The sequence below is a fragment of the Streptomyces angustmyceticus genome, from assembly GCF_040701845.1.
GTDB classification, from domain to species: domain Bacteria; phylum Actinomycetota; class Actinomycetes; order Streptomycetales; family Streptomycetaceae; genus Streptomyces; species Streptomyces angustmyceticus_A.
Genome location: NZ_JBFBHQ010000027.1, coordinates 1 through 102,357 on the forward strand (window position 1 = coordinate 1; position 102,357 = coordinate 102,357).

The following is a 102,357-nucleotide window of genomic DNA, read 5'->3' on the forward strand; positions in this document are numbered from 1 at the left end:
TACTTCGTGGTGGCGCACTTCCACTACGTGGTGTTCGGCACGGTCGTGTTCGCGATGTTCGCGGGCTTCCACTTCTGGTGGCCGAAGTTCACCGGGAAGATGCTGGACGAGCGGCTCGGCAAGATCACGTTCTGGACGCTGTTCGTGGGCTTCCACGGCACCTTCCTCGTCCAGCACTGGCTGGGCGCCGAGGGCATGATCCGCCGTATCCCGGATTATCTCGCCGCCGACGGATTCACCGCGCTGAACACCGTCTCCAGTATCTTCTCCTTCCTCCTCGGGCTCTCCCTGCTGCCGTTCTTCTACAACGTCTGGAAGACGGCGAAGTACGGTGAGAAGGTCGAGGTCGACGACCCGTGGGGTTACGGCCGTTCGCTGGAGTGGGCGACGTCCTGCCCGCCGCCGCGGCACAACTTCCGCACCCTGCCGCGTATTCGCTCCGAATCCCCGGCATTCGACCTGCACCACCCGGAGATTGACCGGGAGTCAGGCGTCCTGGCGGATACCGGTGAAGCGCCCGTGGCCGGAATCGGAGCACGCATATGAAGGAGGGAATGCGGAGGTGTGAGGAAGTGCCGCTCGATCAGGACCGGGCCATCAACGAGATCGAGGGATTCCTGCTCGGGGAGGCGGAGAAGGACCGGGCGCGCAGCCGTGCGCGGGCCTTCTGCGACGGCCTGCCCTGGCTCACCGATTCCCAGCGGTGGGAGGTGGAACTGCGCTATTGCCAGGACCAGCGCGACACCTCCCGGGCGTACCTGGAGCGCATCGCGGCCCGCAGCGCCGCCCTGCGGACCGAGTACGAAGACGTCTACCGGGCCCTGCGGCGACGGCTTCTCACCGCTTTCCTGAGCGGCACGGTGGCGGTGGCCGCGCTGCTCACCGTGGCGGCCGTCGGCCTGGCCGTGCGCTGAGCGGACGGCGGCCCGCCCGGGAACGGGGCGGTCGACTGGCCGGCCGCCGGCCGGCCAGTCGGTCGCTCAGCTGGTGACGGTGATCTGCGCGGCGGGATCGGTGGTGTCGGCCACCTTGTAGGCGGCGTTGAACGTCGAGCTGGTCGCGCTCGTCGGACAGCCGAAACCGCCCGTCACCTTCACCGGCACCTGGGCGTTCGTGAAGCCGAGCGTGGAGGGCGCGCCGTTGGTCCAGGTGCCGTTCACCGTGGCCGCCGAGGTGGGCGCCGCGGTCACCGTGCAGGACGCCAGACCGCTGGTCTTGAGCACGAACCCGCCGACGGGGATGGTCAGTCCGGCGGTCACCGGCGCCCCGTTCTGCATGGCCACGCCCCAGGTGCCGGAGGTGGTGACGGTCGCGCTGACGCCGGGCATGCTCGTCGTGCAGGAGCTGTAGGTCGCCGGGGTGGTGGAACTGCTCACCGGGCCCGCGGGGTTGTGGTTGCCGGGCGCGGCCGGGACCTGCCCGCTGGAGGAGGAGACCGTACAGGTGACGGTCACCGAACCGGCCTTGAAGGTGGCCTTGCCGCTGAGCGTGGCGGTGAAGCCGTGGCCTGCGGGCGTCACGGTCGTGGACGCCGCCGCGGTGGACGGCGCGGGGGCGGGCTGTGCCGTCGCCGGGCCCGTCATGGCGAGCGACAGGCCGAGGGCCGCGGTGATACCGGTACCGGCGGTGAGCAGGGCGCGCCGGCGGGCGGCATGCGTCGTGGTCATCGTGGGTCTCCTTCGAGGGGTGGGGTGCCGGGGGAGCGGTGCGGTGGGTGGTGCGGGCAGCGCTCGGCTCCCGTACGCGGACGAAGGCGTGGGGATGCGCGTACGGGGGCCGCGGGCCGGGGCGGGTTACGGCTCGCTGGGTGCGGGTGTGCCGCCCCCGGGCTCGGCAACGGCCTCGGGCGCAGCGGAAGGTACGGGTTCGGCGGGGGCGACCGGCTGCCAGGCGAAGATCATCGAGCCGCCGAGAATCCCGATGACGGTGCCGATCAGAAAGCCGCCGAGGTTGGACATCACCAGGGCGGCCGCCGCGCACAGCACGGTGAGCACGCCCGCGAGGCCCCGGTAGTGCGGCGCGAACCACGCCGAGAGCCCCATCACGATCATCACCAGCCCCATCAGGACGGACGGGATACCGGCGATGCCCTGTTGCAGCATGATCTTCAGCGGTGCCAGCGGGATGGCGCAGATCTCGGCGCCGGCGACGACGGCCGCCAGACCGCCCCAGAAGGGCCGCCCCTTCCGCCAGCGCCGCCAGGTCAGAAGCATTCCTTCTTGCCCTTGGAGATCTTCATGTTGAGGCCGGACAGCTTGAAGGTGCCCGCGTTGGTGGCCCAGGCGGTCTGCCGGAGGTTGCTGATGTTGACGTCGTCGGCCTGCTGGGCGAACAGGTCCTGCATGCCCTGGGCGCTGTCCGGTCCCTTGTCGAGGGTGGAGGCGTCCCGGCCGATTTCGATCTGGTGGAAGGACGCGTCGCCGGAGAGCTGGGTGGCGTCCACGAAGAGATTGGTCGCCTCGACGGGCTTGCCGCCCGTACCGGCGCTGAGGTTGAGCGAGATGTCGCCGATGACCGGGAGGTGGGTGACGACCGACTGGCACAGATGGTTCATCTGGGCCGACTTGATGGCGGTGACGGCGACCGGCAGGAGATCCCCCCTGGCGTTCGCGTCCACGCCGCCGTACTGGGCGAACCCCTCGCCCTTGAGGCTGTCTGCGGAGACCTTGAACTGCTGTCCCGAGACGGCGAACGACGCCGCCAGCGCCCCGTTGGCCAGGGCGATTCCCAGGGCGGCGGTGCCGGCGAGAGCCGGGACGGACAGCACGGCGAACTTCCGCCAGCTGATACGTCCCGTGACAGGTCTGCCGTGTGCGTCCTTCATCGTGATATGTCCCCTTCGAAGAGCGGTGGAGCGCACTGCCGAAACGCGTGGGGAGTGCGGGTGCGCGTGCAGCGCGTGGTGCTGAAGACGCGCGGGGAGCCGGCGTGTGCCTCCGTGGGGGAGAACGTGCGGCTCGGGGGTGCGCGGTGCCGGACGGTGCGCGAAAATGCCGAACTACCAAGTGTTACTGGCGAGTTGAATGTAAGTCTGCCCGTGACGACTGGCAAGGTTGACGGCGGAACCGTTTTCGGACATACCGCTGGTCCGGCTTTTGCCGGAGCCGGCCGGGGAGCCGGCCGGGGAGCCGGGGGCCGCGCTCCGGGAGCCGCGCGCCGCGTCCCCGGCCCTGGCCTCTCCTCGTACGGCGCCGCCGTCAGCCGTCATCCGTAGTGGACCTGCAACTCCTTGACGCCGTTGAGCCAGGCCGAGCGGAGCCGGCGCGGGTCGCCCGCCAGGGTGATGCCGGGCATGGCGTCCGCGAGCGCGTTGAAGATCAGGTCGATCTCCAGGACCGCGAGGGACTTGCCGAGGCAGAAGTGCGGTCCGCCGCCGCCGAACCCCAGGTGGGGGTTGGGATCACGGGTGATGTCGAAGGCCTCGGGGTGGTCGAAGACCTCCGGGTCGTGGTTGGCGGAGGAGTAGAAGATCCCCACCCGCTGCCCCTCCTTGATCTTCGCCCCGCCCAGTTCGGTGTCCCGGGTGGCGGTGCGCTGGAAGGAGACCACCGGGGTCGCCCACCGCACGATCTCCTCGGCCGCCGTCCGGGGGCGCTCGCGCTTGTAGAGCTCCCACTGGTCGGGGTGGGTGAGGAAGGCGTGCATCCCGTGGGTGATGGCATTGCGCGTCGTCTCGTTGCCGGCCACCGCCAGCAGCAGGACGAAGAACCCGAACTCGTCGGAGGCGAGGTTCCCCTCGTGCTCCGCCGCCACCAGCCGGCTGACGATGTCGTCGGCCGGGCACTCCTTGCGCGCCGCGGCGAGGTTCATCGCGTACGAGATCAGCTCCATGGCCGCGTTGCTGCCGACCTCTTCGGTGATGGCCAGTTCGGGGTCGTCGTACGCGATCATCTTGTTCGACCAGTCGAAGATCCGGGCCCGGTCGTCCTGGGGGATGCCGATGAGTTCCGCGATGGCCTGCAGGGGGAGCTCGCAGGCGATGTCGGTGACGAAGTCCCCGGAGCCCTTTTGGCGCGCCTCGGCGACGATGTGCGCCGCCCGTTCGCGCAGTGCGCCCTCCAGCGCGCGGATGGCGCGCGGGGTGAAGCCGCGCTGCACGATCTGGCGGACCCGGGTGTGCTCGGGCGGGTCCATGTTCAGCATGATCAGCTTCTGGACGTCGATCTGTTCGCGGGTCATGGAGGCCTGGAAGCGGATGATCGAGGTGTTGAGGCTCGCGGAGAAGACCTCCGGCTTGGTGGACACCTCCTTGACGTCCCGATGGCGGGTGACGACCCAGTAGCCGTCGTCACCGAAGCCGGCAATGCCGTGCGGCTGCGCGTTCCACCACACGGGCGCGGTCTGCCGCAGCCGCGCGAACTCGGGGAGCGGAACGCGGGACTGGTAGACGTCGGGGTCGGTGAAGTCGAACCCTTCGGGCAACGCGGGGCATGGCATCGGTGACTCCTGGTCCATCCGGATGTCTGACGGTTCATCAGGTATGGGTCGCGGTGAAGGTAGTAACGAGTTCTACAAGTAGCAAGGGGCGGGGGGAGTCCCTTTACGGACAAGGGTGTTGCATGCCCCTTGCGCCCCGGGTGGCTGCTCATAAGACTGTTTCCATAACTAGAACGCGTACTAGTTCTTCTTCCGTGGGTGCCGGGACGCCCGCGGACGCGAGGAGAGGACGAGTCAGTCATGGCCGCGGAACCCGTCATCGTCGAAGCAGTACGCACCCCGATAGGCAGGCGCCAGGGCGCGCTCGCCAACCTTCACCCCGCCTACCTCCTTGGTGAGACCTACCGCGAACTCCTCGCCCGTACGCGCATCCAACCCGACTGCGTCGAACAGATCGTCGGCGGCACCGTCACCCATGCCGGTGAACAGTCCATGAACCCGGCCCGCAACGCCTGGCTGACGATGGGCCTCCCGTACGAGACCGCCGCGACCACCGTGGACTGCCAGTGCGGCTCGTCCCAGCAGGCCAACCACATGGTGGCCAACATGATCGCGGCCGGCGTCATCGACATCGGCATCGGCTGCGGCGTCGAGGCGATGTCCCGGGTGCCGCTCGGCAGCGGCTCCAAGCACGGGCCCGGCAAGCCCTGGCCCGACGAGTGGAACGTCGACCTGCCCAATCAGTTCGAGGCGGCCGAGCGGATCGCCCGCCACCGCGGCCTGACCCGCGAGAACGTCGACTCGCTCGGCCTGCTCTCCCAGGAGCGGGCGGCCGCCGCCTGGGCCGAGGAACGCTTCAAACGGGAGACGTTCGCCGTCCAGGTCCCCACCACCGAGGACGAACAGGCCGCGGGCCAGGGCATGTGGCGGCTGGTCGACCGCGACGAGGGGCTGCGCGACACCAGCATGGCGGCCCTCGGCGGCCTCAAGGCCGTGATGCCGACCGCCGTCCACACGGCGGGCAACTCCTCGCAGATCTCCGACGGGGCCGCCGCGGTGATGTGGGCCTCCAAGCGGATGGCCCGCGCCCTCAAGCTCAAGCCGCGGGCCCGCATCGTGGCCCAGGCGCTGGTCGGCTCCGATCCGCACTTCCACCTGGACGGCCCCATCGACGCCACCCGGGCCGTGCTGGGCAAGGCGGGCATGTCCCTCAAGGACATCGACCTCGTCGAGATCAACGAAGCCTTCGCCTCCGTCGTGCTCTCCTGGGCGCAGGTCTTCGAGCAGGACCTGGAGAAGGTGAACGTGAACGGCGGGGCGATCGCCCTGGGCCACCCGGTCGGCGCCACCGGCGCCCGGCTCATCACCACCGCGCTCCATGAACTCGAACGCAGGGACAAGGAGTTCGCCCTGATCACCATGTGCGCGGGCGGGGCGCTGGCGACGGGGACGATCATCCAGCGGCTGTAGCGGGGGCGGTGGCTTCCGGGCCCGTGCCGGGCGGAGGGCTGAGTGCTGAGGGCCGGGAGCCGGTCGCCGAGCGAGGACGGTGCGGGGCTGCGGGGGGCCTCCTCCTCCACCTGAGGAGATCCACAGCCGGAGTGGGCGGGAGACCGCATTCTGCGCGGCGGGCGCGTAGCGCACCGGTCACGGGCCGGCGGCCCCCCGGGGCGGATCGGAGCGGAAGGAGACGGGGACGTCGAAGGCCGCCCGGCGGGTGGCGCGGCGCAGGGCCTTGAGGACGGTGCCGCCCAGGGTGCAGGTCAACAGGACGGTGACCACCGCCCGGGGGACGTCCCAGCCGAGGGAGGTGGCGAGGCAGTACGTCAGGTAGCGGGCGAGGTTCCGGGCGAGCGGGTCCCCGGGGACGAAGGAGACCGCCGAGGCCATGCCGCCGATGTAGGGCCAGCCCTGAAGGTTCATGACCAGGCCGTAGAGGACGGCCGCGACGGCTCCGTAGACGGCGAGCAGGGCCAGTTCGCGACGGCCGCGCAGCCGGTCGGGCCCCGGCAGCAGGCCGGCGCCCATCGCCACCCAGCCCATCGACAGCATCTGGAACGGCAGCCACGGCCCGACCCCGCCGGTCAGCAGCGCCGACGCGAACATCGCCACGGACCCCAGCACGAACCCGAATCCGGGCCCGAGCACCCGCCCCGACAGCACCATCAGGAAGAACATCGGCTCGATACCGGCCGTCCCGGCCCCCAGTGGGCGCATCGCGGCCCCGGCCGCGGCCAGCACGCCGAGCATGGCGATGGCCTTCGCGTCCAGGCCGGCGTCGGCGATGGTCGCCACGACCACGGCGAGCAGCATCGGCAGCAGCGCGGCGAACAGCCAGGGCGCGTCCTGGGAATGGGCGAGCCCGGAGGCGGAGTCGGCGAGCAGCGGCCATCCGAAGGCCATCACGCCGATGGCCGAGACGAGCACCAGCGCGGCGACGGAACGGGGGCCGAGCCGCACGGCACGGGCCCGGTGGCCGCGGCCGGCGGGCGGCCCGTCGCCCTCCGGGCGGTGGGGGGCCGCGCTCATGCGGTGGCCTCCAGGACGTGTGCCACCTGCGGGACGGTCAGCCAGGGCAGCGGGGCGAGCACCTTGGTGACCTGCGGTGCGAACGAGGGGGAGGAGACCACGACGTGGCCGGTGGGACCGTCGGCGACGATCTCGCCGTCGGCGAGGATGACCACCCGGTGGGCCAGTTCGGCGGCGAGTTCCACGTCATGGGTGGCCAGGACGACGGCATGGCCCTCGGCGGCCAGTGCGCGCAGCACCTCGATCAGACGGGCCTTGGCGGCGTAGTCCAGGCCGCGGGTGGGCTCGTCGAGGAGGAGCAGCGGGGGACGCGCGGTCAGCACGACCGCCAGGGCCAGGGCGAGGCGCTGGCCCTCGGAGAGGTCGCGGGGGTGGACGGAGTCGGGGACATCGGGCAGCAGCCGGCCGACCAGGGCCCGGCAGCTGCCGGCGGCGGCGCCCGCGTCCTGGTCGGCCGCGGTGCACTCGGCCGCGACGGTGTCCGCGTAGAGCAGGTCGCGCGGTTCCTGGGGGACCAGGCCGACATGCCGCAGGAGGGCCTTGGGGCCGGTGCGGTGCGGGGTGGCGCCGCCGACCCGCACCGTCCCGGAGGACGGGGTGTGCATCCCGACGAGGGTGCCCAGGAGGGTGGACTTCCCCGCGCCGTTGCGGCCCATCAGGGCCAGCATCTCGCCGCCCCGCACGGTCAGATCCACCTGGTGCAGCGCCTCGGTCCGCCCCCGGCGGACACCGAGCCCGCGCACGACCGCGGCGGCTTCGTCCGGGGAGCCCGCGGACGCGGGGTCCGGCAGCGCCGGTGCGGTCCCCGTGCCTGCGCCCGTGCCCGTGCCCGTCTGCGGCGACGGCGGTGTGACGCCCGCCAGCCGCTCGCGCAGGGGTGCGGCCCTGCGGCGGGCGTCGCGCACCGACAGGGGGAGGGGCGACCAGCGGGCGAGGCGGCCGAGGGCCACCACCGGGGGGTGGACGGGGGAGACGGCCATGACCTCGGCGGGGGTGCCGATGACCGGCGGAGCGCCGGGGGAGGGGAGCAGGATGACCTGGTCGGCGTACTGGACCACCCGCTCCAGGCGGTGTTCGGCCAGCAGCACCGTGGTGCCGAGGTCGTGGACCAGACGCTGGAGGACGGAGAGGACCTCCTCGGCCGCGGCGGGGTCGAGGGCCGACGTGGGCTCGTCGAGGACCAGGACCTTGGGGTGGGTGGTGAGGACCGAGCCGATCGCCACCCGCTGCATCTGGCCGCCCGAGAGGGTGGTGATGGCGCGGTCGCGCAGCTCGGCCAGGCCCAGCAGGTCCAGGGTCTCCTCGACCCGGCGGCGCATCACGTCGGGGGCGAGGCCGAGCGACTCCATGCCGTAGGCGAGTTCGTCCTCGACGGTGTCGGTGACGAAGTGCGCCCGCGGGTCCTGGCCCACGGTGCCCACGACATCGGCCAGTTCGCGCGGCTGATGGGTGCGGGTGTCGCGGCCGTCGACGGTGACCCGGCCGTGCAGGGTGCCGCCGGTGAAGTGCGGGACCAGGCCGCAGACGGCGTTCAGGACGGTGGACTTGCCGACCCCGGACGGGCCGACCAGCAGGCACAGTTCGCCCTCGGGGACGGTCAGGTCGATGCCCTGGACGGTGGGCGCCGCGGCGTCGCCGTAGGTCACCGAGACCTGCTCGAACCGGATCACTGAGTGGGCTCCTTCGGGCGCGGATCGACAGCGGGGGCACGGCCACGGGACCCGGCCCGGTCCGTGCGGTCCGCCCCGTCCGACCGTTCCGGCCGGCCCCCGTGCTCCGCCCGGTCCGTGCGCGGCGGGAGCGGGGCGGCGAGGGCGGGCAGCAGCCCCACGAGAACGGAGGCGGCCGGCCAGAGGGGGAGGACGGGGGCGGTGAGCGGCACCGCGGGCGGGTGCAGGGCGGCGGACGCGTAGTCGTTCGCCCAGATCATCAGCGCGGCGACGGCGATACCGGAACCCGCCACCAGCCAGGCGCGCACCCCCCACCGGTCGGGCCGGTAGCGGCTGCGCACCGAGCGGCGGCCGCCCAGCCACAGCCCGGCGAGCGCCGTCGCCAGCCCGGCGAGCAGCAGCGGCAGCCCGTAGCCGCCGCCGGTGTCGCCCAGCAGCCCGTAGGTCCCGGCGCAGCTGCCGAGCAGCCCGCCGAGCGTGAGGACGGAGGTCAGGTGCCGTACGGCGGGCGGCACCTCGGCGCTGCGGCCGTAGCCCCGCGCGTCCATCGCCGCGGCCAGTGCCACCGAGCGCTCCAGCGCGCCCTCCAGGACCGGCAGCCCGACCTGCAGGAGCGCCCGGAACCCGCGGTCGGGGCGGCCGCGCAGCCGGCGCGCGGCACGCAGCCGCTGGACATCGGCGACCAGATTGGGCGCGAAGGTCATCGCGACGACCACCGCGACGCCCGCCTCGTAGAGCGCGCCGGGCAGCGACTTCAGTAGCCGGGCCGGGTTCGCCAGCGCATTGGCGGCACCCACGCAGATGAGGAGGGCGGCCAGCTTCAGACCGTCGTACAGCGCGAAGACCATGCCCTCCGCGGTGACCCGGCCGCCGATCCGGACGACCTTCGCCCAGTCGGGCAGCGGCACTTCGGGCAGCGTGACCAGGGTGTGCGTACCGGGGATCGGCGAGCCGAGAACGAAGGCGAAGAGCAGCCGGACGGTGATCACGAACAGGCCGACCTTGACGAACGCCCCGTACGAGCGGGCCCAGGGCGCATCGGTGCGGCGGGCCGCGACGACATAGCCGGCCACCCCCACCAGCAGCCCCAGCAGCAGCGGGTTCGTGGTGCGGGAGGCCGCGGTGGCCAGGCCGAGCGCCCACAGCCACCAGGCGCCGGCGTGCAGCGCGGTGGTACGGGTCGCCTGCGGGGCGCTCATCCGCGCCGGCGGCGCGCCTGCCACACCGCCGCCGCGCCCAGCACGACCACGGCCGCGGCACCGCCGATCAGCCCGGCGGACGGGCCGCCGTCGCTGCCCGCCCCGTGTCCGTCCGCCGCCGTGCCCGACGAGGGCGCGCCGGACGAGGCGGGTCCCTTCGCCCCCTTCTCCCCCTTCACCTGGTCCGCGCACCCCGACGCCGGGTAGCCGGCGATGGCGCACAGCAGGGCGCTGGAGTCGTAGCGCAGCGGCCGGGCGACCGCCGCCAGCGCCTCGCCCGCCGAGGCGTCCTCGGACACCTGGGCACACTCCGTCCGGGGCTTCGGCGGCCGTTCGCCGCCGGGCGCGTCCGCCGTGGTGCCGAAGTCGATGACGATGCCGATCCGCTTGCGGCCGGCCTTCGCCGGGGTGCCGTGGCAGATCGCGTCGAAGCCGGCGGCCGCCCGCGGCTTGCCGGCCGCGGCGGAGTCCGCGCTGACGGTGAAGCGGAAGCCCGCCACCTCGCCGTCGACGGGACGCAGCGTGGCCGGACCCTCGGTGGCGTACGCCCAGGAGCTGCCCTTGCCGTGCCAGAAGGACCAGTAGCGGTACTCCTGCGCCTGGGCGGGCGCGGCGGCCAGGCCGGTGGCCGCCCCGGCCAGCAGCGCCGCGCCGGCGATCTTGGTGCGGCGCATCAGAGCCCGCTCTTCTTGCGGTTGCTCAGCAGGAAGCCGATGCCGGCGCCGATGGCGAGGCCGATGCCGATGATCCAGGGCACGCCGATGCCGCCGCCGTCCTGGGAGTCGTCGGCGTCCTTGCCGTCCTTCTTCGCGGCGGCGGCCGGGGCGGGGCCGGTGGCGTTGAGCGCGGCCACCAGGTCGGTGCCGCCGAACGACCGCGGGTCGGTGCCGGTGGCGTGCGCGGCCAGCACCAGCTGGGCGTACGCGGCCGGGCCGCTCTGCTTCGCCCAGCCCGAGGCGTTCTTCTCCAGCCACGTCAGCGGTTTCGCCGCGGCGGCGCCGTGCCCGCCGGCCGCCAGCGCCACCACGGCATCGGCGGTGTTGCCGACGTCGGGCTGCTTCTCCGCCCCCGGCATCGCGGAGAGCAGGTGCTGACCGTTCTTGTCGAGCTGGGCGACGAGATAGCCGTCGCCGCCCCGGGCGGCCCGCGCCGGATCGCCGCCCGCCTTCTTGTCCTCGTCGCCCTTGCAGCTCAGCGGCTCGACCGGGCCGGTGGCGCCCTTGCCGGCCGGTTCGACGACGAAGCCCTTGCCGAGTGCGGCGGTCGCGGCGGCCGCGGTGGCGTCCGCGTTCGGGGCCGCACCCTTGAGCTGGAAGGTGAAGGCGCCGCGCGCCTCCGCCTTCTCCGCGCAGCCCAGCCGGAAGGTGAGCAGCGCGTCGTACGGCGTCCTGCCGCCCTTCTCCGACGTCACGGACCGGGGCTTCTCGCCCGCCGCCGTGAGCGCGCCGATGACCACGGAGGTGGAGTTGGCGTCGCTGGCCGAGCCGGGCACCGAGCTCCAGCCGCCGTCGTCGTTCTGCACCGACTTCAGCCACTTCACGGCCTTCTGCACGGCGTCGCCGTGCCCGCCCAGCGCGGCCAGCGCCTGCACCGCGGCGGCCGTCGGGTTGGTGTCCCGCCGTGCCTTGGCGTCGCAGGGCGTGCCCGGCTCGGCCCGGAAGGCGGTGAACGCGCCGTCGGCGCACTGCTGGCCGGCCAGCCACTTCACGGCGGACGGGGCGGGGCGTATGCCCACGGTGTCCTGGGCCAGCAGCGCGAGCGACTGCCGCCAGACCCCGTCGTACTGCGGGTCGTTGGTGCCGTACAGCCCGTCGGGCAGCTTCTTGGGGGAGGCGGGCGCGGAGTCGGCGTACGCGGCGGGGGCAGCGGCCGCGCCCAGCACCGCCACGGCGGCCAGCGCCGTGGCGGCGCGGCGTGCCAGGAAGGCGACGGAATGCGTCAAGGGGGCCTGGTGAGCCATGGGGGCCATCGGGTCGGTGCCTCTCGGGTCGGGTCGCGGCGATGCTACGCAGCCGCGCTCGGCCGGCCACCCGCCCGCCGATCCGGGAATCGGCCGCGGTGGCACCGGGCTCAGCTCCGTATACCTCGACGGTGCCGCGCACCGGCCGTCCGCAGGGGCGGGCGGTCGTGGTGGCGCGAGCCTTGGTCGTGCCCCTCGGGTGCTCCGGCTCGTACGGCCCCCGCTCCGGGCCGGGGCGCGGTGCGGGCGGGCCGTCCTCACGGTTGCGGGTCAGCGCCGGATTTCCACCGGCTTCCCCCGATCGGGTACGGATGAAGTTGTCCCGCATACCTTAACCGGCCCCCGGCGGGCCACTCGCTCGCCCGTACGAGGGGTACGAGCGGCATGAGCGGTGCGAGCGGCACGAACCGTACCGAGCCGGCGCCGCGCCCCGGATCGCACCGCACCGCGCCCGCCGCCCCCCTCACACCGCCTGGTACCGCACCGGATCGGACCCCGGCACCCGCTCCGCCCGCCCCAGCTTCACCAGTCGCCGCAGATGGGCCTCGGCCTCCGTGACGGCGATGTTGCGGGAGGCGTAGGGGATCTGCTCCCAGGGGCGGTTCCACTCCATGGCCGTGGCGAGCTGCCAGGGAGTGCGGGGCTCGCGGAGCAGCTCCCGCAGCTGGGAGAGCCGTGCCTCGTGGTGGGCGAGGAGCTCGCGGACGCGGCCGCCGGCGTCGGTGAAGGCGTGCTGGTGGGCGGGCAGCACCTCGGCGGGCGCGAGCCGGCCGACGCGTTCCAGGGAGTCGAGGTAGTCGCCCAGGGGGTCGAGGATCTCGCCCCCGTCGCCCTCCGGGTCCTCGTACAGGCCGATGTGCGGGGTGATGCCGGGGAGCAGATGGTCGCCGGAGAAGAGCCGGCCGAAGCCGCCGGCCCGCCCCGAGGGGTGCTCCTCCTCCAGATGCAGGCACACATGGCCCGGGGTGTGCCCCGGTGTCCAGATGGCGCGCACCCGGCGCCCCGGCAGGTCGAGCAGCTCGCCGGGCCCGATGTCGCGGTCCGGCAGCGCCGCACCCTGGCCGGGCAGTCTCCGGCCGCGCCCCTCGGCACGCGCCTCCCGCAGCGGCGCCAGATGTGCGTCCGGTGCGCCCGCCGCCGCGAGCCGGGCGGTGAGGTGGTCGAGCCACCGGCCCGGTGCGGTCTCGCGGGTGCGGCGGACCACGGCGGTGTCCGCGGCGTGCATCGCGATCCAGGCGCCCGAGGCCTCCCGCACCGTGCCCGAGAGGCCGTGGTGATCGGGGTGGTGGTGGGTGATCAGGACGCCATGGAGATCGGTGGGGGCGAAGCCGCAGGCGCCGATGCCGGCGACGAGGGTGTCCCAGGAGTCCGGGTCGTCCCAGCCGGTGTCGACGAGCACCGGCCCGCGGTCGGTCTCCAGCAGGTGGACGAGGGTGTGGCCGAGCGGGTTGTCCGGTATGGGGACGGCGATGCTCCACACCCCGCCCTTGTGGTCGGTCACCTGTGGCGTCATCCCGGTCCCCTCTCGGTGTGGCGTACCCCTGGTAGCCGGCCCTCACTATAACTAGAACCGGTTTCAATGCGGCGTGAAGTGGCCCTTCGGTCCGCGCCTGTTCGCGGGAGCGGGGGCCCGGTGCGTGCGGCGGCCCGGCCGGGGGGTGCCGTTTCGGCCGCGCGCTGTGGACTCCTCCAACTAGAACTGGTATCAGTTCCCGGTGCAGTGACCCGTTGTGATGGAGCGTCAGGAACCGTCAGGGATCGCCGAACAGGCGGCCAACCCGCAGGAGGCGGCAGCGATGAGCGACCTCGTCGAGCACGGAAAGCTCTACATAGGCGGTGAGTGGGCCGACCCGGCCGGCCGGGACGTGATCGAGGTCGTCTCGCCGCACACCGAACAGGTCATCGGCCGGGTGCCGCACGCCTCGCGGGCCGACGTCGACCGTGCGGTGGCCGCGGCCCGCACGTCGTTCGACTCCGGCGTCTGGGCGAACGCCCCGCTGGCGGACCGGATCGCGGTGGTGACCCGCATCAAGGACGCCTTCGCCGCCCGCAGCGAGGAGATCGCCAAGGTCATCAGCTCCGAGAACGGCACCCCCTTCACCTCCGGCGTGATGGTGCAGTCGCTGGCCGCGATGCTGGCGTGGGACGCGGCGCTGACCGTGGCCCGGGACTTCCCCTTCGAGGAGCGGCGGGACGGGGTGCTGGGGCCGCTGCTGGTGCGGCGGGAGCCGGCCGGGGTGGTCGCGGCGGTGGTGCCGTGGAACGTCCCGCAGTTCACCGCCGCCGCCAAGCTCGCGCCGGCGCTGCTGGCCGGCTGCTCCGTGGTGCTCAAGGTGTCGCCGGAGACCCCGCTGGACGCGTACCTGCTCGCCGAGATCGTGACCGGAGCCGGGCTGCCGGCGGGCGTGTTGTCGATCCTCCCCGCGGACCGCGAGGTGAGCGAGTACCTGGTCGGGCACCCGGGCGTGGACAAGGTGTCGTTCACCGGCTCGGTGGCGGCGGGCAAGCGGGTCATGGAGGTCGCGGCCCGGAACCTCAGCCGGGTCACGCTGGAGCTGGGCGGCAAGTCCGCCGCGGTGATCCTGCCGGACGCCGACCTGGACGCGGCGGTGGCCGGCATCGTGCCGTTCGCCTGGATGATCAACGGCCAGGCGTGCGTGGCCCAGACGCGGATCCTCGCGCCGCGCAGCCACTACGACGAGATCGCCGACCGGTTCACCGCGGCGGCGTCCGCGCTCACCGTCGGCGACCCGCTGGATCCGGCCACCGAACTCGGCCCGCTGGTGGCCCGCCGCCAGCAGCAGCGCTCGCTGGACTACATCGAACTCGGCCGCAAGGAGGGCGCCGAGGTCCTCACCGGCGGCGGCCGGCCCGAGGGACAGCCGACGGGCTGGTACGTCGAGCCGACCCTCTTCGGCGAGGTCGCCAACTCCATGCGGATCGCCCGCGAGGAGATCTTCGGCCCGGTCATCTGCCTGCTCCCGTACGACGACGAGGCCGAGGCGGTGCGGATCGCCAACGACTCCGACTACGGGCTCTCCGGCTCGGTGTGGACGGCCGACGTCGACCACGGCATCGACCTCGCCCGGCAGGTGCGCACCGGCACGTACTCGGTGAACACCTTCAGCATCGACATGCTCGGGCCGTTCGGCGGCTACAAGAACTCCGGCATCGGGCGGGAGTTCGGGCCCGAGGGCTTCGGCGCCTACCTGGAGCACAAGATGATCCATCTGCCGGCGGGTGCCTGATGGGGGACCGCTGGCGGGTGGAGGTGGACCGGAGCATCTGCATCGGCTCCGGGATGTGCGCGGGCACGGCGCCCGACGGCTTCCGGCTGGACCCGGCGCGGCAGTCGCATCCGGTGGCGCCGGAGACGGACGCCGACGAGTCCGTGCTGGCGGCCGCCGAGGGGTGCCCCGTGGAGGCGATCACCGTGCGCGTGGCCGGCAGCGACGAGGTGGTGTTCCCGCCGGAGGAGTGAGGGGGCGGGGAGCGGGGGTGGGGTGGTGGCGCGGGGCGCCGGGGCGCGGGGCCCGGGTTGGGGCGCCGGCCGGGGCACGGCACCCGGAGGCGCGGCGGCGGCCGGGGCGTGGGCGGTGCGGCGGGGGCCCCGTACGGGTGCGGGCCGGTGGTCCCGTAGGGGGTCGGTGGGCCCCTTGCGGGCCAACTACCCCGGCCGGCAACGGAACGAACGCCTCGGTGCCCACGTGGCCACCCGCATACCCGCCCGGCCGACGGCTCCCCGCCGCTTCCTGCCGCTGCCGTTCCCCGCCGCTACCGTTCCCGCCCGGGTGCCGTGAGGTCGATCAGGCGGCACACCGTCTCGATGTCTATCTTCACCTGGGCGATCGAGGCCCGGCCCGACAGCCAGGTGATCAGGGCGGAGTGCCAGGTGTGCTCGATGACCCGGACCGCGGAGAGCTGTTCGGGGGTGGCGGGCCCGTCCAGCCCCATCGCGTCGAGGATGATCGCGGTGGTCAGCCGGGAGACGGTGTCGACCTCGGGGCTGACGGAACGGTCGGCGAAGGTCAGCGCGCGCACCATCGCGTCCGCGAGGTGCGGCTCGCGCTGCAGTGCACGGAAGGCCCGCATCAGGGTCTGGGCGACCCGGGCGCCCGGGTCCTGCTCCGACGGCGGGCGCTTGCGCAGGGTTTCGTGCATGTGCTGGAGCTGGTCCTGCATGGTGGCGACCAGCAGGTGCACCTTGGAGGGGAAGTACCGGTAGAGGGTGCCGAGCGCGACGCCCGAGGACTCGGCGACCTCGCGCATCTGCACGGCGTCGAAGCCACCACGGGACGCCAGCTTGGCGCTGGTGTGCAGGATGCGGCGGCGCCGTGCCTCCTGACGCTCGGTCAGGGGAGGACTCGCGGGAAGCGTCGGCCTGGCCGCCTTGGATTCCGTAGTCATATTTCCCATTCCGTGGCACTCCGTCCGCGATGCGGCGAGTGCCGGTGGTGTGATCGGCACAGCATGGCAGGGGGGCGGGTGGTGGCGCGAATCACCTGGTGCGGCTCTTTTCGCATCGTTCTCGGCCGGTAGATTCGAAGCTCGGTGAACTGATGAGTAGCCCAGCAGTTCTGAAACTTGTTCTAGATTACCGCCAGCGGTTACGCTCCGGCGAAAGTCCAGTGAGAAGGGGGCCGAGCGTGACCGCAGAGGCCGTCCAGGCAGCCGCGCCTCGCCCCGCCGAGGCCACGTCGGCCTCCGCCCCGCCGAACGGCGAGCGTCCCCTGCGCATAGCAATGCTCACGTACAAGGGGAACCCGTTCTGCGGCGGACAGGGCGTGTACGTCCGCCACCTCTCGCGCGAACTGGCCCGCCTCGGCCACACCGTCGAGGTCATCGGCGCCCAGCCCTACCCCGTCCTCGACGACGGGGTGACCCTGACCGAGCTGCCCAGCCTGGACCTCTACCGCCAGCCGGACCCGTTCCGCACGCCGAAGCCGGGCGAGTACCGCGACTGGATCGACGCGCTCGAGGTCGGCACGATGTGGACCGGCGGCTTCCCCGAGCCGCTGACCTTCTCCCTGCGGGCCCGGCGCCACCTCGCCGCCCGCCGCGGCCAGTTCGACGTCGTCCACGACAACCAGACCCTCGGCTACGGCCTGCTCGGCGGCCCCGGCGCGCTCGGCGCCCCGCTGGTCACCACCATCCACCACCCCATCACCGTCGACCGGCGCCTCGATCTGGAGGCCGCCGACGGCTGGAAGCGCCGCGCCTCCGTCCGCCGCTGGTACGGCTTCACCCGCATGCAAAAGCGCGTCGCCCGGCGGCTGCCGTCGGTGCTGACCGTCTCCGGCTCCTCGCGCCAGGAGATCGTCGACGACCTCGGGGTGTCCGCCGGCCGGATCCATGTGGTCCATATCGGCGCCGACACCGACCTGTTCTCGCCAGATGCCTCGGTGGCCGAGGTGCCGGGCCGGATCGTCACCACGTCCAGCGCGGATGTGCCCCTCAAGGGACTGATCCACCTGGTCGAGGCGCTCGCCAAGGTGCGCACCGAGAACCCCGACGCGCACCTGGTGGTCGTCGGCAAGCGCGCCGACGACGGGCCGGTGGCCGCCGCCATCGAACGGCTCGGGCTGTCCGGCGCCATCGAATTCGTCAAGGGCATCACCGACGGCGAACTCGTCGACCTGGTGCGCAGCGCCCAGATCGCCTGTGTCCCCTCCCTCTACGAGGGCTTCTCGCTGCCCGCGGCCGAAGCCATGGCCACCGGCACCCCGTTGCTGGCCACCACCGGCGGCGCCATCCCCGAGGTCGCCGGACCGGACGGCGAGACCTGCCTCGCGGTGCCGCCGGGCGACCCCGGCGCGCTGGCGGCAGGGCTGCTCCGGCTCCTGGGCGACGAGACGCTGCGCCGGCGGCTCGGCGCGGCCGGCCGGGAACGGGTGCTGGCCCGCTTCACCTGGCGCCAGGCCGCCCTCGGCACCGCCGAGCGCTACCGCGAGGCCATCGCCCTCCAGGGCGGCCGGGCCGCCGCCCGGACCACCCCGCGGGCCGCGTCCGCGGAGACCGCCGGCGCCGCGCCCGCGCCGACCACCGCCGGACACGTCTGATACCGCTGCCCGGCCCGTAGTTCCCTCCGCAGCCACCACCGCCACCCACCGCCGGACGAAAGCAGAACGCCGTGCTGACCGTCGACTTTTCCCGTTTCCCGCTCGCTCCGGGCGACCGCGTGCTCGACCTGGGGTGCGGCGCCGGCCGGCACGCCTTCGAGTGCTACCGGCGCGGCGCGCAGGTCGTCGCCCTGGACCAGAACGGTGACGAGATCCGCGAAGTCGCCAAGTGGTTCGCCGCGATGGAGGAGGCGGGCGAGGCTCCGGCGGGCGCCTCCGCCACCGCCATGGAGGGCGACGCGCTGAACCTGCCGTTCCCCGACGACAGCTTCGACGTCGTGATCATCTCCGAGGTCATGGAGCACATCCCCGACGACAAGGGGGTGCTCGCCGAGATGGTCCGGGTGCTGCGTCCCGGCGGCCGGATCGCCGTCACCGTCCCGCGCTACGGCCCCGAGAAGGTCTGCTGGACGCTCAGCGACGCCTACCACGAGGTCGAGGGCGGCCACATCCGCATCTACCGCGGCGACGAACTCCTCGGCAAGATACGGGAGGCCGGGCTGGAGCCGTACGGCACCCACCACGCCCACGGGCTGCACAGCCCCTACTGGTGGCTCAAATGCGCCTTCGGGGTGGACAACGACAAGGCGCTGCCGGTGCAGGCGTACCACAAGCTCCTGGTCTGGGACATCATGAAGAAGCCGCTGGCCACCCGGCTCGCCGAGCGGGCCCTCAACCCCGTCATCGGCAAGAGCTTCGTCGTCTACGCCACCAAGCCGCACCTTCCTCAGACGGCCGCCGCCGAGCCCGCCGCCACCGCGCAGAGCGAGCCCGCCGAGGACGCCGACCCGGCCGCGAAGCCGTCGCCCGCGTCCCCCGCGGCCGAGCCCGCCCGGAGCGCCAAGTCCGGCGCCGGGACCGGTGCCAAGAAGACCGCGGGCGCCAAGCCGGCCGCCAAGTCCGCCGCCAAGAACTCCGCCGGGGCCGCCAAGTGACAAGTCCCGGGCGTACCGAACGGCTCGTGCTGCCGGGGATCCTCACGGCCGAACAGGCGGCCCGTACGGTCGCGGGCATCCTGGCGGTGCAGCGGTCCGACGGCGCGATCCCCTGGTTCCGGGGCCACCACCTCGACCCGTGGGACCACACCGAGGCCGCCATGGCCCTGGACGCGGCCGGCGAACACGAGCGCGCCGAGGCCGCGTACGACTGGCTGGTGCGGCACCAGAACCCGGACGGTTCCTGGTACGCGGCCTACGCCGACGGGGACGCCGAGGCCCCCACCGACCGCGGCCGGGAGACCAACTTCTGCGCCTACCTCGCGGTCGGCGTGTGGCACCACTTCCTGTCCACCGGCGACGAGACCTTCCTCGACCGCATGTGGCCCGCGGTCCACGCGGCGGTCACCTTCGTGCTGGAACTCCAGCAGCCCGGCGGGGAGATCGGCTGGAAGCGCGAGGACGACGGCACGCCCGTGGTCGAGGCGCTGCTGACCGGCTCGTCCTCCGTCTACCAGGCGCTGCGCTGTGCGCTCGCGCTCGCCGAACAGCGCGAGGAGCCGCAGCCCGACTGGGAGCTGGCGGTCGGCAGCCTCGGCCATGCGATACGCAGCCACCCCGAGCGGTTCCTCGACAAGTCCCGCTACTCCATGGACTGGTACTACCCGGTCCTGGGCGGCGCGGTCCGCGGCGCCCAGGCCCGTGAGCGCATCGACGCGGAGTGGGAGCGCTTCGTCGTGCCCGGCCTGGGCGTGCGCTGTGTGCTGCCCAACCCCTGGGTCACCGGCGGGGAGAGCGCGGAACTGGCGCTCGCGCTGTGGGCGATGGGGGAGTCCGAGCGGGCGGTGCAGATCCTCAAGTGGATCCAGCACCTCCGCGCCGAGGACGGCATGTACTGGACCGGCTACGTCTTCGACGACGACGCGATCTGGCCGCGCGAACTCACCTCCTGGACGGCCGGTTCGCTGCTGCTGGCGGTGGCGGCCCTGGGCGGCGACGAGGCCACCACCTCGGTCTTCGGGGGCGAGCGGCTGCCGACCGGGCTCGATCCGGACTGCTGCCGGTAGGCGGCCGGCAAGGGGGGCGGCGGGGACGCGCCAAAAGGAGAGGAAGAGCCGTGGCGTGCGCACTACTGTGCGACACATGACACTCCAAGGCTCCCTCACCCACGAGGAATACTGCGCCGCGCTCCTCGCCGAGACCGACAAGTTCCGGGAGATCGTGCGGACCGCCGATCTCTCGGCGACCGTGCCGACCTGCCCCGACTGGACGCTGGCCGACCTCGCCCGGCACGTGGGCGGTGCGCACCGCTGGACCGGCACGATCGTCACCACCCGCGCGTCGGAGAGCGTCGCCCCCGCGGACGTCCCCGGGGGCGCCGGACCCGAGGGCGAGGGCGCGGCGGCGCTCGACGCCTGGCTGGCGGAGGGCGTCGAGCAGACCGTGGCCGCGCTGCGGGAGGCCGGCCCCGACACGGAGGTCTGGAGCTGGACGACGGCCCGGAACACCGGGTTCTGGGCCCGCCGGATGGCCCATGAGACGGTCGTCCACCGGGCCGATGCCGCCCTCACCGCCGGCGTCCCCTTCGACGTCCCCGCGCCGGTCGCCGCGGACTGTCTGGAGGAGTGGCTGCAGATCGGCGAACTGCCGATGGTGGTGGCCCGCTTCGCCGAGCGCGGCGGAGACCTGCTCGGCCCCGGCCGGACCATTCACGTCCACGCCACCGACGCCCCGCCCGGCCTGGACGCCGAATGGCTGCTCGACCTCACGGGCAAGGCACCCACCCACCGCCGCACCCACGAAAAGGCCGCGGTCGCGCTGCGCGGCCCCCTCACCGACGTGCTCCAGGTCCTCTACCGCCGGCTGCCCGCCGACAGCGACCGCGTCGAGGTACTGGGCGAGCGCGCCCTGCTCGACCAGTGGCTGGAGTGGGCGACCTTCGGGTGAACGGACCCGCCGCCGTCAGGAGTCGGGCCCGGCCGTCCAGGACCCGCAGGGGGTGCGGGTCCTGGACGGTGGCCGGCGGGCCGGTGCCGTGGATGCCGGTGGGTTTCGTCCGGACCGGTGCCGCACTATGCCCCGATCCTTCTTCGCCGCGGCATTCGGCCCGGGGATTCCTTGTTGCGGCTGAGCGCGTGAATTGAGGGAAATGATGGCGCGGATTATCCGGCCGACCGCTTTGACGCGCGCTTTGCGGGATGGTTAGTCTTTTGCAAGATCACTTCTCGACCGGGAGTGTGTCGAAGCAAGGGGGATATATATGAATCGCGCAAAAATATTCGGCGTGATTGCGGGGGCGACCGTCCTAGGTGTTCTGGGTTCGGGTGTCGCGGTGGCCGCCCCGAAGGGGAGCGAATCGAGCGGCGATGTCTCCGTGAAGCAGGAGATCACGGCTCTCAAGAAGGTCAAGGGGGCCGGTGAGGTCTGCGGGACCGACGTGATCGACAAGGAGACCGGCCACGGCAAGACCACCCTGGTGATGAACGTCAAGAAGGGCCTGGCCAGCAAGGTCAGTGCGGAGATGGCGATCAGCAAGGGTGCGATATCCCTGGGTGTGGGCTATGACGTGACCAAGTCCATCGAGGTCTCGAAGGAAACCCGCTTCGAAGTTCCCAAGGGGAAGTTCGGGACCATCGAGGCGTATGTCCAGTACAAGCTTTATCGCGGGCAGATTTACACAAACTCGGGGCTCGGCACGGAGCCGAAGTTCCCGACCGGGAAGACGGCGACCGTGATGAAGCCGACCGGTATCTGCTTCAATGAATGGGCGAGCTAGTTTCCGGGTGATCGATGGCATTTCTCTTGCCGGATACGGGTCACTGTCCTTGGTGCGGCTGCCGGAACGGCCGATATCGCTGGTCCGCCGCCGCGGCGGTCCGTGAGGGAGCGGGGTACGTCATCGCTCCGGGCCGGAGCTGAATCCGGGCCGACACTGAATCCGAGCCGAGCTGAGGACGGTGCACGACTGGTTCCGCCGGTCACCGCGCCGCGACCGGGACGAGTCCGTCAGGTCGCGGCGCGGTCCGCTGTTGTCCGTGCGAGGTGCCGGGCACCGGCCGCCGTCAGGAGTTGAGTTCGGCCAGGACCCGCAGCGTGTGCGGGTCCTGGGCGGTGACCAGCAGGTCGGTGACCGGTCCGGCGCGCCACAGCTCCAGGCGCTCGGCGATGCGTGCGCGCGGTCCGACCAGGGAGATCTCGTCGGCGAAGGCGTCCGGCACGGCGTGGACGGCCTCCTCCCTGCGGCCTTCGAGGAAGAGCCGCTGCACCCGCCGGGCCGCCTCCTCGAAGCCCATGCGTGCCATCAGGTCGGCGTGGAAGTTCCTGGCGGCGTGCCCCATCCCGCCGATGTAGAAGCCGAGCATCGCCTTGACCGGTGCCAGCCCTTCGGCGATGTCGTCGCAGACCACGGCCCGTGCCATCGGTGCGATGAGGAACCCGTCCGGGGCGCCCGCCAGCGAGGCCCGGTAGACGTCGGTGCGCTGCGGCGACCAGTACAGCGGCAGCCAGCCGTCGGCGATCCGGCTGGTCTGGGTGATGTTCTTGGGGCCCTCGGCGCCCAGGAGGAGCGGGATGTCCGCGCGGAGCGGGTGGGTGATGGGCTTGAGGGGTTTGCCGAGGTCAGTGCCGTCCGCGCCGCGGTAGGGGTGCGGGTGGAAGGGCCCGTCCGAGGCCACCGGCCCCTCCCGGCGCAGGACTTGCCGGATCACGTCCACGTATTCGCGGGTGGCGGTCAGCGGGCTCTTGGGGAACGGCCGCCCGTACCACCCCTCGACGACCTGCGGCCCGGAGAGTCCCAGACCCAGCAGCAGCCGCCCGCCGCAGAGGTGGTCGAGGGTCAGGGCGTGCATCGCGGTGGCGGTGGGGGTGCGGGCCGCCATCTGCGCGATGCCGGTGCCCAGCTTGATGCGGGAGGTGTGGGCGGCGATCCAGGTGAGCGCGGTGAAGGCGTCCGAGCCCCAGGCCTCCGCGGTCCAGACCGAGTCGTAGCCCAGCCGCTCGGCCTCGCGGGCGAGTTCGAGGTGCCGGGGGTCCGGGCCGCGTCCCCAGTAGCCCAGGTGCAGACCGAGTCGCATGCTGATCGCCCTCCCGAACGCGGTGACCGCCCCGTGCTGACGGTACGTCAGGTCTCGTGCGTCCGGTGACTGTACGGGCGGGGCGCGGACATGGCAACGGCCCCCCGCCCGCGAGGGCGAGGGGCCGGGAAAGGACCGCTGTGCGTGCGGTGTCAGCCGCGCTGGATCCCGGTGGTGTCCTGCAGGACGCCGCGGCGGCCGTCCTGGGTCTGGGCGATCAGGGCCTGACCGCGCTGCTCCACCGCGAGGTACCAGGTGCCGGGCGCCAGTTCGGCGATCGGCGCCGGCGAACCGTCCTCGCCGTACAGCGGGCGCGCGACGGGCACCGCGAACCAGAACGGCGCGAAGTCCGCGGGGGCGCCGGCCGCCGGGGCGGCTCCCATGGGGGCGGCTGCCGCCTGGCCGCCGGCCGTGGCGTCGGCCGGTGCCTGCTGGCCGTAGGGCTGGCCGGGCTGCGGCTGCTGCTGGCCGCCCGGGTAGCCGTAGCCGTGGCTCGCCTGCTGCTGGGCGCCGGGGTAGCCGTAACCCGGGTTGGGGCCCGCACCGTACGGGGCGGCCGGCGGCTTCGGGGCGCCGATCAGGGCGGCCTGGAGCGGCGGCACGAGGGGCGTGGCGACGGCGCCGCCGGCCAGGACCAGGGCGGCGATCAGACCGAGGATCAGGCCCGCGCCGGCACCGACGGTGGAGATGATGGTCCACAGCGCCGTCCAGGCCGCGAAGACGGTGAGGGCGACACCGAACTGGGCGAGGTCGAGACCGGCCACCTTGCGCGGCTGCGACTGCGGCAGCGCACGGCTGACGATGATGATCGCCGCACCGATCACTCCGGCCAGGTACACGCTCATGAGGAGGCCCAGCGATTCCCAGGCGTTGATGCCGGCGTAGCTGGTGCGGTCGAGGAACGAGGCGATGAACAGCAACACCGCTGCTCCGATCACCACGCCGTCGCCTCGAGTGAGGGAGCGGATGTTCACGTAAGGGTCCTTTGTCGGTTTCGTGGGTCCGGTCGTCGCTGTCGCGGTGCGCGCAGTGCGAGGCACGGCGGTGGCCACCCATCGTAAAGGGGAACCTATCGCCGAATCCTGTGGGCCGTCTTCTTCGTCGGCCGCGCTATCGGTGCGGCGTATCGGAGCCGGTATCGGGTGGGTTTCGCGGTCGTGGCCGGCGCTCCGGTCAGTGCGCCAAGAAGTCCGTAATGCCCTCGGTGATCCCGCGGGCCGCTTTTTGCCGCCACTGGGAGTCGGTCAATTGCGCGGCGTCCTTGGGGTCGCGCATATTGCCGCACTCGAGGAAGACCTTCGGCACCGTGGAGAGGTTGAGGCCGCCGAGATCGGAACGCACGTCGAGCCCGGTGCCCTCGCCGATGTAATTGGAACGCGCGCTTCCGGTGACCGCGTGGAAGCGGTCGGCGAGCCGTTCGCCCAGTCGCCGCGAGGGCGCCACGATCGCCGCGGTGTCGGCCGGGCCGGCCGTGACGCGCGCGGGGAGGATGACGTGGAAGCCGCGGTTGCCGGCGCCCGAGCCGTCGGCGTGCAGGGAGAGCGCGGCATCGGCGTGCGCCGTGTTCCCGATGGCGGCGCGCTTGTCCACGCACGGCCCGTACGGGCGGTCGCCGTCCTGGGTGAACACGACCTTCGCGCCCGCCTTCTGGAGGAGGGTGCGGGCGCGGCGGGCGACGTCGAGGGTGAAGGAGGCCTCGGCGTAACCGTCGTCGGTGGAGGTGCCGGTGGTGTCGCACTCCTTGCGGTCGTTGCCGATGTCGACCTGCCGGGCGATCTCCCGGCCGTGGTCGCGGTTGTGCGGATTGTGGCCCGGGTCGATCACCACGACCTTGCCCTTGAGGCTGCCGTGATGCTTGCCGGGATCGCCGCCCCGCGAGCCGTGGCCGCCGTCCTCGCCGGCCGGTCCATGGCCGCTGCCGTGCCCGGATATGCCGCCGGCCCGCGGGGGTTCGCCGCCGGAGCCCGGCGACCGCCAGACCAGCCAGCCCCCCAGGCCGACGACCGCCACGGCGGCCACCACGACGAGGACGGTGCCGCGCAGGCGGCGGGGCGCGGGGGGTGTACTGCCGTTCGACACGTCGGCGATGGTAGCCCGCTCAGATGCCGGGCCCGGTCCGCCGCAGGACGCGCAGCGACCGGTGGGCCGAGATCTCGGTGAAGGCGCCGGACTCCAGGGCCCTGCGGTAGATGCGGTACGGGGCCTGGCCCGTCCACTCGTCGACCGGGTCGGGGAACACGTCGTGGATCACCAGCAGACCGCCGGGCGCGACATGCGGGGCCCAGCCCTCGTAGTCGGCGGTGGCGTGCTCGTCGGTGTGCCCGCCGTCGATGAAGACCAGGCCCACCGGCGCCTGCCAGACCTTCGCTGCCTGCGGCGACCGGCCCACCAGGGCGATCACCTGGTCCTCCAGGCCCGCGGCGTGCAGGGTGCGGCGGAAGGTGGGCAGGGTGTCCATCCGGCCGACCTCGGGGTCGACGACGGTGGGGTCGTGGTACTCCCAGCCGGGCTGCTGCTCCTCGCTGCCGCGGTGGTGGTCGACGGTGACGGCCATGACCCCGGCGGCGCGGGCGGCGTCCGCGAGCAGGATCGTGGACCGGCCGCAGTAGGTGCCGACCTCCACCAGCGGCAGCCCCAGCGTTGCCGCGCCCGCCGCCGCCGCGTACAGCGCGAGGCCCTCGTCCACGGGCATGAAGCCCTTCGCCGCCTCGAACGCGGCGAGGATCTCCGGCTGCGGAGCGGTCGGAGCCGTGGGAGCGGACATGGGCTTCCTCCTGATGGTGCGGTCAGGGGCTCATGGTGCCGTACGGGGCGCGGCGGGCGGGGTGCGGGTCCGCCCTTCCTCGCTTTCGGATATCGGAACGGCGTTCCTCATTCCGTGCGCCGGACATCCCGGCCGTTCTCCTCGCTGTTCCTCCCGGCCGTTCCTGCTGTCCGTTCGTGTCGGTTACCGCCGGGTTTCCGTCCGCTTCCCGTCGGTTTCCCGCCCGTTCCCGGCCTTTGGCCGCCGGCGGTTTCTCCCGATGCCGGAAAGCGGCGAATTCGCGTACGGGGTCGGGGCGGGGAGGGAAAGGCGAGGCGCGGTGCTGCGAACCGCCGCGTACTGCCGGGTACCGGAATTCACCGAGTCGTTTGCTGCGCGTATCCGTGGCGTTCCCCGGGGAATGGCGGACGGACGCCCGAGGGGCCGGCCGGGCTCGGGCGGGGGCGCGGTGCGGGGGCGCGGCCGGGGAGTCCGGACGGGCCGCCGTCGCCGCCGCGGCCCGTCCCGGTGCTGACCTTCCGTCAGAATGAAACGTGTTCTAATCTGCCTCGCATGGGCATCGGAATCACACCGGAACACCGTGACCTGGCCGACGCGGCGCGGGGCTGGGCCGCCCGGGCCGTGCCGCCCGAAGAAGTGCGCAAGCTCCTCGACACCGCGCACGGACGGCAGGGGCGGCCCCCGTACTGGGACCAGCTCGCCGCGCAGGGCCTGCTCGGACTCCACCTCCCCGAGGCCGACGGCGGCGGAGGGGGCGACCTGCTCGACCTCGCCGTCGTGCTGGAGGAACTGGGCCGCGCCGCGTTCCCCGGCCCGTACCTGCCCACCACCCTCGCCGCCGAGCTGCTGCACCGCGACGGCGCCCACCGGCCCCTGGTACGGGCCCTCGCCGGCGGGGAACGCCTCGCCGCCGTCGCCCTCGGCCCCGGCACCCTCACCGCCGCGGTGCACGCCGACGGCTACCTCCTGGACGGCACCGCGCCCCCGGTCCTGTCCGGCGCCGACGCGGACCTGATCGTGCTGCCCGCGCGCACCGCCACGGACACCGTCTGGCTCGCCGTCGACACCGGGACGCTCGCCGTGCGCGCCCAGGAGAGCGCCGACCCGACCCGGCCGACCGCCGAAGTGCGCGCGGACGCGGTGCCGGTGCCCGGTGACCGGGTGCTGCACCTCGACGACGGCCTGGTCCGCGACACCGCCGGGGTCCTGTTCGCCGCCGAGAGCTGCGGCACGGCCGCCTGGGCGCTGCACACCGCCGCGGAACACGCCAAGGTGCGCGAGCAGTTCGGCCGCCCGATCGGCCAGTTCCAGGCGGTCAAACACCTCTGCGCCGACATGCTCGTACGCTGCGAGCAGGCCCGCGCCCTGGTCTGGGACGCGGCCCGCGCGCTGCACGAGCCGCCCGGCGTCCGCGCCCTGGTCGCGGCGCTGGCCACCGCGACCGCCCTCGACGCCTCCTTCGGCTGCGCCAAGGACTGCATCCAGATCCTCGGCGGCACCGGCTTCACCTGGGAGCACGACGCCCACCTCCATCTGCGGCGGGCGACCGTGGCCCGCCAGCTGCTCGGCGGCCCGGACACCCACCGGCAGCGCGCCGCCCGCCACGGCGCCGAGGGGGCCCGGCGCGCGCTGCGCCTCGAACTCCCCGCCGCGGCCCGGGAGTACCGGGCCGCGGCCCGCACGGTCGTCGACGGCGTGCGCGGCCTCGACCCCGCGGCCGTACGGCGCGCCCTCGCCCCCGCCGGCTATGCCGCACCGCACCTCCCCGAGCCCTACGGACTGGGCGCGGGCCCCGTGCAGCAGCTCGCGATCCAGCAGGAACTGGCCGACGCCCAGGTCGCCGTCAGCGACCTGGGCATCGCCACCTGGGTGGTCCCCTCGCTGATCGCCCACGGAACCCGGGAACAGCAGGAGCGCTATCTGCTGCCGTCGCTGAGCGGCGAACTGCTGTGGTGCCAGCTGTTCTCCGAGCCCGAGGCCGGCTCGGACCTGGCCTCCCTGCGGACCCGCGCGGAGCGGGTGGACGGCGGCTGGCGGATCAACGGGCAGAAGGTGTGGACCTCGGCGGCGCAGTGGGCGGGCCACGGCATCCTGCTCGCCCGCACCGACCCGGACGCGCCCAAGCACAAGGGGCTGACCTTCTTCGTCGTCGACATGAAGTCCCCCGGCATCGCCGTCCGCCCGCTGAAGGAGATCACCGGCGACGCCCTCTTCAACGAGGTCTACTTCGACGATGTGCTGCTGCCGGCCGACGCCGTGGTCGGCGCGGTCGGCGACGGCTGGAAGGTGGCCCGCACCACCCTGGACAACGAACGCGTCCACATGGCCGACCAGATGACCTTCGACACCGGCCTGGAGGCCCTGCTCGGCCGCGCCGCCGCGCTGGACGGCTCGGTGCGGGCGAAGGCGGGCGCGCTGGCGGCCGAGGCCCACGCCCTGGGCTGCATCGGGCTGCGCACCACGCTCCAGCAGGTGTCGGGCCTGGAGCCGGGGGCCGGTGCCAGCATCCGCAAGCTGGTGCAGACCCCGCACCAGCAGAAGGTCGCCGAGCTGGCCCTGGAGCTGCTCGGGCCGGAGGGCGCGGTGCGCGAGGGGGCCGGCGAACGGGCGCTGCACGGCTTCTTGATGTCGCGCTGTCTGACCATCGCCGGCGGCACCACCCAGGTGCAGTTGAACGTCGTCGCGGAGCGGCTGCTCGGCCTGCCCCGGGACCCGGAGCCCCGCCCCCTGATCTGAACTCCCCGTATCCGGCCGCTTCCAGGAGGACATCCATGGCTGGCAAGGCGTACGTCGTAGGCGTCGGGATGACGAAGTTCGAGAAGCCCGAGACCCGCGAGTGGCAGTACTGGGACATGGCGAAGGAGGCGGGCACCGAGGCCCTCGCCGACGCGGGCATCGGCTACGAGGCCGTCGAGCAGCTGCCGGTCGGCTTCTGCTACCAGGCCTCGACGGCCGGCCAGCGCGCCGCGTACGAACTGGGCCTGACCGGCATCCCGGTCTACAACGTCAACAACAACTGCGCGACCGCCTCGACCGCGCTGATGATGGCGCGCCAGTTCGTCGAGGCCGGGATCAACGACTGTGTGATGGCGCTCGGCTTCGAGAAGATGAAGCGGGGCGCGCTGGGCGGCGGCGCGGACGCCGGCGACTTCCAGACCTCGCCGGTGGCCCGCCACTACGGGGTGATGGCCGCCGCCCACGGCTTCGAGATGACCCCGCCCACCGCCCAGATCTTCGGCAACGCGGCCCGCGAGCACATGGAGCGCCACGGCACCACCGCCGAGCAGCTCGCCGCGGTCGGCGCCAAGAACCACCGGCACTCCGCCCACAACCCCCGCGCCCAGTTCCAGGACGTCTACACGGTCGAGGAGGTCCTCGCCGCGAAGACCATCCACCGGCCGCTGACCCGGCTGCAGTGCTCGCCGACCTCCGACGGCGCGGCCGCCGCCGTGGTCGCCTCCGAGCGGTTCGTCCGTGAACACGGGCTGGCCGACCGGGCGGTGGAGATCGCCGCGCAGGCCATGACGACGGACACCGAGGAGAGCTTCGCCTCCGGGTCCTGCATCGACGCCGTCGGCAAGCCCATGACGCGGGCCGCGGCCCGGCAGGCGTTCGCGGCCGGCGGCCTCGGGATCGAGGACGTCGACGTCATCGAGCTGCACGACTGCTTCTCGGTCAATGAGCTGCTGACGTACGAGGCGCTGGGCATGTGCGCGGACGGGGAGTCGGGGAAACTGGTCGCCGACGGCGCCACGACCCATGGCGGCCGGTGGGTGGTCAATCCGTCCGGCGGCCTGATCTCCAAGGGGCATCCGCTGGGGGCGACGGGTCTGGCGCAGACCGCCGAACTGGTCTGGCAGCTCCGCGGCACGGCGGGCGAGCGGCAGGTCCCCGGCGCCCGGGTGGGCCTGGCCCACAACATCGGCCTGGGCGGGGCCGCGGTGGTGACGCTGCTGCGACGGTGAGCCCGCCGGTGCGGTCATCCCGCCGGTGCGGTCATCCCGCCATTTTTCTGGGTAGTTGGCCCTTCGGGGGCCCTCCCGCCCCCTAGGGGCCCGCCCCTACGGCACCCGCCGCCCACGCCCCGGTGCGTCCCCTGCCGCCCCTGCCGCCTCCTCCCGCCCCTTGGGCCCCGCCCCCCTACGGCCCCGGCCCCCGCCCACGTCCCGTCCGCCCCGTGCCCGCCCCTCGCCCGCCCCGCCCGAGCCCTCCGTCCGACGACCTAGGTCCCCGGTCAGATGGCCTGTGCACCGATATGCCGATGCGGGACTCAAGCGGCGAATGCGAGCATGGGCGGCATGCCGCCGATAGCCGTCCCCGCCACGCTGCCCGAAACCACGCGCCGGACGGCCGCACCGGCCTGGCTGGTGATGGTGCTGGTGTGTGCGGGGCAGTTCCTGGTCGTCCTGGACGTCTCCGTCGTCAATGTGGCCCTGCCCGCCATGCGGACCGGGCTGGGCCTGAGCGAACTGGGCCTGCAGTGGATCGTCAACGCGTATGTGATCACCTTCGCCGGCTTCATGCTGCTCGGCGGCCGGGCCGCCGATCTCTTCGGCCGTAAGCGGGTCTTCGTCCTCGGGCTGGTGCTGTTCACCGTCGCGAGCCTGGGCGGCGGGCTGGCCCAGCAGCCCTGGCAGCTGATCGCGGCCCGGACGGTCCAGGGCATCGGCGCCGCCGTGCTCTCGCCGGCCACCCTCACCATCCTCACCACGTCGTTTCCGGCCGGTCCGGCCCGTACGCGTGCCATCGCCACCTGGACGGCGGTCGGCGCCGGCGGTGGCGCGGTGGGCGGTCTGGTTGGCGGGGTGCTCACCGAATACCTCTCGTGGCGCTGGGTGTTGCTGATCAACGTCCCGGTCGGGGCGCTGGTGCTGGCCGGTGCGGTGCTGTGGCTCACCGAGAGCAGGCAGGGGGCCGTGCGGCGGCTGGATGTGCCGGGCGCGGTGCTGGTGACCGCCGGGCTTGCGCTGGTGGCCTACGGGATCGTGCAGACCGAGACGGTCGGCTGGGCCTCGGCCGCCGCGCTGCTGCCGCTGGCGGCCGGGCTGGTCGTGATCGCGGTGTTCCTGGCCGTCGAGGCGCGCACCAAGGCTCCGCTGATGCCGCTGGGGCTCTTCCGGGTGCGCTCGGTCTCCTCGGCGAACGGGGCGATGGTGCTGGCCGGCGCCGCGATGTTCTCGATGTGGTACTTCCTGTCGCTGTATGTGCAGAACGTGCTGGGCTACCGGCCCCTGGAGGCCGGGCTCTCCTTCATCCCGCACTCGCTCTCCATCGTGCTCGGCTCCAAGATCGGCCCGCGGCTGATGAACCGGGTGGGCGCCAAGACCCTCGCCGTCACCGGTGCGGTGATCTCCGCGTCCGGTATGGCGTGGCAGGGGACGATGGACGTCCACGGCACCTATCTCGGCACGATCCTCGGCCCCGGCATCCTGATGGCGCTGGGCGCGGGCCTGACCGCGACGCCGATCGCGGCGATCGCCACGTCGGGTGCCGACCCCGCCGACCAGGGTCTGGTCTCCGGACTGATCAACACCTCCCGCCAGATGGGCGGCGCGCTGGGCCTGTCGGTCCTGTCGACCGTCGCCGCGACGCGCAGCGAGGCCGGGCACGGCCCGAAGGCCCTGGCGGACGGGTACGGTCTGGCCTTCCACGTCGGTGGCGGGATCCTGCTGGGCAGCATCGTGCTGATGGTCCTCGCGCTGCCCCGGCGACCGGCGGACGCCGCCCCCGACTGAGCCGCAGGCGGGGGCCTCGGGCCCGCTTCGTCCCCGCTACAGCCAGCCGTTGCGCCGTGCCGCCCGCACCGCCTCCATGCGGTTGCGGGTGCCGGTCTTGCCGATGGCGGCGGAGAGGTAGTTGCGGACGGTGGCCTGGGAGAGGTGGAGTCTGCCGGCGATGTCGGCGACGGTGGCGCCGTCCACGGCGGCGGTCAGGACGTCGCGTTCGCGCTGGGTCAGGGGGTTGGGGCCGGCGCTCAGCGCCGCCGCGGCGAGGCCGGGGTCGATCACCCGCTCGCCGGCGAGCACCCGGCGGATCGCCGCCGCCAGGTCCTCCACCGGGCCGTCCTTCACCAGGAAGCCGGAGGCCCCGGCCTCCATCGCGCGGCGCAGATAGCCGGGCCGGCCGAAGGTCGTCACGATGAGGACCTTGCAGGACGGCAGTTCCGTGCGCAGGTCGGCCGCGGCGTCCAGGCCGCTGCGGCCGGGCAGTTCGATGTCCAGGAGCGCGATGTCGGGTCGGGCGTCGAGGGCGGCGGCGACGATCTGGTCGCCCGCCGCGACCTGCGCCACGACCTGCATGTCCTCTTCCAGGTCGAGCAGCAGCGCCAGCGCGCCCCGCATCATTCCCTGGTCCTCCGCCAGCAGGACCTTGATCACCTGGTCATCTCCTCCACGTCCGCCATATCGCCCGTGCCGACCGGCAGTTCGGCCGTGACACGGAAGCCGCGCCGGCCGTCGGGGCCGCTGCGCAGGGTGCCGCCCACCGCGGCCAGCCGCTCGGCCAGCCCCTTCAGGCCGGTGCCGCCCACGGGCCGCGAAGGGTCGGCCGCCGCCGGGGCGTCCGGTGCGCCGGGCTCCCGCGCAGGGTCCGGGTGGCCGGAGCCGGCCGCGCCGTTCCGCCCGCCGGTCGCCCCGCCCCCGCCAGGGTCGTCGCCGCGTCCGGGGACGCGGTCGCGGAGCCGGGCCGGGCCGGGTGCCGCGGCAGCACCGGAGCTTACGGGACCGCGGCCGTCGTCCGTGATCGTCAGCCGGACCCGATCCTCGTCGGCGTGTACGTCGATCTCGCAGCGGGTGGCGCCGCTGTGCCGGACGGTGTTGGTGACGCCCTCGCGGACCACCCAGCCCAGCAGCGCGCCGGCCTGCGGGGGCAGCGGCGGCCCCGCCTGCCGTACGACGGGCTCGATCCCGGCCGCCTCCAGCGCCGAACGGGCCCGGTCCAGTTCGGTGGTCAGGCTGCCCTCGCGATAGCCGGAGACCGCCTCGCGGATCTCGGTCAGCGCCTGCCGGCCGACCGCCTCGATGTCGGCGGCCTGGGCGAGCGCCGCCTCCAGGTTGCGCGGGGCCAGGCGGCGGACCGCCTCGGCCTTGACCACCACCACGGACAGGGTGTGCCCCAGCAGGTCGTGCAGATCGCGGGAGAAGCGCAGCCGCTCCTTCTCGACGGCGCTGCGGGCCAGTTCCTGGCGGGTGGTGTTCAGCTCCTGGATGGTGTCGAACAGGCTGAGGACGGTGGCCGTCACCGCGCCGGACAGGAAGGTGCCGTATCCGATGCCGAACGAGCCCCACGGCTGGTCGTTGTGCCCGCCGGCCAGATACCCGGCCGTGCCGCTGAGCGAGATCAGCCAGAGGGCGAGCTTCTTGCCGCGCAGGACGCGGACCGTGCCGGAGGCCAGCGACAGCAGCGGGAAGAACAGGAACCAGTTGTCGCCGAACCCGAGGGCGATGGCGAAGGTGACGGCGGTCAGCAGGCCCAGTGCGTACACCGGACGCCGGGAGTGCCGCAGCCGCGGGTCGAACGACGACCAGACGACGGTGATGTAGAGGGAGTTGAAGGCGAGCAGCCCGAGACCGGCCAGCCAGGGGTTGCCGGTCCTGCCCTGGATGATGTTGGAGAAGGCGCCCAGGCCCATCAGCAGCCAGGGCAGGAAGGCGTACTTGCCCGGCCCCCGGTCGGTCTTCGTGCCGGGTTGCTTCGGCCGGCACGCGTGGCCGTCGGCGCCCTCCGCGCCGCCGGGCCCGTCGTCCCCGTCGGCCCACTGCTCGGTCTGCTGCACTGTCGCTTCCCCGGTCTGTCCCATCGTCGATCACACCGTGCGTGCGGCCCGACGGTACGCGTACACCGCGTAACCGCCGAAGAGTGCCAGCCAGGCGGCCAGTACCGCCACCGTGGCCAGGCCCGGTGCGCCGCCCTGGGTGACGCTCTGGCCGAGCTCGGCGAAGCGGTTGCCGGGGGTCCAGGAGGACAGCGAGCGCAGCCAGCCGGGGAACAGCTCGGCCGGGAACCACAGGCCGCCGACGATCGACAGCAACAGCAGGCAGCCCGTGTTGACCACGCCGGTGGACTGCGCGGAGAGGCGGTAGCCGTTGCCGAGGCCGAGCAGGGTGAAGGGGGCGGTGCCGATCCACAGCAGCCCGGCCAGCGCGGCCCACTGCCAGGCCGGCATCCGGACGCCGTTGACCAGCCCGCCCACCAGCAGCACGGAGGCGAGGGCCGGCACCACGGTCACCGCAGCGGTCAGCCCCCGGCCCACGACGACCTGCACCGGGCCCAGGGGGGTGATGCGCAGCTGCCGCAGCCAGCCCAGTTGCTTGTCCTCGGCGACGCCGGTGCCCGTGCCGATCGCCGCGCCCAGCGCGCCGTACGCGGCCATGCCGACCATCGACGCGGTCTTCCACTCCATGCCGGCGCCGCCGGGGCCCGCGCCGATGTTGGTCATCAGCAGGTACATCAGCACCGGCATCCCGATGCCGAAGATGACGAAGCCCCGGTCGCGCAGGGTGCGGCGCACTTCGAGGCGGATGTAGTCGAGCATCACGCGAGCTCCTTCGCGGACCGGGTGGCGGCGTCGGGCGCCGGGGTATGGGGGGCGTTGCCGGAGGTGAGTGCGAGGAAGGCGTCCTCCAGGCCGGCGGGGGCGACCTGGAGCCCGCGGACGAGGCCGAGTCCGGCCAGTGCCACGACCGTCGCGTCGGAGTCCGCCGTCCGCAGCAGCGCGCGGTCGCCGCGCACCTCCACGGCGCTCACGCCGGGCAGTCCGGACAGCGGCCCGGTCGACGCGCCCGCGAGGTCGAAGGAGACCAGCGAGCCGCCGGCCCGGCGCTTGATCGCGGCGCCGGTGCCGTCGGCGACCACCCGGCCGGCGTCCATCACCACGATCCGGTCGGCGTGTTCGTCCGCCTCCTCCAGATAGTGGGTGGAGAACACGACGGTGTTGCCGCGGCGGGCGTAGGCCCGCATCGAGCGCCAGAAGACGCGCCGCGCCTCGACGTCCAGCGCCGCGGTCGGCTCGTCCAGCACCAGCAGTTCGGGGTTGCCGGCCAGCGCCACCGCGAAGCGGACCCGCTGGGCCTGCCCGCCGGACAGCTGGTCCACCCGCCGCCCGCCGAACTCGCCCAGGCCCGCCAGCTCCAGGGTCTCGGTGACGTCCATGGGGCGGGGGTACGTGCCGGCGACGAAGGTGATCAGCTCGCGGACGGTGACCCGCGGCACGGGCTTGCCGTCCTGCAGCATGGCGCCCACCCTGCCCGCCCGCACCGCGGCCTGCGGGGTGCCTCCGAACAGCCGCACCGAGCCCGTGCCGGGCGGCAGCAGGCCCAGCAGCATGCTGAGGGTGGTGGACTTGCCCGCGCCGTTGCGTCCGAGCAGGGCCACCGTCTCGCCCGCCGCGATCTCCAGGTCGAGCCCGTCCACCGCCCGCACCGCGCCGTAACTCCGCGTCACCCCGGAGAAGGCCACGGCCGGTGCCCCTCCCGCGGTGTGCGCCGCGCTGTCCGGCCTTTTCGTCTGTGTCATGCCCGCCCCGCCTCTCGTCCGATGCCTACGACGTTACGGAGAGTTGCCGGGCGGGGTTAGAGGCGAATGTGTGTGATCCGACCTGACAAATGTCACGGTTCGACGCGGCGCGGGGCGCTCCACGGGCCGGAAGGCGGCGGGGGCGCCGGCGTATCTGACAAAGTGTCAGAGGGGTTCCGGGTGCCGGGCGGATCGGCTATACATGGGAGCCATCGGCTAGAACGCGTTCTAGAAGTGCGAGAGGTGTGCTGTCCGAGCGCGGCCGCGCCGACCAGATACGACCCCGGCACGGTCGACGGTGCGGACGGCCGGGCCGGGGTCTTCGCAACGTGGTGAAGGAGCAAGCAGCCCCATGCCCATCGACGCCGCCAAGGCCACCTCCGCCGAGCCGCGGACCACCGAACTCGCCTGGGACCACAAGGACGTCCAGCTCTACCACCTCGGTATCGGGGCCGGCGCGGCCACACCGGAGAAGCCCCACCCCGCCACCGACCCGGACGAACTGCGCTACACCCTGGAGAGCGCACTGCAGGTCCTGCCCGCCTTCGCCACCGTCGCGGGCGGCGGCATGGCGGTCGCCGGCGGACTCGCCGCGCCGGGCATCGACGTCGACCTCGCCGCGGTCCTGCACGGCGGGCAGACCGTCACCGTGCACCGCGCCCTCCCGGTGAGCGGCCGCGCCACCCAGACCTCGTCCGTGCCCGCCGTGTACGACAAGGGCAAGGCGGCCGTCATCGTGCTGCGCTCCGAAGTCGCCGACGACGACGGCCCGTTGTGGACCTGCGACACCCAGATCTTCGTCCGCGGCGAGGGCGGCTTCGGCGGCGAGCGCGGCCCCTCCGCCCGCCTCGAACTGCCCGACCGCGCCCCCGACCTGCACACCGAACGCCACATCCGCCCCGACCAGGCGCTGCTCTACCGCCTCTCCGGCGACTGGAACCCGTTGCACGCCGACCCCGAGTTCGCCAAGCTCGCCGGCTTCGACCGGCCGATCCTGCACGGGCTGTGCACCTACGGGGTCACCCTCAAGGCCGTGGTCGACACGCTGCTCGGCGGCGACGTGACCCGGGTGCGGTCGTACACGACCCGCTTCGCCGGGGTGGTCTTCCCGGGGGAGACGCTGCGGATCCGCCTGTGGCAGGAGCCCGGCCGGGTCCTGGTGTCGGTCACGGCCGCCGACCGCGACGAGGCGCCGGTGCTGGCGGACACCGTGGTGGAGCACAGCTAGCGCCGTCCCTTCCGGTCCGGGGCCCGGCCGGCCGGGCGTGGCACGACGGGCGGGGCCGTGCGGCGACGCCCTGGTGCCGGTCGCCGCCCCCGCCGGTCAGGGCAGGGCGGACATGCCGTCGTACGCACGAGAGGAGCCGTGACATGCGCGCAGCCGTACAGCACGAGACAGGGCAGGACAAGCTCGAAGTCGTCGACGACATCGAGGCGGTGGGGTTCGGCCCCGGCAAGGTCAGGATCCGGATCCGGGCGACCGGACTGTGCCACTCCGACCTCTCGGCGATGAACGGGGTGCTGCCGCAGCCCGCCCCCTTCGTCCCCGGGCACGAGGGCGCCGGCGAGATCCTCGACGTGGGCGACGGCGTCACCGGGCTCGCCCAGGGCGACCGCGTCCTGATGTGCTGGCTGCCCGCCTGCGGCAGCTGCCCGTCCTGCAAACGCGGCCAGAGCCACCTGTGCCTGGCCGGGTTCATGAACGCCGGCACCCCCAACTTCCGGCGCGCCGGCGGCGATGTCTTCGGCTTCGCCGGCACCGGCACCTTCACCGAGGAGGTGGTGGTCGCCGCCAACTGCGCCGTCCCGATCCCGGACGACGTCCCCTACGAGATCGCCGCGCTCATCGGCTGCGGCGTCACCACGGGACTCGGTGCGGCCCTCAACACGGCCAAGGTGGAGGCCGCTTCCTCGGTCGCGGTGATCGGCTGCGGCGGCGTCGGCATCTCCGTCATCCAGGGGGCGAAGGCCTGCGGCGCGGCCCAGATCATCGCCGTCGACCCGGTGCCCGCCCGCCGGGAGGCCGCCCTGCGCTTCGGTGCCACCGAAGCCGTCGCCCCGGAGGAGTTCGCCGACGCCAAGGCCCGGATCACCGCGGGGGAGGGCTTCGACTACGTCTTCGAGGTGGTCGGCAAGTCCGCCACCGCCCGCACCGCCTACGAGATGACCCGGCGCGGCGGCACCCTGTGCGTCGTCGGCGCGGGCGCCATGGACGACACCTTCCAGGTCAACATGTTCGAGCTGTTCTTCGACGAGAAGCGGATCCTGCCGTCCCTGTACGGCGGCGGGGATGTGCTGCGCTCCTACGAGCGGGCCATCGCCCTGTGGCGGGCCGGCCGGATCGACCTCGAAGGCCTGATCACCCACCGCGTCCGGCTCGCCGAGATCAACGAGGCGCTCGACCAGATGCGCTCCGGGACCGCGCTGCGCACCTGCATAGAGATCTGACGCCCGCGGCGCTCACGCTTCCACGGAGCGCGTCGCCGTGCCCCCTCATCCCGTATCCACCGCACCGCATCGTGCTCCGAGACGACTGGAGAGGACAGGAATGGCACAGCCACTGGAGGGCCTGACCGCGATCGTCACCGGTGCCGGGCGCGGCCTGGGCCGCGCCGAAGCCCTGGAACTCGCCCGCCTCGGCGCAGCCGTCGTGGTCAACGACTACGGGCAGCCGGGCCGCGACGGCTCGGGCGAGGCCTCGGCGGCGCCCGCCGAGGACGTCGCCGCCGAGATCCGGGCGGCGGGCGGCCGGGCCGTCGCCCACCTCGGTGACGTCGCCGACCACGACCACGCCCGCGCCCTGGTGCACCTGGCGGTCGAGACGTACGGACGACTCGACATCCTGGTCAACAACGCGGGCATCCTGCGCGACCGGATGGTGTTCTCGATGACCGAGGACGAGTGGGACTCGGTCATCCGCGTCCACCTCAAGGGCCACTTCAACACCACCCACTTCGCCGCCGTCCACTGGCGCGAGCGCGCCAAGGCGGCCGGCGGCCCGGTCCACGGCCGGATCATCAACACCTCCTCCGAGGCGTTCCTCGCGGGCTCGGCGGGCCAGCCCAACTACGCCGCGGCCAAGGGCGGCATCGTCGGCCTGACCACCTCCACGGCGCTGGCGCTGGGCAAATACGGCGTGACCGCCAACGCGATCTGCCCGCGCGCCCGTACCCGTATGACGGAGGACGTCTTCGCCGGCCTTCCCGCCCGGCCGGCGGGCCGGGAGCCCGGGGAGGGCGGGCTCGACGTGCTCGCGCCCGAGCACGTCGCACCGCTCGTCGGCTACCTCGCCTCGCCGGCCGCGGCCGGGGTCAACGGCCAGCTGCTGGTCGTGCACGGCGGCATGGTCGCCGTCGCCGAACGCCCGCGGATCGCCGCCAAGTTCGACACCGCGAAGGACCTCTTCAGCTTCGAGGAGCTGGACGGCCTGCTGACGCCGTACTTCGCCGAGCGCCCGCCGGGGGAGACCTTCGCGGCGGCCGAGGTGCTGGCCCTCAAGCACGACTGACGGCCCAGGGCGCACCACGCACGACGGCCGTGGCCACCTTCCGCGCGATGCGGTGCGGTGGCCACGGCCGTGCGTACGGTCGGCGGTCGGGACCCGCCGGACCGCCCTTACGCGTCCTGCGGCTGCTTGTCCCGGCGGTGCCGGCCATGGGCGGTGGAGCCGGACTCCTCAGCGGCGGCCGGGCCACGGTGCCTGCCGGAGCTTGCGGCCTCGGCGGCCTGGGCGGATGCCTCCTGGGGGCTCGCCTGGGTCGTGTCGGTTCGGGCTTCGGACATGGAAAGAGTCACTCCGTCAGATCGCTTACAGCTGTACGCGTCGGGACCTCGCCCGACGGCCGCCAAGGCTGACCCAGAGCGGCACTGTCGGTGGCCGGTCAACCGGCTGCGCAGCCCCCGCCCGGAATTCTAACGGGGCCGGAAATAGCGCTCCACCGGGTCTACCGGGCCGCCAGCGGCGCCTGCTGCAAGGGCACTGGCCTGCGGATTTGAGGATGCGCGGGAAGGCGCCGCGGTTCCGCGGACACGGCCTGTGGATGTGCAGATGCTGTGGAGCGGTTGTCGGCAACTCCTGCATCCAGGACAATCCCCCCGCCGCTCCCGGCGGCCGCCCCGCACGCCGCTTCCCGCACCGGCCGTACGGGGACAGGCATCGGCCGCGGCGCCGGTTCCGGACCGGCCGGCCGGGGCGCCTCCCCTGCCCGCGGCGGTTCCGCCGGCCGCGGCATCGGCATCGCGCCCACCGGCCGCGGCGGGGGCGTCGGGCCCACCGCCCGCTGCGGAGGCATCGCACCCACCGGCCGTGCCGCTTCCACGGGCGGCGGCGGCTCCACCGGCCGTGCCGCTTCCACGGGCGGCGGCTCCACCGGCCGTGCCGCTTCCACGGGCGGCGGCTCCACCGGCCGTGCCGCTTCCACGGGCCGCGCCGCCTCCACCCGCCGCGCCGACTCCGCCACCGCCCCCGGTACCGCCACCCGCGCCACTCCGCACGGCTCCGCCCCCGTCGCGTACGGCAGCAGCAGCGCGCCGGCCGTTGTCCACAGGCCGGATCCCGCCAACCACCCCTCCGGGGCCGGGATGTGCCGCAACTGCCGTTCCGCGGGCCGCCAGACGGCCGGCCAGGTGCCGTTCGCCGTCTCCACCCGGAACGCCACCGCACAGCTCTCCGGCGCCAGCATCTGCCCCGGCTGCATCGCGAACGGGGCGAGCGTGCCCTCCGCCGGCCGCAGGCACTCCGGGAAGCGCACCGGCCGGCTGCTGCCCCATACGCCCCAGCCCAGCCGGTCGTGCCCCGGGGCGTCGGACCGTACGAGCAGCAGCCCGCTGTCCGGATCGGCGAGCAGCAGCCGGTCGTTGCTCTCCTCGGTGATCTGCAGCAGCGGGCCCGTCTCGCCGCCCCGCTCCAGATCGGCCACCACGGTCTTCGTCCGGCCGTCCCGCTCCCGGTCCAGGGCCAGCAGCCGGCCGCCCCGGTCCAGCCAGACGCCGCCCGTGCAGCGGCCGGGGATCCGGGCGATCCGCTCGGGGCCGTCCGCGCCGCCGTGCAGCAGCCACAGGGCGGTGTGGTGCGCCTCGGGTGCCAGCGCGTAGGCCCGTTTCCCGTCGGGGGCGGGCGGCAGCAGGGCGAGTTCGGGGGCCGGGACGGCGCCCAGCAGGAGTTCGCCGGTGCCGGGGCCCGCCGGGTAGAGCAGGGAGGCGACGAAACGGTCGGCGACCCGGCGCAGGATCAGCACCCGCCCGTCCGTGAGCGGCAGCAGTGCGCTGTCCGGCTCCTCGGGCTGGGTGCCCTGCAGCGGCACGGCGTACGGCTCGGGGCCGCTCAGCGTCCAGCGCTCCGGAAACCAGCTCCCGGCGGCGTCGTCATGACGGGCGAGCCGGGCGGCGTACGAGCCGTCGGCGGCGAGCGTCAGCGCCGCGCGGTGCGTGCTGTCCGGCGCCGCGGCGCCCTCAGGGGCACAGATCGTCATCGAGTGGTCACCTCCAGTCCGCAGCCGACGCTAGTTTTCGCACGTCCGGCCGATCGCCGACAGGTGCCACACTTCACGCATAAGGGTGGCGATCGTCCGGTTCGCCGGTGTTCAAGAAGGCCGTCGTGCTTCGGATTTCACGCATGGGCCGAGCGGCGGACGGGGAGGGGCCGGGGGAGACGTCCCGAGGGCCCCGCGCCATGTCACAGCTGGGAGGTAACCTTCCACCCGTGCCCGTACTGTCTGAAGTCCTCACCGCGCTCGACGCCCTCTGGCCCCCCGAGCGGGCCGAAGGGTGGGACGCCGTCGGCACGGTCTGCGGAGATCCCGGCAGCGAGGTCCGCCGGGTGCTGTTCGCCGTCGACCCCGTCCAGGAGATCGTCGACGAGGCGGTGCAGCTCGGCGCCGACCTCCTCGTCACCCACCACCCGCTCTATCTGCGCGGTACGACGACGGTCGCGGCCTCGACCTTCAAGGGCAAGGTCGTGCACACGCTCATCAAGCACGACATCGCCCTGCACGTCGCGCACACCAACGCCGACACCGCCGACCCCGGTGTCTCCGACGCCCTGGCCGGCGCCCTGGACCTGCGCATCCTCGGACCGCTGGTCCCGGACCCGAGCGATCCGGCGGGCCGCCGGGGCCTCGGCCGGGTCTGCGAGCTGCCGCACCCGATGACGCTGGCCGAGCTCGCCGCCCACGCCGCCGAGCGGCTGCCCGCCACCGCGCAGGGCATCCGGGCGGCCGGCGACCCGGACCGCGAGATCCGGACCCTCGCCGTCTCCGGCGGCTCCGGCGACAGCCTCTTCGACGACGTGCGGGCGGCCGGTGCGGATGCCTTCCTCACCGCCGACCTGCGCCACCACCCGGCCTCCGAGGCCACTCAGACCACCGGGCAGAACAGCCCGCCGGCGCTGCTCGACGCCGCCCACTGGGCCACCGAATGGCCGTGGTGCGAGCAGGCCGCGGCACAGCTCGACGCGGTCTCCGACCGGCACGGCTGGGGACTGCGCACGCACGTCTCCCGCACGGTCACCGACCCCTGGACCGCCCACGCGGCGTCCACCCCCTTCTCCGCCCCGACCCACACCACAGGAGCCCCACGCTGAACGCCGCGCCCGCCGACCAGATCCGCCTCCTCGACGTCCAGGCCCTGGACGTGAGGCTCACCCAGCTCGCCCACCGGCGCAACAACCTGCCCGAACTGGCCGAGCTGCAGACCCTGGAGGCCGACCTCATCCAGCAGCGCGACCTGCTCGTCGCCGCGCAGACCGAGGAGAGCGACACCAGCCGCGAGCAGACCAAGGCCGAGCAGGACGTCGACCAGGTGCGCCAGCGCGCCGCCCGCGACCAGAAGCGCCTGGACTCCGGTGCCGTCACCTCCCCCAAGGACCTGGAGAACCTCCAGCGCGAGCTGACCTCGCTGGCCAAGCGCCAGGGCGACCTGGAGGACGTCGTCCTGGAGGTCATGGAGCGCCGCGAGAGCGCCCAGGAGCGGGTCACCGAGCTGACCGGCCGGGTCGACGCCATCCAGGCCAAGGTCGACGACGCCGCCGCCCGCCGGGACGCCGCCTACGCCGAGATCGACGCCGAGCGCGGCACGGTCGCCAAGGAGCGCGAGCTGACCGTCGCCGACATCCCGGCCGACCTGCTCAAGCTCTACGACAAGATCCGCGCGAAGGAGGGCGGCGTCGGCGCGGCCCGCCTCTACCAGCGCCGCTGCGAGGGCTGCCGCCTGGAGCTGAACATCACCGAGGTCAACGACGTGCGCGCGGCCGCCGCCGACGCGGTCCTGCGCTGCGAGAACTGCACCCGCATCCTGGTCCGTACGCCCGACTCGGGCCTCTAGGCCGTGACACGCACGCTGATCGTCGAGGCGGACGGCGGGTCCCGGGGCAACCCGGGGCCGGCCGGCTACGGCGCGGTCGTCCTCGACCCGGAGACGGGCGAGGCACTGGCCGAGGCCGCCGAGTTCATCGGCACCGCGACCAACAACGTCGCCGAGTACAAGGGCCTGGTGGCCGGCCTGCGGGCGGCCCACGCGATCGCCCCGCAGGCCCGTATCCGGGTGCGGATGGACTCCAAGCTCGTCGTCGAGCAGATGTCCGGACGCTGGAAGATCAAGCACCCGGACATGAAGCCGCTGGCCGCCGAGGCCGGTGCGGTCTTCCCGCCCGACCAGGTCACCTACGAGTGGATCCCGCGCGCGCAGAACAAGCACGCCGACCGGCTCGCGAACGAGGCGATGGACGCCGGGAAGATCGGCAGGCAGTGGGAGCCGGGCAACTCCACGGCGGCGCTCGCCACGGCCGCCGCACCCGCCCGCAGCGCCGCCGCCCGGGCCGCCGACGAGGCAGTGGCGACGGCGGAGGACAACGCGTCCGCCGCCGCCCCGTCGGTCGGCTGGGGCCCCGACCTCGGGCCGCCCGCGACCCTCGTCCTGCTGCGGCACGGCGAGACCCCGCTGACGCCCGAGAAGCGGTTCTCCGGCAGCGGCGGCACCGACCCCGCGCTCTCCGCCGCCGGCCGCCGCCAGGCCGAGGCGACCGCCGCCGCGCTCGCCGCCCGGGGCACGATCCAGGCCGTCGTCAGCTCACCGCTGCGGCGCTGCCGGGAGACCGCCGGGGCGGTCGCGGAGCGGCTCGGCCTGGAGGTCCGCATCGAAGAGGGCCTGCGCGAGACCGACTTCGGGGCGTGGGAGGGGCTGACGTTCGCCGAGGTGCGCGAGCGCCACCCCGAGGACCTCGACGCCTGGCTCGGCTCCGCCAAGGTGGCGCCGACCGGCGGCGGCGAGTCCTTCGCGACGGTCGCCCGCCGCGTCGCCGTCGCCCGCGACAAGCTCCTCGCGCGGTACGCGGGCAGGACCGTCCTCGTGGTCACCCACGTCACCCCCGTCAAGACACTGGTCCGGCTGGCACTGGGCGCCCCACCGGAGTCGCTGTTCCGGATGGAGCTGTCCGCGGCATCGCTCTCGGTCGTCGCGTACTACGCCGACGGCAACGCCTCGGTGCGGCTGCTGAACGACACCTCGCATCTGCGGTAGGGCACTCGCCTGGGCCGTGTCCGCCGTGTGCGGGGCCCGTGCGCCCGTGTCCGCCGTACGTCGCGGACCCGTCGTACGCCGCGTACCCGTGTACGCCGCTTCGTACGCGACAGGGCCCGGCCACCATCGGATGACCGATGGTGGCCGGGCCCTTCGTGCAGGAGGGCCTCAGGCCGCCAACGCCGCCGCCTGCTGGGCGAGTCGGCGCACCCGGTCCCAGTCCTTCGCGGCCAGTGCCTCGGCCGGCAGCATCCATGTGCCGCCGACGCAGCCGACGTTCGGCAGCGCCAGGTAGGAGGGCGCCGACGCCAGGCCGATGCCCCCGGTCGGGCAGAAGCGGGCCTGCGGCAGCGGCGCGGCCAGGGAGGCGAGGTAGGCGGTGCCGCCCGCCGCCTCGGCCGGGAAGAACTTCAGCTCGGTGATGCCCTCCTCCAGCAGGGTCACCACCTCCGAGGCCGTGGAGACCCCCGGCAGGAACGGCAGCCCGGAGTCCTGCATCGCGCCCAGCAGCCGCGGCGACCAGCCGGGACTGACCAGGAAGCGGGAGCCGGCCGTGCGGGCCGCCTCGACCTGCCCGGGGGTGAGCACGGTGCCCGCGCCGACCACCGCCTCGGGGACCTCGGCGGCCACGGCCCGGATCGCGTCCAGCGCGGCGGGCGTCCGCAGGGTCACCTCGATCGCGGGCAGTCCGCCCGCGACCAGGGCACGGGCGAGCGGTACGGCGTCGGCCGCGTCGTCCAGTACGACGACCGGGATGACGGGGGCGAGCCCGAGGACCGACGAGGCGGCTCCGTCCTGCTCGAACGCAGGGGAGCACTCGGGGGCGGCGGACGCAGGGGGACCAGCGGGTCCAGGGGGCGCGGAAGAGGAAGAGGAGGCGGCGGCGCGAGTCACGCCGCCCATACTGCGCGCAGGGGCCGCCCTGTGCAACGAGTGTTGCGCATGCTGCAACGGGAGGGGGGTCGGTGCTCTTTGCGGGCCGCCCGTCTGCCCGGATCGCTGGCAGGCCCGCCTGCCGGCCCTGCCCGCGCTCCCTCCGGCGGCCCCGCCCCGCGGCCCGCGCGCCGGCCCCGTCGTGCAGCCCGCGCGCCGGCCTCCCCCTGCGGACCGCCCGCCGGCCCCCGGCCCTACAGCTCCGTCACGATCACATCGACGGCCCACGCCTTGCCGGCCTTCGCCGGAGGCTCCGCCTCCACCGCGTACCCCAGGCCCCGCAGCGCCTCCACCAGCTCCGCGGGGCCGGCCGGCGCCAGGCCCGCCGACAGCAGGTCCCGGACCAGCCGTCCCTTGGTCGCCTTGTTGAAGTGGCTGACCACCGTGCGCTTCTCCACCCCGGCCACGGTCTTCGACTGCAGCACCCGCACCGTCGCGGTGCGCCCGGCCACCTCGCCCTTGGGCTTCCAGGCCGTCGCATACGCCGCCGAGCGCAGATCGAGCACCAGCCCGTCCCCGGCGGCCTCGGGCAGCACTTCGGCCATCGGCGCCCGCCAGTACGCGCCCAGCGCGCCGAGCCCCGGCAGCTTCACGCCCATCGAGCAGCGGTAGGACGGAATCCGGTCGCCGATCCGTACGGCGCCCCACAGGCCCGAGAACACCAGCAGGGACCGCTCGGCCCGCTTGCGCGCCGCCGCGTCCAGGGAGGCCAGGCCGAGCGCGTCGTAGAGCACCCCGGTGTAGATCTCCCCGGCCGGCCGCGTCCCCGCCGTCCGCAGCCCCGCGTTCTTGGCGATCTCGCCCTTGAGGCCGTCGCTGAGCCCGAGCACCTCCTGCGCCTTGGTCTCGTCCGCCGCGCACAGCCCGACCAGCTCCTCCAGCACCGCCTCGCGCGCGGCGGTCAGCGCCGGCAGCGACAGCGCACCGGTGTCCAGCGGCGCCCCGGCCGCTCCCGCGGCCTTCCCTTCGGACGGCGGCAACAGCACGAGCACGGTGTTCTCCTTCACGGCGGTACGGGCGGGGGTGCGGCCCCGGGAAAGCGTATGGCCTGCGGCGGGCGGCCGGAGAACCGCCGGGCTCCGCCCGGGCGGAGCCCACCGGGGCGCCGGGCGCGACGGGGCCCGGGTCCCGTGCCCCGATGCCGAGAGCGGAGCCCCGGTGCCGGGTCCCGGGCGCCCCGGTGCCGGGTACCTGGGCCCCCGGTGCCGGGTACCTGGGCCCCCGGTGCCGGCCCGTTGCGCCGAGCCCGCGCCGTCACCGGCCGCCGCCTGGGCGGCCAGGTCCGGCACCCACCGCCGCCCGGACGCCCCGGGAGCGGTCCCCGTACGCCTGTCGAGCACCCCGCCGTCACCACCCGCGTCCTGGGCGTCCAGGTCCCGTACCCGCACGCCGCGCAGGCGTCCCCGGGCCGGCACCCGGACGCCCCGGGACCGGCCCCCCGTACGCCTGCCGGGCACCCCGCCGTCACCCGCCTGCCGCGACGGGAGCGGCCGCCCGCCATACGCTCGATGGCATGCCCCGTCTCCATATGCACGTGACCGACGCGGCCGAGGCCCCGCTCCGGGTCGCGCTGCGCGAACTGCGCGGAAGGCTGGAGATCCCGGACCACTTCCCGCCCACGGCACAGGCCGAGGCGGAGAGCGCCGCCCGCGCCCCGCGCATCCCGGCCGCCGACGGCGCGGTGGCGACCGCGCACGCCCTGGAGGACGCCACCGACCTCCCGCTCTTCACCCTCGACCCGCCCGGCTCCCTCGACCTCGACCAGGCCATGTTCCTGTCCCGGCGGCCCGGCGGCTATCGCGTCCACTACGCCATCGCCGATGTCGCCTCCTTCGTGACCCCCGGCGGCGCCCTGGACGCCGAGGCCCACCACCGGGTGACGACCCTCTACTTCCCCGACGAGCGCGTCCCGCTGCACCCGCACGTGCTGAGCGAGGGCGCCGCCAGCCTGCTGCCCGACCGGGACCGCCCGGCCGTGCTGTGGCAGCTCGACCTCGACGCCGACGGCGCGCTGACGGCCGCGTCCGCACGCCGCGCCCTGGTCCGCTCCCGTGCCCAGCTGGACTACACCGGCGTCCAGCGGATCCTCGACGACGGGACGGCCGAGGAGCCGCTCGCCCTGCTCCGCGAGATCGGCCTGCTGCGGGAGGAGCGGGAGGTCGCCCGGGGCGCGATCTCGCTGAACGTCCCCGACCAGGAGATCGTCGAGCACGACGGCCGCTACACCCTCGAATACCGCGCCCCGCTCCCCGCCTACGGCTGGAACGCGCAGATCTCCCTGCTCACCGGCATGGCGGCGGCCGACCTGATGCTGGCCTCCGGCACCGGCATCCTCCGTACGCTGCCCTCCGCCCCCGACGGCTCGGTCGCCCGGCTCCGGCTGACCGCCCGCGCGCTCGGCGTCGACTGGCCGCACCACACCTCGTACGCGGCGCTGATCCGGACCCTCGACCCGCGGTGCCCCGCCCACGCCGCGTTCCTCCAGGAGTGCACCGCCCTGCTGCGCGGCGCCGGCTACACCGCCTTCGACGGCACCGCGCCCCGGGCCTCCGAGGCGCTGCACGCCGCGGTCGCCGCCCCCTACGCGCACGCCACCGCACCGCTGCGGCGGCTGGCCGACCGCTACACCTCCGAACTGTGCCTGGCCGCCTCGGCCGGCGCCGAGCCGCCCGGCTGGGTGCGCAGCGCGCTGCCCGCCCTGCCCCGCGAGATGGAGACCGGCACCCAGCGCGCCAACCAGGTGGAGCGGTCCTGCGTCGACCTCGTGGAGGCGGCCCTGCTGCGGGACCGGGTCGGCGAGATCTTCGAGGCGCTGGTCGTCGACATCCAGGAGAAGGACCCCACCCACGGCACCGTCCACCTCTACGACCCGGCCGTCGTCGGCACCGTCGAAGCCGCCCCGGAAGGCCCCGCCCTGCCCCTCGGCCACCGCATCCCGGTCCGCCTCGCCGAAGCCGACCCGGGCCATCATGCGGTCCGCTTCACCGCCGCCTGACCGCACCCGCCGCCTCGGGTGCCGTGACGCCGCCGGTCCCGTACACGGTGCTACGGCCGCTCTCGCTCACCGGGCCGCTCTCGGTCACCGGGCCGCCCCGCTCACCCGGGGGTCCCGTTCACCCGGGGGTCCCGTTCGCCCGGCGGTCCCCCTCACCCGGCGGTCCCCCTCACCCGGCGGCCCCGCTCACCCGGCGCTCTCGGCCACCGCGCCCCGGCCGTCCTCAGCCGTCGCGCCCGCCCCGTCCGCCCGCAGGGCTGCCACCGCCGCCACCTGCTCCCGCAGCACCGCCACCGCCGCCCGCGCGTCATCGGCATGGAACCGCACCGTACGCACGGACTCCCGCCGCCCCAACAGCCGGACGGCCACGACCGGTTCGGTCAGCTCGACGGTGAGCGAGGTCTGACCGCCGACCGCCAGCTCCACCACCTCGCTGCCGTCCTTCTCCGGCTCCCTGACGAACCGGAGGTCATGGCGCACGGCGGCGATCCGCTCCAGCGGAATCCGTATGTCCCGGCGCGCACCGTCCCGCACCCACAGCGTGTCCGTGCCCACCACATGCGGCCGGGTGACCGCCGCCGCCTGGAACCCCAGCATCATCAGCACCGTGTAGAGGTCCAGGACCAGCATCACCGCGTGCGCCACCGGATGGTCCGCGAGCAGCACTCCGACCGCGACCGTCTCCACCACGCACACGAAGGTCAGCCCGTACACGAACGCGGCCTGCGCCCCCGCGTACCCCAGGGCCCGCTCGCCCGGCGCCACCCCGATCCGCCGCCGTGCCGCCCACCAGCCCAGGCTGACCAGCCACCGCGCCTCGTGGGCGGCCAGCCGCCGCAGCGCGCTCTCCCGGCTCACCGCGCACGCTCCGCGACCAGCTGGATGGCCCGGCGCAGGGCCTGCGCCTGCGCGGGCGCGAAGTGTGCGTAGTACGCCGCCATGAAGCCCTCGTCCCCCTCCGGGCCCGTCCCGGCGGCCCGTTCCCAGTGCTCCGCCCCGACCTCGGCGACCAGTGCCGCCGGAATGCAGTCCGCGAGCGCCCGCGCGGCCGGTTCCACCCGCGGATCGTCCACCGAGGCGTCCACCAGCGCGTCGAGCAGCCCGTACACCTCGTAGGTCCGGTCCATCGCCCCCGGCGCCGCGGCCATCTCCCCGAGCAGCTCCACCATCCGCTTCTGCCCCTCCGCCCCGCCGGTCGATTCGAGCAGCGCCAGCACCTCCCGCTCCTTCGCCGCCATCGCGGGCTCCGGGCCGGGGCGCCCGGCCGAGGCCCGCGCCATCTCCGCGAAGAGCGCCGCCAGTTCGTCCGACACGGGTCCCTCCGCGGGCAGCCCGCCGTGCTGCTCCGCCTGCCGCCGCACCGCCGCCAGCCGGGCCCGCCGCGCCCGGATCTGCTCCTCCTGACGGGCCAGGTCCGCGTCCAGCTCGGCCAGCACCTCGTGCAGCTCCCGCCCGGCGTCGTCGGCGAGCACGTCCCGCACCTCGTCCAGCCCGAGCCCCAGCTCCGTCAGCCGCCGCACCCGGGCGAGCGCGACGGCGTCCCGCAGCCCGTACTCCCGGTAGCCGTTGGCCCGGCGTTCCGGCTCGGGCAGCAGCCCCAGGTGGTGGTAGTGGCGTACGGCACGGGTACTGACGCCGACCAGACCTGCGAGTTCACCGATTCTCATGTGCCCAGTACAAACGTTGCCGCTGCGACAAGGTCAAGAGCGGGCCCCGGCGGCGTACGGGGAAGCCTGGCGAGGGCCGGTGCCCCCTACGGGTAGCATGGTCGCCACGGCGGACGAGCCGGCCGGACGGCCGCGTGGGGATCGACGATCCCCCCGAGGAACGTCCGGGCTCCACAGGGCAAGGTGGTGGGTAACGCCCACCCGGGGTGACCCGCGGGACAGTGCCACAGAAAACAGACCGCCGGAGGCTTCGGTCTCCGGTAAGGGTGAAACGGTGGTGTAAGAGACCACCAGCCTCCGAGGTGACTCGGAGGGCTAGGTAAACCCCACCTGGAGCAAGGTCAAGAGGAGGCATCGGCTGATGCCTCTGCGCGGACGACCGAGGGCTGCCCGCCCGAGTCCGCGGGTAGACCGCACGAGGCTGCCGGCAACGGCAGCCCTAGATGGATGGCCGTCTCCCCCCGGCCCGCAAGGACCGGGGGCGACAGAACCCGGCGTACAGGCCGACTCGTCCGCCTTTCCCCCTCCCGCCGTATGCGGCGTACCGCCATGCACCTTGTCCATGGCGCAATTCGCCATGACCGTCATCGGCCTCACGAGGGAAAGAATCACGAAATTCCGGCGCCACATCGCCAGGGCAAGGGCGACGGCCGCCAAATGGACAAGGCCGCCGATAGCGGGTGCCTGTGAATACTTTGTGGACGCGCTGTAAGGGATGTAACCGAAGTGGAGAACATGCGGGTGCGGATTCGGCGCGGCCCGGCCGCTCATTACACGCCCAGCGCCATGCCGCAGAAAGCAGCAAAGGGGTGAGGGCGGTGCCGGCCGAATCAGGCCGGCACCGCCCTCACCCCGGAGCCGTGTGCGCAGGAAGGCTCAGCCGCGGCAGTCGCCGACTTACTTGCCGAGCTCCTGGTCGAGGTTCTCGAAGGAGTCCGCGGCCTTCTCCAGGTACTGGGCCAGGCCGTCGAGACCCTCGTTGGTCTTCGACATGCCCTGCTTGAACTCGTCGAAGTCGTGGCCGAACTTCTTCGAGGCCGACCGGGTGACGAAGCCGTTCTCGAGCAGGCCGTCGATGTAGGACTTCAGGTCGTGAAGCTTCTCCTCGATGCGCTCCTTCTCGCGGTTCATCTTCTTCGCGGCGGCCCGCATGTCCTCATATGTGACATCAAGGTCCTTGGCCATGACGCTCCCCTTCCCTCCGTTCGACAACCGCGAGGTTCCCCCTCTCGGCATACGCGTGGCGTGCACCGGGTTGGGCGCACGCCGTTGGGCACCCTAATCGCTAACCCGCGCCAGGCGCACATAAGCGCAGACGCCGAGTCCGTTAACTCCGCGAAAGTCGGGCGTTGTTGAGACATATCGCGGGCGCACGACCGAGTCGCCGGGAGGGATATTCTCTCTTTCGTAGAGAGGTATTTCGAGGAGGAGCTAAGTGTGCGTTTGAAGCTGACTGTCGTCGATCCCTATACGAACGCCAGCAAAGACCTCGTCCTCGACGCCGACCCCGAGGCCCGAATCGACGCTGTTGCCCGGGAGTTGGCGGTCCGCGTGCGGGGCGGGGCCGCGGCCGGACAGCCCGGACCCGTGCTCTACCTCGACAACTCCCAAGTGGACCCCCACCACACCGTCGCCACCTCCCCGCTGCGCGACGGCGCGGTCGTGAGCCTGGACGACCCCTCCGGCACGCTGCCCGGCGAGCAGGCCGGCGTCATCGAGATCCGGGTCGCCGGCGGGCCCGACGCCGGTGCCGTGTACCGGTTCGGCATCGGCCGGTACGACATAGGCTCCGGCCAGGGCTGCCAACTGATCGTCAATGACCCGGAGTTGCCCCAGCGCGCCCTGACGCTCTACGTGGTGGCCCCGGACGACCTCCGCCTGGCCGTGCACGCCGGTCAAGGCGGAGAGCCCGGCCGGCCCGGCGCGGCGCCCGAGAACAAGGGGCCCAAGTTCGAGGTGCGGGTCGACGGCAAGCCGCTCGAAGGGCAGCAACTGCGCGTCGGCTCCCAGCTGGCCATCGGCAACACCCTGCTCGACGTGGCCCGTTACACGCCCCCGGACGCGGCCCTGAAGTGGTCCGACGACGGCTCCGGGCTCGACTACAACCGCCCGCCGCGGCTGCGCCTGCCGGAGCGCACCACCAAGTTCCGCCTGCCGTCGCCCCCGAAGGAGCACGAGGCCCGGCCGCTGCCCTGGCTGATGGCGCTGTCCCCGCTCGTCATGGCCGTCACCATGGCGATGGTGATGGGGCGCGCGACGTACCTGGTGATGGCGGTCTTCAGCCCGCTGATCATGCTCGGCAACTACTTCTGGGACAAGAAGCACGGCCGCAAGTCCCATGCCAAACAGGTCCAGGAGTACGAGGAGCACAAGGCCCGGATCGAGCGCGACGCGCAGGAGGCGCTGGTCCTGGAGCGCGGCGACCGCAACCTCGACCACCCGGACCCCGGCACCGTCTGGGCCCACGCCACCGGCCCCCGCACCCGTCTGTGGGAGCGTCGCCGCAGCGACGCCGACCACCTGCTGCTGCGGGTGGGCACCGGCCGGCTGTCCTCCGCCGTCGTCCTCGACGACCCCGAGCAGGACGACCACCGCCGCCAGGTCACCTGGGACATCGCGGACACCCCCGTCGCCCTGCACCTGGGCCGGCTCGGCGTGATCGGCTTCGCGGGCCCCGGCGACACCGCACGCAGCCTGGCGCGGTGGACGGTGACGCAGGCGGCCGTCCTCCACAGCCCGCTGGACGTGCAGTTCTACGTGCTCACCGAGGCGCTCGGGGAGGGAAGTTGGAACTGGGTCCGCTGGCTGCCGCATGCCCGTCCGACGGCGCAGGACGCCAACGTCCTCATCGGCAACGACGCCGAGACCGTCGGCGCCCGTATCGGTGAACTCACCCAGATCCTTGAGGCCCGGCAGAAGGCCGCCCAGGAGAACCGCGGTCAGGCGGGCTTCGCCGACCCCGACATCGTCGTCGTCTGGGACGGCTCGCGCCGGCTGCGCTCGATGCCCGGCGTCGTACGGCTGCTCCAGGAAGGCCCGGCCGTATCGATGTACGCGATCTGCCTGGACGAGGAGGAGCGCTTCCTGCCGGGCGAGTGCAAGGGCATCGTGATCGCGGAGCCGCGCAATTCCCGGCACGCCCGGCACGAGAAGCAGGCCGGTGGCGGCGCGACCGACGCCATGGAGGTGCTGCGGCAGGCCGCCGAGGAGGAGCGGCGCAAGAAGGAGGCCGAGGCCGGCAAGTCGCGCCGCAAGAAGAAGCAGAAGAAGTCGCCTGCGGCCGCCTCGCCGGAGATGACCAACACCGCCGCTGTGATGCTCGCTTTCAACAACCAGGGCGGCGCCCCCGCGCCCGCGACGCCGACCGCCGGCGAGCAGATCGACCCCTCCGTGATGCGGCTGCGCGTGCAGCAGGAGGGCAGTGCCAAGGTCCTGGGCGTACGGCCCGACTTCGTCTCGCCGGCCTGGTGCGCCCGGGCGGCCCGGGCCCTCGCTCCGCTGCGCGACATCAGCGGTGAGGCGACGGACAGCGCGCTGCCGGACGCCAGCCGGTTTCTTGACGTGATCGGGATGGAGCCGCCGACGGCCGGCGCGGTGGTCGGCCGCTGGCAGACCGGCGGGCAGTCCACGCTGGCGATGGTCGGCGAGTCGTACGACGGTCCCTTCGGCATCGACATCCGCAAGGACGGGCCGCACGGCCTCATCGCGGGTACGACGGGTTCCGGCAAGTCCGAGCTGCTGCAGACGATCGTCGCCGCGCTCGCGGTGGCGAACACGCCGGAGAACATGACCTTCGTGCTCGTCGACTACAAGGGTGGCAGCGCGTTCAAGGACTGCGTCCACCTGCCGCACACCGTCGGCATGGTCACCGATCTCGACGCCCACCTCGTCGAGCGCGCCCTCGAGTCGCTCGGCGCCGAACTGCACCGCCGTGAGCGCATCCTGGCCCAGGTCGGCGCGAAGGACATCGAGGACTACCAGGACCAGGTGCGCCGGAGTCCGGGTATGGCGCCGCTGCCCCGATTGCTCCTGGTCATCGATGAGTTCGCGTCCATGGTCCGCGACATGCCGGACTTCGTCACCGGCCTGGTCAACATCGCCCAGCGGGGCCGCTCCCTCGGCATCCACCTGATGCTGGCCACCCAGCGGCCGTCCGGAGTGGTCTCGCCGGAGATCCGGGCCAACACCAACCTCCGGATCGCCCTGCGGGTCACCGACGGCGGCGAGTCGACGGACGTCATCGACTCGCCCGAGGCCGGCAACATCTCCAAGAACAACCCGGGCCGCGCCTACGTGCGCACCGGCGCGGCCTCCCTCATTCCCTTCCAGTCCGGCCGTGTCGGCGGTCGCCGTCCCGGCACCGTGGACCCGATGGCCCTCGCCCCGTGGACCGGGGAGCTGGACTGGGCCGGTCTGGGCCGCCAGGCGCTGGTGAAGCCCGCGGCTGCCAAGAGCGAGGAAGAGGAGATCACCGACCTGAAGGTCCTGGTCGACGCCATCCGGGAGGCCAACGCCCACCTGCAGATCCCGCAGCAGCACAGCCCGTGGCTGCCGGCCCTCGCGGAGACCGTGCTGCCGGAGGACCTGCCGCCCGTTCAGGGCCAGGGTGCGCTGCCTCCGGCGCCGTACGGCATCGAGGACCTGCCGGCGAGCCAGTCCCGCCGCGCGGCCGCGATCGACTTCGCCACCTTCGGCCACCTGCTCGTCGCGGGTGCGCCGCGCAGCGGCCGCTCCCAGGTGCTGCGAACGATCGCGGGCTCCCTGGCCCGCACCCTCTCCTGCGCAGACGTCCACCTCTACGGCATCGACTGCGGCAACGGCGCACTCAACGCGCTGGCCAAGCTGCCGCACTGCGGCGCGGTGGTGGGCCGCAACCAGAGCGAGCGGGCCGCTCGCCTGGTCCGCCGCCTGTCGGCGGAGGCGAGCAGGCGGCAGGAGTTGCTCGCGCAGTACGGCTTCGCGGACATCGGCGAGCAGCGCGCCGGGGCGCCGCAGGACCAGCGGCTGCCGCACATCGTGCTGCTGCTCGACCGCTGGGAGGGCTGGGTCTCGTCCCTGGGCGAGCTGGAACACGGCGAGCTGACCGACGAGTTGCTGACCCTGATGCGCGAGGGCGCGAGCGTCGGCATCCACCTGGTGATCACGGGCGACCGGCAGCTCCTCACGGGCCGGATCTCCTCGCTGACGGAGGACAAGCTCGCCCTGCGCCTTTCGGACCGTACCGACTTCTCGATGCTGGGCCTCAACAGCCGCAAGGTGCCGGACGAGATCGCGCCGGGCCGAGCGTTCCGCAACGAGACGGGTACGGAGATCCAGTTCGCGCTGCTGAGCGAGGACGCCACCGGGCAGGGCCAGAACGCGGCGATTGCGGCCATCGGAGAGGGGACGGCCCACCGGGACGCGGCAGTGCCGCGGGCCATGCGGCCCTTCCGGGTGGACTCGCTGCCCAGCCGCATCACCTTGAACCAGGCGTGGCAGCACGTCGATCCGGCGGTGTCCGCCTCGCGGCTGTGGGGCCTGGTGGGTGTCGGCGGTGACGACCTGACGGCCTTCGGCCCGGACCTGGCACAGGGCTTGCCGGGCTTCGTGATCGCGGGCCCGGCGAAGTCGGGTCGCTCGACCGTGCTGATGAACCTGGCGGCCACGTTCGTGGGCCGCCGCGGCGCCCGCTTGGTCATTGCCGCACCGCGGACCTCTCCGTTGCGTCAACTGGAGGGATATAAGGGCGTCTTGGCGGTCTTCACGGGCAGTGACATCGAGGAGGACGAGCTGAAGGAGGCCCTGGCCACGGCGTCTTTGGAGCGTCCGATCGTGGTCCTGATCGACGACGGCGAACTCCTTGAGGACTGCGATGCGGAGGACGAGTTCAAGAGGCTGATCGCGACCGGCGCCGACCGCGGCATCGGCATCGTCATCGCCGGCGACGAGGACGACGTCTGCTCGGGCTTCAGCGGCTGGCAGGTCGACCTGAAGAAGTCCAAGCGCGGCCTGTTGCTGTCCCCGCAGGACACGTCGAGCGGCGAACTGATCGGCGTGCGCCTGAGCCGGAGCGCGGTGGGCGGCCCGGTGACCCCGGGCAAGGGCCTGCTGCACCTGGGGAGCGGGGAGGCGTTCACGGTGGCCGTGCCGATGGGCTGATGACGCTCGATCGAGCTTTACGCCTGCCGGTCCCCGGGTGGCCGGGCCGGCAGGCGGTCTCATACAGGATCAACCAAGGGGGAGGTCGGGCGCATTGAGCGACCTGCGAGTTTCGTACGACGAGCTGTTGGAGATCAAGAAGAACTTCGCCAGGCTCAATCGCGAGTTCAATTCATGCGGGGCCAACCAGGACGCCATGGCGGATGCCTACGGCAATGGCAACATCATCGGGGCCATGCAGGAGTTCGTCGACAACTGGGATGACCACCGAAAAGAGCTCGTGCAACAGATGGAGGACGCCGAAAAGCGGGTCAAGGAAGTCATCAAGAAGTTCAAAGAGGCCGACGGCGAGAAGGGGGAGTAAGGAATCATGGGTAAGCGTCCGGTCGATTGGTCTCCTATCGCCGAGAGTGACCCGACTCCCGGTGACCCCTACGAGGTCCGGGAAGAAGCCCGGCGGCTCGACAACATCGCAGAGACCATCAGGGAGCAGTCACGGGCCCTTCGTGAGGTCGGTAAGTCCGAGAACCTCAAGGGAAAGTACACGGAGAAGCTCACCGAGGGATCGGAGGATCTCGCGGGAAAGCTCAGCAAGGTCGAGGGCCGGTACGAGAAGGTCGCCGGCCTGCTCCGGGAATGGGCGAAGGAGCTGGAACACGCCCAGGGAGAGACCCTGAAGGCGCGTAGTCAGGCGCAGCAGAACGAGAAGGACGAGGACGCAGTGGAGGCGGCCCAGTCCCGTATGGACGAGGCCGTGGACCACTATGTGAGCTTCGGCGCGAAAATCGGTGGCCAGATCGAGGACGCGCTCGATGACAGCGTCGAGGACAGCCTCTGGGATGACACGGTCGGTTGGGTGAAGGAGCATTCCGAGGGATTCAAGTTGTTCCTCGACATCCTCGGCTGGATCGGGACGGCACTCGCCATCGTGTCGATGTTCATCCCCGGACTGAACGTCCTGGTCGCGATCGGCCTCGCGATCGGCCTCGCGGTTGTCGCCGGTCGAATGACGTTGGTGGCCGCCGGACAGGCAACCTGGATGGACGTGGCGTTCGACTGCATTGGTCTGGTGACGTTCGCCGCTGGTGGGCTCGCTGTGAAGGGTCTGAAGGCAGCGGGTTCCAGCGTGCGTACCGCGGCCACCGCGAGTCGTACCGCGGGCCTCAAGGAGGGGCTGGCCGCCACCAAGGGCATGCGCAATCAGTTCGCCAACGCACTTGCCAACGCCGGGGACGACGCCTCGAAGGTGGCGATCAGGTCGGAGATGAACACCCTGCGGAAGCTGATATCCCGCGACGCCGGAAAGGTTGCGGGCGACACCGCCGATATCAGTACGTTGGGCAAGATCCTGAACCAGGGTGACGACGAAGCCATCGGCATCCTCCAGGGGATCCGGTCGAACGCCGCCGCGCACGGGGATGCCGTTTCATCAGCGGCCGTCCACGGTGGGCACCTGGCATACGGTGGAGCGGCCGGCATGCAGTGGACCGGTTTCGCCGCGGACGTCGGCGACAAGGCTCTCGGCGACAACGACACGTTGAACGCTGTTGGCGAGCTGACCGGCGGCTGGCAGAAGCCCAGTTGGGATTCCTACAACGATTTCAAGGGCGAGAACTGGAAGGTACCTGCCAGCTCGGCCTGGTAATCGGCCCCCCTGAGAAACGCGAGGAATGAGCACCTTGGAAATCCCTAGGATGGCGGTCGGTGGCTACACGCTCCTGATGCCGCCGGGATGGGACCGCATCCCACTGCGATCGAAGTCCGAGACACAGGACGCGATCAAGGGGATAGTGGATCACGCTGTCACATACCTGGACCCGGCGACCCCAAAGGAGAAGGTGACGCAAGCCCGGCTTGAGCTGCACCATCGACTCAACCGGGCCGTGGCCGACGCCAGGCGCCGGAACGGTGTCGACGTCTACCTTCCCGTGGAGCCGATCCACGGATTCGTCGCGCCCGCGTCATTCCTGGTCTCCAAGGTTTTCCCAGGTTTCGCCGCGCAGGCATCGCCGAGCGAGATCATGCGCCATCTGACCAAGGACTTCGGGCCGTCGGAGGACATCGAGCTGGACGACGTGCCCGGCGTTCGTTGTCAGCGTTCCGTCCCCGCCAACCCGAAGGAAGCGGACTCGATTCCCAGTCGGCAAGTCAACTACGTGGTGCCGGTACCGGACTCCGGGGAGGTGAGCGAATGGCTCATCGTCTCGTTCACCACACTCACGCCCGAGGGCACCCCGCAGGAATTTCTGGAAATCCTCACCGAGCTTTTCGACGCCGTCATGACCACCTTCCGTTGGAGCACAGCATGAGCATTCCGTACGCACTCGACTTCACCGAAGAGCCGGCCTCGGAAGCATGGCTGGCCATCCCCATCCTTGAGGGGAGGGGGGCCGGCCGGCAACGGCGGAAGTGGGCCAAGAAGTGCGCGGAGCTGCGATGGGAGCTCGAGCCCGAGGGGCCTCGTGACAAGTCGCAGGTGAAGGAGTTCGCGCGCATGCTTGAGGGCTTCTCCGAACAGTTTCCGCAGCAGATCCCCATGCAGCACATGTTCGTTTACGCTCCGGACCTCGGCAGGGGCCTTGTGCCGTTCTTCTTCTACGCCGCCGGGTCGGACGGGCCGCTGGAGCAGGCCCTGGACGTACTGGTGCAGCGCAACGAGCCGGGGGCCGCGCAGGACCCCCAGATCGTGGATTTCACCACGGACAACCTCGGCAAGGGGCGGCGCTCCATCCGCCACTTCGTGCCGAAGGGCGGAGAAGCGCTCTGCATGTCGGTCAACTACGGCTGGCGCGTCGAGTCCTACGGCATCGATCTGTCCATGCGCACCGTCAGTGACGACCTCGGCTGGGTGTCCGCGAATATCGACGCGTTCGACGCATTCGCTCGCAGCCTGAAGGTGGTGCACCCGGAAGACGTCGCAGTCGATTGACGGCGAGGTGATGAGGCCTCAAGAGCGGGGCGATCCCGGTTTCGGCTCGTGTGCTGGCAGCTTCGGAGTGTCGGAGAAATGGCGCGCGAATTTTATTTGAACTATAATCGGCACACAGAAAGTTAGGGTAGTAAATGGCGCGCGAGGAGGGCGAGTTCGCCGTCGGCGACGGGGTTGCTTCCGAGGGGCAAGCCCGGGAACGCCGATCAGTATTTCTGCGATGGCTGTTGTTCTACCTCGTGTGTTTGGCCGGAATCATCGGACTTGCGTGGTCGGCACCTGCGGTCCCGCTGGATCCGTGGATCAGGGGTGCGGTTCCTGTGGTGGGATGGCTCCTCTTGCCGCTCGCTTCGCTCATGGTGCCGGTCTTCGGGATCCGGCGTGTCCCCCACATGAAGCGGAAGTTGGCGTGGCAGCTCGTGCTGCCACTTGTCACCGGCTCCGTGCTGGCATTTGTGTCACAAGGAGCGGGCGAGGACGCGGCGTTGAAGGAGCGCGGCCGTTGGGCCGACGCCAAGGTCGTGGCGGTGGCGCATGACCATTCCAACAAGACCCGTCAGTGCGCCGTGCGGAAGCTCAATGGCCAGGAGATAAGGCCGGACCTCAAGGAGACTCACGGCTGCGAGGACGGGGTCGACCGAGGCGAGGTGTTGAGAGTTCGGTACGACCCCCAGGGGGTGGCCGCCCCGGAGGGCGAGTCCTGGGAGCCGGGGTCCCAGGCAGGCGTGATCGCCGCTCTGGCGACGCTGTTCGTGGCGTTCGGTACATGGGGCTGTATGCGGATGTCCCGGGGCGAGCGCGCGTAGCCGCCGCACGGGCGCGGAGCCAAGGCGGAGATCCGGAGGCTGTGGTCCGCCCGGGATCCGCGTTTCCGCGCCATCCTCGCGGTACCCGGCACGTGCGGGCCGCACCGCATGACGGCGGTCCCCCCCGCGGCAGGGCAGGGCATCACCGCCGAGCAGCCTGGCCCGGCCTCCGGCGGAGCACAGACACGGGCCCTCCAGGGCAGGTACGCGCCTGTCGGAACTCGCCCGCCCGGCCGAGGCATCGGACCGTACCCCGGTGGTGCGGGCTCCCGCACCACCACCGGCCCGGCCTTGAGCCCGGCAACCAGACCCGCGGCTCGGGCATCTTGCTCGGTATGCAGACGTCTCGAAGGTTCGCTCCCGTGTCCGTTGTCGCTGCTGTGACGGCGCTCGTCGTGCTTGCGGGGTGCGGTGGTGAGCCGGACCCGGGCGGGGGGACGGAGGGCGGTGGGTCGGCGGGTGCCTCGGCTGCCGCCTCGCCCGTGAAGAAGCGGCCGCCGGGGGCGGGTGGGCTGCTGTCGGACGGTGTGTGGAAGTTACGGGGCGTCACGGTACGAGGCCGTGAGGAGAGCCTGCCACCCGAGGCGAGGGCGTGGGTCGCGCTGCACGACGACGGCACGGCAACGGGCGATTACGGCTGCAGGCCGTTCCGGAAGAAGGCCGCGGTGGCGGCTGCCCGGCTCCGGCTGGGCGAGGAGCTCGCCCCCCTTCCCCCGCCCACGGCGTCGCCCGCAGCGCCGGTGGAGGGGCCGGGGCCGTGTCAGCCGGACAGCGCGGCCGGCGAGAAGGAGCTGACGGACTTCGAGAAGAAGGTGGAGAAGGTCTTCCAGGGGAAGCTTTCGCTTTCCCAGGAGCGCCCCCATGGCGAGACCTTGCTGCATCTGCGGAATCCGCTGGGCGACGACCTCACCTTCGTGCAGGCCCGAGGTGATGATTTCTTCAAGCGGAGGTGGAACCTCCAGGCCGTCACCGTCTACGACGGGGTGGGGCCCGATCTCGCGGCCGGCGAGCAGCTGTACTTCGACTTCCACGAGAACGGCGAGGTGACCGGCAAACTCGGGTGCAACGACTTCACCGCCGAAGCCACGTTCTCCGGGCTTCATATGTTCTTCCGCGAACCGGTGCTCACGACGGACCGCAGGTGCGGCAGGCAGGTCATGGTGGAGGAGGCCGACATCCTCAAGACGCTGAAGAAGTCGCTCCGTTACACGTACGCGGCGCAGGCGGGGAGGGGGAGTATGACCCTCACGGAGGACTTGGGCTTCCCGTCCGTCGAAACCGGGCTGATGTTTTCGGCCCTTCGGCGTCGATAGGCAGTGAGCGGTGGCAGCAGCAGTGGTTGCAGCGGCGGGGGTGCCTCTTCGCGCGGGGGAGCGGGGCATCGTGGCGGTGTCTCGAAAAATCATTCGATGGTGGATCAACGCCCCTGCTACGTTGCCGGTGTGGCGAAACTCAACCAGATCATTGCCGTGGAGAAGGGCGTCAAGTCCAAGTCCCACCAGGACCTGACGGCGGCTCATCACGGACTGCAGAAGCCGGCGCTGCTGGCCGGGATCTCCCGTACGTACCAGCCCAAGGACGAGGAGGGCGAGCAACTGCCGCCCGAGTCGACGCGGGTCCAGGTGAAGGCCGAGGACGTGCTGCGGGAGACGGCCGCCACGCTGACGCGGCTGTTCGATGTGACCGCCACCAAGGACTGGGCCAACTGCACGGCGCGGGCCGATGTGAAGGTCGAGGGGCGGACGCTGCTCAGCCGGGTCCCGGTGTCGTACCTGCTCTTCCTGGAGAAGCAGCTCGCCGATGTGCAGACCTTCATCCGGAAGCTGCCGGTGCTCGACGCGTCCGAGTCCTGGGTGCAGGACCCCTCGACGGATGCCTGGAAGACCGAGCCGGTCCGGACCGTACGGACCAAGAAGGTGCCCCGCAACCATGTGAAGGCGGAGGCCACCGACAAGCATCCGGCGCAGGTCGATGTCTATTACGAGGACGTCCCGGTCGGTTACTGGACGACCGTCAAGTTCTCCGGCGCGCTGCCCGCGCGACGGGTGAACGAACTGCTGGACAGGGTGGAGAAGCTGCAGCAGGCGGTGAAGTTCGCCCGCGAGGAGGCGAACGGGGCCGAGGTCACAGACGAGCGGGTGGGTGAGGCCGTCTTCGGCTACCTGTTCGGGTAGCGTCAACAACTCCCCGGGCGTCACGAGGCGTTCGGGGTGCGCGAGGAGCGCAAGCTGAAACTGAAGCTTGTCGTGACGAATGCGGTTTCCAGTGGAGGTTCAAGTCCTCCCCGCGGCACTTCCGGGCCGCGGTGGCCCAACTCGGCAGAGGCGGACCGCAATCAATCTCAGACTCTTGCTCCAGTCTCAGTATTCGCCACCGATCGCCGGATCGACCGGGCCGGGCCTGGTCGTCGGATGCCGGTTCAAGTCCGGCCCGTGCAGCTCTCTTTCCGATGCGCGGTAGTTCAAAGGCAGAACACGACGACATGATGACTGACCCGCGCTCTTCACCGTGCCGGCGTGCGCAATGGGGTGGCATCTGAGGGCTCGGGGGCAGGCTACGCCCCCGGGCCCGTTCCTCTTCCCGGGCCCGTTCCTCTGCCGCATGCCTGGTGGCCCGACGGGGCCCCGGCCTTGGTCGGCCCCCTTCGACTGCCGTGGAGCGCTCCCTGGCGTCCGGGGGCGCCGCAACTGCCCCGGTTGCAGGACCGGGTCTGCCCCTTGCGCCGGCAGACGCCGGTCCCGCGCGGCGGCGCGCACCGCGGCCTCGCACGGGAGGTTGTGGTGCCGGGCTCTCCCCTGTGGAGCCCGGCACCACCGCCGAGTGGGGCGGCAGTTGCGCGGCACGGGAACCATGTGAGCGGCCTCCCGCGCAAGGTGCTCACCGGTCGTTCGGTGGCACCGCCTTGGCGAGGATCCTTCAACCGCACGGCGTTGTCAACAATCGTTTAATTCGTCAGTGTTGGAAGCGGTACAGTGGGGCCGCGAGGAAGCTCCCCGACACAATTGTGGTGCCACTCATGGCGTACGGTGCTTGCTGACCGTTAGTCTCAGAGCGGCCGCGAGTGCGCCGCCGCCCCGTCTGCCCACCGACCAGGAGACCGCCCATCGCCATGGATGCCTCGGACGTGGACCCGGCGGATGGGCTGCAAGCCGTCGTCGCAGCGATCGACGAGCTTCTCCGGGATCTCGATCTGGGGCGCGACGTCATCGACCTCGACCACCTCTCGCACCGCACGGGCCTCACGGTCCCCCGCGTACAGGCGCTGCTCGACCACACCGGCGAGGAGTCCGGGAACGTACAGGACTCCTTCCAGGACCGCCTCGTCTTCCTGCGGGAGACCCGCCGCAAGCCCGACGGGAGGATGTACACCCTCGACGAGATCGGCGCGGGGGCCGGCATCTCCCACGGTCAGGTCGGCTACCTGCTGAACGGGAAGCGGAAGAGCCCCGGGCTGGACGTCACCCGGAAACTGGAGAAGTTCTTCGAGGTCGAGCCCGGCTTCTTCACCGCCACCGAGCGCCAGGCCCTCTACCGGGCACTGCAGTCGACGCACGAGCAGCTGACCCACCTGGCGTTGCTCCGGGGCAAGGGCATCAACCGGCTGGCGATGCGCAGCGGCACCTGCGGTGACAGCAGGATCGACCGGGAGTTGCGGGACGCGCTCTCGGAGGCGCTGAGCCGGCCGGAGGGCGAGGATCCCGAGGTGCGTGAGCTCACCGACCGCATGCGCTCCCTGCCCTCCAGGAGCAGACGCCGGGTCTTTCCGCTGATCCAGGGCCTGTTGGGGCTGGCGAGGCCGGAGAACGAGGACCGTCCGGCCTCCGGGCGCCGCAGCGACTGAACGGGACCGTACGCCGCCGGTCTGCCCGGGCCGCCCGGTCTGCGCGGGCCGCCTCGGAGGTCAGTCGGTGTCGCCCGTCCCCGGCGCGCCGCCACCGGGCGCGGGCCGCCGCCGAGCCGCCGCGTACTCCCGGGCCAGGACCCGCAGGGCGGCCGCCACGTTCGGCCGGGCGGAGTCGTCGAGCAGCGCGGTCCCCTTGCGGGCCGCCGCGCGCAGTGTGAGGCCCTGGATGCTGATGAGCGCCCGGACGAACGGGCGGTTGGGGGCGGGCACCAGGTCCACCAGTCCGTACGACGCCCTCAGCCCCGTGCGGATCTGCCGGGCCTGGTCGCCGAGCAGCGCCCGGAACCGGTCCGGGGCGCCGCCCTTGCCGGCCAGGCCGGTGCGGGACAGGCCGTGCCGGGCGAGGAGTTCCTCGGGGAGGCCGAGGCGGCCGCCGGCCAGGTCCTCGGACAGGTCGTTGAGGAAGTCCAGGCGCTGACTCGCCTCGATGAAGGTCCGGCAGCCGGCGACGAACCGGTCCGTGGGCGCTCCGTCGACGAGCAGGCAGGCGATGAGCAGGAACGCGGGCAGCGAGTAGCCGTCGATGTACTGCTGGAAGTCGCGCTCCGTGGCGAAGCCGGTCGTCCGCACCTCCAGCGGTGCCCCGGCGAGGAAGTCCTCGACGCGCTCGCGCAGTTGCGGCCGCCTGGCGGCGGTGTCGAGGAGGGTGCGCAGCACGGGCCGGTCGGCCTCGCCGGTCTTGAGGGCGGCGTGCACCCGGCTCTCCCAGTCGGCGAGCGCGGCGCTGCGCTCGCCGGCCGGCCCCTGGTCGATGAGGTCGTCGCTGTGGTGCATGAACGCGGTCGCGGCGAGGACGTCGGGCACGAGCGGTGCGGGGAGCAGCAGGCGTACGGCGGTGTACTCGGCGCGGGCGTAGCGCGCCACCCGCGCACGCTGTTCGCTGTGGTCCCGGCGCAGCGAGGGGTCGGTGATCCCTGCCCGGTCGAGCGTCTTCGGCCATGTGGGCATCGCCGGCTCCCCTCCTTCGTACGGTCCTTCATGAGCGCTCGTCGTGACTGGCCGGTCGTGACAGACCCGTCGTGACGGCCCCGCTTGGCGGTGCGGCTTCACCTTAGGTGATGGCCCGTGAGGGGGCCCGGGCCGTCTCTCGGCCCCGCACACCGCACCGCGGGCCCGGAAGGAGAAGGGCGGTGCGGGGCGGTGCGGTGCGCGGCGGGCGTCAGCGGGCGGCCGCGAGCACCCGGGCCGTTCTGGCCAGTACGGCCGGGCGGGTCAGCGACTTGGGATGGCGGCGCATGTGCGCCACGTCCATGAAGGCCCGGTTGACCTCGGAGTCGAGGACGGAGGCTTCCGTGATCTTGTCGACGGCCCAGCGGGCGAGCCGGTAGCCACGGGGGTAGGGGCCCGTCACATGGGGCTGGGCGAGGTCCGCGGTCGCCGACAGCTGCCAGGCCGCGTCGACCACCACGGCGGCCCGCCGGAAGTAGTCCAGGGCCGGCGCGTGCGGCCGGGCCCCGGTGCGCAGATACGCCGAGAGGCACGTGGCCTGCAGCGCGGCAAGGGTCAGGCCCTGCCCGTAGATCGGGTTGACCGAGGCGACGGCGTCCCCCACGGCCACCAGCCCCCCGGGGAACCGCCGCAGCCGGGTGAAGTCGCGGCGCCGGCTCTCCGGGAAGTGGTAGGTCCGCACCTCGCCGAGCATGGCGCAGCGGTCGGCCACCTCGTGCAGCGGCGGGACACAACGCCGCATCCGGGCCAGGAAGTCGGCCGGGTCGCGTCCCGGGCGGTGGTCGGTGTAGCCGGCCAGTACCACCATCCAGCGGTCGCCCTCCACCGCCACCATCGCCCCGGGCTCGCTGAGCGTGGGCTGGTACCCGCTGGCAGGGCCCGGGGACGCGTGTGCGACGACCGTACCGGGGAGTTCGTCGCCGCGCCGGAAGACGGCCGTGGCATAGCCCAGGTCGATCCTCATCCGGTGCAGCGGAGCCTGGTCCCACCCGGCGCGGAGCAGCCAGGTGCCGAGACGGCTGGAGCGCCCCATGGCGTCGACGACCAGGTCGGCGTCGAGTTCTTCGCCGGGGCCGGGCCGGCCTGACGCTTCGTCGGCGGTGGTGTGGCGCACGCCGCGGACCCGGTCCGCGCCGAACAGCAGATCATGGGCCCGCCCCCGCACGATGCGGACCCGGGGGAGGGCCGCGACCCGCCGGCGGACCCGGGTCTCGATGAACGGCCGGGTGGCGCCCAGCATCCGCAGGTCGGGGACGGGCGCCTTGAGCGTGCCGTCCACGTAGAACTGCACCTCGCGGCCGACTCCCGCGTGTGCCCCGCCGGCGACGAGTTCGGCGGTGATGCCCGGGAACCAGCGTTCGAGGTGGGTGTGGCCCATGGACAGCAGGGCGTGCAGTTGCTGTCGTTGCGGAGCGCCGCGGCCGGTGCCGTCCTCCCCCGGGTCGTCCGCTTCGATCACGACGACCTCGTCGGCATGGTCGCTCAGCACCCGTGCGGCGTACAGGCCCGCGATGCTCCCGCCGAGGACAACAGCTCGTCTCACAGGAATCCCCCATAGGTTCGATGACGCCCCGCGCCACGGGGCGCCGGGCGGGGTCGAGGCGCCCGGGGCCGGCACGGGGGCGGCCAATTCTGCCGTAGCGGGCCGGCGGCACGGGTGGGTGCGGAGGGCCCGGCCCGGAGTGCCGATGTCCCGCCGGCTACTGCCGGTCGGCCCTCCCGGAGCGCTCGGCGCGCTCCGCTGCTTCGGCCTCTTCGGCCCCCGGGGAGCCCTCGTCCGCCTCCGCCCCCTCGTCCGTCTGCGCCGGCGCTGCCGTCTTTGCCGCCTCGTGGGCCGAACGCTGGGTGCGCACCGCCCGCAGCGCCGTGGAGACCAGTGGGTCGGTGAGCGCCTGGGCGACGCGCAGCAGCCGTTGGCGTTCGCCGGAGGCCGGGGTGTCCTCGCCGGGCAGTGCCACCGGCGGGCCCGCGGGCGGCTGCGGGCCGGCCTGCCCCCGAAGCGCCGCCTCGCGCCGGGCGGCCTGCAGGCGCTGTGCCGCGTCCCGCAGGGCGGCGGCGGTGGCGGCCGCCTGCAGTTCCCGCTCCGAGCGGCGCCGCGCGTCCGCGGAGCCCCGTGCCGTCTCCTGTGTGTGGGCGGCGCGCACGGCGGCCGCGGGCAGGGGCGACACCCAGGGGCGCAGCGCCCGCATGCCGTCGAGGATCTCGATCACGCGGCGATGGAGGTTGAACCCGACGTTCCAGGCCAGGCGGTGGCTGCGGGCGCTGTCCACGCTGAAGGCGAGCTCCTCGTCGACCCCTTCGACGACGAGGTCCCACAGCGGCTGCAGGGCCTTGATGTCACGGCGTTCGCGCAGCCACGCGCCGACCGCGGCACCCGAGAGGCCGTAACTGGTGATCAGGGCGCCGATCGAGCCGAAGGTGGAGCCGAGCACGCCCACGGTGTCCAGGGCGTGGTTGCCGGAGGCGGCCAGGACGATCGCCGGGACGGAGCACACCACATAGCCGAAGACGAACAGCATGGCCGTCCCGAAGGAGCGCAGCGCGCGCTGGAACCGGGCGCCCTCGGGCCGCAGCGTGCGGCACTGCCGGTAGGTGCTCAGGGTCGCGCAGGCCAGGGTGGCGAGGAAGATCCCCAGGAACACCTGGATCGGCGGCTCGTCCGCGAAGTCGGTGTTGAACTTCAGCGGGTCCGCCGGCCCGGACAGGTCGGCGGAGCAGAAGGCGGCGACCATGGCGGCGGGCGCCGCGACGTACGCCGCCGACCACACCGTGACCTGCCGGCGCAGCACCGCCGGGCTCTGCCGCAGCCGGGGGTCCCACAGCATCGTGAGGACGTGGAGGAGGGAGAAGCAGCTCAGGATGCCGATGTACACGGGAAGGGTGGCGAAGCTGGGGACACCGGTGAGTTCTCCCAGCATCCGGTAGCCCGCGGGAGCGGCCATCGCGAACACCAGGCCGGACGCGACGAAGTTCACCGTGATCAGGGAGAGCGTCGGCGTGCGGTCGCGCAGGAGTGCCAGGCACTTCCACCCGGCGATCACGAAGTCGATGAGCGCGATGGCCAGGTAGACGACGTTCGAGGCGCTCTCAGACACCGGACCTCCGGTGGGAGAGCGCCGAGGAGAGGAACCCGTTGGTGCGCTGGTCCCGCCGCAGTTCGAGGTGGCGCTGGAGCATCACGGTGGCGAACGCCTCCGCCCGCCGCTCATGGGCGCTGTCGTAGTGCGACCGGTTCAGGATCTGCAGCACCGGGCCGGTCCTGAGCCCGGGAAGCAGCTGCCGCACGGTCTCCTCCGTCATCAGCCCCCCGGCGGAGCCGTCCTCGGCCGGGTGCTCCTCCCACAGGTGGAACAGCTCGTGCAGGCCGACGTGCAGGCGGGTCAGTTCGTTCGCGGTGGAGTCCACGACGATGAAGTCGCGGTCCCGGCCCCGGGCGCAGAATCCGGACACCTGCTGCGGGAGCGGCACTTCGGTGAGGGTGATCGGCTTGTTGCGCCGTACGGCCACGGCGTCCACGAGGCCCTGCATGTCCCGTACCCCGGACAGCCCGAGGTCGCGGTGGACGAGCCGGGTGACGGACCAGGTGGCGAGGAGGACCGCCAACTGTTCCCGGAGCGAGGTCCACGGGGAGCTGGGGGGCCGGTGGGCGGGCTGCGGCAGCTTCTCCTGCTGCGCTGGACCATGACGGCGGGGCCACCACATGAACGTGTACTCCTACGGCTCTTGCTGCGCTCGGGGTGAGGACGGAACAGTACGGCGCCCGGGCGGACTCCGCACCCGGCCGGCTCCCGGAGGCCCGGGTGCCGGGCGGGTGGACGTACCGGTCTCAGCCGGAGTGATGGTACGGCTGCCGAGGGACGCCGCGGGGGCCGCACGAGTGTGTCCGTACGGCCCCCGGGGCGCGGGCGGGGAGGTCAGGTCGACTGGGCGGTGGTGTAGAGGTTCTTGGCGTCGTCGCCGAAGTACGGGCCGAACATGGTGTTGGGCCAGAACTGGTAGCCGAAGCTGTTCACCGAGGACTGCAGGCCGGTGCCGGTCTTCTCGTCGAACGAGGTGAACCAGGGGCCGCCGCTGGAGCCGCCGGTCATGTTGCAGGCCAGGCCGTGGTCGCCGGAGAACAACGGGTCCTTGAAGGTGGTGCCGCTGCAGTAGATGAGCTTGCTGCCGTCGTACGGGGCGGCCGCGGGGAAGCCGAAGGCGTACATCGGCTGGCTGTAGCCGGAGTTGAAGGACAGGCCCTGACCGCCGACGACATCGGTGAGCTTCTTGCCGTCGAGCGGGGCGACGACCGCGGCACCGACGTCGTAGTTGATGTCCTCACTCGCCGTCCACTGGGGGGTGGAGAGCGTCTTGGCCGCGGACCACTTGCCGTACGGGGCCTCGCCGTCGTGGTAGCCGGGGACGAAGACCCAGTTGGTGTGCCAGGCGCCGCCCAGCTTCACACAGTGCCCCGCGGTGAGCACGGTGCTCTTGTTGCTGCTGGTCACCGCGTCGCCGGAGCAGGACGCGGTACGGCCCTGGTAGGTGAAGAACACCCGGCCGGTGGTCTTGGTGACCGCGCCGCCGCCGGTCCAGGGCCCGCCGGCCTGGGGGAGGGCGGCGGGGCGCAGCGAGACGGGGGAGGGGGCCTTCGGCAGGCGCGGGAGGGTGGGGGACACCGTGAGCGGGGCGCTGCGCGGGACCACGGTGCCGGGCTGCCGCGCGGGCGCGGCGAGGTCCAGGGGCGCCGCGGCGCGCATCCGGTCCGCGGTCCAGAAGGCGCTGGCGGCGGTCTGCGGGGCGGGGGAGCGGTGGGAGTTCTGCACGGCGGCGGCCGGGCCGGTGGGGAGCAGCAGGGCGAGGAGCGTACCGGCGGCCGTCAGGGTGCCGAGGGCGGCCCGGGACCGGCGGGCGGGGTGCCGCGCCGGTATGCCCTGAACTGCGGGTATGCCACGAGCGGTTCGTCTCACGCGTAACTCCTTCTGCGGGGGCCGCGCGCGACGGGGCGCGCGGCCGCGGGGGAACGGGGCCGCGCGCGGCGCGGCCCCGGCAGATGAGTGGTGCGGATCCGAGGCAAGGGTGCCACCGGAAGCGGCAGGAGGGCAGGGGTCGTACGGGGATTCGACGCCCGGGACGGTGCGGTGGCGCCACTCCGCCGGGCGAAGGCTGCCGTCCGGCCCGCGGCGGCGTCACCTCGGCGCGGCAGCGGCCCGGCCCCGTCCGGCAGCGGCCCCGCCCCCTCCGGCAGCAGTCTCGACCCTGCCCGGCGACGTCTTCCCCCCGCCCGGCGGCAGTCTCAACCCTTCCCGGCAGCAGCCTCAACCCCGCCCGATGTACGGCATGTTGGTCGCCATCACCGTCGCGAACTGCACATTGGCCGCCAGCGGCAGCGCCGCCATGTGCACCACCGTGCGGGCCACGTCCGCCGCGTCCATCACCGGCTCGACCGCCAGCTCGCCGTTCGCCTGCAGGATGCCGGTCTGCATCCGGCCGGTCATCTCGGTCGCCGCGTTGCCGATGTCGATCTGGCCGCAGGCGATGCCGTACGGACGGCCGTCCAGCGACAGCGACTTGGTCAGGCCGGTCATCGCGTGCTTGGTGGCGGTGTAGGCGACCGAGTGCGGGCGGGGGGCGTGCGCGGAGACCGAACCGTTGTTGATGATGCGCCCGCCCCGCGGCTCCTGGGCCTTCATGGCGCGGAACGCGGCCTGGGCGCAGAGGAAGGAACCGGTCAGGTTGACGTCGACGACCGCCCGCCAGTCGTCGGGGGAGAGTTCCTCCAGCGGCACCGCCCGGCCGAAGGTGCCCGCGTTGTTGAAGAGCAGGTCGACCCGGCCGAAGCGTTCGCGGGCGGTGGCGAAGAGGGCGTCGACCTCGTCGGGGCGGGTGACATCGGTCGGCACCGCCAGGACCGCGGGGCCGCCGGCGTCCACCGGGCCCGCCAGCCGGGCGGTTTCGGCCAGTGCCGGTGCGCGCCGCCCGGCCAGGACCACCGTCCAGTGGGCGTCGAGCAGCGCATGGGCGACCGCCCGCCCGATGCCGGAGCCGGCGCCGGTGACCACGGCGACCTTCCGGGGTGCCGCCCCGTCCTGCCGTGTCTCCTGGGGCACGGGTGCCGTCTGTGTGCTGTGTCCGCCCCGCGAGGTGGGCGCCGGCAGCGTGGGCCGGTCCGCGGTCGCCGTGCCGCCCACCTGCCCGGCCCGTGCCCTCGGTGCCGTCCGCGCTGCCCCTGCCGGCTCTGTGTTCTCTGCCATGGCGGCAGCGTAAACGGCGCACGGCGGGCGGACGGGCAGCCGCCGCGCCTCAGTCCGCGGAGTGGAAGCGCCGCAGCACCGCGGCCTTCGTGGCGGCGAACTCCTCCTCGGTGAGGATGCCCTCCCGGCGCAGCTCGCCGAGTTCGCGCAGCCGGCGCAGCAGCGCGTCATGGTCGTCGGCGGGGGCCGCGCCGGACGCCGGGGGCGCGGCCGTGGCGGGTGCCGCGGCGGCGGGCAGGGCCGGGGCGGGGGCCGTTCGGGCCCTGTCCTGGCCGGCCGACGGATGCGGCAGCCGTGCCGCGACCGCGGCCGCCAGCAGCGCGGTCGTGCCGCTCTCCTTCTTGAAGCCCCACAGTTCGATGGCGTTGGGGTCGTGCTCCGGCTTGACGCGTTCCGTCGTGCCGCGCGGCCGGAAGCGGAGGTAGCCGGACTCCAGCCCGGCGGCGGCCCGCCACTCCACGGCCTCCAGGTCGGCCGTCGCGAACTCCCTGGGGCCCCACTGCCGCTTGGTCTCACCGGTGTTCCAGCGCCATTCGAGATGCACCCGCTCGCCGTCGAAGGAGGCGAGGCCGTCCACCCCGGCGGCCGACAGCGGCACGGCCGGACCGGGCAGCAGATAGCGGTCGGCGGGCCCGTCCGGCACCTGCTCCAGCATCAGGGCCTGGCGCACCGCGTCCACGAAGTACTCGGCGACATCGGTCCGTGCGGCGTCCACGGCCACCTGATACGGGTTCGCCTCGTCCGGCAGGCTGCCGCCGGTGACCTGGAGCAGCGGGTCGGCGCCGTCCCGCAGCCGCAGTCGCAGCCGGCCGCCCTTGCGGGCCGGTTCGTAGGCGATCCCGGCTATCGCGATCAGCGGCACGGTGAACTCACCGAGGTCCTGGCGGAGTTTGTGCACCCCGCGCTCGTGCCCCGGAACGATCCGCACCGCCGCGTCGTCGAAGGTCCAGGTGCCGTCCCGCACCATCAGTTCAGCCATGCCCCGAATCCTACGGAGGCACGCCGGGTGCCGTGATTGTCCGGCCGCGTCCGTTGCGGGCCCACTCCTCATCCGACTGTCATGAATGCGTCGTGCACGGGACAGCACCGCGCCGTCCCGCGGCCCTCCAATCACTGGGGACAACCACCGCCAGGGGAGGGCCAGATGACTCACCACGCACCGCACGAGCAGGAGATCCGGGCCGCTGCCGCGCACTTCGGCCGCCGCCGCTTCCTCACCGCCACCGGGGCCGCCGCCGCGCTCGCCTTCACGACCAACCTCCCGGGCACGGGCGCCTTCGCCGCCGAGGCCGATCCGCGGAAGATCGCCGAGAACCCCTTCACGCTCGGCGTGGCCTCCGGCGACCCGCAGCCCGGCTCCGTCGTGCTGTGGACCCGGCTCGCCCCCCGCCCGTACGAGCCGGGCGGGGGCGGCATGCCGAACGCCAGAGTCGCCGTCCGCTGGGAAGTCGCCTACGACGAGCGCTTCACGCGGCTGGCCGGCCAGGGCCGCGCCGACGCACACCCGGAGTTCAACCACTCCGTGCACATCGAACCCACCGGCCTCGCGCCCGACCGCGTCTACTACTACCGCTTCCGCGCCGGCAGCTGGATCAGCCCGGTCGGCCGCACCCGCACCGCGCCCGCCCGCGCCGCCCGCCCCTCCGCCCTGAAGCTCGCCGCGGTCTCCTGCCAGGCCTACCACGACGGCTACTTCACGGCCTACAAGCACCTGGCCGAGGAGGACCTCGACGTCGTCTTCCACCTCGGCGACTACCTCTACGAGTACCCGGTCGACGCGGCCGGCGGCGTCCGCCGCTACACCGACCGCACGCTGCCCGCCGTCTTCAACCGGGAGACCGTCACCCTGGAGGACTACCGGCTGCGCTACGCCCTCTACAAGTCCGACCCGGACCTGCAGGCCGCCCACGCCGCCCACCCCTTCGTCGTCACCTGGGACGACCACGAGGTGGAGAACAACTACGCCTCCGACATCAGCGAGGACCACCTCCCGCGCGACGCGTTCCTCGTCCGCCGCGCCGCCGCCTACCGGGCGTACTGGGAGAACCAGCCGCTGCGCCGCCCCCAGCGGCCCGACGGCGCCGACGCCCGGCTCTACCGCCGCGTCCAGTACGGGCAGCTCGCCCAGTTCGACATCCTCGACACCCGCCAGTACCGCTCCGACCAGGCCTACGGCGACGGCTGGCACGCCCCCGGCCCCGAGTCCCTGGACCCCGCGCGCACCCTGACCGGCGCCGCCCAGGAGCGCTGGCTGATCGACGGCTGGCGGCAGTCCTCCGCGCGCTGGAACGTCCTGCCGCAGCAGGTCACCTTCTCCGAGCGGCGCAACGCCACCGGTGCCGGCTACCAGCTCAGCATGGACGCCTGGGACGGCTATGCCGCCTCCCGCGACCGGGTCCTTGCGGGCGCGGAGTCGGCGGGCGTGGACAACCTCGTCGTCCTCACCGGCGATGTGCACGTCCACTACGCCTTCGACATCAAGAAGGACTTCAAGGACCCCGGCTCGCGCACCGCGGGGGTGGAGTTCGTCACCACCTCGATCGCCAGCGGCAAGGACGGCGCGGACAAGCCCGCCAACTGGGCCACGTACCTGGCCGCCAACCCGCACATGAAGTTCTACAACGGCCGGCGCGGCTACGTCACCGTCACCCTCGACCAGGACACCGCCCGCGGCGACTACCGCACGGTGCCGGCCGTCACCACCCCCGGGGCGCCGGTGCGCACCGCCGCCTCCTTCGTCTCCGAGGCGGGCGATCCGGGGCTGAAGCCGGCCTGATCCGGGACCTGCGGACCAGGACCGCGGAACGAGCCCGTCTCCGCCCAAGGGACCGGTCCGGAACCTGCTGGAAGCCGTCCCGTGCGTGACACCATGGTGCAGCCCTCGACGACCCATGGAGACGCAGATGACGGAGCCCGGCGCGGCCGATCCCCAGGACCTTCCCGCAATAGCCGGGCGGGACGCGGCAGCAGCACCCGCTGCACCCGTCGCGTCCCGCCGCACCAGCCTCCTGGTCACCCTCGTCCTCGGCGGCCTCACGGCGGTCCCGCCGCTCTCCATGGACATGTATCTGCCGGCCCTGCCGCAGGTCACCGCCGCCCTGCACAGCCCCGCCGCCACCGTCCAGCTCACCCTGACCACCTGCCTGGCGGGCATGGCGCTGGGCCAGATGATCGTCGGCCCGATGAGCGACAAGTGGGGCCGCCGACGTCCGCTGCTCGCCGGGATGGTGATCTACGTCCTGGCGACGGCCCTGTGCGCGTTCGCCCCCACCGCCGAACTCCTCATCGCCTGCCGCCTGTTGCAGGGCCTCGCGGGGGCCGCCGGCATCGTCATCGCACGGGCCGTGGTCCGCGACCTGTACGACGGCGTCGCGATGGCCCGGTTCTTCTCCACCCTGATGCTGATCTCCGGAGCGGCACCGGTCGTCGCCCCGCTCATCGGCGGCCAGATCCTGCGGATCACCGACTGGCGCGGCGTGTTCGTGGTCCTCACCGCCGTCGGGGTGGCGCTCACCCTCCTGGTGTGGCGCAGGCTCGACGAGACCCTGCCGCCCGCCCGCCGCCACCCCGGCGGCCTCGGCCAGACGCTGCGCACCATGCGCGATCTGCTCGCCGACCGGCCCTTCTCCGGCTACCTCCTGGTCGGCGCCTTCGCCTTCGCCGCGCTGTTCTCCTACATCTCCGCCTCCCCGTTCGTGGTCCAGGAGATCTACGGCGCCTCCCCGCAGACCTTCAGCCTGCTCTTCGGCCTCAACTCCGTCGGCCTGGTGCTCGTCGGCCAGTTCAACGGCAAGGTCCTGGTCGGCCGGGTCGGCCTCGACAAGGTGCTCGGCACCGGACTGGCCGTGATCGCGCTCGCCGCGGCCGCGCTGCTGGTGATGTCCTCCGGCGTCCTGGGCCGCCCCGGCCTGGTCCCGGTGGCCGCCGGCCTGTTCGTCCTCATGGCGGCGATGGGCCTGGTCATGCCGAGCACCAACACCCTGGCGCTGCTGCGCACCCCGCACGCGGCCGGCTCCGCCTCCGCGCTGCTGGGCACCTCCACCTTCCTGCTCGGCTCGGTGGCCTCCCCGCTGGTGGGCATCGCGGGCGAGCGGACGGCCCTGCCGATGGCCCTCGTACAGCTCTCCTGCGCCATATTGGCGCTCGTGAGCTTCCTGGGAATGTGCCGCCCGTGGCAGCGTAGGGGGGAGACCACCGGGAGCACGGCCGGCGAGAGGACCCCGCGCTGAACGCACCGAGACTCACCTACGGCACGCCGTCCCGGGCGGGACTGGACCCCGCCTGTATGGAGCGGCTGGTGCGCGGCGTGCGGGCGCTGCCCGAGGGCCGTCCGCCCTGGGCGCCCGGAGCCGTCGTCCTGGCCGGCCGCGGCCCCGTCGTCGCCGCCGAGGCCGCCGCGGGCTGGGCACTGCGCTACCGCGCCCACGACCCCGCACGCGACCGCGGCATCGACCTGCCCCGCGACCAGTGGGAGCCGATGCGGGTGGGCACCGTCTTCGACCTCGCCTCGCTCAGCAAGCTCTTCACCGCCATCGCCGCGGTCCAGCAGATCGAACGCGGCCGGCTGGCCCTCGACGACGAGGTCCGCGCCGAGCTGCCCGCCTTCGCCCCCGGCATCACCGTGCGGCAGCTCCTCACCCACACCTCCGGCCTCGCCCCCGAGCTGCCCTTCCACGACCACCGGACCCGCGCCGCCCAACTGGCGCTCCTGTGGGCGGAGGCCGCGGCCCCCAGCGGGCGCCCCGGCACCGCCCACCGCTACTCCGACCTCAACCTCATCGCCCTCCAGCTGCTGCTGGAGCAGCGCACCGGGCACCGGCTCGACGCCCTGATCCGCGACGGCATCACCGGCCCGCTCGGCATGTCCAGCACCACCTACGGCCCGCTGGCGCCCCAGGGCGTGGCGGCGACCGAGGACCAGCGGCGGCCCTGGGCCAAGGCGGACCGCGGCATGGTCCGCGGCGAGGTCCACGACGAGAACGCCTGGGCCCTGGGCGGCGTGGCCGGCCACGCGGGCCTCTTCTCCACCGCCCAGGACCTGGCCGTGCTGTGCCGCACGCTGCTCAACGGCGGCGCCTACGGCACCACCCGGATCCTCGGCCCCCGGGCGGTCGCCGCCCTGCTCGACCCGCCCGGCCTCGGCTTCGGCGTCGACCAGCCCTACTTCATGGGCGAGTTGGCCGGCCGCGGCGCCGCCGGCCACACCGGCTTCACCGGCACCAGCCTGGTCCTCGACCGTGCCACCGACACCTTCCTCGTCCTCCTCGCCAACACCGTCCACCCCCGCCGCCACAACGGCGGCAGCGCCCCGCGCGCCGCGGCCGCCACCCGGCTGGCCCGCGCGGTCTCCCGCGCCACCTGACCCCGGCGGGGCCCGCCGCGGGGCCCCGTAGAATTTCCCCCATGCACGAGGAACTGCGCGCCGCACTGGCGGGCCTGCTCGACGGCCTGCCGCCCAAACAGGCCGCGCAGGCCGTCGAGCGGCTGATCACCAACTACCGGGGGACCACCCCCACCGACGCCCCGGTCCTGCGCGACCGCGCGGATGTGGCCGCGTACGCCGCCTACCGCATGCCGGCCACCTTCGAGGCGGTACGGGCCGCCCTGGCCGCGTTCGCCGCACGGGTCCCCGACTGGTCCCCGGCCACCCATACCGACATCGGCGGCGGCACCGGCGCCGCCACCTGGGCCGCCGCGGCCACCTGGGACGGCCACCGCAGCACCGTCCTGGACTGGGCCCAGCCCGCCCTCGACCTCGGCCGGGAACTGGCGGCCAAGACCCTGCCCGACACCGAGTGGCGGCGGCAGACCATCGGCGCGGGCCTGACCGTCCCCGACGGCACGGACCTCGTCACCGTCTCCTACGTCCTGGGCGAACTCCGCCCCGAGGACCGCCGCGCCGTCGTCGCCGCCGCGGCCGCCGCCGCGACGGCCGTCGTCCTGATCGAGCCCGGCACCCCCGACGGCTACCTCCGCATCCGCGAGGCCCGCACCCAGCTCACCGAGGCCGGCCTGCGCATCGTCGCCCCCTGCCCGCACAGCGGCACCTGCCCCATCGTCCCCGGAGAGGACTGGTGCCACTTCGCGGCCCGGGTCAGCCGCTCCTCCCTGCACCGCCAGGTCAAGGGCGGCTCCCTCCCGTACGAGGACGAGAAGTTCAGCTACGTCGCCGCCACCGCCCTCGACGCCGCCCCCGCCCCCGCCCGCATCACCCGCAAGCCCCAACTCCGCAAGGGCCAGGTCCTCCTGGACCTGTGCACGGCCCAGGACGGCCTCCAGCGCACCACCGTGACCAAGCGCCACGGCACCCACTACCGCGAGGCCCGCGACGCCTCCTGGGGCGACACCTGGTCCTGACCCCGCCCACCGCATCCCCCACCGGCCCCCGGCGCCGCACCACACACCCACCGGGGGCCGCAGCGCACCCCCTCATTCCTCCCGCACCCGCTCCTGGAACTTCCGCAGCAACTCCCGCCGCCGCTCCTCCGCGGCGGGCCGCCCCCGCCCCGCGCCGCCCGCGTCTCCGGCACCCCGCAGTGCCCCGCGCGAAAGGTTGGTACGGGTGCCGCCGACCCCGAGCATCCCGCCCGCATTTCCCCGGCTCATGGAGTTCCCCTTCCTCATCGGTCGCTTCCTCAGCGAAACGAGACGAGGCGTCTCGTTCGGAGTCCACTATGAGCGAGACGTATCGTCTCGTCAAGACGATACGTCTCGCCTTCCGTCTCGCTAGACTCCGCCGTATGGCCGACAAAGCAGCCCCCGACTCCTCCCGCCGCAGCGAACGCTCCCGCCGGGCGATCTTCGACGCCGCCCTCGCCCTCGTCGGCGAGGTCGGCTACGACAAGCTCACGATCGAAGGCATCGCCTCCCGGGCCGGGGTCGGCAAGCAGACGATCTACCGCTGGTGGCCCTCCAAGGCCGCCGTCCTGCTGGACGCGTTCACCGTCGGCGTCGAGGACTACTCCGCGCAGGGCCTGCCGGACACCGGCGACCTGGCCGCGGACCTGAAGGCCGTGCTGCACGCCACCGTCGACGAGTTCAACGATCCGGCGTTCCAGGCCCCCTACCGCGCCCTCGCGGCCGCCGGCGCCAACGACGAGGAGCTCTCCCGCACCTTCGTCGCGCGGCTGATGGAACCCGGCACCCGGGTTTACACCGACCGGCTGCGGGCGGCCCAGGAAGCCGGCGAGATCGCCGACGGCGTCGATCTGCGGATCGCCGCCGAGATGATGCTGAGTCCCTTCTCACAGCGCTGGCTCATGCGCACCGGCGAATTGACCTACGACTTCGTCGACACCCTTGTCGACCAGGTGCTGCGCGGACTGCGGCCACGCGACTGAATCCACCGGGCGGGCGGTCGCCGGCGGCGGCGCTCTGTCGTCGATGACCTGAATTGCCGGTATTGGTCCGCCCTTCGTTCACCCCGGATCTCCACACCGGTCACCCGAGGAGCAGGATGGTGGCAGCATTGATCCCAGACCACCGCTCGAAGTGAGGGGATAGATGGAACGCAAGAGCAGGTTCTCCCAGTGGCTGCGCCGGCCGAAGAACGGAGCGGACGGCGGCGATACGGACACGGGATCGGCGGCTGCGCGCAGCCGCGAGGACCTGCTGCTGGCGGCGGTCGATGCGGGCTTCCCCGTGGCGCCGGCGGCGCACCCCTCCGGCTACGGCTGCTCCTGTGAACGCATCGGCTGTCCCACCCCCGGCCGCCACCCCGTCTCCTTCGGCTGGCAGACCGTCGCCACCACCGACCGCGACAAGGTCGCCGCCTGGATCCGCACCCTCCCGCAGGCCAACTTCATCACCGCCACGGGCATCACCCACGACGTCCTGGACGTCCCCGTCGAGGCGGGCCGCAGCGCCCTGGGACGGCTGGACGCGGCGGGCATCGACGTCGGCCCGATCACCCTCAGCGGCGCCGGGTTCGACGGCCGGATGCTCTTCTTCACCGCCACCCGCGGCACCCCGGACGACGAGGACGAGTGGTGGCCCTGCGAGCTGGACTGCCACCCCGAGACCATGGACGAGCACCCGGGGCTGCGCTGGCACTGCCGCGGCAGCTATGTGCTGCTGCCCCCCTCGGCGCTGCCCGGCGAGCAGCCCGCGGTGAGCTGGCTGCGCGGCCCCGAGCTGCCCCTGCCCGACCCGCTGACGCTCCTGGAGTCGCTCACCGACGCCTGCGCGGAGTTCAACGACCGCGAGCCGCACCACCACGAGGCGGCGGCCTGGCCGATCGGCCGCTGAGCGTTCCGCGGCACCCCTCCGCACACCCCGTCCACACACCGAAGGGCCGCCGGGTCACCCCGACGGCCCTGTGCGCGAGCACGGTTCCCCGGCCCGCTACATCGGCTTGACCGCGGTCTTCGCCTCGATCCGGTTGAGGACCTCGACCTTCCCGCCGGCACTCTTGGCGGGCACCTGGACCGTCTGGCCGGAGACCGTGGTGAACAGCATCCGGTTGGTCTTCTTCGGCGGCCCCTCCACGAGGCCCTTCAGCCGTCCCACCGAGATCGTCGCCCCGGCGAACAGCGTCTGCTGCTGGTGGTAGACGGTCGAGAAGAACACCAGCGCGCCGCCGTCCGTGGTGCGCAGGGCCACCGGCGGGTAGCTCGCGGGCGAGTCCTCCCACATGATGCGCTGGCCGGGCTTGTTGGCGTCCTTGGCCCGCCGCGCCCGCCAGCCGTCGGTCTGCGGGCCGGGGGCGAAGGTGCTGCCCTTGCCGGTGTTGAGGTAGGTGGCGTAGGAGCTGCTCAGCTTGCCCGGGGCGACCGTCAGACCGGACGTCGCGCCGGCCGGCACCGCCTCCGCGTAGCCGTCCCCGTCCGTCTTCAGCTCCGGCGCCTTGTTGTCCGCGAACGTCGCCAGGTACACCGCACGCCACTGCTGGTCGATGCCGTTGCGGCTGAACACCAGGAACCAGCGGGTGTGCTGCCCCCGGGCGTTCTTGCGGTTGCTGGCCGCGTCCGCGATGAAGTACTTCGGCCAGCCCGCCTGCTTGGGCACGGTGACGTGCGGATCGGTGAACGCCAGGTCCGGGAAGCCCGGGTTGCCCTGCGGCCGCAGGGCCTGCGACGCCTTGATCCCGGCCTGGTCGATGGCGAGCAGCGCGCCGCCCTCGAAGGAGGGGTTCAGCGACGGGTCGAGCCGGCGGTTGGCCTTGTTGAAGCTCTTGGTGAAGTGCGTGAGCGCTTTGACGCCCTCAGCCTTCGACACCGCCGGCAGCATCTCCCTCTCGCCGTGCACCGTCATGCACCCGCTCAGTATCACCAGCGCCGCCACGGTCGACGTCAGTGTTGCGGGCACCCGGAACGGCGACCTGCGTGTCATGGGGCTCGGGCTCCTTCGGGGCGACCGGGGCGGACGGGGCGGCCGCCGGGGTGGCACGATTCGGCGCAACCCTACCGGGGGCGAAGAAGAAGAGGAGCGTGGGGACCAGATACAGAGCCCACACCGTGACCTGAAGGGCCGTCGGGTCCGGCTGGAAGTTGAAGATGCCCTTCAGCACCGTGCCGTACCAGCTGTCGGCCGGGATCTGTGTGCTGATGTCGAACGCCTGCGAGGTCAGCCCCGGCAGGATGTCCGCCTCCTGCAGATCGTGGAAGCCGTACGCCAGCACGCCCGCCGCGACCACCACCAGCATGCCGCCGGTCCAGGTGAAGAACTTCGCCAGGTTGATCCGCACCGCACCGCGGTAGAACAGCCAGCCCAGCGCCACCGCCGTCAGCAGGCCCAGCAGTGCCCCGACCAGCGGCCGTACCCCGTCGTCGGCGGACTGCGCGGCGGTCCAGATGAACAGCGCGGTCTCCAGGCCCTCGCGGCCCACCGACAAGAACGCGGTGACCACCAGCGCCACGGTGCCCATCTGCAGCGCCGCGTCCAGCTTGCCGTGCAGCTCCTTCTTCAGATGCCGCGCGGTGCGCCGCATCCAGAAGACCATCCACGTCACCAGGCCGACCGCGATGATCGACAGGGACCCGCCCAGCGCTTCCTGGGCCTTGAACGTCAGGGTCTGCGACCCGAATTGCAGCGCCGCACCGAACGCGAACGACAGCACCACGGCCAGCGTGATCCCGAGCCAGACCGGGCGCAGCGCCTCCCGCCTCCCGGTCTTGACCAGGTAGGCGATGAGGATGCAGACGACGAGGCTGGCTTCCAGGCCCTCGCGCAGACCGATCAGGTAGTTGCCGAACACGTCGGTTCCTTCCCTTCCTTCATGGGGTCGACGCCCTTGGTGCGGCGCCGACGGATGTCAGGCGAACAGCTCCCGGCCCCACCAGTCGTCCGCGTTCCGGACGCCCGGCGGCACCGCGAAGAGCGCGGAACCCACGTGCTGGATGTACTCGTTGAGCGCGTCGTCGGCCGCCAGCCTCCGCTGGAGCGGGACGAAGCCCTGGCGCACATCGTGCTGGTAGGCGAGGAAGAACAGCCCCGCGTCCAGCCGGCCCAGGCCGTCCGTGCCGTCCGTGAAGGAGTAGCCGCGGCGCAGGATGCGTATCCCGTCGTTGGAGTCCGGGTGCGCGAGGCGGACATGGGCGGTCGGCAGCATCGACTTCAGGTGCGGGGTGTCCCGCTCGTGCTTCTTGCCGACCGGCGCGCCCTCGGCCTTGTCCCGGCCGAAGATGTCCTCCTGCTCCTTGCGGGAGGTGCGGTCCCAGGTCTCGATGTGCATCCGGATCCGGCGGGCGACGAGGTAGGAGCCGCCGGCCATCCAGCGCTCCTTGCCCTTCGCCGCGCCGTCCGCGACCCAGACGTGCTTGTCGAGCGCGGCGGTGTCGGTGCCGGCGAGGTTGTGGGTGCCGTCCTTGAAGCCGAACATGTTGCGCGGGGTCTGGGCGTCCGGCGTCGTCGAGGACGTCTTGCCGAAGCCCAGCTGCGACCAGCGGATCGCGACCTTGCCGAAGCCGATCCGGGCCAGGTTGCGGATCGCGTGCACCGCCACCTGCGGGTCGTCCGCGCAGGCCTGGACGCACAGATCGCCGCCGCTGCGCGAGGTGTCGAGGTTGTCGCCGGGGAACTTCGGCAGGTCGATCAGCGCCTCGGGGCGCCGCCCCTTGATGCCGAACCGGTCCTTGCCGTCCTTCTCGAACAGCGTCGGGCCGATGCCGAAGGTGAGGGTGAGCCGGGACGGCGGCAGCCCGAGCGCCTCGCCGGTGTCGTCCGGCGGGGCCTCCGCCAGCCCGCCGACCGCGCCGTCGCCGACCGTGTCCCCGGCCGTCATCCGCGCCGCCGCCTTCGTCCACTCCTTGAGCAGCGCGATCAGCTCGTCGCGGTCGTCGGTGGTGACGTCGAACGCGGCGAAGTGCAGCCGGTCCTGGACGGCGGTGGCGATACCCGCCTGGTGCCTGCCGTGGAAGGCGACCGCGGAGCGCGAGGTCGCGTCCGCGCCGGCCGGCTGGGCGTCGCCGCCGGTGCGCAGCGCCGCCGCCGTGCCGCCGGCCGCGACCGCGCCCAGCGCCAGCCCCGCGCCTCCCCAGCCGAGCAGGGAACGCCGGGAGGGGGCGCGCCCGTCGGTGCTCCGCGCGGCCCCGGCGTCCTCGGTGGTCGTGCCCTCGTCCTGCGTCATCATGCTCCTCTGCCCGGCGGCGGACTACTTGGCGGTGGCCACGGCGGCGGCCAGCTTGGACAGCGGCTCGGCCAGCGCGTTGACACCGTCGGAGAGCTTCTTGCGGTCGCCCTTGCCGACCGTGTCGTAGGAGTCGAAGCCGTCGGCGGACTTGCTGTCGCGGTGGTCGTCGAGCAGCGTGCGGATCGCCTTGAACTGCTTGTCCAGCTCCTTGGCGAGCGCCGGGTCGTTCTTGCCGACGACGGGCTTGAGCAGCTCGTACGCCTTCTCGGCGCCCTCGACGTTGCCCTGGAAGTCGACCAGGTCGGTGTGGCTGTAGCGCTCTTCCTCACCGGTGACCTTGCCGGTGGCCACCTCGTCGAGCAGCTCCTTGGCGCCGTTGGCCATGCTGGTCGGGGTGATCTCGGCCTTGCCGACCCGCTTCTGCCAGTCCTTCAGGTCGGTGATGAGCTGCCCGGCGAGCTTCTTGTCGTCCCCGGAGATCTTCTTCTCCTCCCACAGGGACTTCTCCAGCTTGTGCCAGCCGGTCCACTTCTGGCCCTTCTCCACACCGTCGGCGCGCACATCGACCTTGGGGTCGATGTCGCCGAAGGACTCGGCGACCGGCTCGGTGCGCTCCCAGCCCACCCGGGACAGCGCGTAGGCCTTCTTGGCGGCCTCGACGTCGCCGCTGTCGACCGCGTCGGCGAACTTCTGCGCCGCGGGCAGGGTCTGGTCGGCCTGCTCCTGGACGTAGTGGCGGTAGGCGGCGACCGCGGCGTCCAGCTTCGGGTCGCGCTCGGCCGGCGCGCCCTTGCCGCTGGCGGTCACCTTCTGGCGTATGCCGTCGCCCTTCATGCCGGGCTTGCAGGCGACCTCGTACGAACCGGCCTTGATCTCCGCGGTGATCTCCGCGCTGGTGCCGGGGCCGATGTTCTCCCGCTCGGTCACGATCCGGTCGCCGGCGGCGTAGACGTAGACCTCGGTGACCTTGGAGCCCTTGTTCTGCACCGCGAACCGGACATGTCCGGCGGGGAACTCCTTGGCGGAGAGCTCGCAGCTGGAGTCGGTCGCGGTCACCTCGATGGCACCCTTGCCGCCGCCTCCCTTGCCGTCGTTCTTCGCGGCACAGCCGGCGACGGCGGTGACGGCCGTGACCGCCGCGAGGGCGGCGACGACGGAGGAGCGATGGGCTCGCATACGGGGCTCCAGGCGGGCTCGGTGGTACGGAAACGGCGTACCGGAACGATAGACAGTCACGGAAGTCGCCACTAAGGCGGCCCTAACTTATCTGAGGCTTACCTGTTTTTTCCCGCCCCGTCCAGTGATCCCGCTCTCACGGACAACGGCTCGATCACGGATTGACGCGCCCCTGGTCACGAATCCGTCATGCGGCGGTCAAGGTAAGGGTCATGCTGCGCGACGGGTCATGACCGGCGGACATCACCACGGCCCGTGCGCATCCGGTCACCCGGCGCCGGGGCCCTCCGCGGCGGCCCGCCCCCCTCCGCCGCCCGGCCCTGCGGTTCACTGTCCGGATGACCGAACTCGATGTGCTCCGGGTGTTCTGCGGCCCCGACGGGACCGGCGGCAATGTGCTGGGCGTCGTCCGCGACGGCGCGGCCGTCCCCCGCACCGCCGACCGGGCCGCCCTCGCGGCCGAACTCGGCTACAGCGAAACCGTGTTCCTCGACGACGCCGCGCGCGGCACGGTGGACATCCACACCCCGAGCACCCGCCTCCCGTTCGCCGGCCACCCATTGGTCGGCCTGGCCTGGCTGCTGCGGTCCCTGGGACGGCCGCCGCGCACCCTGCGCCCGGAGGCCGGGGAGGTCGCGGTCCGCTTCGAGGGCGACCTCGTCTGGGTGCGCGGGCGCGCGGAGTGGGTCACCGCCCGCACGACCCGGCGGTACGCCTCGGCGGCCGAGGTCGACGCGCTGCCCGCGCCACCGCCGGGCGAGGGCTGGCTCTACGCCTGGGCCTGGCGGGACGAGGCCGCGGGCGTGGTCCGGGCGCGGGCCTTCCCGCGGCGCGGCGACGGTGTCGTCGAGGACGAGGCGACCGGCGCCGCCGCCCTGCTGCTGACCTACGAACTCGGGCGCCCCCTCGACATCCGGCAGGGCGCCGGCTCGCGGATCCTCACCCGCCCGTATCCGGACGGCACCGTCGCCGTCGGCGGCCGGGTGCGCCCCGCCGCGCCGTAGCGGACGGGGCGTCGGCGGCCTGCCGGGGCGGCCGTCGTCAGCCGCCCCGGCGGGCCGCTACGCGCTCAGCGGGAACTGCCCGCCCAACTCCCGGAAGACCGCGCTGTTCAGCCGGAACGCGCGCTTGCACTCGTCGACCACCCGCTGCTTCTCCAGCTCGTCCACCGGCAGGGCGTCCAGCAGGGCCCGGTACTCGCGCTTGAAGGCGGCGGGGTTGGCGATGTCCTCGAAGACGTAGAACCGCACCCCGTCGCCCTTGCGGGCGAAGCCCCAGGTCTTCTCGGCGGTGCCGCGGATGATCTGGCCGCCCGAGAGGTCGCCGAGGTAGCGGGTGTAGTGGTGGGCGACGAAGCCGGCCGGCCAGTCGCGGGCGCAGGCCGCCACCCGGTCCGCATAGGCGGCCGTGGCCGCGAGCGGCTCCAGGCCGGCGCGCCAGTCCGGGCCGCCGAGGTGGGCGAGGTCGCGCTCCAGCGCGGCGGTGCGCGCCAGCTCGGGGCGGATGAAGGGGCCCGCCACCGGGTCGGTGGCCAGCGACGCGGAGGCGTCCTCCAGCGCGCGGTAGACGAACCACAACTGCTCGGTGTAGCGCCGGTAGGCCCCGACGCCGAGCCTGCCGCCGAGCAGGTCGCTCATGAAGGAGGAGTTCTCGGCCTCGGTGTGCTGCGCGTGGGACGCGGTGCGGATGACCGCCGAGAACGGAGCGGGGGAGGACGGAGGGGGCGGGGCCGGGCTGGACGCTTCCAAGACGGACCTCCGGGGGCCGAGGTGGGGGTCCCCCTGCTCGGATTCGAGAGCTTGGGGGAGGACGGGAACAGGGCGGCTCCGCGGAGCCGCCGACCCTGGGCTCACCCAACTACTGAGGCTTGCCTAAGTCAACCCGTTCCCGACGTCCTGTCGGTAACGAGCCTACCCCTGTTCCCGACGTCCTGTCGGTAAAGTTCCGGCCGCACCCGTCAGGGCAGCGTGAGGATCTCCGCCCCGGTGTCCGTGACCACCAGCGTGTGCTCGAACTGCGCGGTCCGCTTGCGGTCCTTGGTCACCACCGTCCAGCCGTCGTCCCACATGTCGTAGTCGTAGGACCCCAGCGTCAGCATCGGCTCGATGGTGAAGGTCATGCCGGGCTTGATGTCGGTGGTGTGGTGCGGGCTGTCGTAGTGCGGAACGATCAGGCCGGAGTGGAAGGAGGAGTTGATGCCGTGACCGGTGAAGTCCCGGACCACTCCGTAGCCGAAGCGCTTGGCGTACGACTCGATGACCCGGCCGATGATGTTGATCTGCCGGCCCGGCTTGACGGCCTTGATCGCGCGGTTGAGCGCCTCCCGGGTCCGCTCGACCAGCAGCCTGGACTCCTCGTCCACCTCGCCGCACAGGTAGGTGGCGTTGTTGTCGCCGTGCACACCGTTGATGTACGCGGTGACGTCGAGGTTCACGATGTCGCCGTCCTTGAGGACGGTCGAGTCCGGGATGCCGTGACAGATGACCTCGTTGAGCGAGGAGCACAGGGACTTGGGGAAGCCGCGGTAGCCGAGCGTGGACGGGTAGGCGCCGTGGTCGCACATGAACTCATGGGCGACCCGGTCGAGTTCATCGGTGGTCACGCCGGGCGCGATCAGCTTGGCGGCCTCCTCCATCGCCTGCGCGGCGATCCGGCCGGCGATCCGCATCCGCTCGATCGTTTCGGCGTCCTGCACCTCGGGCCCCGTGTACGGGGTGGGCGCGTCCTTCCCGACGTACTCGGGGCGCGGGATCGAGGCGGGGACGGGGCGGGTGGGGGAGATCTTCCCCGGGACAAGAAGCGACTGGCCAGACATGCCAGCGAGTGTATCCGTGGGCCGTCGGGCAGGATGGTGGCACAAGAGCATCCACAGGAGGCGGCAATGGCGCTGTTCAAGAGGCGTACGACCGGCAAGCCGGGCGAGTGGTACTACTGCCTCGAGCACGGGACGGTCGAGGAGGGGCCCCAGTGCCGCGCCGCCGACCGCTTCGGCCCGTACGGCACCCGTGAGGAGGCCGCGCACGCCATGGAAACGGCCCGCGAGCGGAACCAGGAGTGGGACACCGACCCGAAGTGGCACGACGGCAAGGGCCGGGGGGAGAGCGGCGGCGCGTGATCCATGCGCCCGGGCCTCCGCGAGGAAACGGCCCGACCGCGGCCCGGCGGCAATTTCCGCGGATGTCTGCGCCGCGGACGGGGCGCTCGAATCGACCGCATGGTTTTCGAGCGCCCCGAGATTCTCGAATGCGCCGTACGGACCGGTGATCGGTTCGACGTCTTTCCGCTGCCGGCCCTCGCGCCCGGTGGCCCGTGAGAGCGCCACCTCCGGGCCCGGCCGCAGGACGGCGTGGGAGAGGCCCAGGCCGCGCCGCCGGCATGCGGCGCGGAACGCGTCGCGCGTCCACGGCCCCAGGATGCCGTCGAGGACGACGTCGTAGCGCCCCGCACCGGCGCATGCGGCATCGGTCATGACCTTCTGGACGACCTCGATCTGGCGCTCGGCTTCCGGAAGACAAGAACGAGTCCGCCGAAAGACGCACCGCCGGCCGTCTCGTGCGGCGATGAAGGGAAACTCCCTGCGGGGCGAGTGACTTCGGCGGAGCTCAGCCGGTGGAATCGCCGGAAATCCAAGCGGCGGAACAAAGGAATTCCCGTAAGGGACTGCGGGGTGACCCTCGTCACCGTCGGGGGTGCCGGCACGGCCTGCCGGCCACGGTGTGCGTCCCGGCGCCTCGCCCGTCGGCGGGGCCCGTCGTCAGTCGGAAAGGGGCAGGGGAGAAGCCCCCGGGGCGCCCGCCGGGGGTGCGAGGGCGCCGTCCGCGCCGCCGGTCCCCTCGCCGCCCTGGGCCACGGCGGCGGAGCGGCGTTCCCGCATCCGCCGGGCGTGCGCGTCCGTCCTGGCGTCGTAGGACATCAGCTTCGGCAGGCCGAGTGCCAGCAGGCCGACCCCCGCGAAGCACAGCAGGCCGCCCAGCGACACCGACGCGCGGACGCTCGTCAGGGCCGCCATGCCGCCGATCCGGACCTGGCCCAGCTGCGGGCCCGCCGAGTACGAGAGCAGCTCGATGCCGGCCAGGCGGCCGCGCAGCTCGTCGGGGATGGTCTGGTTCCACATCGCCGAGCGGAAGATGCCGCTGATCATGTCGCAGGCACCGGCCACGGTCAGCAGGAGCAGCACCAGCCAGACGTGGTGCAGCAGCCCGGCGGCTGCCACCGCCAGCCCCCAGCCCGCGGCGGCGAGCGCGATCGCCCGGCCCTGCCGGTGGATGCGCGAGGTCCAGCCGCTGGTCAGGCTCACCAGCAGGGAGCCGGCCGGCAGCGCCGCGTACATCAGCCCGAGCGCCCAGGGGGCATCGAGGTCGTCGGCGAGGAACGGGAAGATCGCCAGCGGGAAGGCGAACAGCATGGCGAGGACGTCGATGGCGTAGGTGCCGAGCAACTCCTTGCGGCTCCAGGCGTAGCGGGCGCCCTCGGCGATCCCCCGCAGCGACGGCCGCTCGGCGTCGTGCGAGGCGGGCGACGGCGCCAGCCTCAGGGCGAGCAGCACCGAGACCACGAAGGTGACCGCGTCGACGGCGTACGCCCAGCGCAGCCCGGCGAGGGCCAGCAGCCCGCCGGCCAGCGCGGGCCCGGCGATCGCGCCGATCTGCCAGCGCAGCGCGTTGAGCGCGGCGGCCGCGGCGAGCTGCTCGTGCGGGACGATCCGCGGCACGAGCGCGTCCAGCGCCGGCCGCTGCAGACCGGTCAGCGCGCTGGTGGCCGCCGCTGCCGCGTACAGCGGCCACACCATCGGGTGCGGCAGCAGGCTGTTGAGCAGCAGCAGGACGGAGACCAGGCCGAGCGCGGTCTCGGTCCACAGGATCAGCCGGCGGCGGTCGAAGGCGTCCGCGAGCGCCCCGCCGTAGAGGCCGAAGACGATCAGCGGGACCAGCTCCACCGCGCCCAGCGCCCCGACCGCGAGGGTGGAGCCGGTCAGCTCCTTCAGCTGCAGCGGCAGGGCCACGAAGGACAGCGAGCTGCCGAAGACCGTGATCACGCCCGCGCACCACATCAGCCGGAAGTCGCGCGAGGAGCGCCAGGGCGCGGGATCCGGCAGCAGCGCGGAGAGGCGCCGGCGGGTCGGCCGTGCGGGGCCGGCCGAACGCGGGGGAGAGGGGGCCGAGGGGGGAGCGCTGTCCGAGGTCACGGGGCACCATCGTGCGTACCGGTACGGACCGGCGCAAAGGGTTTTAGCCCGCCGGCGGGGCGGTGCGGGGCTACCAGCGGGGCGGCGGCGGGGCGGTCAGCCCGTCCGCGAGGCGGGCCAGCCGGTCGCGGAAGCGGCGGTGTCCGCGGGGCGCGGGCAGGCTGTTCTCGCCCGCGGCCGCGCTCACCAGATGCTGGACCGTGTCGAGATCGAGGTCGGCGGGCGCCGCGTCCGTGCCGTCGGGCGGGGCCGGGCACGCGGCGAGCGCGTCGTGCGCCAGGGCGTGCAGATCGCGGTCGCCGCCGTCCAGGGCGAGCACCGTGGCGCCGTTGCGGCGGGCGTCGTGCACCCGCTCCAGCAGCCCGGCGCCGGGCTGTTCCGGCGTCACCACCAGCAGCGTCTCGCCGCGCCCGGCCGCCGCCAACCGGCCGAGCCCCACCGCCAGATGGGCCGGCGCCCCGCCGGGGACGCGGTGGCGCACCAGGGTCGGCGACAGCTCGGGCAGGCCCGACCAGGCGGCCTCGTCGTCGAGATGGGCGGCCAGGTGCCAGGGCTCGTAGCCGGTGCTGCCCACCAGCAGCAGACCCCCGCCGTGCGGGGTGACGGCGCCGCGCAGCGTCCCCGCGAAGCGGCGGGTGGCCTGCACCCACTCGGTCCCGGCGAGCACCTCGCGCAGCAGGGCGACCCGTACGGCATCCATGGCCCGGATCCTGCCGCAGGGCGGCGCCGTCCGGCTGCCGTTTCAACGGGCGTCACCCGTACGGGATATGGGGCCGTGGGGGAGGAGGGGCGGGAGTGCCGCCGGGTCCGCCGTCGTGTGGTGCGGGCTCAGCGGACGGGGATCAGGCCGGCGGCGGTGAGCCGACGTCCCACCTCCGCCACGGCGTCGTCGCTCAGCGGGCGCTGCGGAACGGCGGTGGCCCCCCGGTCGATCACGCCGAGGAGGTGCAGCGCCGCCTTGAACGCGCCCAGCGCCGAGGAGCTGCGGCCCATCTCGGGCTCGGGGCCGACGTCGACCATCGCGAACAGGGCGACCAGGCGCTCCTGTTCGGCGGCCGCCTGCTCCCAGTCGCCGGCCCGGGCGGCGTCGTAGAGGCGGACGTAGGCGGCCGGGTCGACATTGCCGATGCCGGGGACCACGCCGTCGGCGCCCGCCAACAGGGCGGCGTCCGCGGTCAGTTCGGAGCCGGTGAGGACCGAGAAGCCGGGGGCGGGGCCGGTGCGCCGGGCGGTGCGGCCGCCGAGCGCGGTGAGCAGGCGGCGCAGCGAGCCCTCGTCGCCGCTGCTGTCCTTGAGGCCCGCGAGGGTGCCGTCCTCGGCCAGCTCCCGCACCAGCGACGGGGGCAGCTTGCTGTGGACGGCGACGGGGATGTCGTAGGCGAACAGCGGGAGGCCGACGGCCGTGCGCAGGTGGCGGAAGTGCGCGGCGATCTCCCGGGGGTGGGTGCGGGTGTAGAAGGGCGCGGTGGCGACCAGGGCGTCGGCGCCGAGGGCGGCGGCGGTCCGGGCGTGGTCGAGGACGCGGGGGGTGGTGGTGTCGATGACTCCGGCGAGCACCGGGACCCTGCCGTCGGCGGCCTTGAGGACGGTTTCCAGCGCGGTGGCGCGCTGGGCGTCGGTGAGGTAGGCGACCTCGCTGGTGGAGCCGAGGGCGAACAGCCCGTGGACGCCGCCGTCGAGGAGGTGGTGCACCAGGCGGGTCAGCGAGGCGGTGTCGATCTCGCCGTGCGGGCCGAGCGGGGTGCAGACCGGCGGGATGACGCCGTGCAGGGGGGCGGGCAGTGCCATGGGGGCTCCGGGGGCTCCGAGTCCGACATAGGACATCCCATGTCCTATGTCGAGCACAATAGACCTGTTCACAGGCGGTCGGTCAAGGATCCGCGGCCCGGCGGGGGCGGTGGCGGACGGGCGGCCGCGTGGCAGACGCGGGAGCGGGAGAGGGAGTTTCCATGGCGCGAGGGACGATGGCCGAGGACGTGCAGGCGCAGATCAAGCAGTTGATCCTGCGGCGCGGGCTGACGCCGGGCGATCCGCTGCCCACCGAGGCCGAGCTGGTCGGCCTGCTCGACGTGAGCCGCAACTCGGTGCGCGAGGCGCTCAAGGCCCTGCAGGCGATGCGCATCGTGGAGATCCGGCACGGCTTCGGCACCTACGTCGGCCCGCTCACCCTGGAGCCGTTCGTCGAGGGCGTCGCCTTCCGTGCCGCGGTCCGCCACCACCAGGGCGAGTCCAGCCTGTACGAGCTGATGGAGGTCCGCGAGGCGCTGGAGGCGGGCCTGATCGGCACCGTCGCCCGCGACCTGTCCGCCGAGGACCTCGCCGTCCTCAAGGGGCTGGTGCAGCGGATGGCGGAGGAGGCGCGGGGCGGCCAGGTGCAGAGCGCCACCGACCGGGCCTTCCACCTCGCCCTGTACCGCTCGCTCGGCAACCACCTGCTGAGCGAGGTGCTGGACGCGTTCTGGGCGGCGCTGCGCCGGGTGCGCGAGGACCTCTCCGACGACGGTCCCGACCCGGACGTGACGCACCGCCAGCACCAGGAGATCGTCGACGCGTTGGAGGCGGGCGACGGCGACCGTGCCGTGGCGGCGATGCACCGGCACTTCGACGGCATCCGGCGCCGGCTGACCGAGCAGTGACGCACCCGCGCCGGTCCGCGCGCCGCCCCCGTTCACCGGGATGTCACCCTCTGTCGGCGGTGCGGTTGCCGGCGCGGAATGCACCATGTGCGGTGTCTTGACGGCCAGTTGGGCACTCCCTATGGTCGCCGCAGGACAAGGGACGTCCTACGTCCTTGCCCGTTGGGGGTGACCCATGACGGACGAGAGCTCCGTGCCGTACCGGGCCGGGACCGAGGGGCACACCGGCCCCGCGCCCGCGCACCCGCCCGCCGCGTCCCCCTGCCCCCATGTCCCCCGCACACCGGCCGCGACGGCGACCCGGTCGCGACGAGCGGCTTCCGCAGGCACTGGACGATCACCTTCCGCCGCATCCCCGTGGAGGAGCCGACATGACCAACAGCCCTGTGCACCGCAGAACGGTCCTGGGCGGGGCGGCCGCCTTCGCCGCGGGCTGGGCACTCGCCGGCTGTAGCGACAGCGGGGACGGCGACGCGCCCCGGGAGCGCGCGAAGGGGCAGAAGATCCAGCTGACCTTCTGGTCCTGGGTGCCGGGCATCGACAAGCCCGTCGATCTGTGGAACCGCAAGCACCCCGAGGTGCAGGTCAAGGTCGAGAAGGTGTCGGCCGTCAACGGCGCGCAGTACGCGAAGATGCACGCCGCCATCAAGGCCGGCAACCCGCCGGACCTGGGCCAGATCGAATTCCCCGTCCTCCCCGGCTTCCTCCTCGACGACGGGCTGCTCGACCTCGCGCCGCTCGGCGCCGCCCGCCACAAGGACAAGTTCGTCGGCTGGCAGTGGCAGCAGGCCGTCTTCGGCAGCAGCATCTACGCCGTGCCGCAGGCCTCCGGCCCGATGGGCCTGTTCGTCCGCCAGGACCTCTTCGACGCATGGGAGGTGGACACCCCGCGGACCTGGGACGAGTACGAGGCCGCCGCCAGGGCCGTCCGCAAGAAGGGCGCCTGGATCGAGACCTTCGCCCCCACCAACGGCAACCGCTTCGCCGGCCTCGCCTGGCAGGCCGGCGCCAGGTGGTACGCGACGCACGACGACACCTGGATCGTGCACATCGACGACGAACCCACCCGCCGGGTCGCCGACTACTGGGAGTCCCTCGTCGCGCGAAAGCTCGTCAAGACCATCCCGGACCGGCAGAACGCCTGGTACAAGGATCTGCAGACCGGCGCCATCCCGGCCTGGGTGGGGGCCAGTTGGGGCGACGCCCTGCTGGCCGGCAACGCGCCGGGCACCAAGGGCACGTGGCGGGCCGCGCCGCTGCCGCAGTGGAAGGCCGGCGAGCAGGCCTTCGCCAACTGGGGCGGCTCGACCACCGCCGTCTTCGCCAAGGCCCGCTACCCCAAGGACGCCCTGGACTTCGCCGTCTGGCTCAACACCGACCCCGAGTCGATCGCCCTGCTCATCGACGGCGGCTACGGCTTCCCCAGCGCCAAGAAGGGCTACGCCACCACCGATCTCGACGTCGACAAGGACTTCTTCGGCGGCCAGGCGTACAGCAGGGTCTTCGCGGCCGCCGGAGCGCATGTGGACACCAGCTGGCGCTGGGGGCCCGGCGTGGACACCCTCTACCAGCGGCTCGGCGACGCCTTCACCGACGCGCTCGCCGACGGCAGCTCGTTCCGCTCGGCCTTGGCCGCAGTGCAGCGCCAGACCCTCGACGACCTCAAGGGCAAGGGCCTGAAGGTGGCGAGCGGCGGGTGAGCCGGGCCACGCCGAGCCGGCCGGAGCCGGCCGCCCGGAAGCGGGCCCGCGGGGCCGGCGGCAGCGGCCCGCGCCGTCCCTCCCGCACCCGGGCCCGGCACGCCCGCGCCGCCGCCGGGTTCGTCCTGCCCTTCCTCGCCCTCTTCGGCCTCTGTTTCCTCGCCCCCCTCGGCTACGCCCTCCACCAGAGCCTCCAGAAGACCGAACGCACCGGCCCGCTCGGCCTCGGCCGGGAACATGAGAGCTTCGCCGGCCTTGCCAACTACGCCCAGGCGCTCTCCGACGACCGGTTCCTGGCCGGCTTCGGCCGGGTGCTGCTCTTCGGCGCCGTCCAGATCCCGCTGATGATCGTGCTGGCCACCGTCCTCGCGCTGCTGCTGGAGAGCGCGAGCGCCCGCGGGATCGCCTTCTTCCGCACCGCCTTCTTCCTGCCCTACGGCGTGCCCGGAGTGATCGCCTCCATCCTGTGGGGCTTCCTCTACGTGCCGGGCATCAGCCCGCTGGTGAAGATCGCCGACTCCCTGGGCCTGCACGTCGACTTCCTCTCCCGCGGCACCGTCCTGTGGTCCCTCGCCAACATCGTCACCTGGCAGTTCACCGGCTACAACATGCTGGTGCTGATCGCCCAGCTCAAGGCCGTCCCGGGGGAGCTGTACGAGGCGGCACGGATCGACGGGGCGAGCGCCCGGCAGGTCGCCCGGTACGTCAAGATCCCGCTGATCCGGCCGGCGCTCGTGCTCACCGGCGTCTTCAGCATCATCGGCACCCTCCAGCTGTTCGCCGAACCCATGGTGCTGCGCCCGCTGGCCTCCTCCATCGACTCCGGCTACACCCCCAACCTGCACGCCTACAGCGAGGCGTTCGTCGGCAACAACCCGCAGGTGGCGGCGGCCGAGGCGGTCCTGCTCGCGCTGGTGGCCTGCGCGTTGTCCTTCGGCTTCCTGCGGCTGGCCGGCGGGCCCGCCGGGGAGCGCCGGTGACCCCGCCCCCGCTCCGCCACCGGATCCTCACCGCCTCGCTGCTGACCGTCGCCGCGCTCTACTTCCTGATGCCCGTCTACTGGCTGGCGGTCTCCGCCACCAAGAACAGCGCCGACCTCTTCGGCACCTTCGGCTTCTGGTTCGCCGACCCGCACCCCGTCGACCACCTCACCGAGGTGCTGGCCTACGACCACGGCATCTACGTCCGCTGGTTCGCCAACTCCCTCCTCTACGCCGGGGCCGGCGCGGTCTGCGCCACCCTGCTGTCCGCGGCGGCCGGCTATGCGCTCGCCAAGTTCCCGTTCCCCGGGCGGGAGGCGGTCTTCACCGTGGTGCTGGCCGGCGTGCTGGTGCCCGGTACCGCGCTGGCCCTGCCGCTCTACTTCCTCTTCAGCGCGATGGGGCTGTCCGACACCTACTGGGCGGTGCTGATCCCCAGCACGGTCAGCCCGTTCGGCGTCTACCTGTGCCGGATCTACGCGGCCGCCGCGGTCCCCGACTCGCTGCTGGAAGCGGCCCGGATCGACGGCGCGGGGGAGGCCCGGATCTTCGGCGGGCTGGGGCTGCGGCTGATGACCCCGGCGCTGGTGACCGTCTTCCTGTTCCAGTTCGTGCACATCTGGAACAACTACTTCCTGCCGCTGGTGATGCTCTCGGACTCCGGCCTCTACCCGGTCCAGCTGGGCCTGACCTCCTGGACCGGCTACGCCGACCGCCAACCGGTGCTCTACCAGTACACGGTGGGCGGAGCCTTCCTGTCCGTGGTGCCGCTGATGGTGCTGATGGCGGTGCTCCAGCGGTACTGGCGCACCGGCCTGACCGAGGGCAGCGTGAAGGCGTGAGCGTGTGACGGTGGCCCCGCGAGGGGCGGGCGGTGCGGTGCGATCCCGAGATCCCGGCCGGTTCCCCGCCGGGGCGTGACAGGATCGCTGTCATGACTACTCCTGACGATGCCCGGTCCCCGAACGCCGCGACCCGTGCGAAGGCCGCCCTCCAGCGCGATCCCTGGGACCTCCCCGACGTCTCCGGCCTGGTCGTCGGCGTCCTCGGCGGCACCGGCGACCAGGGCCGCGGCCTGGCCTACCGGCTCGCCCGGGCCGGCCAGAAGGTGATCATCGGCTCCCGCGCCGCCGAGCGCGCCCGCACCGCCGCCGACGAACTCGGCCTGGGCATCGAGGGCGCGGAGAACGCCGACTGCGCCCGGCGCAGCGATGTGGTGATCGTGGCCGTGCCGTGGGAGGGCCACGCCAAGACTCTGGAGGCGCTCCGCGAGGACCTGGCCGGCAAGCTCGTCGTCGACTGCGTCAACCCGCTCGGCTTCGACAAGAAGGGCGCCTACGCGCTCAAGCCGGAGGAGGGCAGCGCCGCCGAGCAGGCCGCCGCCCTGCTGCCCGAGTCCCGGGTCGCCGCCGCCTTCCACCACCTGTCCGCGGTGCTGCTGCAGGACCCGGAGACCGAGCGGATCGACACCGATGTGATGGTCCTCGGCGAGTCCCGCGCCGACACCGACGTGGTGCAGGCGCTGGCCGCCCGTATCCCCGGCATGCGCGGCGTCTTCGCCGGCCGGCTGCGCAACGCCCACCAGGTGGAGTCGCTGGTCGCCAACCTGATCTCGGTCAACCGGCGCTACAAGGCGCACGCGGGGCTGCGGATCACCGACGTCTGAGCCGCACCCCGCGGGGACGGCGACGGCGGGGCCGCCGGACCGCCGACCGGCGCACACGGGGCATGGGGGACACTGGGGAGGACCGCACCACTCCCGACAGGAGCCGCCCCCATGCCCCTCTTGCCCCCGTCCGGCCCGGCCCGCCGACTCGCCCTCATGGCCCTCGCCGTGTGCGTCCTCTCCGTCGCCGCGGCCGTGGTCGCGTTCGTCCAGGGCAGCTTCGTCGGCATCGTCTGGATCCTGCTGGCGGGCATCTCCAGCAACATGGCGTGGTTCTACCTGCGCCGGGCGAAGCTCCAGCGGGCCGAGCAGTCCGGCTGAGCACGCTCGCCCGCCGGGGCCGGTCGCTCCGGCGGACCGGCCGGGCACGGTCCCTCAGAAGACGCCGCCGCTCTGCGGCAGCGGCGGCTCGCCCTGCCAGAAGCGGAAGAGCTGCTGGCCGAGGTAGCTGTCGAGCGACGAGACGCCGAGGCCGTGCAGGATCGTGTTCACCAGGCCGAAGAACGCCTGGTTGATCTCCGGGACCCACAGCAGCCCGAAGACGGCCAGCAGCCCGAACGGCGCGAACGGCTCCACCTGCCGTCGCAGCTTGTACGACAGCCAGGGCTCGATCACGCCGTAGCCGTCCAGGCCCGGCACCGGCACGAAGTTCAAGATCGCGGCGGTCACCTGCAGCAGCGCCAGGAACGCCAGCGCGAAACGGAACGGAGCGGGCACCCCGGCCAGCCCGTTCAGCCAGAACGGCGCCGTGCACACCGCCGCGAACACGATGTTGGTCAGCGGCCCGGCCGCCGAGATCAGACTGTGCCGCCAGCGCCCCTGGATCCGGCCGCGCTCGATGAACACCGCACCGCCCGGCAGCCCGATCCCGCCCATGATCACGAAGATCACCGGCAGCACGATGCTGAGCAGCGCATGGGTGTACTTCAGCGGGTTCAGCGTCAGATAGCCCTTGGCCTCCACCGAGATGTCGCCACTGTGCAGCGCGGTCCTGGCATGCGCGTACTCGTGCAGGCACAGCGACACGATCCAGCCGGACACCACGAACAAGAACACCGCGAAGCCGGTGTGCGCCGCGAGCGTGCCGCTCCACACGGCCCATCCCGACACCGCCATGACGGCGACGAGCGCGAGGAAGACCGGGCTGATGCGGCGGTCGGCGCGTCGGATTGCTGTGGTCATGGTGCGGGGCTCCCGGATGTCTGGTGAGGGGCAGCCCTGACCGTAACGGCGTCACGGCGGCCGGCGCACGGTGCGGTGCCGACGGGCTCGTGCACGGACCCCTGCCCAGGACCCGTGGACCCGAAAACGACGCTCGGTGCCTGGGGAGTTCCCGACTTGAACGACAATGGGCCGGTGCGTTACGGAATTCTCGGCACCACCCAGGCCAACCGGACCGACGGCACCCCCGTCGCGCTCGGCGGACCCCGCCTGCGCGCGCTGCTCGCCGCCCTCGCGCTGCGCCCCGGCCGGGCCCTGTCCCCGGACGTACTGATCGCCGACATCTGGGGCCTGGACCCGCCCGCCGACGCGGCAGGCGCCCTGCAGGCGCTGGTCGGCCGGCTGCGCCGCGCCCTGGGGCATGCCGCGGTGATCTCGGTCGACGGCGGCTACCGGCTGTGCGCCGAGCCCGACGCGGTCGACCTGCACCGCTTCGAGCGCCTCGCGGCGGAGGGCGGCCGGGCGCTCGGTGCCGCGGACCCGGCCGGCGCCGCCGCCCTGCTCGACGACGCCCTGGCGCTCTGGCGCGGCCCGGTCCTCGCCGACCTGCCCGACGCCGGCGTCGAGGCGGCACGCGCCGAGAGCCGCCGGCTGGACGCCCAGCGCACCCGCCTCGCCGCCGACCTCGCCCTGGGCCGGGCCGACCGGGCGCTGCCCACCCTGCTCGCGCTGTGCCAGGACCATCCGCTGGACGAGCCGCTCCAGGCGCTGCGGCTGCGCGCCCTGCGCGCGGCGGGCCGCACCGCGGAGGCACTGGCCGCCTACGAGGACATACGCACCGGCCTCGCCGACCGCCTCGGCGCGGACCCCGGCCCGGAACTGCGCGCCCTGCACGCGGAACTGCTCCGTCCGCAGTCGGAGACCCTGCCGCCGCCCCCGCACCCGGCGCCGCCCTCCTCGCCGCAGCCGCTCCCGGCGCCCGGATCCGCGGCCGCCGCCGGCCCCGCCCCCCATCCCGTCCCCGCCCCCTTCCTCACCCCGCCGCACCCCCGGCCCGGCAACCTCCGGGCCCGGCTCACCTCCTTCGTCGGGCGGGACACCGATCTGGCGGCGATCCGCGCCGACCTGGCCGGGCACCGGCTGGTGACGCTGCTGGGCCCCGGCGGCGCCGGCAAGACCCGGCTGTCGCAGGAGGGCGCGGAGACCGCGGCGGCCGCGCGCCCGGACGCCTGGCCGCACGGCGTGTGGCTGGCCGAGCTGGCGCCGGTGGACGATCCGCAGACCGTGCCCGAGGCCGTGCTGACCGCGCTCGGTGCCCGCGAGACCGTGGTCCGCGGCACCACGGCGGAAGGCCTGCGCGCTGCCGCCGACCCGACCGCCCTGGACCCGCTCGGCCGGCTCGCCGAGCACTGCGCGGGGCGCCGGATGCTGCTCGTCCTCGACAACTGCGAGCATGTGATCGGCGCCGCCGCCGAGCTCGCCGAGCGGCTGCTGGCCGACTGCCCCGGAGTGACGGTGCTGGCCACCAGCAGGGAGCCGCTGGCCGTACCCGGCGAGGTGCTGCGGCCGGTCGAGCCGCTGCCCGACCCCGTCGCGCTGCGGCTGCTCGCCGACCGCGGGGCCGCCGCCCTGCCCGGCTTCCGCGTCGACGCCGACGAGGAGACGACGGCGGCCTGCACCGAGATCTGCCGGCGGCTGGACGGGCTGCCGCTGGCCATCGAACTCGCCGCGGCCCGGCTGCGGTTGCTGACGCCGCGGCAGCTCGCCGACCGGCTCGACGACCGCTTCCGGCTGCTGACCAGCGGCAGCCGGACCCTGCTGCCCCGGCAGCAGACCCTGCGGGCGGTCGTGGACTGGTCCTGGGACCTGACCGACGAGCCCGAACGGGCCGTCCTGCGCAGGCTGTCCGTCTTCGCCGGGGGCTGCGACCTGGCCGCCGCGGAAGCGGTGTGCGGCGGCGACGGCGTCGATCCGCGCGAGGTGGCCGGACTGCTCGGCTCGCTGATCGACAAGTCGCTGGTGGTGGCGGCACCGGCCGGCACGGGGGACGGCTCCGCCGAAGCGGGCCGTGGTGCCCGCGCCGGGGGGCAGATGCGCTACCGGCTGCTGGAGACGGTGGCGGAGTACGCCGGCGAGCGGCTGGACGAGGCGGGGGAGCGGGCCGGAGCCGAGCGCCGCCACCTCGTCTCCTACCGCGAACTGGCCCGCACCACCGACCCGTTGCTGCGCGGCCCCGGCCAGCGCGCCGGCATGGAGCAACTGGAGCTGGAGCACGACAACCTGCGCACCGCGCTGCGCCGCGCCCTGGCCGCGCGCGACGAGCACGAGGCGCTGTGCCTGGTGCTGTCCCTGCAGTGGTTCTGGTCGCTGCGCGACCACCGCAGCGACGCCCGCCACTGGGCGACGGCGGCCGGCGCGCTCGGCCCCAACCCCTTCGGCCCGACCGCCGAACCCGCCCCCGACCTGGACGTCAGCCCCATCGACGCACCCCCGCCGATGGCTCCCGAACAGCTGCTGGAGGCCCGCCGGGAAGTCCGGCTGGTCGCGCTCTCCAGCATGGACAGCGACATCGAGGCGCTGCGCAACCCGGAGATGCAGGAGGAGCTGGCCGGGATGCTCACCGTCTACCGCCCGGGCATGCCGCAGACCAGCCGGGTGCCCGGCGCGCTGTGGTACTACGCGGTGCTGCTCACCGGGCAGTTCGACGACCTGGCGGAGCTCGTCGACAGCGCGGTGCGGGCCTGCCGCGGCTTCGGCTACGCATGGGAGCTGGCCTACATGCTGCAGTTCCGCTCCAAGATCCTCAACGACCGCCCCCGCGGGCTGTCCCAGGCGACCCGGGACGCCGACGAGGCACTGCAGATCTTCCTCCGGATCGGCGACGCCTGGGGCGCGGCCGAGGCGCTGTCGGGCCGCGGCGAAACCCACGAGAGACGGGGCGCGTACGCGCGGGCCGCACGCGACTACCGGGCGGCGATGGTGCACGCCGAGAACCTGGGGGCGCACGGCCAGACGCTGCTGCTGCGCTGCCGGCTGGGTGCCGTACTGATCGAGGACGGCCAGGCGGAGACCGGCGAGCGGATGCTGCGCGAGGTGCTGGCCGAAGCCGTCAAGGGCAACAGCGGCCGGGACACCGAGCCGTTCGCGCGGCTGACCCTCGCGATGCTGATGACGGTGCAGGGGCGTCATTCGGAGGCGCGGGCCGAACTCCACACGGTGCGCGAGATCTTCACCCCGCGCGCCCCCGACCTGTTCGCCGGCATGCTGGAGACCTCGCTGATCTCCCTGGACCTGGACGAGGGAAGCCGCGAGGAGGAACTGCTGACGCGGTTCCGGACGGCCCTGGCCACCATGCAGGACTCCCTGACGCAGATGGTCGCGCCGGACCTTCCGGTGGTGCAACTCCTCACCGGCGCGCGGGTGGTGATGGCGGTGCGCGGCCCGTCCGCGGGCGCGGACGCGGCGCGCCTGGTCGGGGCGTACGACGGGCTGCGGGCGGACAGCCATGTCCCGCCGCGGATCATCCGGGACGACCGGGAGCGCACCGAGGCGGCCGCGCGGGCGCTGCTGGGCGACGCGGCCTATGCGCGGGCCCACGCCGAAGGCGGCGGCCTCTCCCTCGAAGAGGCCACCGCCCTCATCTGACGCGAGCCGGGCGAAGGGCCGTCCCGCAGGGAGACCCCCTGCGGGACGCGCGTCAGGTCTTCTTGCGGAACTTCGCCACCGCGAGCGGCATCGTGACGGCCGTGATGGCGACCGCCCAGCCCAGGGTGATCAGGGTCGGATGGGCCACCGGGCCCTGGCCGTTGATCAGCGCGCGGGCCGCGTCCGCCAGGTTGGAGAGCGGGTTGACCTCGGTGAAGCCCTTCAGCCAGCCGGGCATCTTCGTCGTCGGAGTGAAGATCGACGAGCCGAACTGCAGCGGCATCAGCACCAGCATCGCCACCCCCTGCACCGCCTGCGGGGTCTTCATGGCGAGCCCCAGCAGAATGAAGATCCACATCAGGGCCGCGCCGAAGACCGTGGACAGCACGATCGAGGCCAGGAAGGCGAGCATGCTGCCCTTGATCTCCAGGCCCAGCAGGAAGCCCATGCCGAGCAGGATCGCGGTGGCGACCAGCATCCGGCCGATCTCGACGACGATCTTGGCGATCAGGACCGAGGACCGGGCGATCGGCATGGTCCGGAAGCGGTCCATCACGCCCTTGCGGAAGTCCTCGTTGACGCCCGTGCCCACCGCCATGGCGATGTTCATGCCCATCATCGCCATCATCCCGGGCACCAGGTGCTGGACGTAGTCGTGCTGGTGGCCCTTGCCGGCGATGGCACCGCCGAAGACATAGGTGAACAGCAGGATGAAGATGATCGGCATCAGCACGGCGTCGAACATCGACTCCGGGTCCTGCCGGATCTGCAGCGCGTTGCGCCGCACCAGCGCGCCGATGTGCCGCAGATTGGCGCGCACGCCGATCCGGCCCTCGTCCGCGGCGGCCTTCAGCCGTGGCGCCGTCATCGTCGCCGCGCTCATGCCGACACCTCCGCGTACTGCTGGTCCATGACGTCCTCGGCGCCCGCCTCGGAGGTCTTCTGGCCGGTGATGGCCAAGAACACCTCGTCCAGGCTGGGCAGATGGGTGCTGATCCCGGCGAGCGCGATGCCCTCCCGGCCGAGCACGTTCACCACCGCGGTCAACTGCTCGTCGCTGACGATCGGTACGTTGACCACACCCCCGTCGTGGTCAGCCGTGGCGCCGGCGATGCCGTCGAGACCGGCCCGGGCGACGGCCCCCGCCATCCGGTCCAGCTCGCCGGGGTCCGACGGCCGGATCTGCAGCGTCCGCCCGCCGACCTTCGCCTTGAGGTCGTCGACCCGCCCCTCGGCGATCACCCGGCCGCGGTCGATGACCGTCAGCTCGTTCGCCAACTGCTCGGCCTCTTCCATGTACTGGGTGGTCAGCAGCACCGTCGCGCCCTCGCGCACCATCTGCTGGACCTCCTGCCACACCTCGTTCCGGGTACGGGGATCCAGCCCGGTCGTCGGCTCGTCCAGGTACAGCACCGCCGGCCGGCCGATCATCGAGGCGGCGAGGTCCAGCCGGCGGCGCATACCGCCGGAGTACTTGGCCGCCGGCCGCTTGGCGGCCTCGGTCAGCGAGAACCGCTCCAGCATCTCGTCCGCACGGCCCCGGGCGTCCTTGCGGGACAGATCGAGCAGCCGCCCGATCATGTAGAGGTTCTCCCAGCCGGAGAGCTTCTCGTCGACCGAGGCGTACTGCCCGGTCAGGCCGATGGTGCGGCGCAGCGCGCGGGGCTGGCGCACCACGTCGAAACCGGCCACGACGGCATGGCCGGCGTCCGGCACGAGGAGGGTCGACAGGCACCGTACGAGCGTCGTCTTGCCGGCACCGTTCGGGCCGAGCACCCCGAGCACGGTGCCTTCCTTCACGTCCAGGTCCACCCCGTCGACGGCCTTGACCGCGCCGAAGTGCTTGACCAGACCGCGCACCTCCACGGCGTTCCCGCCCTTGGTGGATATCTTCTCTCGCGTCATGCCACCACGGTGTCAGGGGCTGCCGACAGCGCGCCTACATGTCTCCGACAGAGGCTTCCCACGTTGTCGGCCGGTTCGCTGCGCTTTGCTTTTGGCCCACGTTTTTGTCTTTTCCGCCGTGGGGGTTGCTCGCCGTTTGTCGCCCGCGGCGGGGCCGCTGCGCTTGGCCTCCGCTCCGTTTTTGGCTGTCCCGCCGTTGCGCCTGGCGGCGGGCGGGTCCGCTGCGCGGGGCTGTCGGGTGCGGTGACGGGCCTGCGCGGGTGGGTGTCCGGACTGCTTCGCTTTACGTCCGGACACCCACCCGCTCCGGCCCGTCCCCTCCCGTTGAGGGGTGGTGAAAGAAGGCCGGTGGGGGTCCAGGTAGCTGGTCCGGTGCGCCTCGCGATCACACGAAAACGGGTCACCCGTGACGACAAGGTGGGGGCGGGCCACAACTACGGCCCGCCCCCACCCACGTTCACTCAACTCCCCCACGGGAGGGGACGGGCCGGAGGGGCCTGGTGTGGGGACGTAAAGCGAAGCAGTCCC

At 72.9% G+C, this 102,357-nt stretch carries 89 protein-coding genes, 1 other RNA gene, 1 pseudogene and 1 riboswitch; of the genes and pseudogenes, 45 read left to right on the top strand and 46 right to left on the bottom strand.

Translation table 11 applies throughout. The features are described from left to right. Positions 1-546: cbb3-type cytochrome c oxidase subunit I (locus AB0411_RS32130; RefSeq protein ID WP_366420794.1), on the top strand; the 546-nt coding region annotated here is incomplete at its 5' end. Positions 547-572: 26 nt separating this feature from the next. After that, positions 573-914 (top strand): hypothetical protein, encoded by a 342-nt coding sequence (locus tag AB0411_RS32135; protein WP_403152228.1) that lies wholly within the window; start codon positions 573-575, stop codon positions 912-914. A gap of 66 nt (positions 915-980) precedes the next feature. Here AB0411_RS32135 and AB0411_RS32140 read toward each other — a convergent pair whose 3' ends face one another. The 4 genes from AB0411_RS32140 to AB0411_RS32155 form a co-directional block, all read right to left on the bottom strand. Beyond that, positions 981-1,667 (bottom strand): hypothetical protein, encoded by a 687-nt coding sequence (locus tag AB0411_RS32140; RefSeq protein WP_366420796.1) that lies wholly within the window; start codon positions 1,665-1,667, stop codon positions 981-983. 126 nt (positions 1,668-1,793) lie between these two features. Then, positions 1,794-2,213, bottom strand: a complete 420-nt coding sequence (locus tag AB0411_RS32145) for a DUF6114 domain-containing protein (RefSeq protein ID WP_366420797.1) — start codon at positions 2,211-2,213, stop codon at positions 1,794-1,796. Further along, positions 2,204-2,824, bottom strand: coding sequence for a DUF6230 family protein (locus AB0411_RS32150; RefSeq protein ID WP_366420798.1), 621 nt, complete (start codon positions 2,822-2,824; stop codon positions 2,204-2,206). The genes AB0411_RS32145 and AB0411_RS32150 overlap by 10 nt, the downstream gene beginning before the upstream one ends. 380 nt (positions 2,825-3,204) lie before the next feature. Beyond that, positions 3,205-4,437 carry a cytochrome P450 gene (locus AB0411_RS32155; RefSeq protein ID WP_366420799.1) on the bottom strand — a complete coding sequence of 411 codons (1,233 nt, stop codon included), beginning with the start codon at positions 4,435-4,437 and terminating at the stop codon, positions 3,205-3,207. Positions 4,438-4,677: 240 nt separating this feature from the next. On the opposite strand from AB0411_RS32155, the gene AB0411_RS32160 reads away from it, so the two are divergent. Continuing rightward, positions 4,678-5,847, top strand: a complete 1,170-nt coding sequence (locus tag AB0411_RS32160) for a steroid 3-ketoacyl-CoA thiolase (protein WP_366420800.1) — start codon at positions 4,678-4,680, stop codon at positions 5,845-5,847. A gap of 177 nt (positions 5,848-6,024) precedes the next feature. On the opposite strand, the gene AB0411_RS32165 is transcribed toward AB0411_RS32160, so the two are convergent. The 6 genes from AB0411_RS32165 to AB0411_RS32190 all read right to left on the bottom strand — a co-directional run bounded on the left by AB0411_RS32165 (position 6,025) and on the right by AB0411_RS32190 (position 13,248). Next, positions 6,025-6,906, bottom strand: coding sequence for an ECF transporter S component (locus tag AB0411_RS32165; RefSeq protein WP_366420801.1), 882 nt, complete (start codon positions 6,904-6,906; stop codon positions 6,025-6,027). Then, positions 6,903-8,576, bottom strand: coding sequence for an ABC transporter ATP-binding protein (locus AB0411_RS32170; RefSeq protein ID WP_366420802.1), 1,674 nt, complete (start codon positions 8,574-8,576; stop codon positions 6,903-6,905). Before AB0411_RS32170 ends, AB0411_RS32165 begins: the two co-directional genes overlap by 4 nt. Further along, the gene (locus AB0411_RS32175) at positions 8,573-9,775 is read right to left on the bottom strand and encodes a CbiQ family ECF transporter T component (RefSeq protein WP_366420803.1); all 1,203 of its coding nucleotides are present in this window, start codon (positions 9,773-9,775) and stop codon (positions 8,573-8,575) included. Before AB0411_RS32175 ends, AB0411_RS32170 begins: the two co-directional genes overlap by 4 nt. Further along, positions 9,772-10,449: an SCO2322 family protein gene (locus AB0411_RS32180; protein WP_366420804.1), complete on the bottom strand. Its 678-nt coding sequence runs from the start codon at positions 10,447-10,449 to the stop codon at positions 9,772-9,774. The genes AB0411_RS32175 and AB0411_RS32180 overlap by 4 nt, the downstream gene beginning before the upstream one ends. Continuing rightward, on the bottom strand, positions 10,449-11,744 hold the full coding sequence (locus AB0411_RS32185; protein ID WP_366420805.1) for a prenyltransferase/squalene oxidase repeat-containing protein: 1,296 nt from the start codon (positions 11,742-11,744) through the stop codon (positions 10,449-10,451). The genes AB0411_RS32180 and AB0411_RS32185 overlap by 1 nt, the downstream gene beginning before the upstream one ends. Positions 11,745-11,963: 219 nt before the next feature. Continuing rightward, positions 11,964-12,090: riboswitch (cobalamin riboswitch) on the bottom strand. A 108-nt stretch (positions 12,091-12,198) separates the two neighbouring features. Further along, positions 12,199-13,248 (bottom strand): MBL fold metallo-hydrolase, encoded by a 1,050-nt coding sequence (locus tag AB0411_RS32190; RefSeq protein WP_366420806.1) that lies wholly within the window; start codon positions 13,246-13,248, stop codon positions 12,199-12,201. Between the two features lie 283 nt (positions 13,249-13,531). On the opposite strand from AB0411_RS32190, the gene AB0411_RS32195 reads away from it, so the two are divergent. After that, a complete protein-coding gene (locus tag AB0411_RS32195) occupies positions 13,532-14,983 on the top strand; it encodes an aldehyde dehydrogenase (protein WP_366420881.1) in 1,452 nt (483 codons plus the stop codon). Next, entirely contained in the window at positions 14,983-15,216 is a 234-nt protein-coding gene (locus tag AB0411_RS32200) for a ferredoxin (RefSeq protein WP_366420807.1), read from the top strand. Before AB0411_RS32195 ends, AB0411_RS32200 begins: the two co-directional genes overlap by 1 nt. 293 nt (positions 15,217-15,509) lie before the next feature. Here the strand turns inward: AB0411_RS32200 and AB0411_RS32205 are convergent, their stop codons facing one another. Continuing rightward, positions 15,510-16,142, bottom strand: a complete 633-nt coding sequence (locus AB0411_RS32205; protein WP_366420808.1) for a TetR family transcriptional regulator — start codon at positions 16,140-16,142, stop codon at positions 15,510-15,512. Between the two features lie 239 nt (positions 16,143-16,381). Between AB0411_RS32205 and AB0411_RS32210 the strand changes: the two genes are divergently transcribed. From AB0411_RS32210 to AB0411_RS32230, 5 genes and pseudogenes are all read left to right on the top strand, one after another. Then, positions 16,382-17,794 carry a glycosyltransferase family 4 protein gene (locus AB0411_RS32210; RefSeq protein WP_366420809.1) on the top strand — a complete coding sequence of 471 codons (1,413 nt, stop codon included), beginning with the start codon at positions 16,382-16,384 and terminating at the stop codon, positions 17,792-17,794. 71 nt (positions 17,795-17,865) lie between these two features. Then, positions 17,866-18,594, top strand: a pseudogene (locus AB0411_RS32215) (methyltransferase domain-containing protein); the annotation flags it as partial. 191 nt (positions 18,595-18,785) lie between these two features. After that, positions 18,786-19,856 (top strand): prenyltransferase, encoded by a 1,071-nt coding sequence (locus AB0411_RS32220; protein WP_366420811.1) that lies wholly within the window; start codon positions 18,786-18,788, stop codon positions 19,854-19,856. Between the two features lie 76 nt (positions 19,857-19,932). Next, entirely contained in the window at positions 19,933-20,736 is an 804-nt protein-coding gene (locus tag AB0411_RS32225; RefSeq protein WP_366420812.1) for a maleylpyruvate isomerase family mycothiol-dependent enzyme, read from the top strand. 313 nt (positions 20,737-21,049) lie between these two features. After that, positions 21,050-21,565 (top strand): hypothetical protein, encoded by a 516-nt coding sequence (locus AB0411_RS32230; protein WP_366420813.1) that lies wholly within the window; start codon positions 21,050-21,052, stop codon positions 21,563-21,565. A 286-nt stretch (positions 21,566-21,851) separates the two neighbouring features. Here AB0411_RS32230 and AB0411_RS32235 read toward each other — a convergent pair whose 3' ends face one another. The 4 genes from AB0411_RS32235 to AB0411_RS32250 form a co-directional block, all read right to left on the bottom strand. Next, positions 21,852-22,862, bottom strand: coding sequence for an LLM class F420-dependent oxidoreductase (locus tag AB0411_RS32235; protein ID WP_366420814.1), 1,011 nt, complete (start codon positions 22,860-22,862; stop codon positions 21,852-21,854). Between the two features lie 152 nt (positions 22,863-23,014). Then, complete coding sequence (locus AB0411_RS32240; RefSeq protein ID WP_366420815.1) at positions 23,015-23,836, bottom strand: DUF5336 domain-containing protein; 822 nt, start codon at positions 23,834-23,836, stop codon at positions 23,015-23,017. A gap of 199 nt (positions 23,837-24,035) precedes the next feature. Continuing rightward, positions 24,036-24,941: an N-acetylmuramoyl-L-alanine amidase gene (locus tag AB0411_RS32245; protein WP_366420816.1), complete on the bottom strand. Its 906-nt coding sequence runs from the start codon at positions 24,939-24,941 to the stop codon at positions 24,036-24,038. Positions 24,942-24,960: 19 nt separating this feature from the next. Then, complete coding sequence (locus tag AB0411_RS32250; protein WP_366420817.1) at positions 24,961-25,626, bottom strand: class I SAM-dependent methyltransferase; 666 nt, start codon at positions 25,624-25,626, stop codon at positions 24,961-24,963. A gap of 552 nt (positions 25,627-26,178) precedes the next feature. On the opposite strand from AB0411_RS32250, the gene AB0411_RS32255 reads away from it, so the two are divergent. From AB0411_RS32255 to AB0411_RS32265, 3 genes are all read left to right on the top strand, one after another. Continuing rightward, complete coding sequence (locus AB0411_RS32255; protein ID WP_366420818.1) at positions 26,179-28,362, top strand: acyl-CoA dehydrogenase; 2,184 nt, start codon at positions 26,179-26,181, stop codon at positions 28,360-28,362. A gap of 35 nt (positions 28,363-28,397) precedes the next feature. Beyond that, entirely contained in the window at positions 28,398-29,591 is a 1,194-nt protein-coding gene (locus AB0411_RS32260) for a lipid-transfer protein (protein ID WP_366420819.1), read from the top strand. A gap of 324 nt (positions 29,592-29,915) precedes the next feature. After that, complete coding sequence (locus AB0411_RS32265; protein WP_437044073.1) at positions 29,916-31,361, top strand: MFS transporter; 1,446 nt, start codon at positions 29,916-29,918, stop codon at positions 31,359-31,361. 36 nt (positions 31,362-31,397) lie between these two features. On the opposite strand, the gene AB0411_RS32270 is transcribed toward AB0411_RS32265, so the two are convergent. Genes AB0411_RS32270 through AB0411_RS32285 form a run of 4 tightly spaced genes read right to left on the bottom strand, consistent with a single transcriptional unit; the run spans position 31,398 to position 35,139 of the window. After that, positions 31,398-32,003: a response regulator transcription factor gene (locus AB0411_RS32270; RefSeq protein WP_366420821.1), complete on the bottom strand. Its 606-nt coding sequence runs from the start codon at positions 32,001-32,003 to the stop codon at positions 31,398-31,400. Further along, entirely contained in the window at positions 32,000-33,424 is a 1,425-nt protein-coding gene (locus AB0411_RS32275) for a sensor histidine kinase (RefSeq protein ID WP_366420822.1), read from the bottom strand. The genes AB0411_RS32270 and AB0411_RS32275 overlap by 4 nt, the downstream gene beginning before the upstream one ends. Positions 33,425-33,430: 6 nt before the next feature. Beyond that, positions 33,431-34,159 carry an ABC transporter permease gene (locus AB0411_RS32280; RefSeq protein ID WP_366420823.1) on the bottom strand — a complete coding sequence of 243 codons (729 nt, stop codon included), beginning with the start codon at positions 34,157-34,159 and terminating at the stop codon, positions 33,431-33,433. Beyond that, the gene (locus AB0411_RS32285) at positions 34,159-35,139 is read right to left on the bottom strand and encodes an ABC transporter ATP-binding protein (RefSeq protein WP_366420824.1); all 981 of its coding nucleotides are present in this window, start codon (positions 35,137-35,139) and stop codon (positions 34,159-34,161) included. The genes AB0411_RS32280 and AB0411_RS32285 overlap by 1 nt, the downstream gene beginning before the upstream one ends. 352 nt (positions 35,140-35,491) lie before the next feature. Between AB0411_RS32285 and AB0411_RS32290 the strand changes: the two genes are divergently transcribed. From AB0411_RS32290 to AB0411_RS32300, 3 genes are all read left to right on the top strand, one after another. Further along, on the top strand, positions 35,492-36,367 hold the full coding sequence (locus tag AB0411_RS32290) for a MaoC/PaaZ C-terminal domain-containing protein (RefSeq protein WP_366420825.1): 876 nt from the start codon (positions 35,492-35,494) through the stop codon (positions 36,365-36,367). Positions 36,368-36,510: 143 nt separating this feature from the next. Next, positions 36,511-37,587: a Zn-dependent alcohol dehydrogenase gene (locus AB0411_RS32295; RefSeq protein WP_366420826.1), complete on the top strand. Its 1,077-nt coding sequence runs from the start codon at positions 36,511-36,513 to the stop codon at positions 37,585-37,587. A gap of 100 nt (positions 37,588-37,687) precedes the next feature. Then, a complete protein-coding gene (locus tag AB0411_RS32300) occupies positions 37,688-38,647 on the top strand; it encodes a 3-oxoacyl-ACP reductase (protein WP_366420827.1) in 960 nt (319 codons plus the stop codon). A 107-nt stretch (positions 38,648-38,754) separates the two neighbouring features. Here AB0411_RS32300 and AB0411_RS32305 read toward each other — a convergent pair whose 3' ends face one another. Both AB0411_RS32305 and AB0411_RS32310 read right to left on the bottom strand, forming a co-directional pair. Then, on the bottom strand, positions 38,755-38,922 hold the full coding sequence (locus tag AB0411_RS32305) for a hypothetical protein (protein ID WP_366420828.1): 168 nt from the start codon (positions 38,920-38,922) through the stop codon (positions 38,755-38,757). A gap of 161 nt (positions 38,923-39,083) precedes the next feature. Beyond that, positions 39,084-40,610 (bottom strand): hypothetical protein, encoded by a 1,527-nt coding sequence (locus AB0411_RS32310; RefSeq protein WP_366420829.1) that lies wholly within the window; start codon positions 40,608-40,610, stop codon positions 39,084-39,086. A 230-nt stretch (positions 40,611-40,840) separates the two neighbouring features. Here AB0411_RS32310 and AB0411_RS32315 point away from each other — a divergent pair, with 230 nt between their 5' ends. The 3 genes from AB0411_RS32315 to AB0411_RS32325 are packed head-to-tail and all read left to right on the top strand — an operon-like array spanning position 40,841 to position 43,653. Further along, complete coding sequence (locus tag AB0411_RS32315; RefSeq protein WP_366420830.1) at positions 40,841-41,719, top strand: Nif3-like dinuclear metal center hexameric protein; 879 nt, start codon at positions 40,841-40,843, stop codon at positions 41,717-41,719. Continuing rightward, the gene (locus AB0411_RS32320; protein ID WP_179265983.1) at positions 41,716-42,459 is read left to right on the top strand and encodes a zinc ribbon domain-containing protein; all 744 of its coding nucleotides are present in this window, start codon (positions 41,716-41,718) and stop codon (positions 42,457-42,459) included. The genes AB0411_RS32315 and AB0411_RS32320 overlap by 4 nt, the downstream gene beginning before the upstream one ends. 3 nt (positions 42,460-42,462) lie before the next feature. After that, entirely contained in the window at positions 42,463-43,653 is a 1,191-nt protein-coding gene (locus AB0411_RS32325) for a bifunctional RNase H/acid phosphatase (protein WP_366420831.1), read from the top strand. 168 nt (positions 43,654-43,821) lie between these two features. On the opposite strand, the gene eda is transcribed toward AB0411_RS32325, so the two are convergent. Next, positions 43,822-44,556: a bifunctional 4-hydroxy-2-oxoglutarate aldolase/2-dehydro-3-deoxy-phosphogluconate aldolase gene (gene eda, locus AB0411_RS32330; RefSeq protein WP_437044084.1), complete on the bottom strand. Its 735-nt coding sequence runs from the start codon at positions 44,554-44,556 to the stop codon at positions 43,822-43,824. A 224-nt stretch (positions 44,557-44,780) separates the two neighbouring features. Further along, positions 44,781-45,578, bottom strand: coding sequence for a peroxide stress protein YaaA (yaaA, locus tag AB0411_RS32335; RefSeq protein WP_366420833.1), 798 nt, complete (start codon positions 45,576-45,578; stop codon positions 44,781-44,783). Positions 45,579-46,099: 521 nt separating this feature from the next. Here yaaA and AB0411_RS32340 point away from each other — a divergent pair. Next, positions 46,100-47,581 (top strand): RNB domain-containing ribonuclease, encoded by a 1,482-nt coding sequence (locus AB0411_RS32340; RefSeq protein WP_366420834.1) that lies wholly within the window; start codon positions 46,100-46,102, stop codon positions 47,579-47,581. Positions 47,582-47,767: 186 nt separating this feature from the next. On the opposite strand, the gene AB0411_RS32345 is transcribed toward AB0411_RS32340, so the two are convergent. Together AB0411_RS32345 and AB0411_RS32350 are read right to left on the bottom strand one after the other, a co-directional pair. Then, positions 47,768-48,439, bottom strand: a complete 672-nt coding sequence (locus AB0411_RS32345) for a hypothetical protein (RefSeq protein ID WP_366420835.1) — start codon at positions 48,437-48,439, stop codon at positions 47,768-47,770. Then, positions 48,436-49,248, bottom strand: a complete 813-nt coding sequence (locus AB0411_RS32350) for a MerR family transcriptional regulator (protein WP_366420836.1) — start codon at positions 49,246-49,248, stop codon at positions 48,436-48,438. The genes AB0411_RS32345 and AB0411_RS32350 overlap by 4 nt, the downstream gene beginning before the upstream one ends. A gap of 114 nt (positions 49,249-49,362) precedes the next feature. On the opposite strand from AB0411_RS32350, the gene rnpB reads away from it, so the two are divergent. After that, positions 49,363-49,763, top strand: an RNA gene (gene rnpB / locus AB0411_RS32355) — RNase P RNA component class A. Between the two features lie 382 nt (positions 49,764-50,145). On the opposite strand, the gene AB0411_RS32360 is transcribed toward rnpB, so the two are convergent. Continuing rightward, the gene (locus AB0411_RS32360) at positions 50,146-50,433 is read right to left on the bottom strand and encodes a WXG100 family type VII secretion target (protein WP_366420837.1); all 288 of its coding nucleotides are present in this window, start codon (positions 50,431-50,433) and stop codon (positions 50,146-50,148) included. Positions 50,434-50,685: 252 nt separating this feature from the next. Here AB0411_RS32360 and AB0411_RS32365 point away from each other — a divergent pair, with 252 nt between their 5' ends. The 9 genes from AB0411_RS32365 (at position 50,686) to AB0411_RS32405 (ending at position 62,962) form a co-directional block, all read left to right on the top strand. After that, complete coding sequence (locus AB0411_RS32365; protein ID WP_366420838.1) at positions 50,686-55,386, top strand: FtsK/SpoIIIE domain-containing protein; 4,701 nt, start codon at positions 50,686-50,688, stop codon at positions 55,384-55,386. 127 nt (positions 55,387-55,513) lie between these two features. Further along, entirely contained in the window at positions 55,514-55,750 is a 237-nt protein-coding gene (locus tag AB0411_RS32370) for a hypothetical protein (RefSeq protein ID WP_366420839.1), read from the top strand. 6 nt (positions 55,751-55,756) lie between these two features. After that, complete coding sequence (locus tag AB0411_RS32375; protein WP_366420840.1) at positions 55,757-57,031, top strand: hypothetical protein; 1,275 nt, start codon at positions 55,757-55,759, stop codon at positions 57,029-57,031. A gap of 25 nt (positions 57,032-57,056) precedes the next feature. Next, positions 57,057-57,695: a hypothetical protein gene (locus tag AB0411_RS32380; protein WP_366420841.1), complete on the top strand. Its 639-nt coding sequence runs from the start codon at positions 57,057-57,059 to the stop codon at positions 57,693-57,695. Further along, positions 57,692-58,315 carry a hypothetical protein gene (locus tag AB0411_RS32385; protein ID WP_366420842.1) on the top strand — a complete coding sequence of 208 codons (624 nt, stop codon included), beginning with the start codon at positions 57,692-57,694 and terminating at the stop codon, positions 58,313-58,315. Before AB0411_RS32380 ends, AB0411_RS32385 begins: the two co-directional genes overlap by 4 nt. 392 nt (positions 58,316-58,707) lie before the next feature. After that, the gene (locus AB0411_RS32390; RefSeq protein ID WP_366420843.1) at positions 58,708-59,121 is read left to right on the top strand and encodes a hypothetical protein; all 414 of its coding nucleotides are present in this window, start codon (positions 58,708-58,710) and stop codon (positions 59,119-59,121) included. 482 nt (positions 59,122-59,603) lie between these two features. Further along, positions 59,604-60,434: an META domain-containing protein gene (locus AB0411_RS32395; RefSeq protein ID WP_366420844.1), complete on the top strand. Its 831-nt coding sequence runs from the start codon at positions 59,604-59,606 to the stop codon at positions 60,432-60,434. A gap of 129 nt (positions 60,435-60,563) precedes the next feature. Further along, positions 60,564-61,295, top strand: coding sequence for a DUF7873 family protein (locus AB0411_RS32400; RefSeq protein WP_366420845.1), 732 nt, complete (start codon positions 60,564-60,566; stop codon positions 61,293-61,295). A gap of 935 nt (positions 61,296-62,230) precedes the next feature. Then, the gene (locus AB0411_RS32405; protein WP_366420846.1) at positions 62,231-62,962 is read left to right on the top strand and encodes a helix-turn-helix domain-containing protein; all 732 of its coding nucleotides are present in this window, start codon (positions 62,231-62,233) and stop codon (positions 62,960-62,962) included. Between the two features lie 60 nt (positions 62,963-63,022). Here the strand turns inward: AB0411_RS32405 and AB0411_RS32410 are convergent, their stop codons facing one another. The 7 genes from AB0411_RS32410 to AB0411_RS32440 all read right to left on the bottom strand — a co-directional run bounded on the left by AB0411_RS32410 (position 63,023) and on the right by AB0411_RS32440 (position 71,185). Continuing rightward, entirely contained in the window at positions 63,023-63,973 is a 951-nt protein-coding gene (locus tag AB0411_RS32410) for a phytoene/squalene synthase family protein (protein ID WP_366420847.1), read from the bottom strand. A gap of 211 nt (positions 63,974-64,184) precedes the next feature. Then, positions 64,185-65,516 (bottom strand): FAD-dependent oxidoreductase, encoded by a 1,332-nt coding sequence (locus tag AB0411_RS32415; protein ID WP_366420848.1) that lies wholly within the window; start codon positions 65,514-65,516, stop codon positions 64,185-64,187. A gap of 157 nt (positions 65,517-65,673) precedes the next feature. Continuing rightward, the gene (locus AB0411_RS32420) at positions 65,674-67,068 is read right to left on the bottom strand and encodes an MAB_1171c family putative transporter (RefSeq protein WP_366420849.1); all 1,395 of its coding nucleotides are present in this window, start codon (positions 67,066-67,068) and stop codon (positions 65,674-65,676) included. Continuing rightward, positions 67,061-67,675, bottom strand: a complete 615-nt coding sequence (locus tag AB0411_RS32425; protein WP_366420850.1) for a hypothetical protein — start codon at positions 67,673-67,675, stop codon at positions 67,061-67,063. The genes AB0411_RS32420 and AB0411_RS32425 overlap by 8 nt, the downstream gene beginning before the upstream one ends. 212 nt (positions 67,676-67,887) lie before the next feature. Continuing rightward, positions 67,888-68,922: a peptidase gene (locus AB0411_RS32430; protein ID WP_366420851.1), complete on the bottom strand. Its 1,035-nt coding sequence runs from the start codon at positions 68,920-68,922 to the stop codon at positions 67,888-67,890. A 348-nt stretch (positions 68,923-69,270) separates the two neighbouring features. Further along, a complete protein-coding gene (locus AB0411_RS32435; RefSeq protein WP_366420852.1) occupies positions 69,271-70,206 on the bottom strand; it encodes an SDR family oxidoreductase in 936 nt (311 codons plus the stop codon). A 49-nt stretch (positions 70,207-70,255) separates the two neighbouring features. Continuing rightward, positions 70,256-71,185: a DUF4429 domain-containing protein gene (locus AB0411_RS32440; protein ID WP_366420853.1), complete on the bottom strand. Its 930-nt coding sequence runs from the start codon at positions 71,183-71,185 to the stop codon at positions 70,256-70,258. A 165-nt stretch (positions 71,186-71,350) separates the two neighbouring features. Between AB0411_RS32440 and AB0411_RS32445 the strand changes: the two genes are divergently transcribed. The 4 genes from AB0411_RS32445 (at position 71,351) to AB0411_RS32460 (ending at position 76,563) form a co-directional block, all read left to right on the top strand. Then, a complete protein-coding gene (locus tag AB0411_RS32445) occupies positions 71,351-72,982 on the top strand; it encodes an alkaline phosphatase D family protein (protein WP_366420854.1) in 1,632 nt (543 codons plus the stop codon). A gap of 127 nt (positions 72,983-73,109) precedes the next feature. Next, on the top strand, positions 73,110-74,435 hold the full coding sequence (locus AB0411_RS32450; RefSeq protein WP_366420855.1) for a multidrug effflux MFS transporter: 1,326 nt from the start codon (positions 73,110-73,112) through the stop codon (positions 74,433-74,435). A 56-nt stretch (positions 74,436-74,491) separates the two neighbouring features. Continuing rightward, a complete protein-coding gene (locus AB0411_RS32455; protein WP_366420856.1) occupies positions 74,492-75,568 on the top strand; it encodes a serine hydrolase domain-containing protein in 1,077 nt (358 codons plus the stop codon). 41 nt (positions 75,569-75,609) lie between these two features. Next, complete coding sequence (locus tag AB0411_RS32460) at positions 75,610-76,563, top strand: small ribosomal subunit Rsm22 family protein (RefSeq protein ID WP_366420857.1); 954 nt, start codon at positions 75,610-75,612, stop codon at positions 76,561-76,563. A 72-nt stretch (positions 76,564-76,635) separates the two neighbouring features. Here the strand turns inward: AB0411_RS32460 and AB0411_RS32465 are convergent, their stop codons facing one another. After that, positions 76,636-76,812, bottom strand: coding sequence for a DUF6243 family protein (locus AB0411_RS32465; RefSeq protein ID WP_366420858.1), 177 nt, complete (start codon positions 76,810-76,812; stop codon positions 76,636-76,638). A 134-nt stretch (positions 76,813-76,946) separates the two neighbouring features. Between AB0411_RS32465 and AB0411_RS32470 the strand changes: the two genes are divergently transcribed. Both AB0411_RS32470 and AB0411_RS32475 read left to right on the top strand, forming a co-directional pair. Then, positions 76,947-77,546 carry a TetR/AcrR family transcriptional regulator gene (locus AB0411_RS32470; protein ID WP_366420859.1) on the top strand — a complete coding sequence of 200 codons (600 nt, stop codon included), beginning with the start codon at positions 76,947-76,949 and terminating at the stop codon, positions 77,544-77,546. Between the two features lie 163 nt (positions 77,547-77,709). Next, positions 77,710-78,453: a bifunctional DNA primase/polymerase gene (locus AB0411_RS32475; RefSeq protein ID WP_366420860.1), complete on the top strand. Its 744-nt coding sequence runs from the start codon at positions 77,710-77,712 to the stop codon at positions 78,451-78,453. Between the two features lie 96 nt (positions 78,454-78,549). On the opposite strand, the gene AB0411_RS32480 is transcribed toward AB0411_RS32475, so the two are convergent. The 4 genes from AB0411_RS32480 to efeO are packed head-to-tail and all read right to left on the bottom strand — an operon-like array spanning position 78,550 to position 82,951. Then, positions 78,550-79,422 (bottom strand): hypothetical protein, encoded by an 873-nt coding sequence (locus AB0411_RS32480; protein WP_366420861.1) that lies wholly within the window; start codon positions 79,420-79,422, stop codon positions 78,550-78,552. Next, entirely contained in the window at positions 79,409-80,401 is a 993-nt protein-coding gene (gene efeU / locus AB0411_RS32485) for an iron uptake transporter permease EfeU (protein WP_366420862.1), read from the bottom strand. The genes AB0411_RS32480 and efeU overlap by 14 nt, the downstream gene beginning before the upstream one ends. 57 nt (positions 80,402-80,458) lie before the next feature. Further along, complete coding sequence (gene efeB, locus AB0411_RS32490; protein WP_366420863.1) at positions 80,459-81,772, bottom strand: iron uptake transporter deferrochelatase/peroxidase subunit; 1,314 nt, start codon at positions 81,770-81,772, stop codon at positions 80,459-80,461. A 24-nt stretch (positions 81,773-81,796) separates the two neighbouring features. After that, the gene (gene efeO, locus AB0411_RS32495) at positions 81,797-82,951 is read right to left on the bottom strand and encodes an iron uptake system protein EfeO (RefSeq protein ID WP_366420864.1); all 1,155 of its coding nucleotides are present in this window, start codon (positions 82,949-82,951) and stop codon (positions 81,797-81,799) included. 338 nt (positions 82,952-83,289) lie between these two features. On the opposite strand from efeO, the gene AB0411_RS32500 reads away from it, so the two are divergent. After that, positions 83,290-83,955 carry a PhzF family phenazine biosynthesis protein gene (locus tag AB0411_RS32500; protein ID WP_366420865.1) on the top strand — a complete coding sequence of 222 codons (666 nt, stop codon included), beginning with the start codon at positions 83,290-83,292 and terminating at the stop codon, positions 83,953-83,955. A 57-nt stretch (positions 83,956-84,012) separates the two neighbouring features. On the opposite strand, the gene AB0411_RS32505 is transcribed toward AB0411_RS32500, so the two are convergent. Both AB0411_RS32505 and map read right to left on the bottom strand, forming a co-directional pair. After that, on the bottom strand, positions 84,013-84,699 hold the full coding sequence (locus AB0411_RS32505; protein WP_366420866.1) for a heme oxygenase (biliverdin-producing): 687 nt from the start codon (positions 84,697-84,699) through the stop codon (positions 84,013-84,015). 209 nt (positions 84,700-84,908) lie between these two features. Then, positions 84,909-85,766 carry a type I methionyl aminopeptidase gene (gene map, locus AB0411_RS32510; RefSeq protein ID WP_366420867.1) on the bottom strand — a complete coding sequence of 286 codons (858 nt, stop codon included), beginning with the start codon at positions 85,764-85,766 and terminating at the stop codon, positions 84,909-84,911. A 66-nt stretch (positions 85,767-85,832) separates the two neighbouring features. Here map and AB0411_RS32515 point away from each other — a divergent pair, with 66 nt between their 5' ends. Beyond that, positions 85,833-86,066, top strand: a complete 234-nt coding sequence (locus tag AB0411_RS32515; protein ID WP_366420868.1) for a hypothetical protein — start codon at positions 85,833-85,835, stop codon at positions 86,064-86,066. 639 nt (positions 86,067-86,705) lie between these two features. On the opposite strand, the gene AB0411_RS32520 is transcribed toward AB0411_RS32515, so the two are convergent. The 3 genes from AB0411_RS32520 to AB0411_RS32530 all read right to left on the bottom strand — a co-directional run bounded on the left by AB0411_RS32520 (position 86,706) and on the right by AB0411_RS32530 (position 89,924). Further along, a complete protein-coding gene (locus AB0411_RS32520) occupies positions 86,706-88,136 on the bottom strand; it encodes an MFS transporter (RefSeq protein ID WP_403152132.1) in 1,431 nt (476 codons plus the stop codon). Between the two features lie 70 nt (positions 88,137-88,206). Then, positions 88,207-88,836, bottom strand: a complete 630-nt coding sequence (locus AB0411_RS32525) for a hypothetical protein (RefSeq protein ID WP_366420869.1) — start codon at positions 88,834-88,836, stop codon at positions 88,207-88,209. Positions 88,837-88,964: 128 nt separating this feature from the next. Next, positions 88,965-89,924, bottom strand: coding sequence for a dihydrodipicolinate synthase family protein (locus AB0411_RS32530; RefSeq protein WP_366420870.1), 960 nt, complete (start codon positions 89,922-89,924; stop codon positions 88,965-88,967). Between the two features lie 161 nt (positions 89,925-90,085). On the opposite strand from AB0411_RS32530, the gene AB0411_RS32535 reads away from it, so the two are divergent. The 6 genes from AB0411_RS32535 to AB0411_RS32560 all read left to right on the top strand — a co-directional run bounded on the left by AB0411_RS32535 (position 90,086) and on the right by AB0411_RS32560 (position 95,439). Then, a complete protein-coding gene (locus AB0411_RS32535) occupies positions 90,086-90,772 on the top strand; it encodes a FadR/GntR family transcriptional regulator (RefSeq protein WP_366420871.1) in 687 nt (228 codons plus the stop codon). A 371-nt stretch (positions 90,773-91,143) separates the two neighbouring features. Then, on the top strand, positions 91,144-92,472 hold the full coding sequence (locus AB0411_RS32540) for an ABC transporter substrate-binding protein (protein WP_366420872.1): 1,329 nt from the start codon (positions 91,144-91,146) through the stop codon (positions 92,470-92,472). Further along, positions 92,469-93,452: a carbohydrate ABC transporter permease gene (locus AB0411_RS32545; protein ID WP_366420873.1), complete on the top strand. Its 984-nt coding sequence runs from the start codon at positions 92,469-92,471 to the stop codon at positions 93,450-93,452. Before AB0411_RS32540 ends, AB0411_RS32545 begins: the two co-directional genes overlap by 4 nt. After that, positions 93,449-94,294, top strand: a complete 846-nt coding sequence (locus AB0411_RS32550; RefSeq protein WP_366420874.1) for a carbohydrate ABC transporter permease — start codon at positions 93,449-93,451, stop codon at positions 94,292-94,294. The genes AB0411_RS32545 and AB0411_RS32550 overlap by 4 nt, the downstream gene beginning before the upstream one ends. A gap of 92 nt (positions 94,295-94,386) precedes the next feature. After that, positions 94,387-95,118 carry an NADPH-dependent F420 reductase gene (npdG, locus tag AB0411_RS32555; protein ID WP_366420875.1) on the top strand — a complete coding sequence of 244 codons (732 nt, stop codon included), beginning with the start codon at positions 94,387-94,389 and terminating at the stop codon, positions 95,116-95,118. Between the two features lie 111 nt (positions 95,119-95,229). Beyond that, positions 95,230-95,439, top strand: coding sequence for a hypothetical protein (locus tag AB0411_RS32560; RefSeq protein WP_366420876.1), 210 nt, complete (start codon positions 95,230-95,232; stop codon positions 95,437-95,439). A gap of 54 nt (positions 95,440-95,493) precedes the next feature. On the opposite strand, the gene AB0411_RS32565 is transcribed toward AB0411_RS32560, so the two are convergent. Next, positions 95,494-96,300 (bottom strand): site-2 protease family protein, encoded by an 807-nt coding sequence (locus AB0411_RS32565; protein ID WP_366420877.1) that lies wholly within the window; start codon positions 96,298-96,300, stop codon positions 95,494-95,496. 174 nt (positions 96,301-96,474) lie between these two features. Between AB0411_RS32565 and AB0411_RS32570 the strand changes: the two genes are divergently transcribed. Further along, positions 96,475-99,924, top strand: coding sequence for an AfsR/SARP family transcriptional regulator (locus AB0411_RS32570; protein WP_366420878.1), 3,450 nt, complete (start codon positions 96,475-96,477; stop codon positions 99,922-99,924). A gap of 52 nt (positions 99,925-99,976) precedes the next feature. Here the strand turns inward: AB0411_RS32570 and AB0411_RS32575 are convergent, their stop codons facing one another. Together AB0411_RS32575 and AB0411_RS32580 are read right to left on the bottom strand one after the other, a co-directional pair. After that, positions 99,977-100,807 (bottom strand): ABC transporter permease, encoded by an 831-nt coding sequence (locus AB0411_RS32575; RefSeq protein ID WP_366420879.1) that lies wholly within the window; start codon positions 100,805-100,807, stop codon positions 99,977-99,979. Continuing rightward, positions 100,804-101,829: an ATP-binding cassette domain-containing protein gene (locus AB0411_RS32580; protein ID WP_366420880.1), complete on the bottom strand. Its 1,026-nt coding sequence runs from the start codon at positions 101,827-101,829 to the stop codon at positions 100,804-100,806. The genes AB0411_RS32575 and AB0411_RS32580 overlap by 4 nt, the downstream gene beginning before the upstream one ends. Between the last annotated feature and the right edge of the window lie 528 nt (positions 101,830-102,357).

Bases quoted from the DNA above. Each gene is read 5' to 3' on its own strand.
- AB0411_RS32435 (WP_366420852.1), bottom strand. From the start codon at position 70,206: ATGGCAGAGAACACAGAGCCGGCAGGGGCAGCGCGGACGGCACCGAGG.
- map (WP_366420867.1), bottom strand. From the start codon at position 85,766: ATGTCTGGCCAGTCGCTTCTTGTCCCGGGGAAGATCTCCCCCACCCGC.
- AB0411_RS32450 (WP_366420855.1), top strand. From the start codon at position 73,110: ATGACGGAGCCCGGCGCGGCCGATCCCCAGGACCTTCCCGCAATAGCC.
- AB0411_RS32255 (WP_366420818.1), top strand. From the start codon at position 26,179: ATGGGCATCGGAATCACACCGGAACACCGTGACCTGGCCGACGCGGCG.
- AB0411_RS32475 (WP_366420860.1), top strand. From the start codon at position 77,710: ATGGAACGCAAGAGCAGGTTCTCCCAGTGGCTGCGCCGGCCGAAGAAC.
- AB0411_RS32140 (WP_366420796.1), bottom strand. From the start codon at position 1,667: ATGACCACGACGCATGCCGCCCGCCGGCGCGCCCTGCTCACCGCCGGT.
- AB0411_RS32565 (WP_366420877.1), bottom strand. From the start codon at position 96,300: ATGACCACAGCAATCCGACGCGCCGACCGCCGCATCAGCCCGGTCTTC.
- AB0411_RS32410 (WP_366420847.1), bottom strand. From the start codon at position 63,973: ATGCCCACATGGCCGAAGACGCTCGACCGGGCAGGGATCACCGACCCC.
- AB0411_RS32575 (WP_366420879.1), bottom strand. From the start codon at position 100,807: ATGAGCGCGGCGACGATGACGGCGCCACGGCTGAAGGCCGCCGCGGAC.
- AB0411_RS32190 (WP_366420806.1), bottom strand. From the start codon at position 13,248: ATGACGCCACAGGTGACCGACCACAAGGGCGGGGTGTGGAGCATCGCC.
- AB0411_RS32540 (WP_366420872.1), top strand. From the start codon at position 91,144: ATGACCAACAGCCCTGTGCACCGCAGAACGGTCCTGGGCGGGGCGGCC.
- AB0411_RS32360 (WP_366420837.1), bottom strand. From the start codon at position 50,433: ATGGCCAAGGACCTTGATGTCACATATGAGGACATGCGGGCCGCCGCG.
- AB0411_RS32455 (WP_366420856.1), top strand. From the start codon at position 74,492: ATGGAGCGGCTGGTGCGCGGCGTGCGGGCGCTGCCCGAGGGCCGTCCG.
- AB0411_RS32205 (WP_366420808.1), bottom strand. From the start codon at position 16,142: ATGACTACGGAATCCAAGGCGGCCAGGCCGACGCTTCCCGCGAGTCCT.
- efeB (WP_366420863.1), bottom strand. From the start codon at position 81,772: ATGACGCAGGACGAGGGCACGACCACCGAGGACGCCGGGGCCGCGCGG.
- AB0411_RS32165 (WP_366420801.1), bottom strand. From the start codon at position 6,906: ATGAGCGCGGCCCCCCACCGCCCGGAGGGCGACGGGCCGCCCGCCGGC.
- AB0411_RS32160 (WP_366420800.1), top strand. From the start codon at position 4,678: ATGGCCGCGGAACCCGTCATCGTCGAAGCAGTACGCACCCCGATAGGC.
- AB0411_RS32460 (WP_366420857.1), top strand. From the start codon at position 75,610: ATGCACGAGGAACTGCGCGCCGCACTGGCGGGCCTGCTCGACGGCCTG.
- AB0411_RS32525 (WP_366420869.1), bottom strand. From the start codon at position 88,836: ATGGATGCCGTACGGGTCGCCCTGCTGCGCGAGGTGCTCGCCGGGACC.
- AB0411_RS32535 (WP_366420871.1), top strand. From the start codon at position 90,086: ATGGCGCGAGGGACGATGGCCGAGGACGTGCAGGCGCAGATCAAGCAG.
- AB0411_RS32530 (WP_366420870.1), bottom strand. From the start codon at position 89,924: ATGGCACTGCCCGCCCCCCTGCACGGCGTCATCCCGCCGGTCTGCACC.
- AB0411_RS32275 (WP_366420822.1), bottom strand. From the start codon at position 33,424: ATGGGACAGACCGGGGAAGCGACAGTGCAGCAGACCGAGCAGTGGGCC.
- AB0411_RS32195 (WP_366420881.1), top strand. From the start codon at position 13,532: ATGAGCGACCTCGTCGAGCACGGAAAGCTCTACATAGGCGGTGAGTGG.
- AB0411_RS32340 (WP_366420834.1), top strand. From the start codon at position 46,100: ATGCCCCGTCTCCATATGCACGTGACCGACGCGGCCGAGGCCCCGCTC.
- efeO (WP_366420864.1), bottom strand. From the start codon at position 82,951: ATGCGAGCCCATCGCTCCTCCGTCGTCGCCGCCCTCGCGGCGGTCACG.
- AB0411_RS32445 (WP_366420854.1), top strand. From the start codon at position 71,351: ATGACTCACCACGCACCGCACGAGCAGGAGATCCGGGCCGCTGCCGCG.
- AB0411_RS32145 (WP_366420797.1), bottom strand. From the start codon at position 2,213: ATGCTTCTGACCTGGCGGCGCTGGCGGAAGGGGCGGCCCTTCTGGGGC.
- AB0411_RS32425 (WP_366420850.1), bottom strand. From the start codon at position 67,675: ATGTGGTGGCCCCGCCGTCATGGTCCAGCGCAGCAGGAGAAGCTGCCG.
- AB0411_RS32350 (WP_366420836.1), bottom strand. From the start codon at position 49,248: ATGAGAATCGGTGAACTCGCAGGTCTGGTCGGCGTCAGTACCCGTGCC.
- AB0411_RS32375 (WP_366420840.1), top strand. From the start codon at position 55,757: ATGGGTAAGCGTCCGGTCGATTGGTCTCCTATCGCCGAGAGTGACCCG.
- AB0411_RS32500 (WP_366420865.1), top strand. From the start codon at position 83,290: ATGACCGAACTCGATGTGCTCCGGGTGTTCTGCGGCCCCGACGGGACC.
- npdG (WP_366420875.1), top strand. From the start codon at position 94,387: ATGACTACTCCTGACGATGCCCGGTCCCCGAACGCCGCGACCCGTGCG.
- AB0411_RS32440 (WP_366420853.1), bottom strand. From the start codon at position 71,185: ATGGCTGAACTGATGGTGCGGGACGGCACCTGGACCTTCGACGACGCG.
- AB0411_RS32300 (WP_366420827.1), top strand. From the start codon at position 37,688: ATGGCACAGCCACTGGAGGGCCTGACCGCGATCGTCACCGGTGCCGGG.
- AB0411_RS32175 (WP_366420803.1), bottom strand. From the start codon at position 9,775: ATGAGCGCCCCGCAGGCGACCCGTACCACCGCGCTGCACGCCGGCGCC.
- AB0411_RS32380 (WP_366420841.1), top strand. From the start codon at position 57,057: ATGAGCACCTTGGAAATCCCTAGGATGGCGGTCGGTGGCTACACGCTC.
- AB0411_RS32405 (WP_366420846.1), top strand. From the start codon at position 62,231: ATGGATGCCTCGGACGTGGACCCGGCGGATGGGCTGCAAGCCGTCGTC.
- AB0411_RS32280 (WP_366420823.1), bottom strand. From the start codon at position 34,159: ATGCTCGACTACATCCGCCTCGAAGTGCGCCGCACCCTGCGCGACCGG.
- AB0411_RS32385 (WP_366420842.1), top strand. From the start codon at position 57,692: ATGAGCATTCCGTACGCACTCGACTTCACCGAAGAGCCGGCCTCGGAA.
- AB0411_RS32200 (WP_366420807.1), top strand. From the start codon at position 14,983: ATGGGGGACCGCTGGCGGGTGGAGGTGGACCGGAGCATCTGCATCGGC.
- AB0411_RS32465 (WP_366420858.1), bottom strand. From the start codon at position 76,812: ATGAGCCGGGGAAATGCGGGCGGGATGCTCGGGGTCGGCGGCACCCGT.
- AB0411_RS32150 (WP_366420798.1), bottom strand. From the start codon at position 2,824: ATGAAGGACGCACACGGCAGACCTGTCACGGGACGTATCAGCTGGCGG.
- AB0411_RS32250 (WP_366420817.1), bottom strand. From the start codon at position 25,626: ATGTCCGCTCCCACGGCTCCGACCGCTCCGCAGCCGGAGATCCTCGCC.
- AB0411_RS32180 (WP_366420804.1), bottom strand. From the start codon at position 10,449: ATGCGCCGCACCAAGATCGCCGGCGCGGCGCTGCTGGCCGGGGCGGCC.
- AB0411_RS32470 (WP_366420859.1), top strand. From the start codon at position 76,947: ATGGCCGACAAAGCAGCCCCCGACTCCTCCCGCCGCAGCGAACGCTCC.
- AB0411_RS32285 (WP_366420824.1), bottom strand. From the start codon at position 35,139: ATGACACAGACGAAAAGGCCGGACAGCGCGGCGCACACCGCGGGAGGG.
- AB0411_RS32225 (WP_366420812.1), top strand. From the start codon at position 19,933: ATGACACTCCAAGGCTCCCTCACCCACGAGGAATACTGCGCCGCGCTC.
- eda (WP_437044084.1), bottom strand. From the start codon at position 44,556: ATGGGCGGCGTGACTCGCGCCGCCGCCTCCTCTTCCTCTTCCGCGCCC.
- AB0411_RS32265 (WP_437044073.1), top strand. From the start codon at position 29,916: ATGGGCGGCATGCCGCCGATAGCCGTCCCCGCCACGCTGCCCGAAACC.
- AB0411_RS32290 (WP_366420825.1), top strand. From the start codon at position 35,492: ATGCCCATCGACGCCGCCAAGGCCACCTCCGCCGAGCCGCGGACCACC.
- AB0411_RS32260 (WP_366420819.1), top strand. From the start codon at position 28,398: ATGGCTGGCAAGGCGTACGTCGTAGGCGTCGGGATGACGAAGTTCGAG.
- AB0411_RS32185 (WP_366420805.1), bottom strand. From the start codon at position 11,744: ATGGCCCCCATGGCTCACCAGGCCCCCTTGACGCATTCCGTCGCCTTC.
- AB0411_RS32155 (WP_366420799.1), bottom strand. From the start codon at position 4,437: ATGCCATGCCCCGCGTTGCCCGAAGGGTTCGACTTCACCGACCCCGAC.
- AB0411_RS32235 (WP_366420814.1), bottom strand. From the start codon at position 22,862: ATGCGACTCGGTCTGCACCTGGGCTACTGGGGACGCGGCCCGGACCCC.
- AB0411_RS32295 (WP_366420826.1), top strand. From the start codon at position 36,511: ATGCGCGCAGCCGTACAGCACGAGACAGGGCAGGACAAGCTCGAAGTC.
- AB0411_RS32305 (WP_366420828.1), bottom strand. From the start codon at position 38,922: ATGTCCGAAGCCCGAACCGACACGACCCAGGCGAGCCCCCAGGAGGCA.
- AB0411_RS32390 (WP_366420843.1), top strand. From the start codon at position 58,708: ATGAAGCGGAAGTTGGCGTGGCAGCTCGTGCTGCCACTTGTCACCGGC.
- AB0411_RS32580 (WP_366420880.1), bottom strand. From the start codon at position 101,829: ATGACGCGAGAGAAGATATCCACCAAGGGCGGGAACGCCGTGGAGGTG.
- AB0411_RS32560 (WP_366420876.1), top strand. From the start codon at position 95,230: ATGCCCCTCTTGCCCCCGTCCGGCCCGGCCCGCCGACTCGCCCTCATG.
- AB0411_RS32310 (WP_366420829.1), bottom strand. From the start codon at position 40,610: ATGACGATCTGTGCCCCTGAGGGCGCCGCGGCGCCGGACAGCACGCAC.
- AB0411_RS32515 (WP_366420868.1), top strand. From the start codon at position 85,833: ATGGCGCTGTTCAAGAGGCGTACGACCGGCAAGCCGGGCGAGTGGTAC.
- AB0411_RS32230 (WP_366420813.1), top strand. From the start codon at position 21,050: ATGAATCGCGCAAAAATATTCGGCGTGATTGCGGGGGCGACCGTCCTA.